The sequence below is a fragment of the Delftia sp. DLF01 genome (genome assembly GCF_014852125.1).
In the GTDB taxonomy this organism is placed as follows: Bacteria; Pseudomonadota; Gammaproteobacteria; order Burkholderiales; family Burkholderiaceae_C; genus Comamonas; species Comamonas acidovorans.
Genome location: NZ_JACVAZ010000002.1, coordinates 110,597 through 225,939 on the forward strand (window position 1 = coordinate 110,597; position 115,343 = coordinate 225,939).

Genomic DNA, 115,343 nt, shown 5'->3' on the forward strand with positions numbered 1-115,343 from the left:
GTGCTGTGCATGCACAGCAGCTGGGAATGGGTGCGCGAAACCATGCAGACCCTGCAGCAGGCCGACAGCGCCGACCGGCAGATCGGCCTGTTCATCTTCGACCGGCGTGGACGGCTCATCCACGCGCCGGGCGACAGCCTGGAGCCGCTGCTGGCCCTGGACCAGCGCCTGCCGGTGGCCCATACCGTGTCTGCCGATACGGCCGATGCCACGCTGCAGCCCGTACAGGTGGCGCGCTGGCAGGACAGCCCGCAGAGCTTTCTGACGGCCACCGTGCCGCTGCAGGCCCACAACCGGGCAACCGCCATGGGCTGGCACATCGTGGCCCGCCAGCCGCATGACAGCGCCTACGCGCCCGCGCGCCAGGCCATGCACCAGGTGCTGGCCGGCGGCCTGGCGGCCGCGCAGGTGGCCGCCGTCATCGCCTGGCTGGTGGCGCGCAGGCTGAGCCAGGATCTCAAGCGCCTGGCCCGTGCCGCCAATGGCATCGACGGCAGCGGTGCGGCCTCCGACATCCCGCAGCTGCACAGCAGCCGCGAAGTGCACCGCCTTTCGCAGGCGCTGCGCGGCAGCATTGCCCAGTTGCGCTCGGCCAACGAGGCCATGGAGCGCCAGGTGCGCGAGCGCACGCTGCAGCTGCAGCAGGCCAATGCCGAACTGGAGCACCAGGCGCGCAGCGATCCGCTCACGGGCCTGCTCAACCGCCGGGGCTTCGACTTCCAGCTGGACTTCGCCATGGCGCTGGCGCGCCGCAGCGGCCGCCCCTTGAGCGTGCTCGTCATCGACGTGGACCACTTCAAGCGCATCAACGACCAGCACGGCCACGACATGGGCGACGCCGTGCTGCGCACCCTGGCGCGCGCCTTCCGCATGCGGCTGCGCGAGTCCGACGTACTGGCCCGCATGGGCGGCGAAGAGTTCCTGGCACTGCTGCCCGACACCACGGCCGATGCCGCCGTGGCCATTGCAGAGCAACTGCGCGAACTGCTGGCGGCCACGCCCATGGCGCATGGCGAGCCCGTCACCGCCAGCGTGGGCGTGGCCACGCTGCGCAGCGTCACGGACACGGCCGCGGCCATGCTGCGCCGTGGCGATGAGGCGCTGTACGAAGCCAAGGGCGCGGGCCGCAACAACGTGCAGCTGCAGCGCTGAGGCGGCCCCGCGCCGCTTTTCCCGCCCTCGATTTCCTGACTGCCGCAAAACACCCGTGCGGCAAAAAACACCACACTAATACTCAAATTGAGCATATTATTCTCAGCCATCACCAGCCCTTTCCACAGTCCCGGACGGCCACCATGCAGCTCAAATCCGTGCAGTACGACAAGCCCCATTTCTCCCACGCCGGCCAGTGCGGCATCGGCGAGGCCTGGGCCCGCATTCCTCCCGAACTTGACCGCGCCCAGCGCCTTCGGACCGCCGAGCGCATACGCGCCCTGCTGCACGAACGCGATGCCGTGCTCGTGGCCCATTACTACGTGGACGGCGAACTGCAGGACCTGGCGCGCGAGACCGGCGGCTGCGTGGGCGATTCGCTGGAGATGGCACGCTTCGGCGCCCAGCACCAGGCCAGCACCCTGGTCGTGGCCGGCGTGCGCTTCATGGGAGAGACCGCCAAGATCCTCAGCCCGGAAAAGCGGGTGCTCATGCCCGACGACGACGCCAGCTGCTCGCTGGACCTTGGCTGCCCGGCCGACGAGTTCAGCGCCTTTTGCGACGCCCACCCGGACCGCACGGTCGTGGTCTACGCCAACACCAGCGCGGCGGTGAAGGCGCGCGCCGACTGGGTGGTCACCTCGTCGGTAGGACAGGACATCGTGGCCCACCTGCACGCCTGCGGCGAGAAAATCCTCTGGGCTCCCGACCGCCACCTGGGCGCCCACATCCAGCGCCAGACCGGCGCCGACATGCTGCTGTGGCATGGCTCCTGCCTGGTCCATGACGAGTTCAAGGCCGACGAACTGGCCGCCATGGCGCTGGAGCATCCGCAGGCCGCCATCCTCGTGCACCCCGAGTCGCCGGCCGCCGTGGCCGCCCAGGCCGATGTGGTGGGCTCCACCACCCAGCTCATCAACGCGGCAGGCCGGCTGCCCACCGACACCTTCATCGTCGCCACTGACCAGGGCATCCTGCACGACATGCGCATGCGCTACCCGGGCAAGACCTTCCTGCCGGCGCCCACGGCCGGCCAGGGCGCCACCTGCAAGAGCTGCGCCATGTGCCCCTGGATGGCGATGAACAGCCTGCAGGGCGTGGAGCTGGCGCTGGAGCAAGGCCTGTGCGCCATCGAGGTGGATCCCGCCATCGCCCAGGCCGCGCGCCGGCCCATCGAACGCATGCTGGCTTTCGCGGCCGGCCACCGCCAGCCCGTGCGCGCCAGCGGAGACCTCGCGCGCGATGCAGCGCTTTTCCAGCATTTCGGTCCCGCCTGAGGACAGCGCCATGACACAGCCTTGCACAGACGTACTCATCATCGGCGCCGGCCTGGCCGGCATGGCCGCCGCCCTGTCGCTGCCGCCGCATCTGCGCGTGGCCCTGCTCAGCAAGGGCGCGGCCGAGGAATGCGCCAGCGCCTGGGCCCAGGGCGGCATTGCCGCCGTGCTGGATGCACAGGACAGCATCGACGAACACCTGGCAGACACCCTGGTCGCGGGCGCAGGCCAGTGCGATGCACAGGCCGTACGCGCCATCCTCGAGCAGGCGCCTGCCGCCATCGATTGGCTGGTGGCCCACGGCGTGCCTTTCACGCGCGACGACAGCGGTGGCCTGCACCTCACGCGCGAGGGCGGCCACGGCCGCCGCCGCATCGTGCATGCCGCCGACTGCACCGGACAGGCCGTGCACGCCGCCCTGCTGCGCGCCTGCCGGGAGCGCGCGAACATCGATTTGCATGAGCACACCAGCGCGCTGGACCTGCTGACCGAAGGACAGCCTGCGCACTGCACAGGCGCGCTGGTGCGCCTGCCCGATGGCCGCCAGCAGCGCTGGCATGCCGCGCATACCGTGCTGGCCACGGGCGGGCTGGGGCAGGTCTATCCCGCCACCACCAACCCGTCCACCGCCACGGGCGACGGCGTGGCCATGGCCTGGCGCGCGGGCTGCCGCGTGGGCGACCTGGAGTTCATGCAGTTCCATCCCACGGCCCTGCAGGTGGGCGGCCGTGCGGCCGGCCTGGTCTCGGAGGCATTGCGCGGAGAAGGCGCCCTGCTGCGCCTGCCGGACGGCACGCGCTTCATGCCTGCCCATGACGAGCGGGCCGAACTGGCGCCGCGCGACATTGTGGCCCGGGCCATCCGGCACGAGATGGACCGCCATGGCCTGGCCTTCGTGCACCTGGACATCACCCACCGGCCACGTGCCTGGCTGCAGTCGCATTTCCCGGGCGTGATGGCCCTGTGCGCCAGCCATGGCATCGACATTGCCACGCAGCCGATTCCCGTCGCCCCCTGCGCCCACTACGCCTGCGGCGGCGTGCTGGCCGATATCGACGGGCGCACGGATGTCGATGGCCTGCGCGCCATTGGCGAGGTGGCGCGCACCGGCCTGCACGGCGCCAACCGGCTGGCCAGCAATTCGCTGCTCGAATGCGTGGTGATGGGGCGCGCGGCCGCCCAGGCCATCGCGCAGCAGCCGGCTGCCGCCCCTGCGCCGGCCCGGCCGACCGAAACCCTGCAGGCCGGCGCACAGGAGCAGGACACGGCAGCCATCGCGCAGGAGTTGCGCCAGCTCATGCAGGACTGCGTGGGCATACAGCGCAGCGACCAGGGCCTGGCGCAGGCCGTGCAGCGCATTGCGGCATGGCGTGAAAGGCTGGCACCTGCCGCAGGCCATGCGCTGCGCAATCAGCTCGATGTCTGCTGGCTCATGGCCACGGCTGCCGCTGCGCGGCGCGAGAGCTGCGGTGCGCATTCGCGCATCGACGCCGCCCTGGCGCTGGTGGAATGAAAAATGGCCCCCACGCTCCCCTTGCTGCGCAAGGTCCGCTGCCCCCCGAGGGGGCTGCTTTTCATCTTGGGGCGGCCCGGCGATGAAAAATGGCCCCCACGCTCCCCCTGCTGCGCAAGGTCCGCTGCCCCCCGAGGGGGCTGCTTTTCATCTTGGGGCGGCCCGGCGATGAAAAATGGCCCCCACGCTACCCTTGCTGCGCAAGGTCCGCTGCCCCCCCAGGGGGCTGCTTTTCATCTTGGGGCGGCCCGGCGATGAAAAAGGCCCGCAGCTTTCGCTGCGGGCCTTGTCTGCCGGGCCAAAGCCGTCAGGCCTTGGGAAGTGTCACGCCCACCTGGCCCTGGTACTTGCCGCCACGGTCGCGGTAGCTGACCTCGCAGACATCGTCGGGATCGCTCTCGAAGAACAGCACCTGGGCGCAGCCCTCGCCGGCGTAGATGCGGGCGGGCAGCGGCGTGGTGTTGGAGAACTCCAGCGTCACATAGCCTTCCCATTCAGGCTCGAAGGGGGTGACGTTGACGATGATGCCGCAGCGCGCGTAGGTGCTCTTGCCCAGGCAGATGGTCAGCACGTTGCGCGGGATGCGGAAGTACTCGACCGTGCGCGCCAGCGCGAAGCTGTTGGGCGGGATGATGCAGCTGTCGCCCTCGAAATCGACGAAGCTTTTCTCATCGAAGTTCTTGGGGTCCACCACGGTGCTGTGGATGTTGGTGAACACCTTGAATTCGGGTGCGCAGCGGATGTCGTAGCCATAGCTGCTGGTGCCGTAGCTGATGATCTTGCGGCCATCGACGTTGCGAACCTGGGCCGGCTCGAAAGGCTCGATCATGCCGTGATCCTCGGCCATGCGACGGATCCACTTGTCGCTCTTGATGCTCATGGCAATTCCTCGTTCCCTAGCTGCACTTGTCAGGCGCCAGCACCCGGCCGGGCACTGGCGCAAAGGCGCTATTTTGCTTGAGAAACGACGGTGCGCTCGATCAGGCGGTCATCGCCCAGGATGATCATGGCGAACAGCAGCTCGTCCAGACTCTCGGCCTGGCGGGTCTTGCGCTCGAGCAGCGGCGTGCAGGCCGGGTTGATGACCACGAAGTCGGCCTCGCAGCCCGGCTGCAGGTTGCCCACCTGCCCCGCCAGGCCCAGGGCGCGCGCCGCGCCCGCCGTGTGCTGCCACCACAGGTTGCCGGGCGACAGGCTCAGGCCCTGCTTGGTCTGGCCCTCGCGGCCCGCCACGTAGGCGGCCTGCATGGTGCGGAAGGGGCTGAAGCTCATGCCGCCGCCCACGTCGCTGGCCAGGCCGTAGAGGAACTGCGCGGCATCGGCCCGCGCAAAGTCGAAGAAGCCGCTGCCCAGGAACAGGTTGCTGGTGGGGCTGACGGCCGCAGCGGTGCTGCGTTCACGCATCAGGGCGCGGTCTTCGTCGTCCAGGTGAATGCAGTGCGCGTAGACGGCGCGCTCGCGCATCAGGCCGAAGTCGTCGTAGACCGACAGATAGCTGCGCGCCTTCGGAAAGAGCTCGGCCACCCAGCGCACTTCGTCCAGGTTCTCGGCCACGTGCGACTGGATCCAGACATCGGCGTAGCGTGCGGCCAGCTCGCCCGCGCCGCGCAGCTGCTCGTGCGTGCTGGTGGGCGCAAAGCGCGGCGTTATCGCGTAGCCCAGGCGGTCCACGCCATGCCAGCGCTGGATCAGGTTTTCGGTGTCGATCAGGCTTTGCTCGGTCTGGTCGCGCACGCCGTCGGGGCTGTGGCGGTCCTGCAGGACCTTGCCCGTGATCATGCGCATGCCGCGCGCCTGTGACGCGCCCATGAGCGCATCGACCGAACCCGGGTGCGAGGTGGCAAAGGCCAGCGCCGTCGTCACGCCGTTGCGCTGCAGCTCATCCAGGAAGAACTCGGCCACGCTGTCGGCATGGGCGCGTTCGCAAAAGGCCGACTCGTGCGGAAAGGTGTATTTCTCCAGCCAGGGCAGCAGGCCGGCGGCGGGCGCGCCGATCACATCGGTCTGCGGATAGTGGATGTGCAGGTCGATGAAGCCTGGCGCCAGGATGCGGCCCGGCAGATGGGTGACTTCGGCGCCCGGCTGTCCGGTGAACTGCGCCTGCAGCGCCTGCCAGCTGCCGGCGGCGACGACGCGCTGCTGCCCCCTGTCATCCGGGGCGACGGCCAGCAGGCCGTCTTCGTCGTAGAGCGCCTGGCCATCGTCGGCAAAACGCAGCAATGAGGAACGGTAGATTTGCATGCCGCCAAGCTTAGCGGGCGGACAGGCAGATGCCATATCCGCAGCGCTATAGGCGCCATCGGCAGGCGCCATCCTAGGGTTTACGCCAGGACCGTGCGCCCCGCAGGCCGCATCACTTGGGCAGGGTGGCCTGCACGCCTTCCACCAGCCAGTTCATCTGCAGGATCTGCGCATCGTCCAGCTGCTTGCCGGCTGGAATGCGCACCTGGCCCTGGTTGTCGCGCACCGGCTGGTCGCCGGCCTTGAAGGGCTGCAGGCGGCCCTGGGCCATGTCCTTTTGGCGCTGCAGCACTTCCTCGCGCACGGCGGGCGGCAGCTTGGGGCCGAAGCCTTCCACGCGGATCATGCCCTCCCGCACGCCGCCCCAGGTGTCCTGGCTCTTCCAGCTGCCGTCCAGCACCGCTTTGGCGCGCGCCGTGTAGTAGTCGCCCCACTGGTGGGTGACGGCCAGCAACTGGGCGTCGGGCCCGTCCTTGCGCATGTCGGAGTGGTAGGCAATCGCCATGCGGCCGCGCTCCTGGGCGGCCTGCATTACGGCGGTGGATGCGACCTGGAAGGACACCACGTCCACGCCGCCGTTGAACAGCGCCATGGCCGCATCGCGCTCGCGCGGCGGGTCGAACCAGGTATCCAGCCAGACCACCTTGACCGTGGCCTTGGGATTGACCGAACGCATGCCCAGCGTGAAGGCGTTGATGCCCTGCAGCACCTCGGGAATCGGAAAGCCGACCACGAAGCCGGCCACGCCCGTCTTGCTGGCACGGCCTGCGGCAATGCCCGACAGATAGCGGCCCTCGTAGTAGCGCGCATTCGAGGTGGCCACGTTGTCGGCGCGCTTGAAGCCCGTGACCGACTCGAACTTCACCTGCGGGAAGTCGCGCGCCACGCGCATCACGGACTCGGTGTAGCCGAAGCTGGTGGTGAAGATCAGCTGGTTGCCCGAGGCGGCCAGGTCGCGCAGCACGCGCTCGGCGTCGGGGCCCTCGGGCACGCTGTCCACCGCACGCGTCTGCACGCGCGGGCCCAGCGCCGCCTGCAATGCGCGCCGGCCCTCGTCGTGCTGGCGCGTCCAGCCGGCGTCGAGCACGGGCGTCAGATAGACGAAGGCGGCCTTGAGGGGCGCGGAACCTGCGGGGGATGAAGGGGCGGGATGGCCTTGGGACAAGGCCGTGGATACAAGACTTGCGGCCGCGACTGCGGCTGCGAGGTTTTTGTACATGGTGTTCCTCTACATGGCCCGGAAATGAAAACGCACCTGCCGTGGGCAGCGGCCGGTGCGGGGCGCGATTATAGGCAGCGGCCCTGAGGGCTGCCTGGGCCTGCGCTTATGGCCTCCATAAGGGACGGCAGATACCGTCCACTAAGATCGTCGGCAAATTCCAACCCCAAGCAACCACCAAGGAGTACAGGACCATGCCGATGTTCGTCGATACCTCGCCCCCGGGGCAGTGCCTTTTTTGCCGCCTCGTGGCGGGCGAGATCCCGTCCGCCAAGGTGTTCGAGGACGAGCAGACCATCGCCTTCATGGACATCGGCCAGGTCAATCCCGGCCATGTGCTGGTGGCCAGCAAGCGCCATGCCGTGACCCTGCTGGACCTCACGCCCGACGAGGCCGGCGCCGTGATGCGCACGGCCCAGCGCGTGGCGCGGGCCGTGCAGGCGGCGTTCGACCCCGAAGGCATCAGCCTGTTCCAGGCCAACGGCGCGGCGGGCGGGCAGACCGTCTTCCACTTCCACCTGCATGTGCTGCCGCGCCACGAGGGCGACGGCGTGGGCCTGGGCTGGCCGCGCAAGGAGCCCGGCATGCAGGCGCTGCAGGACTATGCCGAGCGCCTCAGGCAGGCGCTGGCCTGAACGGACTCAGGCCAGGGCGGCGTATCGGGCGAACACGGCCTCCAGCTGGCGCATCCAGTGGGCGCGCTGCTGGGGTGTGACGAAGCTGGCGTCAAAACTGTTGACCGCCAGCTGCCAGGCCTGCTGCGAGTTCATGCCGGTGGCGGCGAACAGCTGCAGGTAGTTCTCGTTCACATAGCCGCCGAAGTACGCCGGATCATCGGAATTGACCGTGACCTTGAGCCCTGCCTCCAAGAGCTGGGGCAGGTTGTGCTGGGCCAGGTCGGACACCACGCACAGCTTGAGGTTGGACAGCGGGCACACGGTCAGCGGCACGCCGTCGCGGACCAGGCGCTGCATCAGGGCCTCGTCGCGCGCGGCCTGCACGCCGTGGTCTATGCGCTCGGAATGCAGCACGTCCAGCGCGCCCCAGATATAGGCGGGAGGTCCCTCCTCGCCCGCATGCGCGACCAGGTGCAGGCCCAGCTCGCGGCAGCGCGCGAACACGCGGGCGAACTTCTCGGGCGAGTTGCCGACCTCGCTGCTGTCCAGCCCTACGCCGATGAAGCGGTCGCGCAGCGGCAGCGCGGCCTCCAGCGTGGCGAAGGCGTCCTCTTCGCTGAGGTGGCGCAGAAAGCTCAGGATCAGCGCCGACGAGATGCCCTGGTCTATCTCCGCATCGCGGCAGGCGCGGTACAGGCCGTTGATCACGGTCTCCATGCCCACGCCACGCTGGGTGTGGGTCTGGGGGTCGAAGAAGATCTCGGCATGGACCACGTTGTCCTGCGCGGCGCGCGTCAGGTAGGCGCGGCCCATGTCGTAGAAATCCTGCTCGTACAGCAGCACGCTGGCACCGGCGTAGTAGATGTCCAGAAAGCTCTGCAGATCGGTGAAGGCATAGGCGCGGCGCAGGTCTTCCACGCTGGCATAGGGCAGCTTCACGCCGTTGCGCTGGGCCAGCGCGAAGATCAGTTCGGGCTCCAGCGAGCCTTCGATGTGCATGTGCAGCTCGGCCTTGGGCATGGCCTTGAGCAATTGGGGCAGATGCGCGGCATCCACGGCGGGTACGGTGTGCATCAGCAGACTCCAAAGGTGATGCCGCTGGCCCGGAGGTAGCGGCGGTAGGCGGACGACATGCGGTCGGCCGCAGAGTGCATTTCGGCGCGCGGGTCCAGCGGCAGGCACTTGGGCTGCTGCGACTCCAACACGGGCTGGTCCTGGCAGAAGATGGTGTGCTGGAATTCCTGCAGCTGTGCGTCGGGCGAATCGAAGTCTGCCACGGCAAGGCGGAACCAGACGCGGCTGGTCTCGGGCGTGACGGGGCAGATGAACAGGGCGATGGACTCGCGCCAGCCGGCCCGGGTGGTGCCGGACTCGGGCAGCTTGGTCAGCACGGCGGCATAGGGCGCCGTGACTTCGTAGGTGTATTCGACTTCGGCCGCGCTGGTGGAGTGCAGGTTGGACTGCGGCTGCACGGCCTTGCAGCCCGTAGCCAGCACGCCCGTGGCCGTGGTCTCCACGGCATAGGCTTCGATGGCCGTGGCATCGCGGCTGCCCAGCCAGCCTTCGTGGACAAAGCCGAAGTGCGACATGTCCAGGAAGTTCTCGATGATGCGCGGCGCGCTGGCGGCCACGTCATAGGGGCCGCAGTTGAGCTTGCGCAGGTGCGCGTCCGCCTCGGCTTCAAAGGCTGGAAGTGCCGCCAGGGCCGGAGCAGCCGAGAGCTCCTCGCCCTTGGCCAGCCGCACCCAGACCAGGCCGTAGGCTTCCTGTGCCTCGAAGGCCTTCACGCATTGCGAGGGCGGGGGCGTGAAGCTGGGCAGGGCCGGCACCTTGACGCACTGGCCGCTGTCGGCGAACTGCCAGCCGTGGTAGGGGCATTCAAGGTGGCCGTTTTCGACACGGCCCATGGACAGGCGTGCGCCACGGTGCGGGCAGCGGTCCACGAAGACGCGGACCAGGCCTTGCGGATCGCGCCACAGCACCAGGGGCTGGTCCAGCAGTTGCACGCCCAGCGGCGCATCGACAACTTCGTGGGCCTGGGCCACGGGATGCCAGAGGGAGTTTTCGATCATGGGGGGAATCTCTTGCTGTCTGTCTGTGCCGCGGCGGCGGGCAGGCCGCGGCTGGGAGCGAGCATAAACCCACTCGATGCGCAGCACAGGTACAGCACCTGTGCGGCGCATGAACGCCAAGGCCGCCCGAAGGCGGCCCTGGCGGCAGCAGGCAACCCGGCCTGCGCCGGGTGGCCTGGCGTCTGTCTTACTTGCTGTCCTGGCCCGGCACCTTGCCTTCCACGCCCTTGACGTAGAAGTTGATGCCCGTGAGGAACTTGTCCTCGGCCACGGCGTCGGCGGCCAGCAGTTCCTTGCCGTCCTGGCCTGCGATCGGGCCCTTCCAGATGTGGAAGGTGCCGTCCTTCAGGCCCTTCTTGACCTCTTCGATCTTCGCCTTGGCTTCAGCGGGCACGTCATCGGCCAGCGAGACGATGTCGATCGCGCCTTCCTTCACGCCCCACCAGGTCTGCTGGCTGCTCCACTTGCCGTCCAGCATCTCGCGCACGGTCTTGGTGTAGTAGGGCGTCCAGTTGATGATGGCCGAGCCCAGGTGGGCCTTGGGGCCGTAGGCCGTCATGTCGGAGTCCCAGCCGAAGGCGCGCTTGCCCTTTTCCTCGGCCGTCTTGAGCACGGCGGCGGAGTCGGTGTTCTGGAACAGGATGTCGGCGCCGCCGTTGATCAGCGAAGTCGCAGCCTCGGTTTCCTTCGGGGGTGCGAACCACTCGTTGACCCAGACCACCTTGGTCTTGATCTTGGGGTTCATGGACTGCGCGCCCAGCGTGAAGCTGTTGATGTTGCGCAGCACTTCGGGAATCGGCACGGAGCCGACTACGCCCAGCACATTGGACTTGGTCATGGAGCCCGCGATGATGCCGGCCAGGTAGGCGCCTTCGTAGGTGCGGCTGTCGTAGGTGCTGACGTTGGCGGCGGTCTTGTAGCCGGTGGCGTGCTCGAACTTCACATCGGGGAAGTCGGGAGCGATCTTCTGGATGGGCTCCATGTAGCCGAAGGTGGTGCCGAAGACCAGCTTGTTGCCGTTGGCGGCCATGTCGCGCAGCACGCGCTCGGCGTCGGCGCCCTCGGGCACGCTCTCCACATAGGAGGTCTTGATCTTGTCGCCGAATTCCTTCTCCAGCGCCAGGCGGCCCTGGTCGTGGGCAAAGGTGTAGCCGCCGTCACCGACGGGGCCCACGTAGGCGAAGGCGATCTTCAAAGGCTCGGTTGCAGCGGCAGCAGGGGCCTCGGCAACGGGAGCGGGCGCAGGCGCGGCCTCCTCCTTCTTGCCACAGCCGGCCAGCGCGGCGGCGGCCACGGCCGACAGCGCTGCCACCTTGATCAGGGAGCGTTTGTGAAGATCAGTCATCGAAGTTTCCTCAAGTGGTCCTGCGGCAGGCAGGAAGAAGGCGGTGTCCGCAGGGGCGCAGACCCGCCGCGATGGGTCCCGAGAATAAAGCAAGAATGGCGCCAGCCGGCTGCGCCAGAGCCACCAGGCATGCGGGAAAACCACATTTTGGGGGCTTTGCACAATCGTGGTGCATAGGGCGGACCCGTCTGGCGGATCGCGGCAGAAAAAAAGGCCCCGAAGGGCCCTTGGTGCATGGACTGCCGCCGGATCACTTGGCGCCCGGCACCTTGCCTTCGACGCCGTTGACGAAGAAGTTGATGCTGGTCATGAAGCCCAGATCGCCGACCTGGCCTGCCGTCAGCACTTCCTTGCCGGTGTTGTCCTTGATGGGGCCGGTCCAGACGGCGAAGCTGCCGTCCTTCAAGCCGTCGCGTGCCTTGGCGACCTTGTCCTTGATGTCCTGGGGCACGTCGTCGGCGATCTTCACGAGGTCGATGGCGCCTTCCTTCACGCCCCACCAGAACGAGCCGCCCTGCCACTTGCCGTCCAGCGTGTCCTGGGTGACCTTGCTGTAGTAGGGCGTCCAGTCGATCACGGCCGAGCCCAGGTGGGCCTTGGGCGCGAAGGCGCTCATGTCGCCGTCCTTGCCGAAGGCGCGCGCACCGCGTTCCTCGGCCGTCTTGAGCACGGCCGGGGAGTTGGTGTTCTGGTAGAGCACGTCCACGCCGCCGTTGATCAGCGAGGTGGCGGCCTCGGACTCCTTGGGCGGGGCGAACCATTCGTTCACCCAGACCACCTTGGCCTTGATCGAGGGATCGACGCTTTGCGCGCCCAGCACGAAGCTGTTGATGTTGCGCACCACTTCAGGAATCGGCACCGAGGCCACGACGCCGATGGTCTTGGTCTTGGTCATGCCACCGGCCACGATGCCGGCCAGGTAGGCGCCCTCGAAGGTCTTGGTGTCGTAGGTGGCCACGTTGTCGGCGTTCTTGTAGCCGGTGGCGTGCTCGAACTTCACGTCCTTGAGGTCGGCCGCGACCTTCTGCACGAACTCCTGGTAGCCGAAGCTGGTCGCGAAGATCAGCTTGTTGCCCTGGCCGGCCATGTCGCGCATCACGCGCTCGGCATCGGCGCTCTCGGGCACGCTTTCGACGAAGGAGGTTTCCACCTTGTCGCCGAACTTCTCCTGGATGGCCTTGCGGCCCAGCTCGTGCTGGAAGGTCCAGCCGCCATCGCCGATGGGGCTGACGTACATGAAGCCGATCTTGAGCTTCTCGGCCGGCGCCTGGGCGGCAGGCGCGGCAGCGGGAGCAGGCGCTGCGGCCTCTTCCTTCTTGCCGCAGGCGGTCAGGGCCGCCACCGAGATGGCCGACAGGCCGATCATCTTCACAAGCGTGCTTTTCAGGCCAGGTTTCAGGGTGCGTTCGCGCAAAGCGGGCATGCGTTTGTCCTTTTGTGGTTCTGGAGGGAGAGAGAAAAAATGAAAGCGTCAGGAGCCCGGATAGAAGGGCTTGCCCAGCGAGGCCGGCATGTTGGCACGGATCCAGGCCGGATTGCGCGAGATCAGCACCAGCACGACGATGGTCGCCAGGTAGGGCAGCATGGACAGCAGCTGGCTGGCCACCTGCACGCCCGTGGCCTGCAGGTGGAACTGCAGCATGGTCACGCCGCCAAACAGGTAGGCGCCCAGCAGCACGCGCGCAGGGCGCCAGGTGGCAAAGGTGGTCAGCGCCAGCGCGATCCAGCCCCGGCCCGACACCATGCCCTCCACCCACAGCGGCGTGTAGACGGTGGAGATGTAGGCGCCGGCCAGCCCGCACATGGCGCCGCCGAACACCACGGCCGCCAGGCGGATGCGGCGCACCGGGTAGCCCAGCGCATGGGCCGACTGGGGCGACTCACCCACGGCGCGCAGCACCAGGCCGGCCCGCGTGCGGTAGAGGAACCAGACCAGGGCCGCCGCAATGACTACGGCCCCATAGACCAGCGGGTGCAGGCGGAACAGCGCCGTGCCCACCACGGGCAGGTCGGACAGCCAGGGCACGGCGAACTTGGGCAGCTCGGGCAGGCGCGCCTGCACATAGCCCAGGCCCAGGAAGGCCGAGAAGCCCGTGCCGAACAGCGACAGGGCCAGCCCCGTCGCGTACTGGTTGGTGTTCAGCCAGATCACCAGCACGCCGAAGATGGCGGCCAGCAGCGCGCCCGCACCCATGCCGGCCAGAAAGCCCACGGTGGTGCTGCCCGTGTGGACCACGGCGGCAAAGCCCGCAATGGCGGCGCACAGCATCATCCCCTCGGCACCCAGGTTGACGATGCCGGCCTTTTCATTGATCAGCAGGCCCAGCGCGGCCAGCGCCAGCACGGTGCCGGCGCTGAGCGTGGAGCCCAGCAGCAGTGCATAGGATTCCATCAGCGGGCCTCCTTGACGGCAGGCGCCGTTGCGGGCGGGACCACGGGCGTGCGGGACACCCAGCGCACGCGGTAGGCCACCAGCGTGTCGCAGGCCAGCAGCGTGAACAGCAGCAGGCCCTGGAACACGCCGGTCAGCGCCTTGGGCAGGCCCAGGCGCGACTGGGCGAGTTCGCCCCCGATATAGAACATGCTCATGAGAATCGCGGAAAAGATCATGCCCACGGGATGCAGGCGGCCGACGAAGGCCACGATGATGGCGGCGAAGCCGTAGCCGGCCGGGACATAGGGCGTGAGCTGGCCCAGCGGGCCGGCCACCTCCAGCGCACCGGCCAGGCCGGCGGCGGCGCCCGAGATCAGCAGCGCCGTCCACAGCGCGCGGCGCGAGGAAAAGCCCGCGTAGCGCGCAGCGGCCGGGGCCAGGCCACCGACCTGCAGCGCAAAGCCGGCACGGGTGCGGAACAGGAAGACCCACAGCATGGCCGCCGCAGCCAGCGCCAGCAGCAGCCCGATGTTGGTGCGCATGCCCTGCATGAGCTTGGGGATCTGCGTGACGCGCTCGAAGGTCTTGGTCTGCGGGAAGTTGTAGCCCATGGGGTCCTTCCACGGCCCGTAGACCAGAAAGCCCAGCACCAGGGTGGCCACGTAGACCAGCATCAGGCTGACCAGGATTTCATTGGCGTTGAAGCGGTCGCGCAGCAGGGCCACGATGCCGGCCCAGACCATGCCGCCCAGCATGCCGGCCACCAGGATGGCGGGCACGATCCACGGCCCCGTGGTCTTGTCCGCCAGCAGCGCCACGCCGCCTGCGGCCACGGCGCCGATCACGAACTGGCCTTCGGCACCGATGTTCCAGACATTGGAGCGAAAGCACACGGCCAGCCCCAGCGCGATCAGCAGCAGCGGCGTGGCCTTGACGGCCAGCTCGCCCAGCGCATAGGTGGACTTGACGGGGTCCCAGAAGAAGGCCTGCAGGCCTCGCACCGGGTCCTTGCCCAGCATCACGAACAGGCACACACCGATCAGCACGGTGATGGCCAGCGCCAGCACGGGCGAACCGTAGGTCCACAGCTTCGAGGCCTGGGGGCGTTGCTCAAGCTTGAACATGGGCGCCTCCCCTGGCGGCATTCTGGGCGGCGTTCGGGGCGGCAGCACCGTCCCACAGGCCGCTCATCCACTCGCCGATCTGCTGCACGGTGGCATCGGCCCGCGCCACCGAGGGCGACAGCCGGCCCTTGGCCACCACATGCAGGCGGTCACATATTTCAAACAATTCGTCCAACTCCTCGCTGAGCACGAGCACGGCGCAGCCTTCGTCACGCAATTGCAGGATGGCGCCGCGGATCTGCGCGGCCGCCCCCACGTCCACCCCCCAGGTAGGCTGGGAGATGATGAGCAGCTTGGGCCTGGCATCGATCTCGCGGCCCACGATGAATTTCTGCAGGTTGCCGCCCGACAGCGACTGCGCCGCCGCGTTGGGGCCACCGGCCTTGACGTTGAAGCGCGCGATGATGGCGCGCGCCTGCTCCTGCAACTGGCCCATGCGGATCCAGCCGCCCGCGCCCAGCGCGGTCTTGCGCGTCAGCAGCAGGTTGTGCGCCAGGCCCATGCTGGGCACGGCGCCACGGCCAAGACGCTCCTCCGGCACGAAGTGCAGGCCCAGCGCACGGCGCCGGCCGGGGCCCAGGCGCCCCGCCTCCCGGCCGGCAATCTGCACCATCTCGGGCGCTGCGCGCGTGTCCTCGCCGGACAGGGCGTACAGCAATTCCTTCTGGCCATTGCCCGAGACACCGGCGATGCCCACGACTTCGCCCGCGCGCACATCGAGCTGGATGCCATGCAGGTCCACGCCGAAGGGCTCCGAGCGCGGCAGCGCCAGGCCCTGCACGCGCAGCACGCTGGCGCCGACCTGGGATTCGCGGTGCGTGAGCTCGGGCGGCTCCGAGCCGATCATCAGCCGCGACAGCGAGGCATTGCTCTCCACGGCCGGGTTGCACACGCCCGTCACCTGCCCGCCGCGCAGCACGGTACAGGCCGTGCACAGCGAACGGATCTCGTGCAGCTTGTGGCTGATGTAGAGGATGGAGCAGCCCTCGGACGCCAGGCGGCGCAGCACGACGAAGAGCTTCTCCACCGCCTGCGGCGTGAGCACCGAGGTGGGCTCGTCAAGAATGAGCACGCGCGGGTGCGTGAGCAGGGCGCGGATGATTTCCACGCGCTGCATCTCGCCCACGCTCAGCGTGTGCACGGGGCGGTGGGGATCGACCTCCAGCCCGTAGTCATGCGCCGTGGACTCGATGCGCTTCACCACCTCGGCCAGCGGCAGGCTCTTGTCCAGGCCCAGCCAGACGTTCTCGGCCACGGACAGCGTGTCGAACAGGCTGAAATGCTGGAACACCATGGCGATGCCCAGCTGGCGCGCCTCCTGCGGATTGCGGATGTGGACCGGCTTGCCATCGACCTCGATGCGGCCTTCGTCGGGCTTGACGGCGCCGTAGATGATCTTCATCAGCGTGGACTTGCCGGCACCGTTCTCACCCAGGATGGCATGCACTTCGCCGGCGCCCACGGTCAGCGAAATACCGTTGTTGGCCACCACCGCCGGATAGCGCTTGGTGATGCCTGTCAGCTGCAGCCGGGGCGGTGCGGCGGCTGGCAGGGGGACTGTATCGGGGGGATTCATGGCTGGGATTGTCTTTCAATTTCTGCAACAAACTGGAACACAAGTCCTTGAAACCGCCTCGGCGGCCCTCATATCGACCACCACTTTGTTCACCAAAAAGGCGGTTCCTGCCGCCATCGCCTAGCGGGCACGGGACATCAGGGCCACATGCCGCACGGCGTCGCGCAGCCAGCGCGTGGAGGCGCCCATGTGCGTGCGGGCGTGCCACAGCTGGTAGTACACCAGCGGCGCAAACTCCACCGGGCAGGGCAGGATCACCAGGGGCAGGCGCTGGCTGAAGCGCTCGCAGAACAGCCGCCCCGTGGTCAGCACCAGCAAGCTGGTGGCCACGATGTCGGGGATCAGGCTGAAATGCGCGCAGCGCGCCGCCACCTGGCGCTGCAGGCCCATGCGGGACAGCTGGTCGTCGATCACGCCGCGCGCGCCCGGGTAGGTGGGCGTGGGCGCGATGTGCTCGGCCTCCAGCCACTGGGCCACGTCCCAGCCTCGGCGCACGGCCGGGTGCTGGGGGCTGACCAGGCAGACCACCTCGTCCTCGAACAGGCTGGCCATGTGCAGGCCCTGCGGCGGCTCGGGCCAGTTGCCGATCACCACGTCCACATCGCCCTGGGCCAGCTGCACCTCGTAGTGCGCGTCGCCGTTGAGGGCCAGGATGTCCACGGGGCAGCCGGGCGCCTCGGTCTTGAGATGGGCCACCAGGCGCGGCAGGAACAGCGGGTCCAGGTAGTCGCTGGCGGCGATGCGGAAGGTGCGCGTGGAGGTGCGAGGATCGAAATGCCGTGCATCGCTGAACAGGCCCTCGGCCGCGCGCAGGATGTCGGCGGCCGGCTGCACCATGCGCAGCCCGGCCTCGGTGGGCTGCATGTGCGCGCCCGAGCGCACCAGCAGCGAATCGCCGGCCAGGTCGCGCAGGCGCTTGAGCGCGGCGGACACCGCCGGCTGGTGCATGCCCAGGCGCAATGCGGCACGCGAGACGCTGCGCTCGGTCAGCACCGTGTGCAGCACCCGTATCAGGTGCAGATCAATCTTGTCGAACAGGGCCTGGTCGCGCATGTAGCGAAGCAATCAGCGAAAAAAAGAGCGGTCGCGCCGGGGACGCGCCGCAGGTCATGGGGAGCCCGCAGCGTAACCCAGCCATGACCCCCGCCAGCTAGATACAAGCACCAAGAATGCCCTGGGCAGGGGCGGTTAAACACTTGTGCACGCAGCACATGCAATATGCGAGCCAGTCGCCGGCAAACCATTGTCCAAACCTATACAGACTTGCAGACTGTTAGCGTGATTCAATGAAATCGCTTCAAAAGGAAGTGGATTGCAGGAGACAAGACGATGAAACAGCCAACCCCTTTTTCGGGCATGGTGGCCGCAGCCACGCTCGCCAGTGTGCTGACCGCCTGCGGCGGCAGCGGTGACTCAGGCCTGGGTGTCATCGAGATACGCAGCCTGTCCAACCGGGCCGACATGATCAGCGACGGCAATGCCTATATTGAAATTGTGCTGCCCAAGGGCAGCCCGCCCGGTGCACTGAAGGTGGCGCTCAATGGCACGGATGTCACCGCCCGGTTCGCCCTGCGCGCCAATGGCCGGATTCTGGGCCGGGTCGAGGGATTGAAGGTGGGCGCCAACACCCTCACCGCCACGGCGGCCGGCAGCGCGAGGGCACGGCTGGACATCACCAACCATGGCCGGGGCGATCCCATCTTCGCCGGGCCGCAGACCGCGCCGTGGATCTGCGCCACGCGCAATGGCGCGCAAGCCACCGTTTCCGTGCCCGGCACGGCACTGTCGGCGACCGTGACCACGCGCGTCAGCGGTCTCGATACCGATCCGGTGGATGTCCAGTGCAATACCAGGACCCAGTACACCTACTACTACATGCCCAAGGCCAGGCAAGGCAGCGCCTGCACGATGGGTCCGGCAGGCGCCACGCCCTGCCATGTGGCCTACGACCCATCGCAGCGCCCGGCCGACAGCGAGATCGCCGACTTCACCAACGACCGCGGAGATACGGTCAAGCACCTGCTGCGCATGGAAACTGGCGTCATGGGCCGCGGCACCTTCCAGATCCTGGCCTACCATGACCCCGCGCAGGCCTGGACTCCCTGGGAGCCGCAAAAGGGATGGAACGGCAAGGTGCTGTGGCGATTCGGCGCAGCCGCTTCCGGCAATCGCTTCCAGGAGCCGGCGGTCAACCTCCTCGACCAGTTCAGCGGCAGCCTGCCGTTCGACCCCAACGCGCTCGCGGCAGGCCACATGGTCGTGAAAGCCATGCTGACCAACCACCTGCACAACAACAACGAGTTGCTGGCCGCCGAGAACATGATGCGCATCAAGGAGCATCTGATCGAGAACTACGGCGAAGTGCGCTACACCATGGGCGACGGCGACTCGGGTGGCTCCATGATGCAGACAGTGATCGCCTCCGCCATGCCGGGTCTGCTGCAGGGCATACAGACGGGGCTGAGCTATCCCGATGCGGTGTCCACCTGGATGGAAACACGCGACTGCGGCCTGCTGTCCAGCTACTACAGGACGGCCGCAGGACAGGCACTGAGCGACACCGCGAAGGCCGCCATCAATGGCCATCCGGCCAGCTACTGCGACAAATGGGTAGGGAGCTTCATCGCCCCCCAGAACCCCCGGCTGCCCGACAACTGCGGCGTGGGCTTTCCCGCCTCCATCGTCTACGACCCGCGCACACGCGGCCAGGGCGTGCGCTGCTCGATCCACGACATGCTGGTCCCAGTGTTCGGGACGTTCAAGGACACCGACGGCCACACCAAGCCGCAGCTGCCGTATGACAACACGGGCCTGCAGTACGGACTCAAGGCACTGCAGTCGGGCGCCATCGACGCGGAGGCTTTCGTGCAGCTCAACGAAGGCATCGGCAGCTACACCAACGACATGGACTGGACCGGAGGCACTGCGTCCCGGCCGGCAGCCCGCGAGCGGGCCGTGGCCAGCCTGCTGCCCAGGCTCTACAGCAGTGGCCTCACCAGCAACGGCAGGAACCTGTCCCAGGTGGCCATCATTGACTTGCGGCCCGAGGGCGGCAGCGACATCCACATGACCTGGCGCAGCCTGCAGCAACGCGCAAGGCTGGATGCCGCCAACGGCCACCATGACAACCATGTGATCCGCGCCAGCAAGGGCATGGTCCCGCTGCTGATCGCTCCGGCCATGCGACGCGAGGCCTTTGTCATGATGGACCGCTGGCTGACCGCCGTGGAGCGCGACACCACCGGCGCTGCGCTGGCACAGAAAGTGGTGCGCAACAGGCCTTCGGATGTCAGGGATGGATGCATCGCCGCAACGGGAGCCGTCCCTTCGGATCTGGACAAAGTCCTGGCCCTGGACGACCCAGCCTGTCCCCTCAAGCCGACCCTGTCGCCACGCCAGGTGGCCGGAGGTCCGCTCGCGGAGGACATCTACCAGTGCCAGCTCAAGCCCCTTTCGTTCACCAGCCCGGAGTACGCCGGCATCACCTTCAGCCCGGCCCAGCAAACGCGCCTTGCCGCAGTGTTTGCGGCGGGAGTGTGCGACTGGAGCCAGGCCGGAACGGGCCAGAGCCGGGAGGCGGCCTTCCTGACCGATTTCAGTGCCGGTCCGGCGGGCACCAAGGCCGGGCCTGCTCCGGTCTCGCGCAACGATTGAGTTGCGCCTTGCGCGAAGTCCCGCAGGCGTCCAGGGGCCGGTGATCAGGGTTTGCAGCGTGCCAATTCATGCAATGAAGCAGCAGACTTTCATTGAAGATTTGCATCAAGCACCATGCAGCCGCCCACGATCAACGCCGTCCTCAAGTCCGCGCCCTTTGCGCCCCACCTGAGCAGGGCCCACCTGCTCAGGTTGCGGCAGGAGGTGCTGTTGCGGCACATCCCGGCCGGCACCCCGCTTTGCCACAAGACGCACCGGGCCGGCCACTGGGCCGGCGTCGTCCAGGGAGCGGTCAAGATCCATGCGCTGTCGCCTACCGGGCGCAGCACCACGCTGGCCACCTTTACCCCGGGTTGCTGGTTCGGCGAGGGCACACTGCTCAAGCACGAATGCTGGCCGTTCGACGCGACGGCGATCGAGGATACGCTGGTGGCACTGATGCCGGCCAGCACCTTTCACTGGCTGCTGGAGCGCAGCCTCGGCTTCAACCGCTTCCTGCTGGACCAGCTCAATGCGCGCCTGGGCCAGTTCATCGGCCGCTGCGAGCATGCGCGGCTGCACCATTCCAGCCGCCATGTGGCGCACTGCATCTCGGAGCTGACCGATTCGAGGCTGTATCCGGACACCGGCAACCGGCACCTGGGCATGTCGCAGGAGGAGTTGGCCAGCCTGGCCGGCGTGTCGCGCCAGATCGTCAATCGCACCCTGGGGGAGCTGGAGGACATCGGAGCGGTCCGCGTCTCCTATGGCGCATTGACACTGATCGATCCCGAGGGACTGCGGCGCTTCAGCGAATCCTTCGAGTGAGGCACGGCCGCGGCGCTCAGGCGGCCTCCAGCACCTCGACGCGGTTGCGGCCCTTGCGCTTGGCCGCATAGCAGGCCATGTCGGCCGAGCGCAGCGCGCTGCTGACCGTGTGCTGGCGGGCATCGAGCACCACCATGCCGACGCTGACACCCATCAGGTAGCGCTGCCCCTCATGGGCGCCCTCCCAGTCCTGCACGGCCATGCACAGGCTTTGCGCCAGCAGCATGCCCTGCTCCGCCGAGGTGCCCGCCAGCAGCACGGCGAATTCATCACCGCCCAGGCGCGCCACCCAGCCCAGCGGCCGGACCACGCTGTCGATCAGCCGGGCCATGTGGCACAGCACCTCGTCGCCCGCCGCATGGCCGCCCTGCTGGTTGACGTGGGCGAAGTGGTCCAGGTCCAGGAACAGGATCACGCCATGCTGCTGCAGGCCGACGGTCTCCTCCACCGCCTCTTCCTCCGCCTCTTGCGCCTCCTCCACCGTGGCGACGGAGGTGTTGTCGCTGTGCTGCAGGGCGGATTCACCCTGCTGCAGCGCCTCGGCCGGCAGGCGCTGGGCGGCACTGCATTCCTGCAGCCACTCATGCAGGCGCATGGCAAAGGCCTCGCGGTTGGGCAGCAGGGTCAGCGGATCGTGCATGGCCTTCCAGCCCGGCTGCTCGCGCACCAGTCGCTGCATGGTCACGTCCTCGACCACCCAGACCAGGGTGGGGTCTGCCGGCACCACGGCGCGCGGCTCCAGGCCGCGCTGCAGGCGCTGCAGGCTCTGGCCGTGCAGGCGCACCCAGATGGGGCGGCCGTCCTTGCGGACAAAGCACTGCTCGCTGTCGAACTGGCCGTACATGTCCAGGCCCTTGCGCACGCGCTCCAGCAATTGGATGTGCGCCGCGTCGGAGGCGCACAGCTGGCGTATCGCCTGCCCCTGCAGCTCGCGCGGCGGGTAGCCGAGCATGCGCGCGGCCTGCAGGCCCACCAGCTCCAGATGCGCCGACCGCGTGACCACCAGGCCCACGGGCGCGTAGTCCATCAGCGTCTGCAGTTGCAGTTGCAGCCGGCCGACCTCGTGCGCCTGCTCCTGCCCCATCTGCCCCAGGCGATGCAGGGCCTGCCACAGCGTGGAGGCTTCGCCCCAGGCATGGGTCCAGGGCATGCGCCAGCCGCCTTCCTCGGCATGGCCCGGCTCGGGTTCGGGCGCAGGATCGGGCTCCTCGGCCATGAGCCTTCCCTGGCTCGCCAGCCATTGGCGTGCAGTGCGGTGCAGGGCCGCCATGGGCTCGGTGACCAGGATCAGCAGCAGGACCAGCAGGCCAGCGACACCGGCCACGGCGGCCAGCAGCCACCACAGCACGCGCGGCGCCAGGCTGGGTGCGATGGCTTCCTCGGGGGTGATCCTGACCACCAGCCACTGCGGCAGCGGCATGCCTGCCGTCGTCACCAGGTAGCCCGCGCGCCGCTGGGTGTCGGGGCCCACCTGCACTGCGCCGGCCGCGGGGTCCTGCAGCCAGTCCGCGCCCAGGCCGGGCTCGGCCTCGGCGCGTGCCGACCAGCGCGAGGGGTCGGAATGGGCCAGGATCTGCCCGTCGCGCTGCATGACCAGCAGGCGCCCGCCGGAGCGCGAAGGATCGATGCTGGGCGGCAGCAGGGCCTGGGCGGACATGCGCACGCCGGCCGACAGCACGCCGCTGACCGTGCCGTTGCCGGTGCGCAGCGGCACGGCGTACAGCAACTCCATCATTCCGGGATCAGCCCCCTTGCGCACCATGGTGGAGACCACGGGCCGGCCATCGGCGAGACTGCGCCGCATCACGTCGCGCACGCCTTCGTCCAGATCGACCAGGGGCTCGGAACGGCCGCCGCGCAGGCTGAGCTGCAACTGGCCACGCGCGTCGGCCAGTTGCAGGGTGTCGAACAGCCGCACGGATGCGTCTCCGCGCAGCATCTCGCCCATCAGCCGGCTCGGGTCGCTGCCCTGGTCGGCAATGCCCTGGGCCAGCACCCACAGCAGGCGCTGCTGCTGCTCCAGCCGCGCGGCCAGCATGCGCGCCACGGTATCGACCTCGTCGGCCTGCCGGGCCATGGCGCGCTCCAGCGTCTGCTGGCGCATGTTGTGCGAGACCCACCAGGCACTGCCAAGGCCCGCCAGCAGCACGGCCGCAGCGGCCAGCGCCAGCACCGTGCAGCGCATGGCGCCCCAGCCTGTGGCCGCGCGCGGCCGCGAGGGTGAATCCGGCAGCTGCGGAGCATCCTGGGATGCCAGCAGTGCCTGGAAAAAGGGAGATCGGCGGGCGTCCAGTGACATGACGCCATCAATATATGCAGGCCCGAAAGCCGTCCCACTGGGTGGAACCCGCGAACCAGTGGATACCCCGCCCCGCAAGGCCCGGCGCTTGCAGGCCGGCACCCGTCAGCGGCGTGGGAATCAGCCTACTGCAAGCACTTCGAGGGCCGCCGGCTTGGGCAGATCGATGACATTGCCCCGGCCCGCGATGAGCCCGTGCTCACGCAACTGGCGCAGCACGCGCGAGAAGGTCTCGGGCGCAATGCCGAGCTGGGCGGCGATCAGCCGCTTGCGCAAGTGCAGCGTCACGCGCAGGCCACCAGCCTCGTGCGGCATGGCATGGCGCAGCAGCCACTGGGCGCAGCGCGCCTCGGCGTCCTTGGACAGGCGGCTCACCGCCAGCTCGGTCTGCGCGCAGTAGGCCTGGGCCATGTCCTGCAGCAGTTGCTGGGCGGGCGACGGCAGCTGCGAGACGGCCTTCAGGAAGTCGGTCTGGGGAAGTTGCTGCACGCGGACATCGCTGTCGGCCAGCATGTCCAGGCTGCTGCCGCGCCGCTGCAGCACAAAGGCCGCATCCAGCCAGGCAGGCCCCTCCACGACACCGAGCTGGTGGCGCATCTGCCCACCCTGGCCTATGCCCAGGAGCACGCGACCGCGCTCCAGATACATCACCGTATCCGGCGACTGCCGACGCAGCCTGAGCCAGGTACCCGCGGCCAACACCTGGGCGGAACCCGGCGCGAAGGCGAAAGCTTGCAAGGAAGACAGGGCGAACATGCATGCAACTTTGCCGGCTTTGCTCCCGCCGCGTTTTGAGCCATGTCAATCCGCCGCCAGCACACCGGTCCGCAGGCGGCATACTTGTCACAAGAATGTCACCAGTGAAACGTAATGTATCCAACTGAAAAGTTGAGCCCATGATCGATCCCCAGATGCTCGCCAGCCTGCCCGCTGCCGCGGCCGTGCTCTCCGCCGCCGTGCGGTCCGGCGCAGGCCCCGTGGCGCAGCTCATGCGCGCGGGCGGCCTGTACTGCGTCTTCCAGCCGCTGGCCGATCTGCGCAGCGCCAGCATCTATGCGCATGAGGCGCTGATCCGCGGCCCCCATGGAACGCCGCTGCACACGCCCGATGCCCTGCTCAAGGGCGCAGCGGCCGAGGGCATTCTTCGGGAATTCGAGCTGCTGGCGGTCTGCGTGGCGCTGCAGGACTGGGGCCGGCAGAGTGCGCCGGGCCGGCTGTTCGTCAACCTCAGCGCCCAGGCGCTGGTGCAGGCCGTGGGGGTCTGCGGCCCCGGCATGGTCGGGGACACGGTGCGCAGCTTCGGCGTGCAGGCCCGCTCCCTGGTGGTGGAGATCACCGAACACGACCATGTGACCGACATGCCCGCCGTCTGCGCCGCCGTGAAGGCCGTGCATGCCACGGGCGCGCGCCTGGCGCTGGATGACTTTGGCGACGGCCGCTCCAGCCTGCGCCTGTGGTCCGAGGCCAAGCCCGACTTCGTCAAGATCGACAAGTACTTCATCCACCAGATCGAGCAGCGCCCGGCCACGCTGCAGCTGCTGCAGGCCATCAAGGGCATTGCCGAGGTCTTCGGCACCACGCTGATCGCCGAAGGCATAGAGACCGAGGACGAGCTGCGCACCCTGCGCGACCTGGGCATTCCGTATGGCCAGGGCTGGCTGCTGGGCCGCCCTGCAGAAACCGCCCAGCCCCAGATCAGCACGCAGGCGCGCAGCGTGGCGCAGGACCCGCGCGTGGCCGTGCTGCCCCACCAGGGACACAGCGCACGCCCGGGGGTGCTGCGCAATCTGATGGTGATGCAGGCGCCCTGCGTGGTGCCCACGGCCAGCAACGACGAGGTGGCCGAGCTGTTCCAGGCCGGCCAGCAGCTGCATGCCATTGCCGTCGTGGAGGCCGGCCGGCCGCTGGCGCTCATCAACCGCCAGCAGTTCATGAACCACTACGCCACGCTGTACTTCCGCGAAGTGCACGGGCGCAAGCCCTGCCTGGCCTTTGCCAACGTGCAGCCGCGCATCGTGGAGCTCGATTGCGATGTGGACCAGCTCGTGGGCATCCTGACCTCGCAGGACCAGCGCTACCTGAGCGACGGCTTCATCGTCACCGACAACGGCCGCTATGTGGGCCTGGGCACGGGCGAGCAGCTGGTGCGCCGCGTGACCGAGGCCCGCATCGAGGCCGCGCGCCATGCCAACCCGCTGACCTTCCTGCCCGGCAACATCCCCATCAGCCTGCACATGCGGCGACTGCTGGACAGCGGCGCCGGCTTCGTGGCCTGCTACGCCGACCTCAACCACTTCAAGCCCTTCAACGACCACTACGGCTACTGGCACGGCGACCAGATGATCCGCCTGGTGGCGCGGCTGGCCGTGGCGCACTGCGATGCGCGGCGCGACTTCGTGGGCCATGTGGGCGGGGACGACTTCATGCTGCTGCTGCAAAGCGAGGACTGGCAGCGGCGCTGCGAAGGCATTGTGGGCGCCTTCGCCAGCGAGGCGCGCCAGCTGTTCGACGACCAGGCGCGCGAGGCCGGAGGCATCTGGGCCGAGGACCGCCACGGCATCCGGCGATTCTTTGCCTGCACCACGCTGTCCATCGGCGTGGTGCGCGTCGCGCCGGGCAGCGTGCTGGCACCCGAGGACATCGCCAACCTCGCGGCCCTGGCCAAGCAGCAGGCCAAGGCGCAAAGCCTGCCGGGCCGCGGCGCCATCGCGCTGCACACGCCGCGCGATGAAGCGCGGCGCCCGGCCCTGCACGGCACCGCAGCAGCCTGGCCGGCCTGAAACAGAAAGCCCGCAGGCTCTTGCGAGGCTGCGGGTTGGTGGCTGGCCGCCGAACGCTGACAGCAAACGCCGACAGCGTCTGGGCGCGGCCCAGCGATCAGTTCACCGATGCACCAGACTCGTACCAGCGCTTGACCATGCTGCGCTCGTCATCGTTCAGGGCACCCGGATTGCCAAAGGGCATCTTGCGCAGTTGCACCACCTGCTGGTAGATCTGCTGGGCGTGGGCCTTGACCTGCTCGGGCGAGTCCAGGCGCACATTCTTTTGCTGCAGGGCGGCACCGTGGCAGACCACGCAATGCTGCTGGAAGAAGGGCGCCATCTGGGCGTAGCCCACGGCGCCGTCGGCGGCGGGAGCAGCGGCCGCAACGGGTGCAGCAGCTTCGGCACCGGGCGCCGCCGTCGCAGCGGGCTCGGCACCAGCAGGCGCCTGCACGGCGGCGGGAGCCGCTGCAGGGGCTGCGGCAGGCGCAGACACAGGGGCGGCGGCAGGCGCAGACACAGGGGCGGCGGCAGGCGCCGGTGCAGGCTTGAGCCAGACGGCCGTGCCGATCAGCACCAGCACGCCCACCAAGGCGTAGGGCCAGGGATGGGCATTGCGGCCCAGCTTGAAGCCGTGGCGCATCACGAAGAACTGGCGGATGGCAGCGCCCGCGAACATCATCAGGATCAGCACCAGCCAGTTCAGCTCATGGCTGTACAGCCAGCCGTAGTGGTTGGACAGCATGGCGAACAGCACCGGCAGCGTGAAGTACGTGTTGTGCACGCTGCGCTGCTTGCCGCGCTTGCCGTGGATGGGGTCCACGGGCTGGCCTTCCTTAAGGGCCTTCACCACCGTGCGCTGGCCGGGGATGATCCAGAAGAACACGTTGGCGCTCATCGAGGTCGCCAGCATGGCGCCCATCAGCAGGAAGGCGGCCTGGCCCGGGAAGATGTGGCAGGCCAGGAAGGCCGCAATGCACACCAGCACCAGCACCATGGCGCCCACCGTGGCGTCGCCGTTCTTCTTCTGGCCGAAGACGCGGCAGATGCCGTCGTACAGCAGCCAGAACACGACCAGGAAGGCCAGGGCCGAGGCAATGGCCGCAGCCGAGCCCATGGCGTTGGGATCGGCCGGATTGACGAGGTAGATCTTGGCGTTCCACAGATACGACACCGTCAGCAGCGCAAAGCCGCTGAGCCAGGTGGTGTAGCTTTCCCAGTAGAACCAGTGCAGATGGTCCGGCAGCTTGGGCGGGGAGACATTGAACTTGACGGGGTGGTAGAACCCACCGCCGTGCACGGCCCAGAGTTCGCCGCTGACGCCCTGCTTCTTGAGGTCGTCATCGACAGGCGGCGTCAGGCTGCTGTCGAGGAAGACGAAATAGAAGGAGGAACCGACCCAGGCGATGGCCGTAATGACGTGGAGCCACCGCAACAGCAGGTTGGCCCAGTCGAGAATGTAGCTTTCCATAGCTCTCAACCTTGGCAGCGTGGGGGCCGCCGGTGTTCAACCTGCTCACCACTGCGGGCGCTCTGAGCAGAAGAAAAAGGCCGCGCACCCGGTAGATATACCGCCGGTGCACCGCTGCGACCATTTCGTAGACACAAAGTGTATGCAATTTTTCGACAGCCAGCCGGCTTGCGCGATATCAATTCACTAGAGATTTCCCTGATTCTGCGCGGGCGCGGCGCTGCGCCGCTGCAGCAGCTGCGCCGCCACGGCCACCGCGATCACTTCAGGCTCCTTGCCCTTGATGCCGGGCACGCCGATGGGGCAGGTCACATGGTCCAGCTCCGCATCGCTGAAGCCGCGCTCGCGCAGCCTGCGCCGGAAGGTGGCCCATTTGGTGGCGCTGCCGATCAGGCCCACATAGGGCAGGTCGCCGTGCTGGCGCTGGCGGCTCAGGCATTGGGCGACCACCTCCAGGTCCTCGGCATGGCTGAAGCTCATGATCAGCACCTGGGAGCCGGTGGGCAGATCGGCCACGGCGGACTGCACGGGATCGGAGTATTCACACTGCACGAGCTCGTGCTCCTCCTCGGGGAAGACCGAATCGCGGCTGTCCACCCACATCACGCGGTAGGGAAGATTGCACAGCAGGCGCACCAGCGCATGGCCGACGTGGCCTGCGCCGAACAGGGCCACGCAGTCGCGCGGCGGCTGCAGCCGCTCGCGCAGCATGTCCATGCGGCCCTGGGGCACCAGCACGAACCTCAGCATCACCACGCCGCCGCAGCACTGGCCCAGGCTGGGGCCCAGCGGATAGCGGTGCTGGTGCTCGGCGAGGGCGGGACCGGCCTGCCCAGGCTGTCCGGGCAATCCGGCCTGAAGCGCCGCGTCGCGCAGCAGGCTGCGCGCGCGGTCGATGGCGTCGAACTCCAGGTGCCCGCCGCCAATGGTGCCGGCCACGCGGTCGGCAAACACGGCCATCCAGGCGCCGCGCTCGCGCGGCACCGAGCCGCGCGACTCCATCACCTCGACCCAGCACAGCGGCCCCTGCGCAAGGCCCTGCTCGACTTTCTTGAACGTGTCACTCCACATGGGCGCACCTGACAGCCCGTCGTGGCGCCTGCGGGCTTCGTTGGAATTTGTTGCGGGATTTTCCGCTGCGGCACTTGAGTTTTGCGCTCCGACTGCCGGTGCCGCAGCGTTTCAGGATACGCTCGCAATCATGCCCGATTCCCCCGATTCCTCTCAGCACAGTTCCGTGCAAAAGCCACGTTCCGGCCGTCCCTGGCTGTGGGCGGGACTGATGGCCGCCATTGCCTCCCTGGTCACGGCCTGCAAGTCGCCACCCGGCCCCGGCCCGCGCCCCGACGAAGCCACCTCCAGCGCACAGCTGCAGTACCGCAAGGTGGCGGCCAACCATCTTTATGCCCGCAATGCCGAGCGCATCTACAAGGGCCAGTTGCCGCCCATGCTCTACGCGATCGGCGTGCTGCAGGTGCAGATCGACCGCAACGGCCAGGTCCAGCGCCTGCACTGGATGCGCGCGCCCAGCCATGCCCCCGAAGTGGTGAGCGAGATCGAGCGCCTGGTGCGCGCCGCCGCGCCCTTCCCCGCCCCGGCCGGCGCCGCCCGCATCACCTATACCGATACCTGGCTCTGGGACAAGTCCGGCCGCTTCCAGCTCGACACGCTGACCGAAGGCCAGCTCTGAGCCTCAGGCCGCCAAAGGCTGGCTCAGGCAGGTTCATGCCGGTTCAGGCAGATTCACGCGGCTGGCCGTCGGCAAAGCTCCTGGCGCTTCTGAGCAGGCAGGTCACGGCATAGAGCACCAGGTCATCCGGGGCGTCGTCGTTCACGCGGTCGATGACCTCGATGGCATAGCCCAGGTCCTGCGACATCTGCGGCAGCACGCCTGCCGCGCGGTCGCCGGCCTGCAGGCTGGCCACCGCCTGGTCAGCGCTGGCGTGGTAGCCGCGCAGCAAATCACGCGCGGCACACACCATGGCCGAGTCGGCGCGCTCTGCATGCAGCTCCAGCACGCCCAGGGCCGCGCCCATGTGGCACAGCGCATCGACCGCCAGCACCTCCTGGTGCTGTGGTGAGTATCTTCGGTGGCTGCGGCCCGATGGGTTGACTGTCTTCATGGCTCCCCTTGCGCGGGACCGTGCTGGTCCCGAAGCAACAATACCTTTCAGGTCCCTTGCAGTCAATACCTTTCCGGTCCATGATTGCCGGCGATGAAACAGACCGATCCTCAGTACAAGCTGCGCCTGCCGCAGGAACTCAAGGACCTCGTCGAGGAGGCAGCCAAGCGCACCGGCCGTTCCATGAACGCCGAAGTCGTGGCCCGGCTGCAGACCACGTTCGAGGCCCCTCTGCTCGGCCGCCTGTCGGCCGCGACGGACCCTGCGCTGGAATGCGAGGAGCCCGTGAGCATCTACGACATCAAGATGAGCGCCGAAGCCGTGGAGCGCATCGAAAAGCGCCTCGAACGCATAGAGCAGGCCGTGCTCCCGCCCGCTGCGCCGGGCAGCGCCAATGAAGACGGCGCCGCTGGCGCCGACTGAGACGACCGCACAAAGAAAAACCGGCCCGCAGGCCGGTTTCGTTCAAAGGCCCCTCAGGGCCTGGATCACTCGACCACCTTGGTGATCTTCGAGCCCTGCAGCGACACACCGGCTTCCAGGCCCGCATTGGTCAGCACATAGCTGGTCACGGGGCCCTGGGCGGTCGTGGTGTCCACGCTGCCATTGGCGCCCACCTTGCCTGCGGCCACTGTGGCATCGGCGCCCACGGACCAGCCCTCGCTGGCCAGGAACTTGTCGAGCGCTTCCTGGGTGTTGAACACATAGATCACAGCCTTGGACTGGCCACCGGCCTGCCAGCCCACCGAGGCGCCGGTCGTGCTGTAGTAGCCCTTGTTCTGGCCACCGACGCGCAGCACGCCGCGGCCATGCTCGACACCGATGACGAAGCTGCCGCCGATCACCGAGGGGAAGATCAGCACGCCCTTGGAGCGGGCCACCATTTCCTTGGAGCCTGGCGCCGTCTGGTACAGCCGCTCCAGCGCGGCGTTGGCTCGCGCATTGACGGTGGTGGCATCAGCGCGCGGCGCGGACTGGGTTTCCGGCTTGGTGGTGGTGCAGCCGACCATGGCAATGCTGCCGGCCGCCAGTGCAGTGGCCATCACGACGGTACGCAAAGAAAACTGACGCATGGGAAAACCTGCCTTTCTTGATTGGACGTTTTGGGGAGACCCCATCGGTTCATTGGATTGATCACCTTGCCTCCCGGTCCCGGGCACCCCTTCCAGTGCTCGCAAACCGTTTCCGAGACAGGCTGGGGATGATGCTAGGCGGCTTTGCGGTACTTGTGATGAGACATGTCACAAGTTGCGCCATAGGACTACAGGCCCGCAGGAAATGTCTGAAAATCCCGTGCCGGGCCGCCACAGCCGACACCGAAAGCGCGCTGATGCCAGAATGCACCCACAGCAACACCCGGCCCACCGGGCCTATCCACACCGAGGGAGTTCATGAAGTTCTGGAGCCACTTTCACCATCCCCAGGCAGCCATGGTGCTGCTGCGCGTCACGCTCGCGGTCCTGTTGCTTTTTCACGGCTGGGCCAAGCTGCGCTACGGCATAGGCAGCATCGAGCGCATGGTGGAGTCCACGGGCGCACCGGGCTGGCTGGCCTATGCGGTCTATCTGGGTGAGGTGGTGGCGCCGCTGCTGCTGCTGGTCGGCCTGTGGGTGGTGCCTGCGGCGCTGGTGATTGCGATCAACATGGTCGTGGCCTTTGCGCTGGTGCACACGGGCCAGGTGATGCAGCTGCACAGCTCGGGAGGCTGGGCGCTGGAGCTGCAGGCCTTCTTCTTCATCACGGCCCTGGTCGTGGCCATGGGGCATTCCAAGGGCAAGTAGCCTGCACGCTTGCTGGAGCCCCAAAAGCAACGGCCCGCAATGCGGGCCGTTCGTCGTTTCAGGTTTCACTCCAGGCCATCCCCCGACAGCCTGCCTGCAGCAGGGCTCAGGAGCCCCGGTACGTGGAATAGCTCCAGGGGCTGACCAGCAGGGGCACGTGGTAGTGCTGGTCGGCATGGGCCACGCCGAAGTCCAGGCTCACCTTGTTGAGGAAGTTGGGCTCGGGCAGTTGCACGCCACGGGCCTTGAAGTAGGCCGCCACGTCGAAGGTCAGGCGGTAGGTGCCGGTCCTGAGGCTGTTGTTGTCGAACAGCGGCGCATCGGTGCGGCCGTCGTGGTTGAGCACCAGGCTCTTGATCAGCGTGGCCTGGTCGCCATCGGTGGAATACAGCGCGACAGCCATGCCGGCTGCGGGGCAGCCGTTCATGGTGTCGAGGACGTGGGTGCTCAGGCCCATGGAAATCTCCTGTGCGGCGGGAGCTGGCCCGCCCGGTTGTCATTGGTTGGTCAATGCACGGAGCGCGGCGCGCGACAGCACTCGCGGCCCTGCCCTGCATTCGCAAAGTGTATACAGTTTTTGTACGCCCTTGAAGGGCGTTGCACGGCCAACGCCTAGGCAGATACCCGCACTTTGGGCGCCCGGGCCGGCGCGCGGGAAGGCTGCCGACGCCATGCTTCTACACTGTGGTCCGCCGCCGTCCTGGCCGCAGGACCCTCCGGCCGGCGCACACAGGGCGGCACAGGACGCGCGCTCTTTTTCCACTGTTCCACTGTTTCATCTGCCAAGGAGATACCGATGCAACTTCGCTCCCCCTTGCTTGCAACCAGCCTGGCGCTGGCCATTGCCAGCCTGGCCGCCTGCAGCAGCACGCAGCCGCCCGCGGCTTCGGCGGCGCCAACACCCGTGGCCGCAGCGCCTGCCCCGGCAGCGGCGCCCATCACGCAGAGCAACGCGGCCCAGGCCGCCAGCGCCGCCTATGACTTCGACATGGATGTGTTCCATCCCGTCGTGGGCAGGAGCGGCATGGTGGCCAGCGAGCAGGAGCTGGCCTCGCGCATCGGCCTGCAGATCCTGAAGTCCGGCGGCAATGCGGTGGACGCCGCCGTGGCCATGGGCTTTGCGCTGGCCGTGGCCCTGCCCAACGCAGGCAACATCGGCGGCGGCGGCTTCATGGTGGTGCATGACGCCAAGAGCGGCAAGAACATTGCGCTGGACTTCCGCGAGGTCGCGCCCTCCAAGGCCACGCGCGACATGTACGTGGGTGCGGATGGCAAGGTCATCGACGGCAAATCGCTCTACACCCACTACGCCGTGGGCGTGCCCGGCACCGTGGCCGGCATGGAGCATGCGCTGAAGAAATGGGGATCGCTGCCTTTGTCCACGGTGATTGCGCCGGCCGCAAAGCTAGCCGACAAGGGCTTTACGGTCAGCGAGACCCTGGCCAAGATCCTGGAACAGGAAAAGAAGAACATGGGCCAGTGGCCCGCCACCCAGGCCATCTTCTGGCGCAACGGCGAGCCCCTCAAGCGCGGCGACCGCCTGGTGCAAAAGGACCTGGCGCAGTCGCTGCGCCTGATCGGCCAGCAGGGCTCCAAGGTGTTCTACGAAGGCTCCATCGCCCGCAAGATCGCGGCCGAGATGGCGCCGCATGCAGGCGCCCTCTCGCTGCAGGACCTCAAGAGCTACAAGGTCGCCGAGCGCGAGCCTCTGCGCGGCACCTACCGCGGCTACGAGATCGTGACCATGCCGCCTCCGTCCTCCGGCGGCGCCCACCTGATCCAGATCCTCAACATGATGGAACGCTGGCCCATGAACCAGTGGGGCGTCAACAGCGCGCAGAGCATCCACTACATGGCGGAAAGCATGAAGCTGGCCTATGCCGACCGTGCCGAATACCTGGGTGATCCCGACTTCGTGACCGTGCCGCTCAAGGGCCTGACCTCCAAGCGCTATGCCGAGGCACTGGCCGCCGGCATCGACCCCTACCAGGCGCGCGCCGGCAAGGACATCCGGCCCGGCAAGCCCCAGCCCTACGAGAGCGACCAGACCACGCACTACTCGGTGGTGGACAAGGCGGGCAACGCCGTGGCCGTGACCTATACGCTGAACACCAACTTCGGCAGCGGCATCGTGGCCAAGGGCACGGGCATCCTGCTCAACAACGAGATGGACGATTTCTCGGCCAAGCCCGGCGTGGCCAACGCGTATGGACTGGTCGGCGGCGATGCCAATGCGGTGGCCGCAGGCAAGCGCCCGCTGTCGTCGATGACGCCGACCATGGTGCTCAAGGGCGGCAAGCCCGTTCTGGTCACCGGCAGCCCCGGCGGCGCACGCATCATCACCACCGTGCTGCAGACCGTGGTCAACACCATCGACTTCGGCATGAACCCGGCCGAGGCCGCCGCCACGCCGCGCTTTCACCACCAGTGGACGCCCGATGAGCTGCGCGTGGAAAAGGGCATCAGCCCCGACACCGTGGCCCTGCTCAAGTCGCGCGGCCACAACGTTGCCGTGAAGGCGTCGATGGGACGCACGCAGACCATCGAGCTGCGCGACGGCATGCTCTACGGCGCCTCCGACCCGCGCAACCCCGACGGGCAGACACTGGGATATTGAAGCAAGAAAAAGCCGCGCCCGTTGCCGAGCGCGGCTTTTCACAACAGGGCGGCGCAAGGCCGCCCTCCCACCAATCGCGTTGTCAGTTGCGCGGCATCAGGCCGGGACCTTCTGGCCGACCTCGAAGTTGGCCTGGATCTCCAGCGCACGCACCATGCCCGAGTGATCCCAGTTCGCGCCGCCGTGGGCCACGCAGCTGTTGAACAGCTCCTGGGCCTGGGCGGTGTTGGGCAGGGACACACCGAGCTGGCGCGCGCTGCTCAGGGCCAGGTTCAGGTCCTTCTGGTGCAGCGAGATGCGGAAGCCCGGATCGAACGTGCGCTTGATCATGCGCTCGGCATGCACTTCCAGGATCTTGGACGAGGCAAAGCCGCCCAGCAGCGCCTCGCGCACGCGGGCCGGGTCGGCACCGGCGCGCGATGCGAACAGCAGGGCCTCTGCCACCGCCTCGATGTTCAGCGCCACGATGATCTGGTTGGCTACCTTGGCGGTCTGGCCGTCGCCATTGCCGCCCACCAGGGTGATGTTCTTGCCCATGCGCTCGAACAGCGGCTTGACGCGCGCGAACACGTCCTCCGGGCCGCCGACCATGATCGACAGCGTTGCGTTCTTGGCGCCCACCTCGCCGCCGGAGACCGGCGCATCCAGGTACTGGGCGCCGATGGCCTCGATGCGGCGAGCGAAGTCCTTGGTGGCCACGGGCGAGATGGAGCTCATGTCCACCACCACCTTGCCGCTGCTGCCCTTGAGGCCGGCGGCCACCCCGTCCTCGCCGAACAGCACCTTCTCGACATCGGGCGTGTCGGGCAGCATCAGGAAGATGATGTCGGCCCGCTCGGCCACGCCGCGCGCGGTGGTGCACTGGGTGGCGCTGCTTTCGGCGATCTGCGCGGGGATCTTGCCCAGGGTGTTCACGAACAGCTGGTGGCCTGCCGTCAGAAGGTGGCCCGCCATGGGCGCGCCCATGATGCCCAGGCCCACGAAACCAAGCTTGAGAGAGGATGCATTCATGCTGTGTATTCCTTGTCGTTTTTGAAAAGCTGAAAAAACTTTGGCGGCGCTCAGGCGGCGACTGCCGCGCGCACGCTGGTTTGGGCGTCCAGCCAGCCCAGGCCAGATTCGGTATCGCGCGCGGGCTTGTACTCGCAGCCCACCCAGCCCTGGTAGCCGATGCGGTCCAGGTGCGCGAACAGGAAGGGGTAGTTGATCTCGCCCGTGCCCGGCTCGTTGCGGCCCGGGTTGTCGGCCAGCTGCACGTGGCCGATGCGCGCCAGGTGCTTTTGCAGCGTGGCCGCCAGTTCGCCCTCGGTGCGCTGCGCGTGGTAGATGTCGTACTGCACGAAGGCGTTGGGCGCGCCCACCTCGTCGAGGATGGACAGGGCCTCGTCCGTGCGGTTCAGGTAGAAGCCGGGAATGTCGAAGGGGTTGATGGGCTCGATCAGCAGGCGCAGATTGGCCGCGCTCAGCGCCGATGCGGCAAAGCGCAGGTTGTCCACGAAGGTGCGGCGCAGCAGCGCGGCATCGGCACCGGCAGGCGCCTTGCCGGCCAGGCAGTTGAGCTGGGGCACGCCCAGCGCATGGCCATAGGTCACGGCCTTGGCCACGCCGGCGCGGAACTCGTCCACGCGGTCGGGGTGGCAGGCAATGCCGCGCTCGCCCGCATCCCAGTCGCCGGCCGGCAGGTTGTGCAGCACGATCTGCAGGCCGTGGGCGTCCACGCGCTCCTTGATCTCTTCGACCGTATGGGCGTAGGGAAACAGGAATTCCACGGCCTCGAAGCCGGCGCGCGCCGCGCGCTCGAAGCGGTCGAGGAAGGGCACCTCGGTGAACAGCATGCTGAGGTTGGCAGCAAAACGGGGCATGTCAGAAGTCTCCGGTTGTCGTTTGGTGGGTTGGGAGCGGCAGGGCACGCAAGGCGCCCCGCCGGTAAAAATGCCCAAGGGGCAATGGAAATCGGAACCCCCGAGTGCCTGCACCGCCCGCAATGCAGGCATTGGCGCAGCGCCAGCCAGGGATGCCAGGCAAGGGCCGCCCCGCAGCGATGGCATCGTCCCCCTCCGAAGAGAGGGGGAAGCGGCGCGGCCGCCCAGGGGGTGCCTTGCTTCAATCCAGCAGGGCCAGGGCGCTGGGCACGTCGGCAGGCGCTGCGGCCAGGTCCTCGAACTCGATCACGTTGTCGATCTCGGCGCCCATGGAGATGTTGGTCACGCGCTCCAGGATGACCTCGACGACGACCGGCGTGCGGTGCTCTGCCATCCAGGCCTCGGCCTGTTGCATGGCGGGCGCGAAGTCCTCGGGACGGTGTACCCGGATCGCCTTGCAGCCCAGGCCCTCGACCACCTTGACGTGGTCCACGCCATAGCCCTTGGACTCTTCCTTGTCGTCGACATTGATGTTGTCGAAGGCCAGTTGCACGCAGTAGTCGATGGAGAAGGCGCGCTGCGCCTGGCGGATCAGGCCCAGGTAGCTGTTGTTGACCAGCACATGGATGTAGGGCAGCTTGAACTGCGCGCCCACGGCCAGCTCCTCGATCATGAACTGGAAGTCATAGTCGCCCGACAGCGCCACGATCTTGCGGGCCGGGTCGGCCACGCGCACGCCCAGGGCGGCCGGAACGGTCCAGCCCAGCGGGCCGGCCTGGCCGCAGTTGATCCAGTTGCGAGGCTTGTAGACATGCAGGAACTGCGCGCCGGCAATCTGCGACAGGCCGATGGTGGAGACGTAGCAGGTGTCCTTGTCCAGGCTGCGGTTCATGCACTGGTAGACGCGCTGCGGCTTCATGGGCACGTTGTCGAAATTGGTCTTGCGCAGGTACTCCACATTGTTCTTGCGGGCCTGGCATTCGGCCACCCAGCCGCTGCGGTCCTTCAGTCGGCCGGCCGCCTTCCACTCGCGCGCCACCTCGACGAAGAGCTTGAGCGCAGCGCCCGCATCCGAGACGATGCCGTAGTCGGGCGCGAACACGCGGCCGATCTGCGTGGGCTCGATGTCCACGTGCACGAACTTGCGGCCCTTGGTGTAGACCTCGACCGAGCCCGTGTGGCGGTTGGCCCAGCGGTTGCCGATGCCCAGCACGAAGTCCGAAGCCAGCATGGTGGCATTGCCGTAGCGGTGGCTGGTCTGCAGGCCGCACATGCCGGCCATCAGGCGGTGGTCGTCAGGGATGGTGCCCCAGCCCATCAGGGTGGGAATCACGGGCACGTCCAGCAGCTCGGCAAACTCCACCAGCAGCTCGGACGCATCGGCATTGATCACGCCGCCGCCCGAGACCAGCAGCGGACGCTCGGACTCGTTGAGCATGGCGATGGCCTTTTCCACCTGCTTGCGCGTGGCAGCCGGCTTGTAGACAGGCAGGGGCTCGTAGGTGTCGATGTCGAACTCGATCTCGGCCAGCTGCACGTCGATGGGCAGGTCGATTAGCACGGGGCCGGGGCGGCCCGAGCGCATCAGGTGGAAGGCCTGCTGGAAGGCGCGCGGCACCTGGGCCGGCTCCAGCACCGTGGTGGCCCACTTGGTCACGGTCTTGGCGATGGAGGCAATGTCCACGGCCTGGAAATCTTCCTTGTGCAGACGCGAGCGCGGCGCCTGGCCCGTGATGCAGAGAATCGGAATCGAATCCGCGCTGGCCGAGTACAGGCCCGTGATCATGTCCGTGCCGGCCGGGCCGCTGGTGCCGATGCACACGCCGATGTTGCCGGCCACGGCGCGGGTGTAGCCCTCGGCCATGTGGCTTGCGCCTTCGACGTGGCGCGCCAGGATGTGGCCGATGCCGCCATGGTCCTTGAGCGCTGCGTACAGCGGGTTGATGGCGGCACCGGGAACGCCGAATGCGACGGTCACGCCTTCTTTTTCCAGCACGCGGACTGCGGCTTCGATTGCTTTCATTTTTGCCATGGGAGGTCTCCTTCAAATTGGAGTCAACTCTAGGCAGACAGGCCGATTGGCGGAACGCCTGCGCAGACCATAAAATTTATTCCGCACAGGAATAACTACCAATGAAAAAGGAGACAGCGCCATGGACAGACTCGATGCCATGCACATGTTCGTGCGCGTGGTGGAGACCAGCAGCTTCACCAAGGTCGCGCACGAATTCGCCACCACCCAGCCCACGGTCACCAAGCAGATCGCAGCCATGGAAGCGCGCCTGAAGGTGCGCCTGCTCAACCGCAACACGCGCGGCGTGAGCCTGACCGAAGCGGGCGCGCTGTACTACGAGAAATGCAAGGCCATCGTCAACGACGTGGCCGAGGCCGACAAGGTGGTCCAGGTGCGCCAGACCCAGGTGCAGGGCCAGCTGCGCATTGGCAGCTCGGTGGCCTTTGGCAGGCGCGTGCTGATACCGCTGGCGCTGGAATTCATGGCGCACAACCCCCAGGTGCAGGTCGACCTGAGCTTCGAGGACCGCTACACCGACCTGGTGGCCAACGGCATCGACGTGGCCCTGCGCCTGGGCAAGCTGGCCGACTCCAGCCTGGGCGCACGCACGCTGGGCGTGAACCCCTGGGTGCTGGTGGCCTCGCCCACCTACCTGCGCAAGCGCGGCACGCCGCGCCGCCCCTCCGACCTCAAGGAACATGCCACGCTGATCTACAGCAGCGTGCAGGGCAACGACATCTGGCGCCTGCGCAACGCCAGCGGAGAGCCGGTCTCGGTGGCAGTCACGGGCCGGCTGCGCTCCAACAACCTCTCGGCCCTGCTGGCGGCCTCACGCTCGCACATGGGCATCGCCGCCCTGCCCCGCTACGTGGCCCACGATTCCCTGGAAGCCGGCCGCGTGGTCGAAGTCCTCAAGACCTGCCGCCTGCCCGAGCAGGAAATCCACGCCGTCTACCCCTCGCCGCGCCTGGTGCCGCAGAAGGTGCAGTCCTTCATCGCCTTCCTGCAGGGGCGGTTCGATGCCGAGTGGTGGGAGACGCTGCCGCGCGGGGCGTGAGCGCCTGAAACAAGTGGCCGGGCGCACGCCCCGGCCTCGAAAAACAACCACCCGGCAGGAGCAAAAACCTAGAGAACCAGAATCGCCCGGAAGTCATTGACATTGGTATGCGTAGGCCCGGTCACCACCAGATCCCCCAACGCATCAAAGAACCCATACGCATCATTGCGATCCAGATACTCGGCAATCCGCATGCCCTGGTCCTGTGCCCGCGCCAACGTATCCGGTGACACGCGCGCTCCCGCGTTGTCCTCTACGCCATCGATGCCATCGGTATCGGCCGCCAGCGCCCAGACCTTGTCCTGCCCCTGCAGGGCCTGGGCCAGGCCCATGCAGAACTCGCCCGCGCGCCCGCCGCGTCCCTTGGGCGTGCCGGCCGGGCGCTGCCGGATCGTGACCGTGGTCTCGCCGCCGGACAGGATCACGCAGGGCTTTGCAAACGGCTGGCCGTGGCGGGCCACGGCGCGCGCCAGGGCGGCGTGGACCTTGGCGACTTCGCGCGATTCGCCCTCGATCTCGTCGGACAGCACGTGGGTGCGCAGGCCTGCGGCCTCGGCCACGCGTGCGGCCGCCTCCAGCGAGTGCTGGGGCGTGGCGATCATGTGGACCTCGTGGCCCGCAAAGCGCGCGTCGCCGGGCTTGGGGGTTTCCAGCTCGCCCGCCTCCAGCGCGCGGCGCACGGATTCGGGCACGTCGATGCGGTAGCGCGCGAGGATGGCCAGCGCGTCGGCGCAGCTGCTGGCATCGGGCACGGTGGGGCCGCTGGCGATGATGGAGGGATCGTCGCCCGGCACATCGCTGATGGTCAGCGTGACCACGCGCGCGGGTGCGCAGGCCGCGCCCAGGCGCCCGCCCTTGATGCGCGACAGGTGCTTGCGCACGCAGTTCATCTCGCCGATGGCGGCACCGCTTTCCAGCAGGGCGCGGTTGATGCGCTGCTTTTCCTCCAGGTCGATGCCTTCGGCCGGCAGGGTCAGCAGGGCCGAGCCGCCGCCCGAGATCAGGCACAGCACGAGGTCGTCCTCGGTCAGCCCTTCGGTCAGCGCGAGGATGCGTTCGGCGGCGGCCAGGCCTGCCGCATCGGGCACGGGGTGGGCGGCCTCGACCACCTCGATGCGCTGCGCCAGTCCTTCGGGGCGCGGCGGGATGTGGTGGTAGCGCGTGACCACGAGGCCGGACAGCGGCGCGTCCGCCGGCCACAGCGCCTCCAGCGCCTGGGCCATGGAGCCGCCGGCCTTGCCCGCGCCCAGCACCAGGGTGCGGCCCTTGGGAGGCTTTGGCAGGCGTTGGGCCATGCTGTACAGGGGCTGCGCATCCTTGACCGCAGCGCGGTAGAGGTCGAGCAGAAAGGCTTGGGGATCGGTGAGGTGCAGGTCCGTGGTGCTGGTCATGGTGTGTTGTCTCCGCCGGGCATTATGGAATTTCCTGCACCGGCGGTGGCATGCGGTCAAGTCACAACTGATTCGCCCGGCCTCGTTCCTCGTGCCAACTCAACTCAATCCAGGGCCACCTTGGCATCCTTGACCAGCCTGGCGAAGCGGTCGGTGTCGTCGCGGATCTGGCGCGCCATCTGCTCGGGCGATCCGCCGATGGGCTCGGCGCCTATCTCTTCCATCTTCCTGCGGAACTGCGGCGACTCGATGATGCGGTTCATGTCCGCGCCCAGCCGCGCCAGTACCTCGCGGGGCGTGGCGGCCGGTGCCAGCACGCCGAACCAGGTGCCCATGTCGAAGCCCTTGAGCCCTGCCTCGTCCAGCGTGGGCACATCGGGCAGGGCCACCGAGCGCCGGGCCGTGGTCACGGCCAGCGCGCGCAGCTTGCCGGCCTTGATGTGGGGCAGCACGGGCGTGACGGTATCGAAGGACATGGCGATCTGCCCGCCCAGCAGGTCCGTGGTCAGCGGCCCGCTGCCCTTGTAGGGCACGTGCAGCAGCTCCACGCCGCCCATGGACTCGAACTGCGCGCCGATCAGGTGCTGGCCCGTGCCCGCGCCATTGGAGCCATAGGCCAGCTTGCCGGGCTGGGCGCGGGCCTGGGCCAGCAGCTCCTGCACGGTTTTGGCGGGCACCTGCGGATTGACCACCAGCACATTGGGGACCACGGCCACCACGGTGATGGGCGCCAGGTCCTTCTGGAAGTCATAGCCCAGCCTGCGGTAGACGCTGGTGGCAATGGTGTGGTGCACGGCGCCCATGAGCAGGGTGTAGCCGTCAGGTTTCGCCTTGGCCACATGGTCGGCGCCCAGGGTGGCGCCCGCGCCGGGGCGGTTTTCCACGACCACGGGCTGGCCCAGACTTTTGGACAGCTCCTGGCCCAGCGCACGTGCCAGCACATCGGTGGTACCGCCTGCGGGAAACGGCACGATGAGGTTGACGGGGCGCGATGGCCAGGCCTGGGCCCAGGCCGAAGACATGGCGGCTGGAATGGTGGCGGCGGCCAGCGCGCACGCGGCGGCAACCCTGGTGATGCGGTTCATGGCTTGTCTCCTGTCTGTTCTTTTGTGGGTTATCGGACCATGCAGCGCGCGCTCAGGCAGGCACGGGCACGGCCTGGGCCTCGGCGGTCTGCGCGCGCAGCCGTGCGCAGACCGCGTCGGTGACCTGCCTCGTGGTGGCCTTGCCGCCCAGGTCGCGCGTGTGCAGCGCGGCATCGGCCGTCACCTGCTCCACGGCCTGCATCAGCCGCTGCGCGGCGCGGTGCTCGCCCAGGTGCTCCAGCAGCATCACGCAGCTCCAGAAGGTTCCCACGGGATTGGCCAGGCCCTGGCCCATGATGTCGAAGGCCGATCCGTGGATGGGCTCGAACATGCTGGGATAGCGGCGCTCCGGGTCGATGTTGCCCGTGGGCGCAATGCCCAGGCTGCCGGCCAGCGCGGCCGCCAGGTCGCTGAGGATGTCGGCATGCAGGTTGGTGGCGACCAGGGTGTCCAGCGAGGCGGGGCGGTTGACCATGCGCGCCGTGGCCGCGTCCACCAGCTCCTTGTCCCAGCGCACGTCGGGGAACTCGGCGGCCACCTGCACCGCGATCTCGTCCCACATCACCATGGCATGGCGCTGGGCGTTGGACTTGGTGATCACCGTCAGCAGCTTGCGCGGCCGCGACTGCGCCAGGCGGAAGGCAAAGCGCATGATGCGCTCCACGCCCGCACGGGTCATCATGCTTACGTCGGTGGCCACCTCGATGGGATGGCCCTGGTGGGCGCGGCCGCCCACGCCCGCGTATTCGCCTTCGGAGTTCTCGCGCACGATGACCCAGTCCAGATCCTCGCGCGCGCAGCGCTTGAGCGGCGCATCGATGCCGGGCAGGATGCGCGTGGGCCGCACATTGGCGTACTGATCGAACCCCTGGCAGATCTTCAGGCGCAGGCCCCACAGCGTGACATGGTCGGGAATGTGCGGGTCGCCGGCCGAGCCGAACAGGATGGCGTCCTGGCCGCGCAGCGCGTCCAGCCCGTCGGCCGGCATCATCTCGCCGTGCGCGCGGTACCAGTCGCCGCCCCAGCCGAAACTGGTGAAGGCAAAGCCCAGGCCGGGCTGGGTTTCGGCCAGCGCCTGCAGCACCTCCTGCCCTGCGGGCACCACTTCCTTGCCGATGCCATCGCCGGGAATGCAGGCGATGCGGTATGTCTTTGTCATGAGGGCTCCTTGGATTGCGGTGGATGAAGCGCCATGCGGATCCATGGCCTTGTCCGTGAATCTATCGATGGAACAACGCCGCGCGCGCCTCTAGAGTGATGGCATCGTTCACTTTGATTCAACAATGAGCACACCCGTCTCAGCGCCATCGGAGATGGCCTTCTTCTGCCTGCTGGCCCGCAGCGCCAGCCTGTCGGCCACGGCCCGCGAGCTGGGCATCACCACGCCGGCGGCCAGCAAGCGCCTGTCCCAGATGGAGGCGCGGCTGGGCGTGCAGTTGGTCAGCCGCACGACGCGGCGCCTGGGCCTGACCGATGAGGGCCAGACCTACCTGGCCCATGCGCGGCGCATCCTGGACGACATTGCCGCCATGGATCAGGCCGTGGCCGGCATGCCCGGGCAGCCGCAGGGCCTGCTGCGCATCAATGCCACGCTGGGATTCGGGCGCAGCCATATCGCGCCGCTGATCGCCAGCTTCGTGCGCAGGCACCCGCAGATCCAGGTGCAGCTGCAGCTGTCGGCCTCGCCGCCGCCGTTGGTGGATGACAGCTTCGACCTGTGCATACGCTTTGGCGAACCGCCGGACGCGCGCGTCATCGCGCGGCGCCTGGCGCCCAACCGGCGGCTGCTGTGCGCGTCTGCCGCCTACCTGGCACGGCGCGGCACGCCGGCCACCCCGCGCGAGCTGATGCAGCACGACTGCATCGACATCCGTCAGGGCGACGACACCCACGGCGTCTGGCGCTTCACCCACAACGGCCCCGGCCGCAAGACCGAGGCCATCCGCCTGCGCGACAGCCTGAGCACCAACGATGGCGAGATCGCCGTGGGCTGGGCCCTGGCCGGCCTGGGCATCGTCATGCGCGCCGAATGGGATGTCGCCCGCTACCTGCGCAGTGGCCGCCTGGTACAGGTGCTGGCCGACCATGCCACGGCGCCGGCCGACATCCATGTGGTCTATCCGCAGCGGCATGCGGCAACCCAGCGCGTGCAGCGCTTTGTCGAGCACCTGGCACGGCACTTCGATACGGCCGCGCCCGGTTTCTGAAAAGGCATGCCGTATGCGGGGAAACGCCAATAAGCAGTAGACAGAAACTGTATACAACTCTTGTGACCAGCCGCTATGATGGCTGAATGGAGACTTCCACCACCAGTTTCATTGTCGAGAGCCTGACCCGGGCCATCGTCGAACACCGTCTTCTGCCCGGCACCAAGCTGGCCGAGCAGAAATTGGCAGACCATTTCGGCGTCTCGCGCACCCTGGTGCGCCAGGCGCTGTTCCAGCTGTCGCAAAACCGCCTGATCCGGCTTGAACCCGCGCGCGGTGCCTTCGTGGCCACGCCCTCGGTGGACGAGGCGCGCCAGGTCTTCGCCGTGCGCCGCATGCTCGAAGCCGAGATGGTGCGCGCCTTCATCGCCCAGAGCACGCCGGCCAAGATCCGCGCGCTGCGGCAGCACGTGGCGGCCGAGAAAAAGGCCATGGACGGCAACGACGTCGGCCAGCGTACCGAGCTGCTGGGCGACTTCCACGTGCGCATGGCCGAGCTCATGGGCAACGAGGTGCTGGCCCAGCTGCTGGGCGAGCTGATCTCGCGCTGCGCGCTGATCACGCTGATGTACCAGTCCAGCACGGCCGCCGAGCATTCCCATGACGAGCATGCCGAAATCGTCACTGCCTTGGCCGGCGGCGACGCCGACCACGCCGTGCAGCTCATGCAGCAGCACCTGGACCACGTGGAAGCCGGCCTGACCTTCGACCGCGACATGCCGACCAGCGATCTTTCGATGGCCCTTTCCTCCGTATCCGCATGACCTACGACGCCACTGCCCCCTATCCCCGCGACCTGATCGGCTACGGTCGCACGCCCCCCCACGCCCGCTGGCCAGGCCAGGCCCGCGTGGCCGTGCAGTTCGTCCTCAACTATGAAGAGGGCGGAGAGAACTGCGTGCTGCACGGCGACGCCGCCAGCGAGCAGTTCCTGTCCGAAATGTTCAACCCGGCCGCCTACCCCGAGCGCCACATGAGCATGGAAGGCATCTATGAATACGGCTCGCGCGCAGGCGTCTGGCGCATCCTGCGCGAGTTCGAGAAGCGCGGCCTGCCGCTGACCGTGTTCGGCGTGGCCACGGCCCTGCAAAAGCACCGCGAGCTGGCCCAGGCCTTCGACGAGCTGGGCCATGAAGTGGCCTGCCACGGCCTCAAGTGGATCCACTACCAGGGCGTGCCCGCCGATGTGGAGCGCGCCCACATGCAGCAGTGCATGGAGATCTTCGGCGAGCTGTACGGCCACGATGGCGACCACGGCCTGGGCTGGTACACGGGCCGCGACAGCCCCAACACCCACCGCCTGGTGGCCGACGACGGCCGCTTCGCCTACGACAGCGACTACTACGGCGACGACCTGCCCTTCTGGATGAAGGTCGGTAAGAGCGACGGCAGCACCCGCAGCCAGCTCATCGTGCCCTACACGCTGGACTGCAACGACATGCGCTTCGCCCTGCCCCAGGGCTACTCGCACGCCGACCCGTTCTTCCAATACCTGAAGGACACGTTCGACGCCCTCTACGCCGAGGGCGATCCGGCCGGCGATGACTCCCCCAAGATGATGAGCATTGGCATGCACTGCCGCCTGCTGGGCCGCCCCGGCCGCATCACGGCACTGCAGCGCTTTCTGGACCACATTCAGCGGCACGACAAGGTCTGGGTCTGCCGCCGCATCGACCTCGCGCGCCACTGGGCGCACCACCATCCCGACAAGGAATAACGCAGCATGGCTCTGACGCTGGAACAACTCAATGCCGCCGACCTGGCCACCGCCGCCAGTCTGCTGGACGGCCTCTACGAACACTCGCCCTGGATTGCCGAGGCCGCGCTGGCCCAGCGCCCCTTCCGCTCGCTGGCACAGATCAAGTACGCCATGGCCCAGGTGCTGGACAAGGCGCCGGTGCAGGCCAAGCTCGACCTGATCCGCGCCCACCCGGAGCTGGCCGGCAAGGCCATGGAGACCAACACGCTCACGGCCGAATCCACCAACGAGCAGAACAAGGCCGGCCTGACCCGCTGCACGCCCGAGGAGCTGGAGCACATCCGCAAGCTCAACGCCGAGTACGGCAAGCGCTTCGGCTTTCCCTTCATCCTGGCCGTGCGCGGTCCGCGCGGCGCGGGCCTGGCCAAGGCCGAGATCATCGAGACCTTCGAGCGCCGCCTGCACAACCACCCCGACTTCGAGCTGGGCGAGGCGCTGCGCAACATCCACCGCATTGCCGAGATCCGCCTGAACGACAAGTTCGGCTATACGCCCGAGCTGGGCAACGATGTCTGGGACTGGCAGGAAAAGCTGGCCCAGCACAGCGACCCGGGATATGCCGAAAAGGGCCAGCTCACCGTCACCTACCTGACCGATGCCCACCGCGCCTGCGCCCAGCGCATCAGCCACTGGATGCGCGACTGCGGCTTCGACGAGGTCGAGATCGACGCCGTGGGCAACGTCGTGGGCCGCTACAAGGCGGCCACCGAGGACGCCAAGACCCTGCTGACCGGCAGCCACTACGACACCGTGCGCAACGGCGGCAAGTACGACGGCCGCCTGGGCATCTTCGTGCCCATGGCCTGCGTGCGCGAGCTGCACCGCCAGGGCAAGCGCCTGCCGTTCCACATCGAGGTCGTGGGCTTTTCCGAAGAGGAAGGCCAGCGCTACAAGGCCACCTTCCTGGGCTCGGGCGCACTGATCGGCGACTTCAAGCAGGAATGGCTGGAGCAAAAGGACGCCGATGGCATCACCCTGCGCGAGGCCATGCAGCACGCCGGCCTGTGCATTGACGACATTCCGAAGCTGCAGCGCGATCCGGCCCGCTACCTGGGCTTCATCGAAGTGCACATCGAACAGGGCCCGGTGCTCAACGAGCTGGACATCCCGCTGGGCATCGTCACCTCCATCAACGGCAGCGCGCGCTACATCTGCGAGATGATCGGCATGGCCAGCCACGCCGGCACCACGCCCATGGACCGCCGCCGCGATGCCGCCTGCGGCGTGGCCGAGCTGGCGCTGTACATCGAAAAGCGCGCCGCGCGCGACGGCACCTCGGTGGCCACCATGGGCCAGCTCAATGTGCCCAGCGGCTCGGTAAACGTGGTTCCCGGCCGCTGCCAGTTCAGCCTGGACCTGCGCGCGCCCACCAACGAGCAGCGCGACGCCATGGTGGCCGACATCCTGGCCGAGATCGAGGCCATCGCCCAGCGCCGTGGCCTGCGCTACAGCACCGAGCTGGCCATGAAGGCCGCCGCCGCTCCCAGCGCCCCCGAATGGCAGCAGCGCTGGGAAGCCGCCGTGGACGCCCTGGGCGTGCCCCTGTACCGCATGCCCAGCGGCGCCGGCCACGACGCCATGAAGCTGCACGAAATCATGCCCCAGGCCATGCTGTTCGTGCGCGGCCTGAACGCCGGCATCAGCCACAACCCGCTGGAAAGCTCCACCGCCGACGACATGCAACTGTCCGTCGATGCCTTCTCCCACGTACTGAACCAGCTGGCCCAAGAGCAGCAATGACCGACATGAACCAAGACAAGCAAGCCACCTACGCCGCCCTGGACGCCTGGATCGACCAGCATTTCGATGAAGAGGTGCAATTCCTGCAGGCCCTGGTCCAGGTTCCGACCGACACCCCGCCCGGCAACAACGCACCCCACGCCGAGCGCACGGCCGAGCTGCTCAAGACCCTGGGCTACGAGGCCGAGAAGCACACCGTGCCCGAGGCCGACGTCAAGGCCTACGGCATGGAGTCCATCACCAACCTGATCGTGCGCCGCCCCTACGGCAGCGCAGGTGACGCCGGCGGCGGCCTGACCATCGCGCTGAACGCCCACGGCGACGTGGTGCCGCCCGGTGAGGGCTGGACCCAGGACCCGTATGGCGCCGCCATCGAGGACGGCAAGCTCTACGGCCGCGCCGCCGCCGTGAGCAAGAGCGACTTCGCCACCTTCACCTACGCCGTGCGTGCGCTCGAAGCCGTGGCCCGGCCCTCCAAGGGCGCGGTGGAACTGCACTTCACCTATGACGAGGAGTTCGGCGGCATCCTGGGCCCCGGCTGGCTGCTGGCCAACAACCTCACCAAGCCCGACCTCATGGTCGCGGCCGGCTTCAGCTACGAAGTCGTCACCGCCCACAACGGCTGCCTGCAGATGGAAGTGACCGTGCAGGGCAAGATGGCCCACGCCGCCGTGCCCCACACGGGCGTGGACGCGCTGCAGGCCGCCGTGGTGCTGATGAACGCGCTGTACGCCGAGAACACCAAGTACCAGCAGGTGACCTCCAAGGTGCCGGGCATCAAGCACCCCTACCTGAACATCGGCCGCATCGAAGGCGGCACCAACACCAACGTGGTGCCCGGCAAGGTCGTGCTCAAGATCGACCGCCGCATGATCCCCGAGGAGAACCCGGCCGAGGTCGAGGCCAGCATCCGCGCCGTCATCGCCCAGGCCATTGCCGACTTCAACGCCAAGGGCGGCTACACGGGCGAGGATGCCGTGCGCGTGGACATCAAGCGCCTGCTGCTGGCCAATGCCATGACGCCGCTGGCGGGCAACAAGCCCCTGGTGGACGCCATCCAGGCCCATGGCGAAGCCGTGTTCGGCGAAAAGCCCCCGGCCGTGGGCACGCCGCTGTACACCGACGTGCGCCTGTACGTGGAGCGCGGCATTCCCGGCGTGATCTACGGCGCCGGCCCGCGCACCGTGCTGGAATCCCACGCCAAGCGCGCCGACGAGCGCCTGGTGCTGGAGGACCTGCGCCGCGCCACCAAGGTCATTGCGCGCATGCTGTGCGACCTCACGGCCTGACCGCCTGACGGCCCGCATCAAGGCCTGACACCCAAGCCCGGCGCCGCCGGGCTTTTTTGCGCCCGGGCACCGCATCGGGGCGCATGCACTGCCGCAGCCCATGCCGTGCGCCAGAGCCGCGCGGTAGCGGCCGCCAGGCACCAGCACGGTGCCTGGTGCTTGCCAGGCGGCTGGCATCCATCTTGCAATGCACCATGGCACTCCCGCCCTGGCAGGCGATGCGCACCAAAACGGGTTGGCGCGACTGCCGCAACAGGGTTTACCGGGAGCAGAAATTTCCCATGATCTGTATACACTTTTTGTATGGATGTTGGCGCCGAACCCTGCCACGCCGGCGTCCGTTCCCATAAATCCCGAGGAGACAAATCCCCATGCAATCTTCCGTTCATCCCGTCGATGAGATGCTGCCCGCAGGCAAGCTCACGGCGCTGGGCCTGCAGCACGTTCTCGTGATGTATGCGGGCGCCGTGGCCGTGCCCCTGATCGTCGGCCGCGCACTCAACCTGCCGCCCGAGCAGGTGGCCCACCTGATCTCGGCCGACCTGTTTTGCTGCGGCCTGATCACGCTGATCCAGGCCATGGGCGCCACCCAGTGGTTCGGCATCAAGCTGCCCGTGATGATGGGCGTGACCTTCGCCAGCGTGGCGCCCATGGTGTCCATGGCGCAAAGCACGGGCGGCTCGGCGGGGGCGGGGCTGATCTTCGGCTCGGTGATCGGGGCGGGGATCGTGTCCATCCTCATCGCCCCGCTGATCAGCCGCATGCTGCGCTTTTTCCCGCCCGTGGTGACCGGCACCATCATTGCCGTCATCGGCATCAGCCTGATGCGCGTGGGCGTGAACTGGATCTTCGGCAACCCCGTCGGCCCCACCGCGCCCAGCGTACCCAACCCCGAGCACCTGAAATGGCTGGCCGACGCCCAGGCCACGGCCGGCGCACCGGGCTCCTCGCTGCCGCCCGTGCCCAAGGGCTTCGCGGTCGTGCCCACCATTCCCAACCCCAAGTACGGCGACCTGACCGGCGTGGGCATCTCGGCCATCGTGCTGCTGTCCATCCTGCTGATCGCGCGCTTTGCCAAGGGCTTCCTGGCCAACGTCTCGGTGCTCATGGGCATCCTGATCGGCGGCGTGCTGTCCGTGGCCATGGGCCTGATGGACTTCAGCAAGGTCGCCAAGGCCGAATGGTTCACGATGGTGCTGCCCTTCGAGATCGCCACGCCGGTGTTCGACCCCATCCTCATCCTCACCATGAGCCTGGTGATGGTGGTGGTGATGATCGAGTCCACCGGCATGTTCCTGGCCCTGGGCGACATGACCGATCGCAAGATCAGCCAGGACGAGCTGACGCGCGGCCTGCGCACCGACGGCCTGGGCACGCTGATCGGCGGCATCTTCAACACCTTCCCCTACACCAGCTTCTCGCAGAACGTGGGCCTGGTCGCCGTCACCGGCGTCAAGAGCCGCTGGGTCTGCGTGGCCGGCGGCGTGATCCTGATCGTGCTGGGCGTGCTGCCCAAGATGGGTGCCCTGGTCGAGTCCCTGCCCACCGTGGTGCTGGGCGGCGCGGGCCTGGTGATGTTCGGCATGGTGGCCTCCACCGGCATCCGCATCCTGAGCAATGTGGATTTCCAGACCAACCGCAACAACGCCATGATCGTCGCCGTGTCCATCGGCGTGGGCATGATTCCGCTGGTGGCGCCGAATTTCCGCCAATGGATGCCCCACGGCATTCATCCATTGATCGAATCCGGTATCCTGCTGGCCTCGATTACCGCGGTGGCATTGAACATTTTCTTCAACGGAGCCAGCAGCGATACCTCTGCTGCCGTCCGGGCCGCACGCCAGGCAGACGCCCACTGATGAAACAGTGCCCGCCCTGGCGGGCACGCCCAACAATCGCCCGGCCTACCCGCCGGGCTGTGCGCCCCCTGCCGTCCATAGGCGCCAGGGGGCTTGTTGTCGAAATCCCTGAGGCAAAACTGTCCTGACCCTCATAGGCTGTAGCTATCCGGTAAGCTCCGAGAGCATTTGCAGAGAATTCCTGTATGACCCAAAACCTGTCCAACGCCGAACAAGCCCTGCGCGACGCAGCCCGCGAATACCATCGCAGCCCCAACAAGGGCAAGATCTCCGTCACGCCCACCAAGCCCTTGTCCAACCAGCGCGACCTGTCGCTGGCCTATTCGCCCGGCGTGGCCTACCCCTGCCTGGACATCCAGGCCGACCCCTCGCTGGCCGCCGAATACACGGCGCGCGGCAACCTGGTCGGCGTCATCACCAACGGCACGGCCGTGCTGGGCCTGGGTGACATCGGCCCGCTGGCCGGCAAGCCGGTGATGGAGGGCAAGGGCTGCCTGTTCAAGAAGTTCGCCGGCGTCGACGTGTTCGACATCGAACTGGCCGAGCGCGATCCGGACAAGCTGATCGACATCATCGCCTCGCTCGAGCCCACGCTGGGCGGCATCAACCTTGAGGACATCAAGGCGCCCGAGTGCTTCTACATCGAGCAGGAGCTGTCCAAGCGCATGAACATCCCCGTGTTCCATGACGACCAGCACGGCACGGCCATCATCTCCAGCGCCGCCCTGCTCAACGGGCTGGAGCTGGTGGACAAGCAGATCGGCAACGTCAAGATCGCCGTCTCCGGCGCCGGCGCCGCTGCCATCGCCTGCGTGAACGTGATGGTGGGCCTGGGCGTCAAGCGCGAAAACGTCTTCATGTGCGACTCCAAGGGCGTGATCTACGAAGGCCGCCCCGGTGGCCTGGACGCCTCCAAGGCCCAGTACGCGCAAAAGACGGACGCCCGCACCCTGGCTGATGCCGTCAAGGATGCCGACGTCTTCCTGGGCTGCTCGGCTCCCGGCGTGCTCACTGCCGACATGGTCAAGACCATGGCCGACAAGCCCATCATCCTGGCCCTGGCCAACCCCGAACCCGAGATCCGCCCCGAGCTGGCCAAGGCCGTACGCCCGGACTGCATCATGGCCACGGGCCGCTCGGACTACCCCAACCAGGTCAACAACGTCCTGTGCTTCCCCTACATCTTCCGTGGCGCGCTGGACTGCGGCGCCACCAAGATCACCGAAGCCATGAAGCTGGCCTGCGTGCGCGAAATCGCCGCACTGGCCAAGCAGGACGTCAGCGATGAGGTCGCCGCCGCCTACCAGGGCAAGGAGCTGAAGTTCGGCCCCGACTACCTGATCCCCACGCCCTTCGACACCCGCCTGATCCTGCGCATCGCGCCGGCCGTGGCCAAGGCTGCCGAAGAGTCCGGCGTCGCCACCCGCCCCATCGCCGACTACGACGCCTACCGCGAGAGCCTGACCCGCTTCGTCTACCAGACCAGCATGTTCATGCGTCCGGTGTTCGCCGCTGCCAAGGCCAACCAGCAGCGCGTGGCCTATGCCGAAGGCGAAGACGAGCGCGTGCTGCGCGCCGCCCAGGTCGCCGTCGATGACGGCCTGGCCAAGCCCATCCTGATCGGCCGCCCCGCCGTGATCGAGGCCCGCATCGCCAAGGCCGGCCTGCGCCTGGTGCTGGGCAAGGACGTGGAGATCTGCAACCCCGAGGACGATCCGCGCTTCCGCCAGTACTGGGAAACCTACCACCGCCTGATGGGCCGCAACGGCGTCACGCCCGAGACCGCCAAGGCCGCCGTGCGCCGCTCCAACACGCTGATCGCCGCGCTCATGGTCCACCTGGGCGATGCCGACGCCATGCTCTGCGGCCTGGTCGGCAAGTTCGACAGCCACCTGGCCCATGTGCGCGACGTGCTCGGCCTCAAGCAAGGCGCTGGCGAGTTCGCCACCGTCAACGCCGTGATGCTGGACAGCGGCACGCTGTTCATCGCCGACACCTACATCAACGAGGCGCCCAACGCCACCGAGCTGGCCGACATCGCCCGCCTGGCGGCCGAGGAAGTGGCCCGCTTCGGCCTGCCGCCCAAGGTGGCCTTCCTGTCGCACAGCAACTACGGCTCGTCCAGCCGCCCCTCGGCGCTGAAGATGCGCGCCGCGCGCGACCTGTTCGCCGCCGCCAACCCCGACGTGGAATGCGATGGCGAAATGCACGGCGACTCCGCCCTGTCCGAAGCCATCCGCGACCGCGCCCTGCTCGAGTCCTCGCTGCACGGCGAGGCCAACGTGCTGATCTGCCCCAACCTCGACGCCGCGAACATCCTGTTCAACGTGCTCAAGACCACGGGCGGCCACGGCACGACCATCGGCCCCATCCTGCTGGGCGGCGCTGCCGCAGCCCATGTGCTGACCCCCTCCGCCACCGTGCGCCGCGTGGTCAACATGACGGCCCTGGCCGCAGCCCAGGCCATCGCTGCCCGCGGCTGATCCGCGCCGCACCCAAAAAAGGCGCCCCTTCACAGGGGCGTTTTTTTACGCCCCCTGCCCCGGCAGGAGCGGCATAAGCCCGGCTAGAATACGCAGCTTCGGAGACTTGGGTGAGCGGTTTAAACCAGCAGTCTTGAAAACTGCCGACGGGCAACCGTCCGTGAGTTCGAATCTCACAGTCTCCGCCAGATTCAGATGATCAGAAACAAAGCGCCTGCCCAGGCGCTTTTTTCTTGTCCATCGCGCACCAGGCAGGTTCAACCAGCGCCCTGCCCCCGGCTGCAGCCACGCAGCCCGCCGTGAGCCCGCAGTCAACGGTCTCCACACATTCTTCACACAGTCTTTACATTGGATTAACCAAGCAGACATAAGCTGCCGAGCTTCTAGCGCTCGCGTAAGCCAAGAGTCCGTAGCCAACGCTGAAGCTCCCGTTCGACCGCCTTCCTGGGAATTTCCCCTGTGCCAGCGCACTTGTCATCGCCGCTGGCATTTCCTATGACCCATCCCGTCCCCTCACAAGCAGCGAGCGCGATCTCGCGAAGCGCTCCGCTGGCCATGCCCGCACCGTCGCTTTCCCTGGACATCAAGGTCCTCATCGGCCTCTTTCTCTTTTCGGTGGTCTGGCTGCTGCAGATCGACAGCTCCAGCCTCACGGCACCCAAGGACAACCTCGAACAGCTGACCTGGGTGCACAGCCTGGAATGGGGCTACTACAAGCACCCGCCCCTGCCGACCTGGCTGCTTTCGGTGCCGGTCCATCTGTTCGGCCTGTCTGCGCGCACCAGCTACGCCGCCGGCGCGCTTTTCACGCTGGCGGGCCTGTTCCTTTTCTGGAAGCTGCTGAATGACTTGCGCGGCAGCCGCTACGCCACGCTGGCCCTGTTGGCGGCCATGTGCATCACCTACTACAACGAGCGGATGCACTTCTTCAACCATGAAGTCGTGCTGATGCCCTTCTTCGTGGCCAGCGCCCTGCTGGTGTGGCGTGCGGTGGGCAGCAGGCAGCTGCGCTGGTGGGCCGCCCTGGGCTGCTGCCTGGGGCTGGGCGCACTGGCCAAGTACCAGATGATCCTGGCCGCCGTGGCGGTATTCCTGTTCTGGCTGGCGTCAGGCGCCTGGCGCGAGCGGGTCCACATGATCGGCCTGGTGCTGGCGGCAGCCATCTCGCTGGCCATCATCTCGCCGCACCTGTACTGGCTTTTCCTGAACGACTTCGGCCCCATCCGCTATGCCACCGAATCCTCGCTGGGCGCCAGCCTGGGCGGCGGCGCCAGGCTGCTCAATACGCTGCACTGGCTGGCCGACCAGCTGCTCAACCGTGCATTGCTCGCCTGGGTGCTGCTGGGGCTGGTGATGGCACTGCAGCGCCGCAGCCGCCTTGTGCCGCAGGACACACCGCAGCGTCCCGGGACAGCCGATGCATCGCGCGCGCTGATCCTGTGCTTTGGCCTCACGCCCATCGTGCTGACCTGTGCCATCGGCATCTTTGCGGGCTCGTCGCTGCAGCTGCACTGGGGCACGCCCTTTCTGCTGCTGGCCGTTCCCGTCGCCATGGAGCTGGCCGGTGCCAGGCTGCACCCGTCGCGCATATCGATCACCACCGCCATCAAGTGCTTCGTGGCGCTTCAACTGGCCTTGCTGCTCGTGGCCCAGATGACCTCGGCGCGCAGTGAACTGCGGCTTAACAGCCGGCACTGGAGAAACTTCGATTCAAAGGCCTTGAGCCAGGCGCTTGCCGAACCCGCGCGCGAAGCGCTGGGCGGCGATATCCGCGTGATCGCAGGCCCCACGGCCGAGGCCAAGGCCCTGGCCCTGAAGCTGCGCGAAAAGCCCCTGGTGCTGATCGATGGGCGCATGGACATCAGCCCCTGGATTTCCCAGCACATGGTGGATGCCTGCGGGGTGCTGCATCTGCAACTGGCGGCATCGCAGCCGCCCGGCCACCAGCCGGTGGGCGAAGGCTTTCCCTCCCTCTTCTGGCGTGTCAGCCCGCCGGAAGAAGATGCGGGCAGCTGCGTCGAAAGCTGAACGAATAAGGTCCTTGCGGGCCGCGCCTGTCGGCATTGCGTGATTGCACCCATTGTTGAGAACCACCGCCGTGCCCATGAAATCCCCCTGCGAAGAACTCATCGACATGCTGGGCCAGCCTTATGACGCCGGCAAATTGGCCCAACTGCTTGGCTCACTGGGTGTCAAGCGAATGCCCAGGCCGTCGAGCCATTTTGATGACGACATCATCTGGTCCGCCAAGTCCTCGCTGCGCATCGATGTCTATCGTCCCCGGGCACTTTCCAGGCTGACGGGGAGAGACTGGGAGGATGGCGATGTCTGGCTCATTGGCTCCGTGCATTTTCTTGCGCCGGGGGCAGACAGCAGAATCCGGGCCGTATTTGCGGGCAGCCTGCCTTCGGGGCTGAGCATGCGATCCCCACCTGAAGCGCTGGTGGCGGTTTTTGGGCCGCCGCAAATGGATGATGGGATCGAGCGACCGGGACATGGCGGACGTCTGCTGGCCTGGCGCAAGCCGCAGGTCAACATCGTGGCCGAGTATGAGGACGCGGGCGAAGCTGGCTCCATCACCAGCTTTGTGGTGTGCCTCATCGGCTGCATAGGCGCATGGCGCCACGACGATCCGGAGGTCTTCGCGCCCTGAGGACCTGGCGGCCAAATCGCGCTTTGCATCCTCAACCCAGGGCAGGCGCTCGCAGATACCCCATCAGCACCTGCACGATGCCATCCTCCAGGGCCTGGGGGGTGAACATGGCCGGCGGATCGATGACGGCGGCATGCACCAGGGACTCCATGGTCTGCAGCAGCATCCAGGTGGCCAGGTCCAGATCGCGGTGGGCGAGCTGACTGCGGTGCAGCTCCAGGAGCTGGCGCACCTGGCGGAAGATGCCGCCGTCGGCCGCGCTTTGCTCGCGCGGCGCGTCGAAGAAGGGGAACTCCTTTTCCAGCACCCGGTGCAGATCGGGCTCGACCCGATGCGCCGCCAGCAGCGCGCGGACCATGGCCTGCACATGGCCTTGCAGGCCCTGCGGCCGCTCTGCCGCAAGCACGGCGGCAATGGCCGCGTACATCTGCGCCGCGTGGCGCTCGTGCAAGGCCGTGATCAGCGAGTCCTTGTTGGGAAAGTACTGGTAGAGCGAACCCACGCTCACGCCTGCGCGCTCGGCCACCAGATTGGTGTTGGTGGCGGCGTAGCCGCGTTCTGCAAGAACGCGAGCCGCGGCCTCCAGAATGGCCTCGACCGTGGCAAGGGAACGCGCCTGCCGTGGCTGCTTGCGGGGCTGGGGCGGCTGCCGCTGCGCCGCCAGCGAATGCGAGTTTTCAATGCGAGCCATGGCTCATATTCTCCTGGACATGTGATCTGAGTTTTTACTCGTATTTGAGAGGGAATGCACATGTCTTCCGGAATTTCGCCATCCGCGGCCGCGTCGCCGCCGGTGAACGCATTCGCGCGGCTGCTGCCGCTGACGCTGGCGGTCTTCGTCAGCTTTCTCTGCCTGGGCATGCCCATGCCCGTGCTGCCCCTGCACCTGAGCCAGACCCTGGGACTGGGCACGCTGGGGGTGGGCACGGTGATGGGCTGCCAGTTCGCGGCGGCCCTGCTGTCGCGGGCCTGGGCCGGCTCTCTGGCCGACACGCGCGGCGCCAGGCGTGCCGTGGTGCTGGGTATGTTGCTGGCCGCCGCTTCGGGCGTGGCCTACCTGATGTCCCGCGCCTTCGAGGGCGGACAGGCCGCAGTCTGGGTGCTGGCCGCCGGCCGCGTGATGCTGGGCTGCGCCGAGAGCCTGATCATCACCGGCGCCCTGAGCTGGGGGATGGGAATGATCGGCCCGCAACATGCCGGCAAGGTGATGGCCTGGGTGGGCATTGCCATGTACGGCGCCTATGCGGCGGGCGCGCCGGCCGGCGTGGCAGTGCAGGCTGCCTGGGGCTTCTCGGGCATTGCCGTGGCCACCATCGTGCTGCCGCTGGCCGCCCTGGTCATGGTCTGGGGCCTGCGCGCCACGCCGGCTGCGGCCCAGCGCCGCACACCGTTCTACAAGGTGCTGGGCACGGTGTGGCTGCCCGGCCTGGGGCTGGCCCTGTCCAGCGCGGGCTTTGGCGTGATCACCACTTTTGCGGCGCTGCTGTTCGCGTCGCGCGGGTGGGGCGCGGCCTCGCTGGCCTTCACGGCCTTCGGCCTGGCCTTCATCGGGGCGCGTTTGTTCTTCGGCCATCTGCCTGACAGGCTGGGCGGCGTGCGGGTGGCGCTGGCCAGCATTCCGCTGGAGGCGGCGGGCCTGCTGCTGATCTGGGGCGGCGGCGATGCGGCCTGGGCCTATGCGGGAGCCGCACTCACCGGCTTCGGCTATTCGCTGGCCTTCCCGGCCTTCGGCGTGGAAGCCGTCCGCCGTGCGCCACCCCAGGCGCGCGGTGCGGCCATGGGCGCCTATGTGGCCTTCTTCGACCTGTCCATGGGACTGACGGCTCCCGCCGCCGGGCTGCTGGCCAGTGTCACGGGCGTCGGAGACGTGTATTTCGCCGCCGCCGTGAGCGTGGCGCTGTCCATTGCCGTGGCCCTGCTGCTGCGCGTGAACGCAGCCCGGGGAGCCTCCCATGGCTGAGCCGCTTCACACCCCCGCCGGCACGCAGCGCGCCCTGGGCACCGTGGTGAACGTGCAGTCCATCACCCCGCGCATGCGCCGCATCACGCTGGGCGGCGAGCAGATTGCCGCCTTCTCGCGAGCGCCCGCAGCGGATGCGCCCGCTGCCTGGGTCAAGCTGTTCCTGCCGTCCGGCGAAGGCCGGGCCTATACGCTGCGCAGCGTGGACCGCCAGGCCGGCACGCTGGACATTGACCTGGTGCTGCATGGCGATGCGTTCAATGCCAACCATCAGAACAACACCTCCGCTGGCGGCGACGGCCCCGCCTCCCGCTGGGCCGCCCAGGCCCGCGTGGGCGAGCAGGTGGCCATTGCCGGCCCACGCAGTGGCGGCTTCGCTCCACCAGCCGACACCGATTGGATGATGCTGGCAGGCGATGCCTCGGCCTTGCCGGCCATGCAGTCCATCGCCGCGAGTCTGCCGGCCTCCGCCCGGGTCAAGGCCTATGTGGAAATCGTCGACGACGGCGAATGCCAACCCATGGACAGCACCGCCAACTGGCGCACCGAGTGGATCACCGCTGCGCCAGGCCAGCCCGGACAGAGGCTGTGCCAGCGGCTCATGTACCGGCCGCTGCCGCTGGGCACCGGCTATCTGTGGATGGCTGGCGAGTCCGGCGCCATGCGCACGTTGAAGATGCATTTCCTGGACCGTGGCATCGCCCGCACGCAGCTGAGCACCAAGGGCTACTGGAAATCCGGCGAGGCGGACCACAAGGATCGCCAGGATCGCTAGGGCCGCGCACGCAGCTGTCTCCACCCATCAACAGCGCCACATCCCCCGGGTAACCACCCGGACGCGGGATGCAGGCGCTCACTAGAATCAAAAAATGAACTTTGACATCAACATTCAAATTCAATGAAAACCAATGGCTGCCAGACGGCGCCTCCCTCGGCCTCCGAACTGCATGCGGCCTATGCAGCCGGCACGCTGACGCCCATGCAAGCCACGGAGCACTGCCTGCGCGTTGCCTGCGCAAGCCAGTCCGTGTTCACGCGCATCACGGCGGACCGCGCGCTCGAAGAGGCCCGGCAGTCCACCGAGCGCTGGCGCACGGGCCGGCCGCTGGGGCCGCTGGACGGCATCCCCATCAGCTGGAAGGACTTGTTCGACGTGCGCGGCACGCCGACCACGGCGGCCTCGGCCCTGCTGCAGTCGGCCGCGCCAGCCCGGGCCGACGCCGCCGTGGTGGCGCGTGCCGCAGCGGCCGGCATGGTCTGCCTGGGCAAGACCAATCTCAGTGAGTTCGCCTACTCGGGCCTGGGGCTCAATCCCTGCTTCGGCACGCCGGTGTTTGCACATGAGGGAGGCCACGACCGGGCGCCCGGGGGCTCGTCCAGCGGCGCTGCGCTGGCCGTGGCCCTGGGGTGCGGGCCGCTGGCCATGGGCACGGACACGGCGGGGTCCGTGCGCATTCCCGCCGCCTTCAACGGGCTGGTGGGCTATCGCGCCAGCAGGGGGCGCTATTGCCTGCAGGGCGTGTTTGCGCTGGCGCCGTCCCTGGACACCCTGGGGCCGCTGGCCCTGAGCGTGGCCGACTGCATGGCGCTGGACCGCGTGCTGCGCGGGCTGACCGACGACGGCCATGCGAACGCATTCCCCGCCGCAGACCTGCGCAATCAGGTGTTCTGCACGGACCTCAGCCTGCTGGATGACGACCGCGTGCAAGCTCCCGTGCGCAACAACCTCCTGTCCTCCCTGGCCTTGCTGGAGACCCGGGGTGCCCGCGTGGAGCGCCGCACGCTGCGCAGCCTGCGCGCCGTACGGACGCTGACCCGGCGCCATGGCTGGCTGGGCGCCCATGAAGCCTTTGCCACCCACCGCGCACGCCTGGACGATGCCGATCAGGCCGCACGCATGGACCCGCGCGTGCGCCAGCGCCTGGAGGCGGCCAGGCATCTGAGTCCCGACAGCTACCGGACATTGATCGCCCAGCGCGCACCACTGATGGCCTTGTTCGCGCAGGAGCTGGGCGATGCCACCCTGGTGCTGCCCACCACGGGCCACACCCCACCCCTGCTGCTGCCGCTGCTGGACGACGACAGGCTGTTTGCCGAAACCAACCTCGCCACGCTGCGGCTGACCATGCCCGGCAGCTACCTGGACACGCCGGCCGTGGCCCTGCCCAGCGGCGTGCAGCGCATTCCCGGCCTGGACGGCAGGCCTGCGTTTCTGCCCACGGGCCTGCAGCTCATGCGCCCCCGGGGCGATGACGACCGGCTGCTGCGCATTGCGCTGAGCGTCGAACAGGTTCTTTCCCCCTCCACCGTTCCCATTGATAGGAGTGCATGACATGAGCAAGGAAATCCAGATCACGTTTGGCGTGGACGTCGATGCCGTCGGCGGCTGGCTCGGTTCGTATGGCGGGGAGGACTCGCCAGACGACATCTCGCGCGGCATGTTCGCGGGCGAGGTCGGCTCGCTGCGGCTGCTCAAGCTGTTCCACAAATACGGCCTGAAGACCACCTGGTTCATTCCGGGCCACTCCGCCGAGACCTTTCCCGAGCAGATGAAGGCCGTGGTGGACGCGGGCCACGAAATCGGCATCCACGGCTACAGCCATGAGAACCCGATTGCAATGACGCCCGAGCAGGAAGAGGCCGTGCTGGACCGCAGCATCGAAGTCATCACGCGGCTGGCCGGCCGCGCGCCCACGGGCTACGTCGCTCCGTGGTGGGAATTCAGCCCGGTCACCAACGAGCTGCTGCTCAAGAAAGGCATCAAGTACGACCACAGCCTGATGCACAACGACTTCCACCCGTACTACGTGCGCGTGGGCGACCAGTGGACCCGCATCGACTACAGCAAGCATCCGGACACCTGGATGAAACCCCTTGTGCGCGGCAAGGAGACACGGCTGGTCGAGATCCCCGCCAACTGGTATCTGGACGACCTGCCGCCCATGATGTTCATCAAGAAGTCGCCCAACAGCCACGGCTTCGTCAACCCGCGTGACATAGAGCAGATGTGGCGCGACCAGTTCGACTGGGTCTACCGCGAGCACGACTACGCGGTCTTCCCCATCACCATCCACCCCGATGTCTCCGGCCGCCCCCAGGTGCTGCTGATGCTGGAGCGCCTGATCGAGCATTTCCAGTCGCATGAGGGCGTGCGCTTCATGACGTGCGACCAGATCGCCGACGACTTCCTGCGCCGCCAGCCGCGTTGATGCCGCATCCCACCTCAGCGAGGACACCATGAATACCTCCGCCATTGCCTCCGACGCCCAAGGCGCCGGCCATCCGGCCCCGGCCGGCATCGATGCCCCCTGGACCGCGCCCACCGTGACGCGCAGGCAGGTCAGCTACGCCACCTGGGTCTGCTTTTTCGCCTGGGTCTTTGCCGTCTACGACTTCATCCTCTTCGGCACCCTGCTGCCGCAACTGGGCGAGCACTTCCAGTGGAGCGCCGAGCAGCAGGCGCGGCTGAACACCTGGGTGACGCTGGGCACGGTGATCGTGGCCTTCGGCATCGGCCCCATCGCCGACCGGCTGGGGCGGCGCAAGGGCATCATCATCGCCGTGGCGGGCGCCGCGCTGTGCTCGGGCCTGACGGCGCTGGCCGGCTGGGTGATCGGCCTGTCGGCGGGCCTGGGCTTCGTGCTGCTGATCGTGGTGCGCTCGCTGGCGGGCCTGGGCTACGCCGAGCAAAGCATCAACGCCACCTACCTGAGCGAGCTGTTCTCCCTGGTCTATACCGACCCGGCCTCGCTGCGGCGGCGTGGCTTCATCTACTCGCTGGTGCAGGGCGGCTGGCCCGTGGGCGCCGTGCTCACGGCCGTGCTGGTGGCCCTGCTGTATCCGCTGGGCGAGCGCTGGTTCGGCCAGGGCGGCGGCTGGGCGCTGTCCTTCGTGTTCGCCATGTTCCCGGCCCTGGTGATCGCCGTGCTGGGCCGACGGCTGGTGGAAACACCCCAGTTCCTGACCGCGCGGCGCGTGGCCGATCTGCGCCGCGCCGGGCGCGAGGCAGAGGCCATGCGCCTGGCGCAGGAGCATGGCGCCAGCCCACAGCAGGAGCAGCACACCGGCCTGTCGGCCATGTTCCGCGGTGCCTCGCTGCGGCCCACGCTGTCGCTGGCCCTGGGCTTTTTCCTGAACTGGTTCGCCATCGTGATCTTCGCGGTGCTGGGCACCTCGGTGCTGGGCGGCGCGGGCGGCACGCCGGGCAAGGGCGTGGATTTCTCCAGCGCGCTGCAGGTGCTCATCATCTCCAATCTCGCGGGCTTTCTGGGCTATGTCTTCCACGGCTGGCTCGGTGACCGCATAGGCCGGCGCAACGCCGTGGCCATCGGCTGGATGCTGGGTGGCCTGGCCTTCGCGCTCATGCTGAACGCGCCCTCGGGCGACTTCTGGCGCATCGTGCCGCTGTACTCGCTGGGGCTGTTCTTCCTGATCGGCCCCTATGCCGCCGCCCTGTTCCTGATCGGCGAGAGCTTTCCCAGCCACATCCGTGCCACGGCCAGCTCCTTCGTCAACGCCATGGGCCAGGTGGGCGCCATCGCGGCAGGCTTTGGCGTGACCTGGACGCTGTCGCAAGGCTCGGACTGGGTGCAGGCGGCGCTGTACTGGGGCGCCATTCCCTGCGCGGCCTCGGGCCTGCTGATGTTTCTGGCGCCCCATGTCGATCCCGAGACCGTGAAGTGAGGCCGACATGAACCCGGACACCCCCAGCAACAAGGTGGCCCTCGTCACGGGCGCCGCCAGCGGCATCGGCCAGGCGCTGGCCGTGGCCTATGCGCAGGCAGGCATTGCCGTGGCCGGCAGCTACTACCCCCGGGATCAGCACGATCCCGGCCAGACCCTGGAACTCGTCGAACGCGCAGGCGGGCGGTGCGTGATGGAGGCGGTCGATGTGGGCGATGCCGAACAGGTCGAGCACCTGGCCCGGGTCGCCGTGGGCCGCTTCGGCCGGCTGGACTTCGCCGTCGCCAATGCGGGTTTGCTGCGCCAGGCGGCCCTGGTCGAGATGAGCGATGCGCAGTGGCTGGAGGTCATCAACATCGATCTGGGCGGCGTGATGCGCACCTTCCGGGCCAGTGCGCGCCACATGGCTGCAGGCGGGGCCATGGTGGCCGTCTCCTCCATTGCAGGCGGCGTCTACGGCTGGGAGCAGCATGCCCACTATGCGGCCGCCAAGGCAGGCGTGCCCGGGCTGTGCCGCGCCGTGGCCATGGAGCTGGCACCGCGCGGCATACGCTGCAATGCCGTGATTCCGGGCCTGATCGAGACGCCGCAATCGCTGGATCCGGTCAACTCGCTGGGGCCGGAGGGCCTGGCGCTGGCGGCCAGGGGCATCCCGCTGGGACGCGTGGGGCAGGCCCGCGAAATCGCCGCCCTGATCCGCTTCCTGACCAGCGACGAGGCCTCCTACATCACCGGCCAATCCATCATTGCCGACGGCGGCCTGACCGTGCGCTGGCCCAGTTGAGGACATCCGACATGAACACCTCCAAGCCCCTGGACGGCCGCCGCGCCGTCGTGACAGGCGCCGGCAGCGGCATCGGCGAGGCCATCGCCCTGGCCTATGCGCAGGCCGGCGCGCAGCTGTTGCTGGCCGACATCGATGCCGCCCGCGCCGACAGCGTGGCCCGGCGCTGCCGCGCGCTGGGCGCGCAGGTCGAAACCGTCATCGGCGACGTGGGCGACGAGTCCACGGCCCACCGCATCGTCGACCGCTGCGTGCAGGCCTTCGGCGGCATCGACATCCTGGTGAACAACGCCGGCATGCTCACCCAGTCGCGCTGCGCCGAGATGTCCACCACGATGTGGGACGAGATGCTGCGCGTGGACCTGCGCAGCGTCTTCCTGTGCGCGCGGCGCGCGGTGCCGCACATGCAGGCGCAGCGCTGGGGCCGCATCATCAACATCGCCTCGCAACTGGGCATCAAGGGTGGCGTGGAGCTGAGCCACTATGCGGCGGCCAAGGCCGGCGTGATCGGCTTCACCAAGTCGCTGGCGCTGGAAGTGGCACCCGACAACGTCCTGGTCAACGCCATTGCCCCCGGCCCCATCGCCACGCCGCTGGTCGATGGCATCAGCGCGGACTGGAAGCGCGCCAAGGAGGCCAGCCTGCCGCTGGGCCGCTTCGGCCGCGCCGACGAGGTGGCGCCCACGGCGGTGCTGCTGGCCTCCGATCCCGGTGGCAATCTGTATGTGGGGCAGACGCTGGGGCCCAACTCCGGCGATGTCATGCCGTGAAAAGAAGCACCCCCTGAGTCGCTTCGCGCCTTCCCCCTCTCTTCGGAGGGGGGCGTACGGGCAGCCGGCGACACCCTCGGTGCGGGGCGGCGCGGCCGGCATAGGCCCTTCCTCGGTGTCTCTGCTCTTTGGCTGCGCCAGTTTCGCAGGCGGCTCCATTCGCAACCGAAAGGGTTTCTGTCATGTGTGGAATGTGCGGTTTGCTGCAGGCCTCCGGCCACTGGAGCCAGGCGCCGGCCGGATCGGCCGGGCGACGCCAGCGGCTGATTCAGATTGCGCGCGCCAACCGGCTGCTGGCGCTGTGGCGGCTGCGGCTCAGCGACTTCCATGGCCAGTCCTATGTGCTGGCCGGCCCCACGGGGGCCAGCGTGCTGATTGCCGATTTCGGTGCGCTGTGGCCCGCCGCCGAGCAGATGCTGGGCCGAGCCCTGGATCCGCTGGCCATGCCGTGGCAGCCGGCGCAGGCACAAGGGCAGGCACAAGGGCAGGCACAAGTGCGGTCACAAGGGCGTGCACCAGCACAGGAACACAGGGAGCAGGCGCCATGAACGGCCTGACGGACCACCACAGCGAGCGGCTGCTCGTAGGCGTGCTCACGGGCTTTCTGGGCAGCGGCAAGACCACGCTGCTCAGGCAGTGGCTGCAGGACTCGCCCGCGGGCGAGACTGCGGTGCTCATCAACGAATTCGGGGCCGTGGGGCTGGACCATCTGCTGGTGGGCCGCATAGACGCCGACACGGTGCTGCTGGACAACGGCTGCGTCTGCTGCGCCATACGCGGCGAACTCAAGGACGCTTTGTGGCGCCTGCACCAGCGCCGCCTGCGCGGCGAGCTGCCGCCTTTTCAAAGGGTGCTGGTGGAGACCACGGGGCTGGCCGCGCCCGGCCCTGTGATCGCCACCTTGATCGGCGATGCGCAGCTGCGCCAGATCTTCAGGCCGGCCTTCATCTCCACCGTGGTCGATGCGCTGCATGCCCCGTGGCAACAGTCCCGGCGCCCCGAATGGCTGGCCCAGGTCGCGGCGGCCGACCGGCTGTACCTGAGCAAGACCGACCTGGCCACGCCACAGCAGGCCGAGGCACAGCGTGCGCAACTGGCGCAGATCAATCCCCTGGCCAGCGTCGTCACCTGCGGCCCTGGCGCAGCGGTACCGCCTGCCTGGCAGATGCAGGAATCCCATGCTCTGCAAACCGATTGGCTGGCACGCGCCATTGCCGGCACGCCGCGCGGCCGCGCGGGCCAAGGCCAGGGCCAGGGCCAGGGTCTGCATGCAGGCGCCCAGGCGTTCTGCCTGGAACTTGACAGCCCGGTGGACTGGTGCGTGCTCACCCTGTGGCTGACCATGCTGCTGCACCGCCATGGCGACCGGCTGCTGCGCCTGAAGGGACTGGTGGCCGTGGCCGCGGATGGCTGGCCGCAGGGGCAGCCCACGGCGCTGCACGGCATGGGCCATCTCATGCACGCCCCCGAGCATTTGCCCGAGTGGCCGGGCAAGGACAGGCGCTCCCGCCTGGTCTTCATCACGGCCGGGCTCGATGAGCAGCAGGTCAGGGCCTCCTGGCAATCGTTCCAATCGTTCTACCGCCTCCACTCGCAGGACAATGGCAGCCAGACCCCGGCAAGCCCCTCACCCCACACTGCGTGAACCTCCACGGCAAGGACCGCAACATGCGCAAGAACGATCCCGAACTGCGTGTCCTCGGCACCTCGGTGACGCTGACCGAAGCCCTGCGCCAGCGTGCGCAGCAGGACCTGGGCATACGCATCCATTTCGAGGTGCTGGACGGCTTCGACGCCCAGCGCCAGGCCGTGATGCGCCAGGACAGCTTCGACCTGTACGACCAGTGGTTCCACAGCGTGGATTTCCTGTGGCCCACCGGCACCCTGCAGCCCATCGACACGGCGCGCCTGACCTGTTGGGACGAGGTCAACGCCCTGCCCCGCACCGGCCGCATCACGCCGCAGGCGGCCTTTGGCGCGGGCTGCAATCCTGTCACGCGCCTGTATGTGCAGGCCGATGGCAGCGTCAGCGATGTGCCCAGTGCGCATATCTCCATGCTGCCGCTCACGCACAACGTCGACAGCTTTGTCTACCTGCCCGCCGCCCTGCCCGCGCTGTTCGACCAGGCCGAGGAAAGCTGGTCCTGGCTGGTCTCCCCCGCCTGCCGAGGGCGTGCTGCGCTGCAGGCCGATGCCGCCATCGGCGCGCTGGACGCGGCCCTTGCCCTGCAGGCCAACGGCGACATGCGTTTCGGCGACATCAGCAACCTGGGGCTGGAGGAGATCGACCGGATGATGGCCGTGCTGCTGCAGCGGCAGGAGTCCGAGCAGTTCAGGGGCTTCTGGGGCAACTACGCCGATGCGGCACGGCTGATGATCGATGCCGGCGTTGCCATCCAGAGCCACTGGTCGCCGGCCATGGGCCACTACCGCGCGGCGGGGCTGGACTACCGCCTGGCCTGTCCGCGCGAAGGCTACCGCGCCTGGTACGGCGGTCTGGGCATCTCCAGCCAGGCCAGGGGCGACACGCTGGATGCCGCCTACCGCTACCTGAACTGGTGGCAATCCGGCTGGCCCGGTGCCGCGATGGCGCGGCAGGGCTACTACATCTCCAACCCGCTGCGCACGCGCGAGCACCTGAGCGCCAGCGAATGGGACTACTGGTACGCCGGCCTGCCCGCCGCCGAAGACCTGCAGGGCACCGACGGCCAGCTCGTGATCCCGCGCGGCAGCGTGCGCGACGGCGGCTCCTACGAGCAGCGCCTGGGCCGCATCGCCGTCTGGAACACCGTCATGGACGAGCACAACTACCTGGTGCGCCAGTGGGCCACGCTGCTGCGCCGTGCGCGCGCCGTATAGTCCTGCCCGATGACGGCCCCGCCGGCGGCGGCACACGCACACGCACACGCAGATGAAGCAGGAATGAGAAGAGCCATACAAGCATCCACGCAGACCGCGCGGGACGAAGAGACCGGCGAGAGCGGCGAATCTGGCGATTCAGAGCGCCGGCTGCGCTATGAACTGATACGCCAGCGCCTGCGCCAGGCCATCGTCGAGCAGCGGGTGGCGCCCGGCCTGGTGCTGCTGGAGGGGCCGGTTGCCAAGGTCTTCGGCACCAGCCGCATTCCCGTGCGCAAGGCCTTCGAGCTGCTGCATGCCGAAGGGCTGCTGAGCACCTTCGACGGACGCGGCTACCTGGTCGCCCGGCCCGGGCAGGCCGTGCAGCCCCAGCGCCTGACGCTGGACGCGCAGGCCCTGGGCCTGGAGGCGGGCCAGGCCACGATCCACATTCCATCGGAAAGCGAGCGCATCCACGACGAGCTGGAGCAGTCCATCTCCATCGCCATGATCTTCGGGCGCTTTCAGATCGATGAGAGCGCCGCCATGGACCACTTCAACGTCAACCGCGTGGCCCTGCGCGAGGTGCTGAGCCGGCTGGTAGATAGAGGGCTGGTGGAGAAAAGCACCTACGCCGCCTGGCGTGTGGCCGCGCTGACGGCACGCGCGGTGAACCAGGACTTCGAGCTGCTCGCCTTGCTGGCGCCCGCAGCGCTGCGCGAAAGCGGGCCGCGCCTGGACAGGGACATGCTCGCCAGCCTGCGCCACGGCCTGCAAGGCGCGACGGCGCCGGGTGTTGCGGACACGCAGGAACCATTGCGCCTGGAACAGCGCCTGGAACAACGAGTCGAGCAGCACCTGCATGGCGACTTCCTGGCCCGGCACCCCAACGACAAGCTGGTGGGCATGCTGCAGCAGTGCCAGATGCCCTGGCTGATCCACAGCACCTTCTGCCGCATGTTTCCGCAATCGCCCAACCCGCCGCTGACGGAGAACTGCCGGCAGATCGTCGATGCCTTGTGGGAGGGGGAGTATGAGCGGGCCGCACAGGCGCTGCAGGACTATCTGGCCCAGGCGCGCAAGCGCGCCCAGCTGCAGCTCAAGGTGCTGGCCGTGCTGCCTGAGACGCAGCTGCCCGCCTACCTGGTGCGGCAGACCTGATCTTGTGATTCCTGCAGTCGGCTGCCGCTGCCCGGCGCGGCTGGTTGCATGTGGAACCGCTGGTTTGCCTGCCGTTCACCGGGCGTTTACGCAAGCACGGCATATTGGTCGCCCAAAGGACCGCACCGATGAACGCCTTGCGCATCAGCACCACCGTCTTCACCGAAGCCAGATTCTGGAGCCTGGTGGTTTTCTCGGTCGTTCTTCCCTGCGCCATCTACGCGGCCCTGCTGGCCAAGCGCAGCATCTCGCGCACCACGGTGCTGCTGTTCGGGCTGGCCCTGGTGGCCATGGCGGGGGTGGATGTCTACCTGCTGCAGAGCCTGGCATCGGCGGCCCGGCAGACGCCGTCGCTGTCGGACAACGCCATCTTCGTCTCGGAGCTGTCCACGGCGCTGTACCTGCTGCCGGCCATGATTGGCGGGATCGGCGTGAACATGACCTCGCATGTGCTGATACAGCATCTGTTCGATGCGGAGCGGCGGTTCGACAGCAACCGCAAGAACGAGACCACCTGAGCCGGCCGGGCCCCGCCTGGCGCTATCGGGCGCTATCGGGAGCAACCGGGCTCGGCCCGGTTCAGCCCATCACGTCTTCGGAAAAGAGCTGCCAGCGCCCGCCCGTCTTGCGCCAGTACTGGCGCAGCGGCAGGCCTTCGGCGAAGGCCTTGCTGCTGGCGCGCAGGTTGACCACGCGGATCTCCCCCTTGGCATCTTTCCAGGAATAGATGGACAGGTCCTGCAGCGTCACGCCGGGGCGGTTCAGGTAGGCAGCCAGCCGTTCCTGCGATGCGCGCGAGGCGGGCGACTGCAGCAGGTCCGGCGCGTAGAGCGCGGCCAGCTTGCGCGGGTCGGCCCCGTCCCAGGCGCTCTTCCATTCCTCGACGACACGCACAAAGGCATCTGCCGCCTTCTGCTGGGCCTGGGCCTTGGGGGGCACCCACTGCAGCTTTTCGCGGATCAGCACCGGCGTCTGCCGGTCCACGGTCTGCATGAGCAAGGTGAGGTCGGGGTTGGCCAGCACCAGGCAGCCATCGCTGGCCTCGGGCGCGCGCGAGAACTGGTCGGGCGGCGAGCCATGCAGCCAGATGCCGCTGCCCGATCGGCCCACGGCCTTGTCCCAGTCGTTGGGGAAGTTGACCGTGAGCGCACCCTTGCCATAGAACTCCGGCAGCCGGGGTCCGGGGATGTGGCGGCCCACGAAGTAGATGCCCAGCGGCGTGCGCTGGTCGCCTTCCTGCCATTTGTCCGTGCCCAGCTTGCCCACGGAGACATAGAAATCCCCCACCAGCCGCAGCCCGCCCGCCTCATGGGCGAACAGGTACAGCCGTGACTTGCTGGCGTCGATGGCAATCGCATGCCGCACCGACGCGCCCAGCATCAGGAACTCGCCGGGAACGGAGCCCGCGGGCGGCGCGCCGCTGTCGGCCTGCAGGCGGCGCTTGAGTTCGTTTTGCAGATCCTGCAGCTGGGCCTGCGTGGGACTGGCCGGGCCTTCCAGCCGCGCGACACTGCCCACGGACAGGTTGTGCCGCACCAGCACACCCTGGCCCGGATGGCCGGGAGCGGAGGAGGCGGCGACGGGCGTGCCCGCCAGCACCTCGCCGGCACGGCCGGTCTTGAAGCGCAGCAGGTCGGCATACACCAGCTGGGCTGCGCGGAAATTGGGAACCTCGGCGGTGAGATCACCGGCGGCCTTCAGCGCGCCGTCCAGATCCCGCTGCTCCACCTGGCGGATGATGGCCAGCAGGCGGGCCTCCGCCTGGCTTTGCTGTGCGGGGGCGGCGGCCTTGGCATGGGTCGCTGCTGCGGCAGCGGCGCCGCCCGCCGTGGCCACCGCAGCGGCGGCCAGGGCGGGCTTGCCCGATGCCGCGCGCAGCCTGGCTGCGCCCGCCTTGCCGGAGGCAGGCTTGGAGGAGACAGGCTTGGCAGCTGCCGTTTTGGAGGCCTTGGCCTTGGCCTGCCTGGCATGGGCTGCCGGGCTGAAGGACACCGCGGACAGCGCGACCAGCAGCACGGCCACCCCGGCGGCCCGCGCATGCAGGCGCAGCAGGCCGGTGGGTGGCAGTGCCAGGGGACGCGCTTTTTCAGGCATCAGGAGCCGGTTCCTTCATGGGTGATGCGCCATTGTCCCTTTTCGCGCTGCATGCGCAGGGTCTTGCGGGTAGTGGTCTTGAGCGCGCCCGATGCGTAGTACTGGCGGAACTGGGCCGTGGCCTTGTCGCCATCCACGGTCACCTTCAGGTCGCGCACATTGACGACGATGGCGGTGCGGCCAACGATGCGCTGGCGGCGCTGTTCCTTCCACTTGGCCAGGCTGCTGCCATCGGCCGGGGAGAAGTGGTCGCTGTAGGCGTCCAGGTAGCGGTCCATGTCCTGGCCGGCCCATGCGGTGGACCAGGCCTTGACGGCGGCTTCCACTTCCTGCGCGGCAGCCGATTGTGCGGCCTTCTTCTCATCGACGGCAGGCGCTGCCTTGGCAGGCTCGGCGGCGGCCACGGCGGTGGCGGCTGCTGCGGTAGCCGGAGCGGCGGCCTTGGCCGCTGCCTGCCTGGCTTCCTCGGCCGCGCGGGCCTTGTCCTGTGCTGCCTGAGCTGTCTTTTCCTGGGCCAGCTTGGCCTCTGCCGCCTTGGCTTCCGCCGCCTTGGCCTGGGCCAGCTTGGCTTCTGCAGCCTTGGCCTCGGCAGCCTTGGCTTCTGCAGCCTTCGCTTCCGCCGCCTTGGCCTGGGCGGCCTTGGCATCGGCGGCCTTCACTTCAGCGGCCTTGAATTCGGCAGCCTTGGCCTCTGCGGCCTTGGCTTCGGCGGCGCGGGTCTCGGCCAGCTTGGCGTCGGCTTCGCGGGCCTGGGCTGCCTTGGCATCGGCCACCTTGGTCGAAGCGGCCGTTGCCGTGGCCTGGGCCGTCTTGACCTGGGCGCCGCCCTGCTTGGGGAAGATCTGCGTGATCAGGGCCAGCTTGGGCTGGATGGCCTGGCGCGACCCGTCCAGCTGCAAGGCCTTGGCATAGGCATCGCTGGCCATGCGCGCATACAGGTCGCCCAGGTTCTCATGCGCCGTGGCGTAGCTGGGGTTGGTGCGAATGGCCTGCTCCAGCACTTCCGAGGCCTTGCGCTCCTGGCCCTCGGCGGCGTACAGCACGGCCAGGTTGTTGTAGGGCTCGGGCAGGCTGGGGTAATCACGGGTCAGCGCCGTGAAGATCTTGATGGCCTGGGCGTTCTGGCGCTGCTCCGCCGCGATCACGCCCTGCAGAAAGCGCATCTGCACATCGGCCGGGTTCTGCTTGAGGTAGGCCTCGGCCTGCTTGGCGGCCTGGGGCGCCTTGCCCTGCTCCAGCAGCCGGGAGACCTCGTCCACCGCCTCCTGCGACGCATGGGCAAACGCCCCGCACAAAGCGGCCCCCAGGCTGAAGGCGGCAATGGCCACAGGTCGGGCTATCCGCAAATAGGTACGACCCGGCACTCGCGACGGAACTCTGGACGAAATCAGCATATGGGCGCTCTCTACGCAATGAAAGTTGGAAGACGGGCCTGTTCGCTTTTGGGCTTCTTGCACACGCCGATATGCGCCTGCAGCCAAAAGCCAGCGATTTTATAGGCGAAAGCCACCTTGCCCCGCTGCATGGGCCCTTGAGACAAGGGCCATGAAACACGGCGCAAAGCCTGCTCCGAGGTAACGGAGCGGACCGGGCGGCGTTACGTAACGTGTGCCGTAACAGACCGTTGCTGAGACATTGTGATCAATAACAAAAACCATACAAATCAATATCTTAGGAAGATTCCTAGGCCATCCAGACCTGCCACCGGCACATGGCATGCATGTTGCACAAAAGGGCTCGACAGATTTCACGGCTTCCAAGCCACCGTCTGACCTTGTCGTTTCAACCCTTGTCTGGAGAGAGCAAATGACCGCCCAATCGATGCAGCCCACTGGCAACACCACCGTCAGCCCCGTGCAGTTTGCTGACCAGCAGCCCTCCACCGTTGTGCTTGCACAGCTGGGCACATCGAACACGCAGCCCGGCGCGGCTGCGGTGCTCATGCCCCGGGGCGCCGGTCCCGCCACGATGTCCCAGGTCAGCCCGGGCGTGCAGATCGTGCGCAACGGAGAAACCCTGATGGCCCAGCCCGGCAGCGCGCTGCAGGTGGGCGACAAGATCATCGTGCCCGCCGACGGCAGCGCCAAGGCGCTGTTCCAGGGCAAGGACGGCCAGACCCTGGTCGGCACCTTCGAGGGCGGCACGCAGGCCACGCTGACCCAGCGCGACGGCGACGGCGCAGGGGCCATGGTGCTGGACCTGGCCTCTGGCAACGTCCAGGTGGCACCCGCCAATGACGGCGACGCCCTGGGCCTGATCGTCACCAAGGAAAGCGCCGCAGCCGCAGCCGGTGGCTCCGTGCTCAGCGACTTCCTGCTGGCCGGCCTGATCGGCGCGGGCGGCGTGGGCCTGATCGCAGCAGCCAACAGCAGCGACGACGATCCGGCGCCCCCGCTCCCGACCGACCCCACCAACCCGACGAATCCGACGGATCCGACAAACCCCACGAACCCGACAAACCCCACCAATCCGACCAATCCGACGGACCCCACGAATCCGACCAATCCCACGAACCCGACAAATCCGACCAATCCTACGAATCCGACCAATCCCACGGATCCTACGAACCCGACCAACCCCACCAACCCCACCAACCCCACCAACCCCACCAACCCCACCAATCCAACAAACCCAACGAACCCGACCAATCCGACCAACCCCACGGATCCCACAAATCCGACCAACCCCACGAACCCGACAAACCCCACCAATCCGACCAATCCCACGGAGCCCACCAACCCGACGAACCCGACCAACCCCACGGATCCCACGAACCCAACCAACCCTACGAACCCGACCAATCCGACCAACCCCACGGATCCCACGAACCCGACCAATCCCACGAACCCCACCAATCCGACCAACCCCACGGATCCCACGAACCCGACCAATCCTACGAACCCCACCAATCCGACCAACCCCACGGATCCCACGAATCCGACCAATCCCACGAACCCCACCAATCCGACCAACCCCACGGATCCTACGAACCCGACCAACCCCACCAATCCCACGGATCCGACGAACCCGACCAACCCGACCAATCCCACGGACCCCACCAATCCGACGGATCCCACGGACGGCCACGGCCTGATCACCTCCGTGCAGGACGTGGTGGGTGCGCTGTCCGGTGGCACGGTCGCCGGCCCGGTGGGCAACCTGATCGATACGCTGGTCAATCCCGGCAGCGGCACGCTGTCCGGGGTGACAGGCCTGCTGGAGAGCCTGACCAGCACCAATGGCGGGCCGCTGGGCGTGCTGACCGAGCTGGTGGACGGCCTGGTCAATATCCAGAATCAGGGCCTGGAGCCCCTGATCAGCACGCTCAATGAGCTGCTCAAGGGCCTGGACGAAGCGGGTTCCGGCGGCTCCATCGGTACGGTAGTGGACAACGTGCTCGGCGGTCTGCTCGACGAAGACGGTGCGCTGGGCGGCCTCCTGGCCGGCGTGGGCGGACTGCTGGGCGGCCTGGTGGGCGGCGGAACGGGCAATCCTCCCGGCACGCCTGACAGCGGCGTGGTCACCTCCGTGCAGGACGTCGTGGACGGCCTGCTGGGCGGCACCGTGGCGGCCCCCGTGGGCCAGTTGCTCGATGCGCTGGCCAACCCCACGGACGGACTGCTGTCCACCGTGACCGGCGCGCTGGAGAACCTGACCAATGTGGAAGGCGGCCCGCTGGGCGTGCTGACCGAGCTGGTCAATGGCCTCACCCAGGTGGACGGCGAAGGCCTGGCCCCCGTGATCGGCACCCTCAACGAGCTGATTGCCGGTCTGGGCAACGGCCTGGGCGAAGATGGGCTGGGCGGACTGGTCGGCAGCCTGCTGGGCGGCCTGGTGCCCGGTGGCGGCACGGGTGGCGGCACGGGTGAAGGCCTGGTCACCACGGTGCAGGATGTGGTGGACGGCCTGCTTGGCGGCACCGTCGCAGCCCCTGTGGGCCAACTGCTGGACGCGCTGACCAATCCCACCGATGGCACGGCCTCGGTCGTGACCGGCCTGCTGGAAGGCCTGACCAGCGTGGACGGCGGCCCCCTGGGCGTGCTGACCGAACTGGTCAATGGCCTGACCCAGGTAGACGGCCAGGCACTGCAGCCGGTGATCGGCACCCTCAACGGCCTGATTGCCGGCCTGGGCAACGGCCTGGGCGAGGGCGGCATCGGCGAGCTGGTGGACGGCCTGCTGGGCGGCCTGATCCCCGGCGGCACGGGCGGCGGCAGCGGCGACGGCCTGGTCACCACGGTCCAGGACGTGGTGGACGGCCTGCTCGGCGGCACCGTCGCAGCCCCTGTGGGCCAGCTGCTGGACGCGCTGGCCAATCCCACCGATGGCACGGCCTCGGTCGTCACCGGCCTGCTGGAAGGCCTGACCAGCGTGGACGGCGGCCCCCTGGGCGTGCTGACCGAACTGGTCAACGGTCTGACCCAGGTGGACGGCCAGGCCCTGCAGCCGGTGATCGGCACCCTCAACGGCCTGATTGCCGGCCTGGGCAGCGGCCTGGGTGAAGGCGGCATTGGCGAGCTGGTCAGCGGTCTGCTGGGTGGCGATGGCGGCCTGCTGGGCGGCGTGATCGGCGGCGACGGTGGCTTGCTGGGCGGCGTGCTTGGCGATGACGGCCTGGTCGGCGGTCTGCTGGGTGGCGACGGTGGCCTGCTGGGCGGTGTCCTTGGCGGTGACGGCGGCCTGCTGGGTGGTGTGCTTGGCGATGACGGCTTGGTTGGCGGTCTGCTGGGCGGCGATGGTGGCCTGCTGGGCGGCGTGCTTGGCGACGACGGCCTGGTCGGCGGCCTGCTGGGCGGCCTGGTTCCGGGCGGCGGCACAGGCAGCGGCGACGGCCTTGTCACCACGGTGCAAAACACCGTTGGCGACCTGCTCGGCGGCACGGCCGGAGCGCCTGTGGGCCAGGTGCTGGATGCGCTGATCGACCCCGGCACCGGCGCACTGTCCGTGGTCACGGGTCTGGTGGAAGGCGTGACCCAGGTCAACGGCGGTCCGCTGGGTGTGGTGACGGACCTGGCCAACGGTCTGACGCAGGTCCCGGGCCAGGCACTGCAGCCGGTGATCGGCACCGTCAACGGCGTGCTGGCCGGCCTGACCGGCGGCGATGGCCTGCTGGGTGGCGTGGTCGGCGGCGACGGCGGCTTGCTGGGTGGCGTGCTCAGCGATGACGGCCTGGTCGGCGGTCTGCTGGGTGGCGACGGCGGCCTGCTGGGTGGCGTGCTCGGCGACAACGGCCTCGTCGGCGGTCTGCTGGGCGGTGACGGCGGTCTGCTGGGCGGCGTGGTCGGCGGCGACGGCGGCTTGCTGGGTGGCGTGCTCGGCGAAGACGGCCTGGTCGGCGGTCTGCTGGGCGGCGACGGTGGCCTGCTGGGCGGCGTGGTCGGCGGCGATGGCGGCCTGCTGGGTGGCGTGCTTGGCGATGATGGCCTGGTCGGCGGTCTGCTGGGCGGCGACGGTGGCCTGCTGGGTGGCGTGCTTGGCGAAGACGGCCTGGTCGGCGGCCTGCTGGGCGGCCTGGTTCCGGGCGGCGGCACAGGCAGCGGCGACGGCCTTGTCACCACGGTGCAGGACACCGTTGGCGACCTGCTCGGCGGCACGGCCGGCGCCCCTGTGGGCCAGGTACTGGATGCGCTGATCGACCCCGGCACCGGCGCCCTGTCCGTGGTCACGGGCCTGGTGGAAGGCGTGACCCAGGTCAACGGTGGTCCGCTGGGTGTGGTGACGGACCTGGCCAACGGTCTGACGCAGGTCCCGGGCCAGGCACTGCAGCCGGTGATCGGCACCGTCAACGGCGTGCTGGCCGGCCTGACCGGCGGCGATGGCCTGCTGGGTGGTGTGGTCGGCGGCGACGGCGGCTTGCTGGGTGGCGTGCTCGGCGATGACGGCCTGGTCGGCGGTCTGCTGGGTGGCGATGGCGGCCTGCTGGGTGGCCTCACGGGCGGACTGACGGGCGGCTCCGGCCTGGTCGGCGGCCTGCTCGATACGGTAGTGGGCGACAACGGCATCGTTGGCGGACTGCTGGGCGGCGACGGCGGCCTGCTGGGCGGCCTCACTGGCGGTCTGACGGGCGGCTCCGGCCTGGTCGGCGGGCTGCTCGACACGGTGGTGGGCGACAACGGCATCGTTGGCGGACTGCTGGGCGGTGACGGCGGCCTGCTGGGTGGCCTCACGGGTGGCCTCACTGGCGGATCGGGCCTGGTCGGTGGCCTGCTGAACACCGTGACGGGCGACAACGGCGTCGTCAGCGGCGTGCTGGACACGGTGGCAGGCAACAACGGCATCGTCAGCGGCGTGCTCGACACCGTGGCCGGTGGCAGCGGCATCGTCAGCGGCGTGGTCAATACCGTGGCGGGCGACAACGGTGTCGTCAGCGGGCTGGTCAACACGGTGGCGGGTGACAACGGTGTCGTCAGCGGGCTGGTCAACACGGTGGCTGGTGACCACGGCATCGTCAGCGGCGTGGTCAACACCGTGGCCGGCGACAACGGTGTCGTCAGCGGGCTGGTGAACACCGTGGCTGGCGACAACGGAATCGTCAGCGGCGTGGTCAACACCGTGGCCGGCAACAACGGAATCGTCAGCGGCGTGGTCAACACGGTGGCCGGCAACAACGGCATCGTCAGCGGCCTGCTGGGTGGCGGCAGCAGCGGCGGCGGCCTGCTGGGCGGGCTGCTGGGGGGATCGTCCGGCGGCGGGCTGCTCGGTGGCCTGCTGGGTGGCACATCGCACGCGGCAGCGGCCTCGGTCGCCGAGCTGGATCCGATTGCCACCTCCATCAGCAGCCATGCCAGCAGCACGGCCGATGCAGCAGCCAGCGTGCTGACGCAGCAACTGCACCACAACACCCTGCTCTGAGCGGCCGCGGCGCCTGCGGGCGCCGCATCCATCCCCTGCGCCGCCGCCCCACGGTGGCGGCGCACGTCCCAGGAGATCCTCCATGTCACACACTTTCAGGCTGTGCACCATCGTGCTGCTGGCCGCAGGGCTGGCCGCCTGCGGATCCACCGCCACCACCAGCACGCAGCGTTCCGAGCACCACTACGCCTTCGGCAAGGCCCCGGCCCCGGCGCCGGCAAGCTCCGGCGTCGCGCCCGTGGTGGCCACCACGCAGGCCGACCAGCGCGGGCCCGCCAACGTCGCCCACATCGTCTACTTCGACTTCGACGCCTACACCATCCGCAACAGCGACCGGGCCATCGTGGAAAGCCATGCGCAGTGGCTGCGCAGCAATCCCGGGCGCTCGGTGATGCTGCGCGGCCATACGGACAGGCGCGGCGGCATCGAATACAACCTGGCGCTCGGCCAAAAGCGTGCCGACGCGGTGCGCAACAGCCTGCAGCTGCTGGGCGTGAACCCGGCCCGCGTGGAGTCCGTCAGCTACGGCAAGGAGCGGCTGGCCGACGAAGGCACGAGCGAAGAAGCCCACCAGCGCAACCGGCGCGTGGAATTCGACTACCGCTGAGCCGCCGCGCTCCGCATCCGCCTGCCGCCGGGCCGCCATGAAGGAACAGATCCGCACGCGGTCGGTGCACCGCAGCCCGGCGTCCCGTCCCCACGGGAAGAGCAGCCTCCCAATGACCCTGACCGAGGCCGAGAGCATGTTGTCGCAGCAATTGGCAAATGGCCTGGAGTACCTGGCACGGCACATGGTGCTGCTGCCCGAACCCTACCCCGGCTGCATTCTTTTCTTCACGGTGTCGGCCGAGAACAAGGTTGCCTCCGTCTTCCACGTGCGCGCCACCACGCTGGAGGCTGCCTGGCGCGAGGGTGCGACACGCGTGCGCCAATGGGCCTGGGCCCGCAAGCGTGACGAGGTCGATCTGCGCATCGACTGGGCGCAGGACATCACGCCCCTGAAGGCGGACAGTCCGCTGCCGGACTGCAGCGCCTGGACCCAGGCGCCCATGCGCTCCCTGGCCCTGGCTGATGCCAGCCTGGAGCGTGCGCAGCTGCTGCAGCCCCTGCTGCCAGATCCGCCCCCGCTGGGCAGTGAAACAGGCAGCGCCCAACGGCCCCTGCACCCGCCCTGCCTGCTGCTGCACCTGCGCGGCATCTATATCAGCGGGGAGCAGCCCGCCCTGGCCGTGCCCCGCACCGATCCGCCCGAGCAGCGCCTTTGGCCCCACCTCGTGCCCGTGCACGCTGCGCTGCAGCAACTGCTGGCGCAGCAGGGCAAGGACGGAAGCTGGCCCGGTTGCGGGGATGTCTGCGACCACCTGGGCGTGACCTACGCCCTGCTGCAGGCCCAGCGCCATGCGGGCAGCGCCGCGCTGGCGCAGGCCATTGCGCTGGCCGTGGACCATGTGGAGCAACGGCTGCAGCCACTGCCCGGCGACTGCCTGCCCAGCGCGCTGGCCATGCTGGTGCTGGCCCGCCACCTGCGCAACAGCTTTGTCCTGGGGCCGGGAGCCGACAGCCAGGCCCGCGCCCGCATTCCGGCGCTGATGGACCCGCTGGCGGAAAGTCTGCTGTCCATGGCTGCCGCTTCGGCCAGCACCACCAAGGCTGCCGCCGCTGCCGCCAATGCCGCTGAAGCCGGCACACCCCGCTCCGGCCAGCCCATGCTGACCTGGGCCGAGCTGGCCATGCATGTCTATGCAAGCTCGCGCCCCCCCACCAGCGACAGCCCCACGCTGCGCGCGGCGCGCAGCGCCCTGCCCGACACGGCGGCCCTGCCTGCCGCCTTCCTGCAGGCCGCGCTGCCGCAGCTGCTGGGCATGGAGGGCGGCAATGACGACGATGGCGGCAATGACGACGATGGCGGCAATGACGACGATGGCGGCAATGGCGACGATGGCGAAAGTGTCGAGAAGGCAGGCGCCCTTTGTGCACGCTGGATAGGCATTGCCCTGGTCGAGAGCCTGCAGCTCGACGCAGGCCTGGAGCCGCAGCCCACCGACCTGCTGCGCCAATGGCAGATCAGCCTGCAGCGCCATCTGCAAGGCATGGCCCAGCGCGCCATTTGGCCTGAGCAGGCGCTGTACCTGCCGCCCGCCCGGCGCCGCCATGCAGCCTTTGCCGATGGCAGCCTGCGCCAGGTGCTGCAGTCCCCGCGCGAAATCGCCTGGCTGCTGGCATCCAGCCTGGCAGGCCTGGAACTGCTGGACGCCCTGACCCAGGCACTGCGCGCGGCCACCAGCCATGCCGCGGCCGAATCCGGGGAAGACGCGCTGCCCGCGCAGGCAGGCCATGCCCTGAGCGCGGGCGACAGCCCCGCCAAAGCTTCCCCGCCCTGGCCATCACTCTCCCTCACGTCGCGGGCCGATGAGACTGCGGGCCAGCCGGCTTTTCCGCCCACAGCGGGCTCCATGTACCCGTCCATGTCCTGGGACAGAGCTTCCCTGGCCGAACTGATGAGCGGGCGCTGGCTGGATGCAACGACAGAGCCCGGCACAGATCCCAGTACCGATAGCCGCACAGATAGCGGCACCGGCTGCGCGGGATTGGATGCCAGCCGCCTGCACCACCAGCCCGGCGCCGCCGTGCTGGTGCGGCGTGCAGGCATGGCCCTGGGCGTGCAGGCTGCGGCCCTGCCCACGCTGCGCGCCTCGGCGCTGATCAGCAGCAGCCCGCAGGGGCTGCTGGACCATGGCGTGCCGGTGCTGCATGTGCCTGATATGGAAGAGGGCCTGCGCAATCTGGCGCAGGCGGCCCGCCGCCGCATCCAGTCGCCCGTGGTCGCCGTCAGCGGCTGCGTGGGCAAGACCTCCACCCTGGGCATGATGCGCCAGTGCCTGCAGGACGGGGGAGACGCGCGTGGCGATGCCCTGCTGTCCCAGGGCACGGCGCTGCAGATGATCAATTGGAGCGAGGCCTCGCCCTGCGCCCTGCTGGAGCTGCCATTGCAGGCACTGCGTGGCGACCTGCCGCTGATTGACCCAGATATTCTGGTTATTACTAATCTTTCAATAAATAACACCCCCCATTCAGGGGAGTCCGAGCCCTCCGGACAGGCCGGTCTGTCCGGTGAAAGAAAATACGAAGCATTGCAGGAAGTGCTTGAGGCCATGCAGCTCATGCACAAAGGCAGTGCGCTGGTCACCGATCAGGACATAGGTGAAAACCCCAGTGTTATTGAGCATGCCAAACGCATGGGACTGCGCCTGATCACGTTTGGCCCCCATTGCAATGCACAGGTCCGTGAAATGGGGTTTCACAATGGAAATCTGCAAATAGGCATGGGCAGCCTGCGCCTGGGCATTTCCCTGCAATCCGACGGCCACCACATGGCACTCAATGCGCAGGCGGCCCTGGCGGCCCTGCATGCATTGGGCTATGCGCCCGCACAGGTGCAGGCCTCCCTGGCCCATTGGCAGCCCATGATCGGAGCCGGGCAGCCGCAGCTCCTGCCCAGTGGAATCTGCCTGCTGGACCACAGCCTGAGCAACCACTTACTGTCCATGACGGCTGCATTTTCCCAGCTGCAATCGGTCGCTCCCCATGTGAGCAGAAGGCTGATCGTGCTGGCGGGCATACAGCCCGGCCAGGCCAGCATCGACGCAGCGCAGCTGGCCCTGGAGCCGCTGGTGCGGGATGCCCAGGCCCGGCGCGTGCTGCTGTATGGGGAGCCGCTCAGGCCGCTGGCGGCAGCCTTGGGCGATCTTTTGCACGTCAATTGGTATGACGATCTGAATCAGCTGATTTGCTCGCTGCTGAGAACTACCCATAAAGGCGATACGGTTTTGTTGGCCGGTCGCGCCACGACCAATCTTGCCCTGGCGGCCGATGCCATACGGGATAGTTTCAGTGGGCACGGGGGCCATTTAATAGCGTCTATTCAGGCTCCCTGCTTTGATCCACATCAAAAACAAATGAACATGCATTCTTGATTGAATAAAACTTATAGAGGGCTGTATATAACTCGCTACAGTGTTTGTGAAACGAGTACCTTTACATTTTGTAAAGATGCTTACTAAGCCCATCAGAACATGATCCGATACCTTCTTCCCCGTCAGTTGGCCAAGGCCACGGCGATGCCGTCGGGAACGGAGACGGTGGGGGCTTTTGCATCTGCCATCGCCGAGTCCTTCGACCGGGCTGCGCACCAGCTGCGCCGGGCTGGCTGGCTGTCGCTGCCCATCAGTCTGCTGGGCCTGCTGCCGTCCATCTTCCTGCTGCAGGTCTACAACCGCGTCATTGCGCGTGGCGGCACCGCCACCCTCACGGCCATGGTGGCGGGCGTGCTGTTCTTCCTGGGCGTGGAATGGTGGCTGCGGCGCAGGCGCGCCCGCGCCCTGCGCGAAGCCGGCGCCATGATCGACCGCGACGTGTCCCAGGCACTGATGCACTCCATGCTGCGCCACCCGCTGGCCGCGCTGGAGCAGCGCTCCTCCAGCCAGTGGCTGCAGCTGTTCCGCGACGTGAGCGCCATGCGCTCGGGCATGTCCGGGGGCCTGGCGACCTCGCTGCTGGACCTGCCCATGGCCCTGCTGGCCCTGGTGGTCATCGGCATCATTGCCTGGCCCGTGCTGCCGGTGATTCTGGTGGCAATGCTCATCATGGGCGTGCTGGCCTGGTGGTGGGCCGACGAGGTGCGCAGCGGCCGCGTGGAGGAAATCGCCCAGGCCCGCATGCTGGACCGGGGCACGGCCGAGATCTGCAATGCCCGCGCCACGCTCAAGGTGCTGGGCTACGACGCCGCCGCACGCCAGAACTGGCAAAGCGGCTATGACCGCTGGCTGGCCGAGAGCTTTGGCAAGAACGGCGAGATGGAAAACGCACGCGAGGCCAGCACCGTGCTGCTGACGCTGTTCTCCATTGCCGTGATCACCGTGGGCGCCATTGCCATCAATGCGCAGTGGATGAGCATCGGCAGCCTGATGGCCGTGAACCTGCTGTCGGGCAAGGCGCTGGGCCCCATCTCGCAGCTGGCCAGCAACTGGCGCTCGCTGGCCCATGCCAACGAGGCCGCACGCCGCCTGCAGGCCGTGCTGGAGGAACCCGTCGAGCCCATGACCGACACCGTGGACCTGCCCCGGCCCCAGGGCCGGCTGCGCCTGGACCAGGCAAGCTTCCACTACCCGGGCGGCCATGTGGCGCTGGAGCAGGCATCGCTGGAGATCGGACCCGGCGGGCTGCACGCCATCGTGGGGCGCAACGGCGCCGGCAAGTCCACCCTGGCCAAGCTGCTGGCCGGCCTCTACCAGCCCACGCAGGGGCGCATCTTCATCGATGAATACGACATGGCCCAGTTCCCGCGCGCCGAGCTGGGCCGCTGGATAGGCTGCCTGGCCCAGCAGGTGTACTGGTTCAGCGGCCCCATCGTGGACGGGCTGCGCATGGTCAACCCCGATGCCGACGACCACAAGATCGTCACCGCCTGCCAGATCTCGGGCGCGCACGGCTTCATCAGCCGCCTGCCCCAGGGCTACCAGACCGTGCTGGGCGAAGGCGGCGCGGGCCTGTCGGCCGGCGAGCTGCGCAAGCTGGCCCTGGCCCAGCTGTTCCTGCGCAACCCCTCGGTGCTGATCCTGGACGAGCCCAGCAACGACCTGGACTTCGAGAGCGAAACCGCGCTGCTGCAGACGCTGCGGCAGATTGCGCTCAAGCACACGGTCATCGTCGTCACGCACTCGCTGCGCGTGGCCTCCATGGCCCAGCATCTCTACCATGTGCGCGGCGACGGCGGCATCGAGCATGGCTCGCCCCAGCTGCTGCTGCCCCAACTGTTCGGCACGGCGCGCGAGCCTGCGGCTCCCGCTGCACCCGCAGCACCCGCAGCGTCCGCAGCCCCCGCAACGCCGGCCGACCCGGCCCCGCATGCCGATCACCCCGCCGTGGCACAGGAGCTTGCCTCATGAGGGCCGGGCGCTACGACGACCTCCCCCTGGTGCTGCGCCAGTCGAGCGAAGCGCAGGCAGCCGTGCACGGCCAGCCGCCTGCGGACGCGTCCGGCGCAACGCCCCCTACCCCTGGCCGAGCCGCCCTGGCGCGGGGCAAGTGGCTGCTCGTCATTCCCGTCGCCGCCCTGGTGGTCACCGGCCTGTTCTATCCGGTGGAGAACGTGGTGGTCGCCAGCGGCCAGGTCATCCCTTCCGACCGCGTGCAGACCGTGCAGCATCTGGAAGGCGGCATCGTCACCGCCGTCCATGTGCGCGAAGGCCAGGCCGTGACCCAGGGCCAGCCGCTGCTGGAAATCGACCTGGGCAGCAACAGCCTCAACCTCGAACAGCTCACCGCCCGCATGGCCACGGCCCAGGCCGTCAAGGCGCGTCTGGGCGCGGAAAGCCAGGGCCGGCCGCTGCAGCGCACCGCCTTCCCCGCCGACCTGGACGCCCAGGTGGTCCAGGCCGAACTGGGCGCCTTCTCGGCGCGCGCGCTGGAGCACCAGGGCAGCCTTGCCGCAGCCCAGGCCCAGCTGCAGCAGGCGCGCGGCGACGTGGCCCAGGTGCAGGCGCGCATCGAGGGGCTGGAGACCAATCTGCGCCTGCACCAGCAGGAAGCCTCCATTGCCGGCCAGCTTGCCTCCGAGCAGCTGATAGGCCAGCTGGAAGTGCTGGACAAGCAGCGGGCGCTGGAGCAGGTGCGGGCCGAGCTGGCCGCCTCGCGCCAGACGCTTTTCAGCAACCGCGCCAAGATCGAGCAGGCCCAGGCCAAGCTGCAGGAGACCCAGGGCGCCTTCCGCCGCCGCGCCTCCGACGAACTGGCCCAGACCGAACGCGAGCTGGCCAGCCTCAACGAAGACCTGGTCCGCGCCCGCACCCAGCGCACGCGCACGGCCGTGCTGGCGCCCACCAGCGGCTTCGTCAAGGGCCTGCGCAGCTCGGGCGCCGGTTGGGTGGTCAAGCCCGGCGAGCCCATCCTAGAAATCGTTCCGGACAAGGACGAAGTCATCGTCGAGGCGCGCCTGAGCCCCGCCGACCGTGGCTATGTGCGCCCCGGCCAGGCCACCCGGGTGAAGATCTCGGCCTACGACTTCCTGCGCTACGGCTCGGTGCCCGGCCAGGTCACCCTGGTGGCGGCCGATGCCGACCGCGATCCCAACCTGGCCGACTCGCCCTCGTACTTCCGCATCCAGGCCAGCCTGGAGCAGCCCTGGGTGGGCCGCACCGACAACCGCATCACCACCGGCATGCAGGCCGAACTCGACCTGCTGCTGGGCCACGAACCCTTTATCTGGTATTTGCTGCGGCCCGTGCTGCGCATCCAGAGCGAAGCCTTCCGGGAGCCCTGATGCCAGGCCGCCCGACCCCCCCTTCCATGGGCTGGCACGCCCGCTGCCACACCCGGCTGCGCCAGCTGCTGGCCGCTGCCTGCTGCCTGTCCGCACTGCAGGCGCTGCAGGCCGCTGCCGCGCCCGTGGCTGCGGCGGACAGGGACCTTGATACGGACATCGGCATGGTTGCCGCAGCCGCACCCGCACCCGCATCCACATCCGCAAACACGGCCGCAGCCGCACCGGACCCCGTGGTCCTGCGCCTGGCCCAGCACCTCACGCCCGGCACCCTGGCCAGCGACGGCGGGCAGCGCCGCCTGCTCGATGCCCTCTACGCCCTGATCGACGAATACCCCGACGTGCGCAAGGCGCGCGCCGCGCTGGAATCGGCCGGGCATGACGTGAACACCGCGCGCGGCGCGCGCTGGCCCACCTTCAAGGTGGGCACCAACACGGGCGATGCCAAGCTGCGCCGGGGCCGCGAGTCGTACACCGCCGTCAACGCCGAAGTGCGCATGGCCCTGCTGGACGGCGGCGCCATCGGCGCGGGCATACGCTCGGCCGAATCGCAGGAGGCGGCCCAGGGCAGCGTGCTCTACGGCACGCGCCAGAACGTGCTGCTGGAGGCGCTGACCGCCCTGCTGGAGCTGCACCGCTTCGAGGACAAGGCGCGCGTGGCGGCCGAGTCGGCGCGCATCATCGGCCAGCTCGCGCGCATCGAGGAGCGCCGCGCCGAACTGGGAGCCGTGGGCCGCAACGACCTGCGCCAGGCCGCCTCGCGCCAGGCAGGCGCCCTGGCCCAGCAGCACGCGCTGGAGTCGCAGCGCATGGATGCGCAGGCCCGCTTCACGCGCTACTTCGGCTTCACGCCCCAGCCCGGCTGGCTGCCCCAGCTCAACGTGCCCGTGCAATGGATGCCGGCCAACGAGGACTCGGCCCTGCAGGCCTCCGAAACCGTCAGCCCCGAGCTGCAGGAGATGGAGCAGCAGATCGAGAAGGCCCGCGCCGAAGTGGACCGCAGCAAGTCCCAGCGCTTTCCCACGCTGGCCGCCGTGGTGGCCCACACGCGCGACCCCAGCGGCGTGCTCTATGCCGAGGGCACGCGCTACGGCGTGGAGCTGAGCTGGAACTTCGGCAACGGCTTCGAGCTGCGCGACCGCATCCTCAAGGCCATCAACGAACTGCAGGCCCAGGAAGCGCAGCAGGAAACCGTGCGCCGCCAGGTGCGCGAAACCGCCTCCGCCGCCTGGGGACGCACCCAGTCCGGCCGCCAGCGCGAAAGCCAGCTGGCCGACGCCGTGCGTGAGGCGCGCGCCGCCTTCGAAGGGCGCCGCCGCCTGCTCGAAGTCGGGCGCGGCAGCCTGGCCCAGGTGCTGGACGCCCAGCTGGACATGCAGCGCCTGCTGCTGGACGAGGCCGACGCCATCTACGACCAGCGCATCAACGAACTGCGGCTGGCACGCACCACCGGCCGCCTCCTGCCCCAGGACCCGCCCGATCAATGGCTGAACGCGCTGTTCACCCCGCAAAAACCGATTCCGGCAGGTGGTGGTGCGCCAGGCACTGCCCCCATGGACGAGCCCGGGAACGCACCCGATATCAAACCCGGCCCTGCGCCCTCGCGCATCCGCCCCGAACCCCAGGACGCTGCCGTGGCCACCCTGTCCGCCAGCGCCATGCCCCAACGAATACAGCTGCGCCTTGAGCAGCAGTTGCGCCCCGTTTCAGACGCTTTTCCAACCACCGCCTCGCGACAGCAGTGGTGAAGTGAGAAGCGGCAGGTGAGGTTTCCCGTGCAGCGGCCGGCTTCTGCCCATCGCCAGCCGCCGCCATCGACAACGATGGGCTTTTGCAACCGAAAGGACGATGCCATGACCGACATCATCAAGAACTTCTGGAAAGACGAAGAAGGCGCCACCGCCATCGAGTACGGCTTGATCGCCGGCCTCATCGCCGTGGGGATCGTGGTGGGCGCCACCGCGCTCGGCACCAACCTGAATGGGCTGTTCACCCGGATCGCCGCCAAGCTCACCGGCTTCACGCCCTGAGCGCCGGCTCCGCCGCGATCTGGCCGGGCTCGGGCGGTGCTTGCCTCCGCCCCCGGCGCCAAGGCACTTTGCAAACCGAAAGGACCATGCCATGACCGAAACGATCAAGAACTTCTGGAAAGACGAGGAAGGCGCCACCGCCATCGAGTACGGACTGATTGCCGGGCTGATTGCCGTGGGGATCGTCGTGGGCGCCACCGCACTGGGCACCGATCTGAACGGACTGTTCAACCGGCTTGCCGCCAAGCTCACAAATCTTGCGCCCTGAAGATGGAGTGGACCTCGCTATGGCTGTGCGTCTGCATCACATGGCTCGCAACGATTGCGGTCATGGATCTGCGCATCCGGCGCGTGCGCAACTGGATGGTGCTGCTCGGCCTGGCCACAGGCGCGGCGGCGCTGGCCAGTGGGGCGCAGCCGTTCCAGGTCTCGGCCTGGAACGCGCTGGCCGGACTGCTGGCGGGGTTTGTCGTGCTGCTTCCTTTCTATGCACTGCGCTGGATGGGAGCGGGCGACGTCAAGTTCGGCGCGGTCGCAGGGCTGTGGTTCGGGCTGAGCTTCGACCTGCTGCTGATCTGGACTGGCGGCAGCCTGCTGGCCGGCCTGCACGGCCTGCTGGTGCTGTCATTGCGCCACCTGAGCCACAGCCCCACCGGCCTGTGGCTGCAGGCCCGGCTGCCCCTGGCCTGGGCGGCCCGCCTGGCACCGCTGGGCGCTGCGTCTCAGCCCGCAGGCACCACCAATGGACCGCGCCAGCCCCAGCGCTCCATTCCCTATGCCGGCTACATGGCCATTGCGGCCATCGCCCTGGCCTGGCGCCACAGCCAGCCGCTTGCCTGAACGGGAGATGCCCATGCCGATCGCTTTCCCCTCGCCACGCACCACACGGCCCGGCCCCGCCGCAAGCCGCCGCCGTGTGCTATCCGGACGCTTTCCTGCCCTGGCGGACCCTCTGCGCCATGGCAGGAAAGCGCCAGGGCAGCCCCCATGCCTGAACACCGTCGCCACCCACTTGCACCAGGAGCCCCAGCCATGAACCTCACCAAGATTCTTGCCGGACTGCTGGTTGGGCTGGCCCTCGTGCTCGCAGGCCTTGCCTGGCTGCTGGGCAGCCAGCCCGCACGCCCCGTGGCCCAGCCCTCGCCGGCCGCCTCGGCGCAGCCGGCCCCCGAGCCCGTGCCGCAGCATGCCGTCGTGGTCGTGGCCCAGGCCATTGCCGCAGGCCAGCGCATCGGCAGCGAGGATGTGAAGCTGGCCCAGTTGCCCGCCCCCGTACCCGGCAGCTTTGCCGCGACCGACGACGTGCTGGGCCGCACCACGCTGATGGCGCTCACCCCGGGCACCCCGCTGTTCGAGCAGCAACTGCTCAGCGGCCTGGCCCTGCAGCTGGAGCCGGGACAGCGCGCCCTGGCGATCGCCATCCGGGAACAGATGGCCGCGGGCCACCATGTGCGCCCCGGCGACTTCGTGGATGTCTACTTCACGCTGGACGGCAAGTCCGACCAGGCACCCGTGGACGCGCAGACCCGGCTGCTGCTGGCGCGCAGCCGCGTGCTGGCCTACGGCTCCGGCAGCGTGGAACGCCCACCCGTCTCGGCCGTCCAGCGCCAGGCGCAGCAGGACAAGGAATCGGCAGGCTCGTCGCTGCGCCGCGCCAGCGCTGCGGATCAGACCGGGCAGCGCCCTGAGAACGTGCAATCGGCCGTGCTGGCCGTGCCGCTGGACGATGTGGAGCGCCTCACCCTGGCCGAGAAATTCGGCCAGCTCACCCTGGCGCTGCGCAACCCGGACGACCTGTCCGTGCCCGATCCCAAGCTCTTCGCCGCCCTGCCCGGCGCACTGCAGCCGGTGGCGGGCCGCCTCCGGAAAGACCAGGCATTGGAGGGTGCAGACCGCGCCTTCGCCGGCCTGCGCATGCAGGACCTGGCCACCGGCGCCGACGCCAAAAACATCCGCAAGCCTGCCGCCCAGCCCATGACGGCCTTCGCACCCGCCGTGCGGCCGCCGCCGCAGCGGGCCCCGCGCGAACGCACCGTGGAGCTGCACAACGGAGCCGCGGTGCAGATGGTGAACTACTGAAAACACACAACAAGAGGGAGATGCCATGAAGTGCAAGAACATCTCGACGGCCGGAGCAACCCCGCTGCAGCGCGCGGTCTGGACGCTGTGCGGCAGCATGGCCTTGCTGGCATTGCCGCCAGCGGTGTCGGCGCCTGCGGACACCGCTGCCGTCCAGGGCATGCACGCCCCCGGCGCCGGGGACATGCCCTCTGGCGATTCCCTGCAGCTGGTGGCCGGACGCCAGCACCTGATGCCGCTGGCCAGTATTCCGGGCCGCATCGCCGTGGGCGACCCCAATGTGCTGGACGTGAAACTGCTGCGCGCCACGCCAGGCTCCGGCGCCAGTGCCGGCTCCGGCTCCGGCGGCACCGAGCTGCTGCTCACGCCCAAGGCCCAGGGCAGCACCACGTTGGTGGTGTGGCCCCAGAAAGGTGGCGCGCCCCAGCGCTGGGAGGTCCAGGTCCGCGGCCAGCACCTGCTGCTGGAAAAGCGCCTGACCTCGGTTCCAGAACATGCCCAGGCCGTGGCCGAACTGCGCCAGTACGCGCCCGCCCAGACGCTGCTGGTGGACAACTCGCAGATCGACGTCAAGAGCAACACCGTCCAGGTGGACGTGCAGGTGGTGGAGTTCAAGAAATCCGCGATGAAGCGCATCGGCGTCAACATCTACAGCGGCGGGCGCAACAACCAGGGCTTCAGCTTCGGCAGCTTCAGCCCCGGCGTGGTGGGCAGCATCAGCACCAATACCAACGGCACGGGGACAGGGACGGGAACGGGCAATACCGGCTCGGGCGGCACGGGAGGCACGGGCTCGGGCGGCGTGTCCAACAACACCTCGTCGGCCATTGCCAGCGCCATGAGCCTGGTGATGACCTTCGGCAAGGCCTTCAGCGGCGCCGGCATCGTCACGCAGCTGAGCATCCTCGAAGGCAATGGCATGGCGCGCGTGCTGGCCCGGCCCACCCTGCTGGCCCAGACCGGCCAGAACGCCAGCTTCCTGGCCGGCGGCGAGCTGCCGATCCCGGTGCCCGCGCGCGACGGCAACATCGCCATCCAGTACAAGGAATTCGGCATCAAGCTGCAGCTGACGCCCACCATCCTGTCGGACGATCGCATCGCCCTGAAGGTCTCGCCCGAGGCCAGCGACCTGGACTTCAACAGCGGCGTGACCATCAGCGGCGTCACCGTGCCCGCCATCCGCACGCGCCGCGCCGACACCTCGGTGGAGCTGGCCGATGGCGAGAGCTTCGTCATCGGCGGGCTGGTCAGCCGTGCCACCACCTCCAACGTCAGCAAGGTGCCGGTGCTGGGCGATCTGCCCATCCTGGGCACCTTCTTCAAGAACCTCAACTACACGCAGGAAGAGTCCGAGCTGGTGATCATCGTCACCCCGCGCCTGGTCCACCCGCTTCCCGCCAGCACCAATCTCGAAGCCCTGCTGCCCGGTGCGCAATCCGAGCAGCGCAACGCCGGCAAGGTCTGGCTGCCCTACCTCGCCGGCGGAATGAGCACCCAGACCGCCGTACCCGGCTTCTCGTACTGACGACATGACAAGCAAGCCCACCGCAACCGATTCGCCTGTGGACGCCACAGGCTCGCCGGCCATCGGCTCACCCACCTCGCTGGAGACCCTGCTGGGGCTGCGTTCCTCGGCCTCGCTGGCCGGCAAGCCGCAGCCCGGCACCGATGCGCTCGCGCAGGACAAGTCACCGCTGGACAGGATGCCCGCGCCCGCCGCGCCCCGCCCGACGCCGCAGCCGCTCGACAACGACCTGCAGGTGGAGCTGCTCTTCATCCACGCAGGCACCCCCGAAAGCTCGCTGGCCCAGGCCTGGCTGCAGCACATGCTGGACGGCGCACGGCTGCATGTGGCGCGGTTCCAGGACAACGTCACCGAGCAGGTGCAGCGCTACATGCCGCATGCCGTGCTCGTGCATTTCGACCCGCTGTCCACCGACGAGGCGGCCCACCTTGCCTCCCAGCTGCACATCTCCCACCCCCACCTGCCCTGCCTGGCCGTGGGCCGCACCAAGTACCCGCAGTGCATGCTGGCCGCGCTGCGCGCCGGGGTGCAGGACTTCCTCGACGTGGACGGCCCCGTGCAGGCCGCGCACCAGACGGTGATCGATCTGATCAAGCGCGTGCCCCCGTCGGCCTCGGGCATGCCCAACGCGCCGCTGACCGCCATCATGTCGGCCCGCGCCGGCCTGGGCAGCAGCCTCATGGCATCGCACTTGGCCTGGTACCTGCAAAAGCGCCTGCATGGCACGACGGCCGTGCCGGGCAAGGACGCCACGCCCCGCGAGATCAGCAACGAGACGCTGGACGGCCTGCTCATCGACCTGGGCTTTCCCAGCGGCGACTGCGGGCTGTACCTGGGCACGCTGGGCGACTTCGACTTCATCGAGGCCGTCAACAACCTGCGCCGCTTCGACCGGCGCCTGGCATCGACGGGACTGGCCCGCCATGAAAGCGGCCTGCGCCTGCTCACGCTGCCGCGCCAGCCCGCCCGACTGCGTGACGTCTCCTATGCCGATGCCGACGCGCTGCTGCTGCGCCTGCGCCAGTACTTCCGCCACATCGTGGCCGACCTGGGGGCCGTCGTGCCCACGCAGCTGGCCATGCGCGTGGCGCTGCGCGCCAGCCAGATCTGGGTGGTCTGCGACCAGAGCGTGGCCAGCGTGGTCTCCACCACCGAGCTGCTGCGCCAGCTCGACGAGCAAAAGGTCGATCGCGAGCGCGTGCAGCTCATCGTCAGCCGGCACGACAGCCAGCTGGAGCTGGAGGCCCCGCAGATCGCCCGGCAACTGCAGCTGCCGCTGCTGGCCACCATTCCCGAGCGCCGGCGCGAACTGGTCCAGGCCGTCAACCAGGGCCAGCTGCTGCCCAGCCGGCTGCAGCGCGAGCCCTATGTGCAGGCCGTGGACAAGCTCGCCACCTTGCTGATCACCACCCACCACCAGGCCCATGCGGGCGAACAGGCCGCGCCCGCCCGGGGCCTGAACCGTTTCTTCCACCGAACAAGAAGCTGAACGCACCATGACGACCACGGCTTATTCCCATCTGGCCGACGCCCAGGCCAGCGAGTTCGAGCGAAGCGCGCTGTTCCTCGACCTGAAGAACCGCACGCACGAGCACCTGCTCAGCCGCATCGAGGAGCTGGGTGCCGAGTTCGGCCGTTGGTCGCAGGCCGCCATCGCGCAGTTCGTGCTGATGGAGTTGGACAGCTTCATCCGCCTGCACTCCGTGCCCGTCAACGAGCAGGAGGCGCTGCAGGTGGCGCGCGCCCTCACGCGCGAGCTCACGGGACTGGGGCCGCTGCAGCCGCTGCTGGAAGACCCGCTGGTCGAGGACATCCTCATCAACGGCCACGGCAACATCTACGTCTCGCGCGGCGGCGTGCTGCAGCGCGAGACGCTGCACTTCAAGGACGACGAGCATGTGCTGCGCATCGTGCGCCGCATCCTGGCGCCGCTGGGTCGGCGCCTGGACGAGTCCAGCCCCATGGTCGATGCCCGCCTGCCCGATGGCGGGCGCATCAACGTCATCATCGAGCCGCTGTCCATCGACGGCCCCTCGGTCTCCATCCGCAAGTTCCGCAAGGACCCGCTGACACCGCCCGAACTGGTACAGCTGGGCACCTTCAACCAGGACATCTGCCGCATCCTGGAGATGGCCGTGCAGGCGCGCTGCAACATCCTGGTCAGCGGCGGCACCAGCTCGGGCAAGACATCCCTGCTCAATGCGCTGGCCAGCTTCATCCCGGGCAGCGAGCGCATCGTCTCCATCGAGGACACGGCCGAGCTGGCCCTCAACCACAACCACGTGGTGCGGCTGGAAAGCCGCCCCGGCGGCTTTGACGGCTCGGGCCACGTCAGCATCCGCGACCTGCTGCGCAACAGCCTGCGCATGCGGCCCGACCGCATCATCGTCGGCGAAGTGCGCGGCGGCGAGGTGCTGGAGCTGCTGCAGGCCATGAACACCGGCCACGACGGCTCCATGGGCACCATCCACGCCAGCTCGCCGCGCGAATGCCTGTACCGCGCCGAAATGCTGGCCGGCTTCGCGGGCTTTCAGGGCAGCGAGGTCAGCCTGCGCCGCCAGATCGCCAATGCCGTGGACTTCATCGTGCAGATCGGCCGCCTGTCCAACGGCCGCCGCCGCCTGCTGTCGCTGACCGAGGTCACGGGCATGACGGACAACATGATCTCCATGCAGGAGCTGTACCGCTACGAGCCCCAGGTGGGCCCTGACGGGCAGGAGATTGACCAGTGGGTGTCGCTGGGCATCTCGCCGCACTCGCCCAAGCTGCTGAGCTGGTGGCGCATGCAGCAGCAGACCGGCCACGGAGGCGTGCGATGACAGGCCTGGCCCCCGCCGTCCTCATCCTCGGCGCGCTGGCCTGCCTGCTGCTGGCACTGGCGCTGTGGGTGATCATGCGCGGGCGCCGCAAGGAGCATGAGCAGTCGATCAACCTGCACATGAAGCGCAGCGTGGACGGCCACCGGGAGGTGATCTCGCCCTCCCCGCCCATGGCCGAGCCCGCGTTCCGCGCCCCCGCGGCGCAGTCCGCGCCCTCACCCGCTGCCGTGCAGTGGCTGGCCCAGCGGCTGGGCGTCCAGTCCTGGGGAATCTCGTCCAACACCCTGGCCCTGTTCGCCATCACCGGCCTGGTGCTGGCCTTGCTGGCGACCAGCCAGGCAGGTGCTGCCGCGGGGCTGGTGGTGGCCGTGTTGTATGCCGTGGTGCTGGCCTTCGGCATCTGGCGGCGGCAGGCCAAGCGCCGCGAAAGACTGCTGCAGCAACTGCCCGGCTTCCTGGACAACATGGTCCGCCTGATCTCCATCGGCAACTCGCCCCATGCGGCCTTCCAGATGGCGCTGAACAACGTCCCCGATCCGCTGGGCGACGCGCTGCAGCAGGCGGCGGCCATGCTCAGCGCATCGCCCGACCTGGGGCAGGCCATGGGCCAGCTGGAGCGCAACTGGCGCCTGCCCGAATTCGGCCTGCTGGCCGCCGTGTTCCGCATGAGCGTGCGCTATGGCGGGCGCGCCGACCTGGTGCTGGAGCGTGTCTCGGCCTACATCCGCGACCGCCAGTCCGCCGAGCGCGAGCTGCATGCGCTGTCCTCCGAGATCCGCATGTCGGCCTGGGTGCTGGCCCTGCTGCCCCTGGTGGTGGGGACGCTGATCATGGTGATCAACCGCGGCTACTTCATGCGCATGTGGAACGACGACAGCGGCCAGACCATGGTCCTGGTCGCCGCCGCTCTGGAGGCCCTGGGCGCCTTTCTTCTCTACCGGCTGGCCAAGCTGAGGTGAACCCATGACAGCACAGGCACAGGTACAGGCCCACCCATCCGTCTGCGCAAGGAGCCACGCATGACCCCGCAGCAACTGTGGATCGCCAGCATCAGCCTGGGCGCGCTGGGACTGGTGCTGTGGGCCTGCGCCCTGGTGTGGAAGCTGTGGCGCTCGGCCCGCGCCTCCAGCCAGGTCGCCAGGATATTGCAGGCGCGCGATACCGCATCGACCCCGAAGGCCGCCACGAAGAGTGCCATGCAGGCCAACGACGCGCAGCTGCTCAACCCGCTGTCCATCAACGTGCGCTCCTCCGATTCGCCACAGGCGGTGGCCGCCAACCTCCCGCCCCCGGCCTGGCTGCAATGGGGCGTGGCCAAGGCCTTGCTGGCCGATGAGGACCGCAAGCTGCTGGACCAGGCCGGCGTGGGCACGCGCAACGGCAGCATGGCCTATGTGGCCAGCCGCATGGTGCTGTGCGTGGTCCTGCCCCTGCTGGCGCTGGGTGTGCTGCGCCCCGGCGAGAACGCGGCGCTGATCTACGGCTTTCTCGGGGTGAGCCTGGGGCTCATGCTTCCCAAATGGTTTCTGCGCTCGCGGGCCAAGGGCCGGCGCGAGCAGGTGGTCGAGGAACTGCCGCTGTTCGTGGACCTGCTGCGGCTGCTGCAGGGCGTGGGCCTGAGCGTGGACCAGAGCCTGCAGATCCTGGCCTCGGAATTCAAGAGCGTGCTGCGCGTCATCAGCGGAGAACTGGCCCTGGCCAACCAGCTCTACAACACCGGGCGCACGCGCGAGCAATCCTTCCAGCGCATGGTCAACATGAGCGCCGACGACGATATGAGCGCCATCGTCAACCTGCTGGTGCAGGTGGACAAGCATGGCGGCGCCGTGCAGGAGCCGCTGCGGGAATTCAGCATCCGGCTGCGCGAAAAGCGCCAGGCCAGCTTCAAGGAAAAGATAGGTTCCATCACCGTCAAGATGACGGGCGTCATGGTCCTCACGCTGCTGCCCGCCCTGCTCGTCATCACGGCGGGCCCCGGCTTCCTGGCCGTGATCAGGGCATTGACCACCATGGGAGGACGCTAGGCATGCGACACCAGGAAAACACCCGCGCAGGGCGGACGCCAGCGCCGGCACCCCTTGCAACCCTGGCAGCCATGGCGACCCTGGCCTTTGCCCTGGCCGGCTGCGCCAGCAAGGGACCGCAGGGCTACGGCGCCCCTTCCGCGCAGCAGGAAACCGCCGCCCAGGCCCAGCAGCAATTGCAGAACGCCCAGCAGGCCACCCAGGTGGACAACGCCCAGACCTATCTGGACCTGATCACGCAGATGCAGCAGGCGGGCCAGTGGTATGCCTCGCTGGCGCACACCGAAGCCTTCGAGCAGCAGTACGGCGTGAACCCGGAGTCGCGCCTGATGCGGGCCGACGCGCTGCGCAACACCGGCCAGGTCGAGCAGGCCCGGCAGGCCTACCTGGCGCTGCTGCAGGGCGCCACCACGGCGCGGGCGCGGCGCGGCCTGGGCCTGCTGTACGCAAGCCAGGGCCAGTATGGCCAGGCCGTGGAGCAGCTGGACAAGGCGCGCCAGCTCAACCCCATCGACGCCAACGTGCTCAGTGACCTGGCCTACGCCCACATGCTCGACGGCCGGCTGGCCGCCGCGCAGATGCCCATCATGCAGGCCTCGCAACTCGCCCCGGCCAACGCGCGGGTGCAGCTGAACATGGCGCTGTTCTGGCTGGCCAGCGGCAACCAGGCCCAGGCGTCGCAGCTGCTGCGCCAGCTGGCCCAGCCCCAGGCCAAGGGCGCCCTGCCCATGATCGACCAGACCTCGCTGCAGACCCTGCAGGCACAGCTGGCCAGCGTGCGCGATGCCGTGCGCCTGCGCGGCGACAGCCTGCCCGCAGAGGCCAGTGCCGGTGCCGCTGTGTCCAGCGCCCCTGTGCTGCCTTCTGTGCTGCCCCCTGCACTACCCCCTGTGCCGACCCTGGGCACCCGCCCCGAAGCACGCGCCACCGAGGCCCTGCCCGAGACCCTGCCGGCCGGCATCACTCGGCGCATTCTTCTTTCCGAGCCGCCCGGCGCCGCAGGCGCAGCACCGGCCTCGCCACTTTGAGGAGCACGACATGCCAGACACATACCGCATGGACCCGCCGCGCCGCACTGCAGTCGCCAACGCTCTGGCCCCCTGGCTGCTGGCCGCCGGCCTGGCCCTGCTTCCCACGGCCTCGCTGCATGCCCAGGCCTTCGGCGAAGTGCAGAGCCCGCCCGAGCAGGTGGATGCACGGCCCCATGTGTTCGCCGAGCCCTCCACCGACTCCATCCTGGTCGGCTACACGCTCTATACCAACCCCGATGGAACCGTGATGTACCTGCCTCGGCGCGAGATCGACATCGGCGGGGGCACCCTGCGGCTGCTGGAGATGCAGCACAGCCAGCCGGGCCAGCGTGCGCGCCCCATCGCGGGCGAGCAGGCGCGGCGCAGCTATGCGCGCTACCTCAAGAGCTTCGAGACGGAAATCCCCGCCCTGTACAAGACCGGCGTCGAAGCCGGCGGCAAGAACTGAGGCCGGCCCCGGCCACGGCTTGCAGGAACGACCATGACCCGGCGCCAACCCCGCGCTCACCGCTCCCACCGATCTGCCAGCCTGCGGCAGCGGGGGGTGTATGCGCTGGAGTGGGCCATCATCTTCCCGGTGTTCTTTGCCCTGCTGTATGCCTGCATCAGCTACGGGCTGGCGTTCCTGGTGCGCGAATCCATGCAGGCCGCCGCCGAAGACGCCGCGCGGGCCACGCTGCGCTACCAGACCAGCCGCAGCGCCCGCCTGGACGCGGCCCGCAGCCTGGTGCAGCAGCGGCTCGACTGGCTGCCCGCCGACCTCCGGCCCACGGCAGGCAGCATCGACGTGCGCATCTGCAGGCTGCAGAACAGCGAACTGTGCTCGGCCACGCTGACCTGCGGCGTGCTGGTTGCCGAACGCTGCATGGTGCGCGTGGGCTTCACCATCCCTTATGGAACCAGCCCGATAGCGCCCGCCCTGCCGGGCTTCGGCCTGGTCATGCCCACCACGTTGACGGCCAGCGCCAACATCATGGTGGACAGGGGGGGGCTATGAAGCTCCCCCTGAGTCGCTTCGCGCCTTCCCCCTCTCTCGCTTCGCGGGAGGGGGGCATACGGGCCACCGGCGACACCCTCGGGGCGGGGCGGCCCTTCCTCGGTGTCCCTGAGTTGGGGCATGCCGTGCGTGGGGCACGCCCTGCTGCATCGGCCGAGTTCATGCAGGACACCGGTGATACCTTCGCGGCAGGGCTGCGCAGGCGGCAGCGTGGCGTGGCGGCGGTGGAGTTCGCGTTGATCGCCGGGGTGATGGTGATGCTGCTGATGGGCATGTTCGTGTACTGGCGCGTGCTGCAGGCCCAGCAGTCGCTGGCGCGTGCCACGGGCGATGGTGCGCGCATGGTCCAGCATCTGGCGTTTGGCGGGATGGCGGGCTACAACCCGGCCAAGCCGGCCGAACGCGCCAACATCCTGCAGGCCACCAGCGATGTGGTGAACCAGAGCCTGGCGGCCAGCGGCATTCCGGCGGGCACGGCGCCCACCCAGATACAGATCAACTGGGGCACTTCCCAGGCCACGCTGAGCGTGGTGTACATGCTTCCCCCCGTGCTGGGCCAGGGCCTGCAGGTGGGCAGCCAGACCTTGGGCGAACCCACGCGCCTGGAGTCCCGCAGCCTGATCAGGCTTGCGCCCGGCAGCTAGACAGGAGGACCAGAGCATGCTCACCCACCTCCCCGCATCCGTACACCGCCCCCGCACGCGCGGGCAAGGGCGCCGGCAAGGCGGCAGCCTGCTCGTGCAGTTCGCCCTGCTGGGCTCGGTGCTGTTCCTGTTGCTCGGCGTCGTGGACCTGGGCTACATGTACTACGCCAAGCGTGACCTGCAGCGCATTGCCGATCTGGCGGCCACCCAGGCGGCCCAGGCCATCAATGCCGAGCGCAGCAACCGCGCCGCCTGCGTGACGGCGGGCGAGGACAGCATCACGGCCAACTGGCCGGTTCCACTGACCCGCAACAGCACCCAGACCGTGGTCAGCTGCGGCAACTGGAACCCGGCGGACCCGGCGCGCCAATCGAGCGGCGGCCGCTTCTTCGACGCCAGCTCCGGCCCGCTGAACGCGGCGCGCGTGACGGTGGGCGGCACCTCGCCCACCATCTTCCCAGGTCCCTGGAGCCGTGCCGTGGTGGCCGAGGCCATTGCCATGCGCAACGACTCGGTGGCGTCCTTCCAGGTGGGCTCGCAGCTGCTGCGCTTCAACAAGGACACGCCGCTGGGCGGGCTGCTGGGCCTGGTGGGGCTGGACGTGGGCATGCTGACCCTGCTGGACTCCAAGGGCCTGGCCGATGCCAAGATCAGCCCGGCCGGCCTGCTCAAGGCCCTGGGCGTGAACCTGGGCATAGAGCAGCTGCGCGCGCTGTCGCCCGAGGGCCTGGCCAACATCGCCAGCGTCACCCTGCTGAACGTGATCGACGCCTCCATCAGCGCCATCACCGACAACGCGCTGGCCGTGCAGCTCAATGCGCTCAAGACCCAGATCATCAACGCGGGCCTGAGCACCATCAAGATCCCGCTGGGCAGCCTGGATGACCAGAAGGGCCTGTTCGCCTTCCTGGGCGCCGGCCGCACCGATCCGCTGAACGCGGCCATGGACGTGCAGCTGGGCATTGGCGACCTGTTGAAGACGGCCATTGCCATCGGCGCCAACGGCCACGCGCTGCAGGCCAACCAGCTCGATGTGGCCGGCCTAATCAAGGGCCAGCTGACCATCGTGCAGCCGCCCACCATTGCCGTGGGTCCCGTCGGCACGCAGGGCTACAGCGCGCAGATCCGCCTGAACCTGAACGTGGACACCGACCAGCTGCTGGGCGGCGCACTCAAATGGCTGGTCAAGGACATCCTGGGCACCCAGGTCAAGCTGCCCATTGCCGTGGACATCACCAACGCCACGGGCACGCTGACGGCGCTGCAGTGCAGCGCCAGCCCGCAGACCATGGACCTGTCGGTCAAGTCCTCCATCCTCAACGCCTGTGTGGGCAAGATGGATCCCAACAACAAGCAAAGCTGCGAGAAGGGCCTGCAAAATGAGCAGCTCATCACCCTGCTGCACCTGCCCGTGCTGAACGGCAAGCTCTGGGTGCCGGCGCTGGAGTACACGGACTCCACCACGGGCCTGGGCATGGAGCCGGGCTACGAAGATCCGGCCGACCCCAACTGGTCCAAGACCAACCGCTCCACGCAGGTGAACCAGCTGGCGCTGGGCGACACGGTCAACAACATCGTCACGGGACTGCTCAACCTGCTCAGCGGCCTGCTGCAGCCACCGAACAGCACGCCCACCGACATCACCACGCGCCTGCTGGGCTCCTACCTGGACGCCTCCATGGTGAACGGGCTCTACAACGTGACCAGCCTCACCAACCTGCTGCTCAGCGGGCGCGGCGTGGCCGGCGACAAGGACTACATGCCGCCCCTGCTCACGTCCAACTTCACGTTCAACAACGCCATCGCCAAGTCCTGCCTGCTGGTGGCCTGCCCGTCTTCCACCTGGCCCAGCGGCACGTTCTCGGCAGCCCTCAACTCCTACACCAGCGTGCCCGGCGGCCTGCTGGATGTGCTGGGCATCTCCACCTACGACAACGGCTACCAGAGCTGCGCGGGCCTGCTCAGCTCGCTGCTCAACTGGAATGGCTGCGTCAAGAACAACGTGACCAAGCTGCTGACCTCGCATCCGCAGTACCTGTACACGATCAACCCGAACAGCCCCGAGATCCAGTCCCTGCTCAACCGCGACAACAACCTCACCTGCACCGGCGCCCTGTGCACCCTGCTCAAGCCGTTGGTCACCACCGTGCTCAAGCCCATCCTCAACGGCGTGGGCACGCTGCTGACCAGCGTGCTCAAGGACACGCTGGGGCTGGAGGTGGGCCGCACCGACATCAAGGCCCTGTCCATCGGCTGCGACACGGCGCAACTGGTTTTCTGAACGGCAGGCAAGGCCATCCAATCCATGAATCGACAACGAGGGAATGCAACGTGAATCTGGACGAGCTCGTCATCTATGTCTGGGAAGGCCAGGCCGATATCGCCGAGCGGGTGGAGCGCTGCGTGCTCAACCTGGGCGTGGACGTGGTGCGCGCCGACGGGCTGACCCTGCCCGCCGACACCAGCGAGCTGGGCAATGCGATTGCCGTGGTCAGCGTCTCGGTGCTGGAGGGCGCGCGCTTCACGCGCCAGGGCGTGGAGGGCACTTTCGGCATGCCCGTGCTGTGGGTCAGCGCCAAGCAGCGCGACGCCAACGCCGGCACCTATGCCATGGAGTACTCGCATGTGCTGCCCTTCGACTTCACGGGGGCCGAGCTGCGCGCCATGCTGGTGCGCATCCTGCGGCGCATGCAGAGCAACCAGCGCCAGGTGCAGCGCTCGGAGGACATCATCGCCGTGGCCGACTGCATGCAGCGCCTGCTGCGCGACGTGGACACCTTTGCCGACTGCGAGCACAGCGTGCTCATCATCGGCGAGACCGGCGTGGGCAAGGAACGCATTGCCGAGCGGCTGCACGAGCGCAACAACCGCTACGGCCAGGGCCCCTTCGTGGTGGTCAACTGCGGCGCCATCCCGGACGGGCTGTTCGAGTCCCTGTTCTTCGGCCACGCCAAGGGCTCGTTCACGGGCGCGGTGAATGCCCACAAGGGCTATCTGGAGCAGGCCAACGGCGGCACGCTGTTCCTGGACGAGATCGCGGACCTGCCGCTGTACCAGCAGGTCAAGCTGCTGCGCGTGCTGGAAGAGCGCGCCATCACGCGGCTGGGCTCGGCCGCCGCCGTGCGGCTGGACTTCCGGCTGGTGGCGGCCACCAACAAGCCGCTGCGCGGGCTGGTGCGCGAGGGGCGCTTCCGTGCCGACCTGTTCTTCCGCCTGGCCGTGATCGAGCTGCAGATTCCCAGCCTGGAGGAGCGCGGCGAGGCCGACAAGCTGGCCATCTTCCACGCCATCCTGCGCAAGGTGGTGGGCGAGGCCACGATGAAGGAGCTGGGCGAGGCGCCCTTCTTCATCCTCGACGCCGTGGCCCAGATGTACTTCCCCGGCAATGTGCGCGAGCTGCGCAACCTGGCCGAGCGCATCGGCGTGGCCGCCCGCCAGACGCGCGACTGGAACGCCGACGGCGCCACGCAGCGCATCCTGCAGCACGCCCAGGCCCTGTCGGCCACCACCTTCCCGCCGGACGCCAGCGCCGCCGAGCCCCTGCTGGCCGACCGCAGCAACTGGGACATGGACGAGCGCAACCGCATCATCGCGGCGCTCAACACCAACGACTGGAAGCGCCAGAACACGGCCCAGCACCTGGGCATCAGCCGCAAGGTGCTCTGGGAAAAGATGCGCAAGTACCAGATCAGCGACGGCGAGCCCGAAGTGCCCGTGCCGGGCTGAGCACGCCCTCCGACACATCCCCTTCCCCCCACGCCATGGAGACTTCCACGAACATGCAGGACAAGCCGGTCATCATCTTCGTCAGCGCCGTCTACCCCAGCCAGTACAGCCTGCTGTGCAGCCACCTTCGCGCCAGCGGCGCGGCCGACAGCTGGTTCATGACCATGCCCGGCCATGCCGAGAACTACGCCAGCCAGTGCGACCACCTGCTGTCGTTCCGGCCCGATGGCGACATCGTCGGCCCGCAAAGCTACTACTACTCCAGCAAGGTGGAGCGCTCGGCACGCATAGGCCGCGGCCTGCTGCAGGGCCTGCAGGCCTTCGAGAAGGAAAAGGGCAAGCGCATCGACGTGGTGGTCGCCCACTCGCTGTGGGCCGCGCCCAACCTGCTGTACGGCGAGATCGATGCCGCCATCGTCAGCTACATCGAGTTCCCCAGCTACCGCGTGCACGGCAACGAGCCCGACTACCCGCCCGACCTGTCCCAGCGCCTGGCCGACCGCAACATGGAAATGCTGCACTACCACCAGGTGCTGTGCAGCGACCTGACCATCACGCCCAGCGCCCATGCGCGCTCGCTGTTCCCGCCGCTGCTGCAGGAGCGCGTGGCCGTGCAGTTCGAGGGCTTCGACATCCAGGCGCCCGACGAGCAGGCCGAGCCGCCGCCGCGCCAGGACACGCGCTTCACCGTGGCCTTCTCATCGCGCGACCTGTCCAGCTCCAAGGGCTTCGAGACCTTCATGCGCCTGGTCGATCGACTGGTGCGCGAGGGCGATGGCCAGCAGATGCGCTTCATCGCCCTGGGCGACCCCACGGCCGTGACCTACGGTTACGAACAGCAATGGGTGGAGCGCCGCTACCAGGGCAAGGTGGCCAGTTTCCGCGACCATCTTCTGCAGATCCACCCGGCCGCCCAGGTGGTGGAGTTCCCGGGCAAGCTGCCGTATGACGAGTTCGCGCGCACGCTGGCCTCGGTGGACCTGTTCCTCTACCCGCTGCGCTACGGCGTGGCCAACTGGGGATTGATGGAGATCCTGGCGCGCGGCGGCTGCGTGATCGGATCGAACTGGGGCTTTGTGCCGGAGCTGGTGCAAAACGATGTCAACGGCCTGCTGCTGCCCGACAGCGACGACGCCTGGATAGGCGCCATCCGCCAGCTGCGCGACGACCCGGCCCGGCGCCAGCGCTACGGCCGGGCCGCGCGCGAGACGGGCAAGCGCTTTCACATCTCCAACGTGGCTCCGCGCTTCATGGACCTGTTCCGCCTGGCCATGGCGCGGCGCAAGGCCGCCCCGCTGATGCTGGAGTGAGGTGCCGCACCGGCCCGGGCCAGGCCCGGGATCGGTCCAGGCCTCAGGCCCGCGCCTGCAGGAAAAATCCCGTGCCCATGCCGGCCTCGGCGGCCGACACCTCGGCTCCACCAGACACGGTGGAGGCCGCCACAAGAGCAGACATGCGCTCCATGCCGCTCCAGCTCAGGGCCATGTCCAGCTCGTCGCCGTCCTGCACCTCGGTCGCCTCCAGCACCTCCAGCACGTCTTCCACGCGCACCACCTGGTCCAGCAGGCCATGCAGCGAGGGCCGGGCGATGAAGAAGCCCTGCGCGCCATGGGCCCCCGCCAGCGCCACGGCCTCCAGGCCCTGGGCGGACTCGATGCCTTCCACGATCACGCAGGCGCCCCGGTCGGCGCACAGGCTGACCAGGCCCTGCATCATCCGGGCCGAAGGCCGGGCCTGCAGGCTCTGGTCCAGCACGGACTTGTCGATCTTGACGATGTTGGCGCGCAGCTTGCCCAGAATGTCCAGGCCGCCGCGCCGGGGCACGATGTCGTCCAGAGCCACGCGCACGCCCAGGATCTGCAGGTGCCGCACAAGGCCCAGCGCGGCCTTCTCGCAGGGGAAGGCGCCGGTCTCGGTGATCTCCAGCACCAGGCGCTGGGCGATCTCGGGCCGGTCCTCCAGGTAGTCGAACACGCCATCCCACCAGGCGTCGTCGCAGAACGAGGCGGCCGACAGATTGCAGCCCAGGCTGTGGCCGGTCTTCATCTCCAGCGCGCCTATCACCGACCACAGCACGCTGCGGTCCAGCCGCGCGGCCAGGCCCAGGCGCTCCAGCGCCTCGATGGCATGGGGCACGGCGTAGTTGTCGTAGGCAGAGAACACGCTGCGGCGCAGCAGGCATTCGTGGTAGAGCGTGCGGCCCGCGCCGGCCCCACTGCCCCCGCCTGCCATGCCTGCGGGCTCCAGCAGCGTCACGGGCTGGAATGCCAGCGCCAGGTGGCCCAGCCGCAGATCGTCCAGCAGGCGGCCCGCCAACTGCATGTCGGCCTGGTAGGCCTTGATCAGCCTGGGGTGCATCCTGCGCACCGCCATGTCCTGGACGCCCGCCGTGGCGTGGCCCTTGCCGCGTATCTCATGCAGGCCCGTCAGGGAGACGCAGCCCAGCGCCTGCACCTCGGCGCGCAGATAGGCCTGGCGCGCGCCGTCCACCACCGGGTCGCGCACCAGGGCGGACTCCAGCGCATGCATCCAGCCATGCCGGGCCTGATTGCCGGGCAGCACCGTGTCAGCCATCGTGCGGGGATCGAACCCCCGAACCAGCACCGTGTCGCCCGCACGCTCCAACGATTCGGCATCGATGCCCAGGCCCGTGAGCCGCTCCACGCAGGCCCGCATGGCCTCGTCGCAGAAGCCGTTGCCGTAGACGCTGCGCCAGGTCTGCAGGGGCGACAGCCAGATGGCCAGGTCCACGGGGGTGTCGCCGGGCGGAGCTTCGATGATGTCGTCGTGCATGGTGTGCTCCTTCATTCAACGGCCTGCAATGGGTTGTGAATAGCAGTGAAATCCGATCGCCCTGCGCCCCCGGCCGGACGGCCCGCCGCCGAGCACGCCGGCATCCACGGCCGACAGCGCCAGGTCCACATGGCCGGCCACCAGGTCAAAGACCACCGAGCAGGCATCCGCCTTGCGGCTGAAATACGCCAGCGTGGCGTCCGTGCCACCTGCGAAGCTGCCCAGCAGCGCCTGCCCGTCCTGCTCCTGGAACACGGCCTGCGCGCCGCCCTGCTGGGGCACGATGACGCGGTCGCCCTGCTGCAGCACGGCGCCGGCCTGGGCCGCGATCACATCGTTGCGCCGCACGATGCGCACGCCCTCGCTCACGCGCGTGAGCATTGCCACCGGTGCCATCTGTGCATGCGTGCCTCCATCACCGGCCTCGCGCGCAGAGGCAAAGCCAGAAGCGCGCGGCACTGCCGCAGACGCAAACGAGGCGGGCACGTTCAACGGCTTGCTGCGCGCCCTGTCCGGGTGGGCGCGCAGTCGCGGCAGGGGCACGCCTGCAAACGACAACGAGACAGCGGCCATGGTTTCTCCTCCGAAAGACTGCGATCGATGGGGCGGGTGGCGCAGCGCCCGGTTTTCCAGACACTGCGACAAGCTTTTTGCATCCTGTTGCAACAAGCGTGCCATGGGCCTGGACGTCTTCATCCAACGCAAATCCATCTGTAACCTATTGATTTATTTGGACACCCACGCACAGCCGCCGCCATGTCACCCCGCAGCGTTACGGGCGATGTCACGTAACGCCGGCGCGCCACGGCGTTACTTTCACAGCGGCCGCGCAGGGCGGCGCGGCCCTGGCTGCCAGGCGCGGACCCCCTTTCGGTGTATGTTCCAGCGCATCACTTCAGGAGCCGGCCCTGTCCCCGCAAAAGTCCATCCAACGGGATCTGGTGATCCTCTGGCTCACCATCTCGGCCGTCGCCCTGGTGCTGGCGTGGCTGCTGCTGCTGCTGAGCCGGCAGGGCACCGACCAGCAGGTTTCCCGCGCCCGCGACGCCGCAGGCGTCAGCTGCAGCGCACTGCAGGCCGGGGCCGCGCGCATGGGGCTGGCGGGGCTGATGGCGGACACGCCCAGCGCACAGGCCCGGTCCGCCGCGCAGGCCGTGCTGGACCTGGCGCTGCGCGAGCGCCCCGGCATGGAAGGCGGCTTCTGGCGCGAGGGCCCCGGCGTGGTGGCCTATGCCTTTCCCACCTACGACGGCTCGGGCATCAAGCGCGATGCGCCCAGTGCGGAGATGGAGCGCATCACTTCCACCGCCCAGCGCGCGCGGGACAGCGCAGGCCTGGTGACCGACCTGCGCCCCGGCCTGCGCGAGGCGGTGGTCTTTGCGGCCTGCCCGGCCCAGGCGGACGCACCCGGGCTGGTGGCCTGGACACTGATGCGCGTTCCCCTGATCAGCGCCGACGTGGTCAACCCCCTCATCCTTGCCGTCAGCCTGCTGCTGGGCATGGTCCTGGTCTCGGGCCTGTGGCTGGGCAGAATGCTACGGCGCTGGCAGCGGCAGTCGGCACAGATGGAGCAGAAACTGCTCAGTGCCGAACGGCTGGCCACCCTGGGCCGGCTGTCCGCAGGCCTGGCGCACGAGATCCGCAACCCGCTGGGCACCATGCGCATGAAGGCCGAGACCGCGCTGGCAGCGCCCGCGCCACTGCGCGAAGCGCGCAGCCAGGGCGCCCTGGAGGCCGTGCTGGCCCAGACCGCGCGCCTGGAAGACCTGGTATCGAGCCTGCTGGCCTTGACCCAGCCCTTCCGGGTGCAATCGGAGCCCGTGGACCTGCAGCAGTTGCTGGACGAAAGGCTGCAGGCACATGCCGAGCTGGCCCAGGCCAGGGGCGTGCAACTGGCAACGGCAGTGTCCGCCGGCCTTGCCCGGGACCTGCAGGATGGGCGCCGCCCGCTGCTGGACCCCGTGCAGATGGCCAGGGCGCTGGACAATCTGCTGCTCAACGCACTGGCGCACACGGCGGCCGGCGGCCGGGTGGAACTGGGCGCAGACCGCAGCGGCACCACCGTTTCCCACCGCAACAGCCCGCTGCAACTGTGGGTGGCAGATGACGGCACGGGCATTGCGCCCGAGCTGCGCGACACGCTGTTCGAGCCCTTCACCACCGCGCGCCCCGGCGGCACCGGGCTGGGTTTGGCGCTGGTGCGCGAAATCGTGCTGGCCCATGGCGGCCGCATCGCGCTGGGCAAGACAACACAAGGCACACGCATAGAAATGGAATTTCCATGGCCCGCATCCTGATCGTTGACGATGACACGGCCTTCCGCGAAAGCCTGGCCGAGATGCTGGGCGACCTGGGCCACGCGGTCAGCGCGGCGCCCACGGTGGCGACGGGACTGCAGGTGCTTCAGGCCGGTTCGGTGGATGTGGCCATCGTCGATCTGCGCATGCCCGGCGAGGACGGGCTGGCCTTCCTGCGCAAGGCCCGCGGCCTCTCGCGGGCGCCCTGCATCATGCTCACGGCCTATGCCAGCGGCAGCAACACCATCGAGGCCATGCGCCTGGGCGCCTTCGACCACCTGACCAAGCCCATTGCCAGAACCTCGCTGGTCGAGGTGCTGGAGCGCGCCTTGCTCAGTGCCGGCCAGGCCGGCAGCCCCGAGAACGTGGCACAGAATCCGGCGCAGAACCCGGAGCCGGAAGGCGATGAAGCCGAACTGGTCAGCGGCAGCGAGGCCATGCGGCAGGTCTTCAAGCGCATCGGCCTGGCGGCGGACAGCGACGCCACCGTGCTGGTGCTGGGGGAGACCGGCACGGGCAAGGAACTGGTGGCGCGGGCGCTGCACCGCAACAGCGCCCGGGCGGAGCGCCCCTTCGTGGCCGTCAACTGCGCGGCCATTCCGGCTGACCTGATGGAAAGCGAACTCTTCGGCCATGTGAAGGGCGCCTTCACGGGCGCCGTCAGCGACCGCGCCGGGCGCTTTCGCGAGGCGCAGGGCGGCACGCTGTTCCTCGATGAAGTGGGCGACATGCCGCTGCCCACGCAAGCCAAGATCCTCAGGGCGCTGCAGGAGCGCGAGATCACGCCCGTGGGCGCCAGCCGGGCGCTGCCCGTGAACGTGCGCATCATCGCCGCCACGCACCGCGACCTGCCCGCCGCCGTCAAGGACGGTCGCTTTCGCGAGGATCTCTGGTACCGGCTCCAGGTCGTGCCCGTGCACCTGCCGCCGCTGCGCGAGCGCCTGGGCGACGTGCTGCTGCTGGCCGAGCATTTCCTGCGCCAAGGCGGCGGCGCCTCGCCCAAGCGCCTGGGTGCCGACGCCGCGCGCCTGCTGCTGGCGCACGACTGGCCCGGCAACGTGCGCGAGCTGCGCAACGCCATGGAGCGCGCGGCCCTGCTGTGCCCCGGGCCGGTCATCGGGGCCGAGCACATCGGCCTGCAGCCTGCAGCGGCGCACGGGCCCGCCATCGACTGGAACGGCCCGCTGGCCGCCGCCGTCGCCCAGCTGGAGCGCGAAATGGTCACGCGTGCCCTGGCCGCCGCCACGGGCAACCGTGCCGAGGCCGCGCGCCGCCTGGGCCTGTCGCGCCAGCAGCTGTACCGCAAGCTGGCGGAGTTCGGGCTGGGCTGAGGCCGCAATGGGCGCACGGACGCACGGACGGCACCGCATGTGTCCGATACGGTGACACCGGCTGTCTCCACATCGGACACCGGGCCCACAGCATCCGCTGCAAGCCCTTGATTTCATGAGAATTCCTGATGGCATGGCACTTGCATTGACGGATGCGTGTCCATCGCCAACCAAGGAGCCCTCATGTCCCGATTTGTTCTTTCCTCCGCCGTTCTGTGGCTGGGTTCCAGCGCATTGAATGCGCATGCCGTGCCGCCCGGCGCCTTCGCCCCTTCAGGCCCTGCAGCCCCTGCAGGGCCTGGCGCGCCGCACGCACAGGCCGTGCTCGAAAGCGCCGTCGCCCGGCTGCTGACCAATCCGTATGGAGAGGTGGACGGCCTGCGCCTAACCGACGGCACGGTGGTCCGGTTCCCGCCGCATATGTCCGACGCGCTCACGGCAGCCGTGAAGGTGGGCGACACGGTGCGCATCATCGGCCGCAGCGAAGCCGGTGGTGCGGTCAAGGCGGATGCCATCGTGAACTCGGCCAGCGGCCAGACCGTGTACGACCAGCCGCCCGCCCGCGACGGCGCGCGCCCCATGCCGCCGCACCTGCGCATGGCCGGCCTGCAGACGCAGCAGGCCCAGGGCCGCATTGACGTGGTCCTCACCGGCCCGCGCGGTGATGCCAACGGCGTCATCCTGTCCGACGGCGCCATCGTGCGCTTTGCCCCCCATGCGCTGCAGCAGCCGCTGCAGCCGGGGCAGCTGTTTGCCGCCTCGGGCCTGGGCACGCGCAACGCGCACGGCACCTCGCTGGAGGCCACCAGCATGGGTGCCAGCCTGTCGGACCTGCAGCCGCTGTACGACCGCGCGCGCTGACACCACCGCCCGGTCCCCGGGGCCGGGCGGGCTCCTGCCCCTTCCTGCTGTTCTGCTTTCCTGCTTTCCTGCTTTCCCGCTTTCCCGCCTTCACCGAACCCCGCCATGTCCCCCAAGATCGCCCCCGTCCTGCTGCTGCTGATCTCCAACGTCTTCATGACCTTCGCCTGGTACGGGCACCTGAAGTTCGAGAACCGGCCGCTGTACCTCGTCATCCTGGTGAGCTGGCTGATCGCGCTGGCCGAGTACTGCTTTGCCGTGCCCGCCAACCGGCTCGGCCATGAGGTCTACAGCGCGGCCGAGCTCAAGACCATCCAGGAGGTGATCACGCTGGTGGTGTTCGCCGTCTTCTCCGTGCTCTACCTGGGCGAGAAGCTCACTCTCAACCACCTGGTGGGCTTCGGCTTCATCTGCCTGGGCGCCTTCTTCGTGTTCAAGGGCCCCCTGCGCTGAAGGAAGCCGCCATGCACCGCACACACCACCATGCGCGGCGCTGGCTGCCCGGACTCAATTTCTTCCTGGCCGATGTGCGCGACGGCCTGGGCCCCTTCCTGGGCGTGTTCCTGCTCGCCCAGGGCTGGCGGCTGGACGACATCGGCTACGTCATGGCCCTGGGCGGCATCGCGGGCATGCTGGCCACCACGCCGCTGGGCGCGCTGGTCGATGCCTCGCGCCGCAAGCGCAGGCTGCTGGCCGCGGCCATCGCCCTGCTGCTGGCGGGCAACCTGGCCATCTGGATCGCACCGTCGCTGGCCGTGACGGCGGCATCGCAGGTCATCACCGGCGTGGTCGCGGCCCTGATCGCCCCCTGCCTGCTGGGCATCACGCTGCAGATCACCGGCCACGCGGACCTGCCCCGGCAGCTGGGCATCAACGAAGCCTGGAACCACGCCGGCAACGTGGCCACGGCCGCACTGGCGGGGGCCATGGGCCTGCGCTGGGGACTGCCTTCCGTCTTCGTGCTCATGGCCCTGATGGGCTGCGCCTCGCTGGCCTGCCTGGCGCTGATGCGGCTGGATGAAACTCCGCAAGGCACGCCGCCCCAAGAGCAGGCCGGGCCTTGCGCACCCGGCCTGCTGCACGTGCTCACGGGCACGCCGGCGCTGCGGGTGCTGGCCGTGGCCATGCTGCTGTTTCACCTGGGCAATGCCGCCATGCTGCCGCTGCTGGGCCAGGCTGCCGTGGCGCGCGGCCATGCCAATCCCAGCGGCTTCACGGCGCTGACCATCATCGTGGCGCAACTGGTCATGATCCCCATGGCCCTGCTCGCCGGGCGCCACGCCCAGCGCAGCGGCTACTGGCTGCTGGTCAAGGCGGCGTTGCTGTCGCTGCCGCTGCGCGGCCTGGTTGCCGCCACCTGGGATTCGGACTGGGCGCTGATTCCCGTGCAGGTGCTCGACGGCGTGGGCGCGGGGCTGCTGGGCGTTGCCCTGCCAGGCCTGGTCGCGCAGACGCTGCGCGGCACCGGCCACGTCAACGCGGGCCTGGGCGCCGTGATGACGCTGCAGGGCCTGGGCGCGGCCGCCAGCCCGGCACTGGCGGGCTGGATTGCGCAGCGCTTCGGCTTTGATGCGGCCTTTCTTTCGCTGGGCGGCATCGCGGTGCTGGCCCTGGCGCTGTGCTGGTTCGGCGCGCCTGCCGAACCAAGGGCTGCCCACCTCCAGCCCAAGACCTGACATCGGGCCATGCGCGGCCCGCTTTCAGGGCATCTGGAAACATTTGGGGGCCTGGAAACATAGGAGAATTCCTAGGACCCGAATCAGAACCCGCGCCATCGCGGACTTGCCTCCCAGCGGCCAGCGCCTGCCGCCCCCGAATGACTGTCAAGAACAAGAAGCCTTCCGCGCGCAAGCGCAGTTCCTCCCCCGCCTCCAAGAAGAAAGCCTCCGGCCGCAGCGGCCGCAGCGGACTGTGGCGCTCCATGCTCGCCGCCCTTGTGGCGGCAGCGGGCACCTTCCAGATCGCCAGTTGCAGCCTGGACCCGAACTGGCACCCCAAGCTTCCCGAGCCGCCTTTCCTGTCCACCCTGCCCATCCCGGGGCTGGAGCACCTGCGCAAGCAGCCGGAGACAGGTTCGGGCACGGCCTCCGGTGGCGGCAGCCCGCCAGCCGGCAGCATGGCCACGGGCTTTTCGCACTGCCGCGACTTCTTCCCCGGTGGCGAGCCCCCGGCCCTGCAGATCCAGCCCCAGCAGCGCGAGCTGTGCTTCAGCGCCTTTGCCGTGCTGCACAGCGGCCAGACCAAGACGCCCGTCTTCGTGGTGGAGCGCCTGAACCGCAAACTGCTGGACCAGGGCCAGGGCCTCAAGCGCAGCGACAAGTTCTATGCCGATGCCCGCCTGCCCCGCGCCGAGCGCGCCGAACTGGACGACTACCGCCGCTCCGGCTACTCGCGCGGACACATGGCGCCGGCCGGCGACATGTACTCGCCCGAGGCCATGGCCCAGAGCTTCAGCCTGGCCAACATGGTTCCGCAGGACCAGACCCACAACGGCGGCGTCTGGAGCAAGGTCGAGCAGGACACGCGCCGCTACGCCCAGCGCGCCCAGGGCGATGTCTATGTGTTCACCGGGCCGGTGTTCGACGGCCAGCCGCTCACCATCGGGCCGGGCAAGGTCCATGTGCCCAGCCACATTTTCAAGCTGGTCTACGACGCGAGCACGGGGCGTGCCTGGGCGCACTGGCAGGCCAACAGTCCGGATACGCGGATGAGTGCGCCGATCAGTTATGAGGAGTTCACTCGGAGGACGGGGATGCCGTTGTTGGCTGGGGTGATGAGGGGGCGGGGTTAGCCTTCTGGCGTGGGCCAGGGGGCTGTTTCTTGCCCCTGCCGGGGGGTTGTTTTTCGAGGCCGGGTCTCGGCCCGGCGGCCGACCTACCTTTCTTTGATTCGTCAAAGAAACGTAGGCCAAAGAAAGACGACCCGAATGTCCGCGACCCCTTCGCTTCGCTACGGGGCAACCTGCGTCGTGGCGGTTGCGGGGTTCGCCGTGAAACTCACTTCGCGCTGCGCGCTACGTTCAGACATCACGGCGAGTCAGATCACAAAGCAAGCCTGTCCTTCGGCAGGCTTGCAACCCCGCAACCGCCACGCCGCAGGCGCGGACATACGGGAGTGGGGAGAAAGGCAGCCGCTCGCTGGCGCTGTGGCTCAGGGGGTTACTGTGCGCCGGTCCAGAACCTTGTCTATCAGGCCCCATTCGCGGGCCTCTTCTGCGGTCATGAAGCGGTCGCGGTCCAGGTCGCGTTCCACCTCTTCGTAGCTGCGGCCGCAGTGCTGGGCGTACAGACGTGTCACGCGGTCCTTGGTGCGCAGCATTTCCTCGGCATGGATGCGGATGTCGGAGGCCTGGCCCTGCACGCCGCCCAGCGGCTGGTGCACGTGCAGGCTGGCGTTGGGCAGGGCCATGCGGTGTCCGGGCTCGCCGGCCATGAGCAGGAAGGAGCCCATGGACCGCGCCGTGCCCATGCACAGCGTGTGCACGGGTGACTTGATGAACTGCATGGTGTCGTACATGGCCAGGCCGCTGGTGATCACCCCGCCCGGCGAGTTGATGTAGAGGTGAATGGGCTTGTCCGGGTTCTCCGCCTCCAGGAACAGCAGTTGCGCGCAGACCAGGGCAGAGACCGCATCGTTGACCTCGCCGTTGAGAAAGATCACGCGGTCGCGCAGCAGGCGCGAGTAGATGTCGAAGGACCGCTCTCCGCGCGCCGACTGTTCGACAACCATGGGGACGAGCATCATCGATTCGCGCATGGGCGAACTCCTGTGTGTGGTGGTGAAAAAGAAAGGGCTGCGGCCCTGCGCCGCATGCCCCGTTGCCGGGCCCTCAGGTCGCGTACATCAGGAAGCCGCCGTCGTTGGCCGCTTCCCTGGCGGGCTGCACCCGCGCATCGGTCAGCACATGGACGATGCGCAGCAGCGTGCCGCCATCGGCGCCGGGGCTGATCTGCAGGTCCACCGTGCTTTCAAGAAAGGGCGGATCCGCCTCGCGCAGCCGCAGGCGCAGTTCCTGCTGCGGCACCTGCCGCAAAGGCTCGGCATGCTCGGTGCCCGGCAGCCACTGCGCGCGCAGCTCGGGAATGCTCAGCGCGCGCCAGACCTTCTCGGGCGGGGCGTCCAGCGCGTACTCCTGCACCAGCTCGCGGGCCGCATCGTCGGTGTCCATATTGCTCATCTTGTTCATTGGTCCATGTCCTTGAGCAGGCCCTTGAGGGCATCCACGCATTGCGGCCAGTAGGCGCGGTACTTCGCCAGCCAGCCCGCAATCAGCGCCAGCCCTTCGGGATCGACCTCGTAATGCATGAAGCGCCCCTGCCGCTGCTCGCTCACCAGCCCCGCGTTGCGCAGCACCGCCAGATGCTGGGACATGGCCGACTGGCTGATCCCCATCCCCTCGCGCAGCGCGCTGGCATGCATGCTGCCAGCGGCCAGCTTCTCGAAGATGGAGCGGCGCGTAGGGTCGGCCAGGGCCTTGAAGATGTCGTTCTCGGGCATGGCGACACTTTAGCAACCACTTATTTCAAACGCAAGCCCCGCACGCCAATCCCGCCGCCACGCCCTCATCCGCAAACCGCTTGGCCGCCTTGAGCAGATAGCTCACGGCATAGAGGATGGGGTCGTCGGCCTCATCCCCATTCAGATGGTCCACCACCTCGATGGCATAGCCCAGATTCACCGCCGTGTCGTGCAGCAGGCCCAGCAATTCCTTGTCCTGCGGCTCCAGCGACTGCGCCTGATCGGCCTTCACGTAGTAGATGCGCAGCAGGTCCCGGCAGACGCAATTGATGGCAGTGATGTTGTGGCGAGCGTGCAGGTCCAGCACATCCAGCGCGGCGCCCATGTGCAGGACGGCGTCGATGGCGAGGTCGTCGAGCCGAGGCTTGGCAGAAGCAGCCGATGAAGGATCGGGATGATGAGGCATCCTGCGATGCTCGTTGAATCGGAGAAGAGCGTCTCTACGGAATTCGTAGAACGGAAGGCAAGCTGGGATGTGGCCGAGCGGCAGGGGTGAATGTTCCGTCAAGACCAAGTATTGGGCAAATGGTTGGGCAGCGCGGAGGCTGTCAGGCCCACTTAGACGGATGAGTACATTGCCTTTAGTGCGATGAGAATGGCGGCCGATGAGTCGACGCTCGGCCACTGATGGCCAGAAGCGATAATCGGTGACCGTGACACGTTACAGCGACTCCAGTTCGCAACCAACTTCCCCGCACAACTAGCGGCACCTTTGTTATGCACTTCAGCTTTCGTCTTGTCTTCATTGCAGTTCTAGGGGTTGGCCTTGTCGGTTGTGCAACTTCACCACCTGAGATGGAAGGACTTGCGCAGGCCGATGGAAGCAAGTCGTTCGTCATATCTCAACGTCATCTTTTCAAGACAGGCACATCTGGTATGCCAGGATTTCTGCGCGGCTCCGAAGAGATTGCGCTCCTGCCTGGTCGATACATCGCCAAGCATCAGAACGGACTTGGCACCTACTATCTCGGCCCGAATCCAGCACTCGTAGAGCGCGTCAATAGCTGGGTATGGAAGGAGCCCAACTTCCTGCTCCAGCACGCAGGCGGGATTTGGATACCCGCAACCGGTCAGACCAAGCCAAAGCTATGGTTCTATCCCGGATCGTTCTCGCCCGTCGAAGGTGGATCCCGCCAAGCGAACGGAAACATTGCTGGAGATATCGCCACGAGGAATGTCGCTCAGGGCACAGTGCCAGCCATGAGTCCAGCACAGGCTGGCATAGGGGCTGGAGTTGCGGCTGGGTTGATCGGGGCCATTATCGAATCAAGCGAGAAATCGCCAGTGCTGACGAATAACGAGCTCGTAGACGTTGAACTCTTGAAGAGCATCGACAACCAAGTTTCTTTGAGTAAACAGTAAACGTTAGTCAAGCAAGTCACGCCCGGAAAAACACGCTGCTTGCAATGGCAGCGTTGTTCATTCAATGTTCTGTGCTGGCCAGGAAGGGAGGGAATCTCGAAGCCCTAGCACTACATCGACCTCGCGCAAGCAGCCCGAACACGGTGACCGGTCCCCGAGCAAATTGAACGACTGCTTCGGACCAGCGCCGATGCCTGGTACGGGTGCACAGCAAGCGTTGACCAAGGCTCTGCAGATGGCTGCTGCGGGTCGCCAGCCGACTGGCCAGCAGTTCCAGGCTGGTTGCGATCTGTTAGCGATGCGCAACGAGCGACAGCCACCGAGCCTGAACCTGCCATAGCCTGCAAGCGCTATTCCTGCAGTAACAGCAACTGGCTACGGAGCAAGTTGCATCGAGAAATCCGAAAGCTGAATTGACATGTGCCCTCAGGAATTCATTGGGCCACCACATCCATGCACTCGATCGAGCAGTACATGGCCTTGCAAGCCAAGCACGACCAAGCGGACCGTGCCATCCGCAACAAGGCATTCGAAGCCGAATATGGCGAGTGGATCGCGGCTCAGAACGCTCGCGTTGAAGTCCAGGGCTTCCCCGGTGCCGACCTGCGTCCGTGGTGAGTCTGGGTGGCGCAGTACATCGCATCGGCCGCACAGGCCACGCCGGTCATAAAGGCTTGGCTCTGAGTCTTGCGACGACGGACGACACGGGCTCGGTCGGGAACATCGAACAGATGCGGAGCCCCCGAACATCCTGTCCAGCGGCTACAAGCGGAGCATCGACTTTGTCTGCACGGCATTGACGGAAATGCCTCACTGCCACAGGATTTTTGCCACAGCATCGTTGGACCTTCCGCAACCTACCCGAGAGGTACCCCATGGCTGAACAAGCGACCCAGGACAAGCAACCTCAACCTGATCCAGCCGAGTTCAATGCGTTCTTTCCATCCCGCTACTCGCTCAGTCAGTTCACGTCGCCCAAGTCCGACCTGCGGGATGCCGATTACGCGACAACCTATCAAGGAAGCAAGAAGATCCTGATGATCGGCGCGGACGAGCGCTACCTGCTGACCGACAACGGCAGCTTCTTTTCCACCGGCAACCATCCGGTCGAAACCTTGCTTCCCATGTACCACCTCGACAAGGCAGGCTTCGCCTTCGACGTGGCAACGGTTTCGGGAAACCCCGTCAAGTTCGAGTTCTGGGCCATGCCCTCCGAAGACGAGACGGTCAAGGGCTTCTTCGACAAATACCACCCGCAGTTCAAGCAGCCGTTGCGCCTGTCATCTGTGCTTGCGCAGGGCCTGGAGCAATATGCAGCCATCTTCGTGCCTGGCGGGCATGGCGCACTGATCGGCCTGCCCGACAGCCGTGACGTGGGTGCGGTGCTGGAATGGGCGGCGGCCCACAACCGGTTCGTCATCTC

At 68.2% G+C, this 115,343-nt stretch carries 97 protein-coding genes and 1 tRNA gene (2 of these 98 running past the window's edge); 65 read left to right on the forward strand and 33 right to left on the reverse strand.

Translation table 11 applies throughout. From position 1 onward, the window contains the following. The 3 genes from IB269_RS08915 to nadB form a co-directional block, all read left to right on the forward strand. Nucleotides 1–1,152, forward strand: the 3' portion of a protein-coding gene (locus IB269_RS08915; protein ID WP_192366973.1) for a sensor domain-containing diguanylate cyclase. Its footprint begins 600 nt before the window's first position; only the last 1,152 of its 1,752 coding nucleotides appear in the window; the start codon falls outside the window, past its left edge; its stop codon occupies nt 1,150–1,152. A gap of 143 nt (nt 1,153–1,295) precedes the next feature. Beyond that, nucleotides 1,296–2,429 carry a quinolinate synthase NadA gene (gene nadA / locus IB269_RS08920; RefSeq protein WP_192366974.1) on the forward strand — a complete coding sequence of 378 codons (1,134 nt, stop codon included), beginning with the start codon at nt 1,296–1,298 and terminating at the stop codon, nt 2,427–2,429. A 10-nt stretch (nt 2,430–2,439) separates the two neighbouring features. Beyond that, a complete protein-coding gene (gene nadB, locus IB269_RS08925; RefSeq protein ID WP_192366975.1) occupies nt 2,440–3,942 on the forward strand; it encodes an L-aspartate oxidase in 1,503 nt (500 codons plus the stop codon). A 307-nt stretch (nt 3,943–4,249) separates the two neighbouring features. On the opposite strand, the gene dcd is transcribed toward nadB, so the two are convergent. From dcd to IB269_RS08940, 3 genes are all read right to left on the reverse strand, one after another. Continuing rightward, the gene (gene dcd, locus IB269_RS08930) at nt 4,250–4,822 is read right to left on the reverse strand and encodes a dCTP deaminase (protein ID WP_013803686.1); all 573 of its coding nucleotides are present in this window, start codon (nt 4,820–4,822) and stop codon (nt 4,250–4,252) included. 68 nt (nt 4,823–4,890) lie between these two features. Continuing rightward, nucleotides 4,891–6,183, reverse strand: coding sequence for a guanine deaminase (guaD, locus tag IB269_RS08935; protein ID WP_046986663.1), 1,293 nt, complete (start codon nt 6,181–6,183; stop codon nt 4,891–4,893). A gap of 112 nt (nt 6,184–6,295) precedes the next feature. Further along, nucleotides 6,296–7,402 (reverse strand): BMP family ABC transporter substrate-binding protein, encoded by a 1,107-nt coding sequence (locus tag IB269_RS08940; protein WP_096915557.1) that lies wholly within the window; start codon nt 7,400–7,402, stop codon nt 6,296–6,298. A 194-nt stretch (nt 7,403–7,596) separates the two neighbouring features. Between IB269_RS08940 and IB269_RS08945 the strand changes: the two genes are divergently transcribed. Then, nucleotides 7,597–8,037 (forward strand): HIT family protein, encoded by a 441-nt coding sequence (locus IB269_RS08945; RefSeq protein WP_192366976.1) that lies wholly within the window; start codon nt 7,597–7,599, stop codon nt 8,035–8,037. 6 nt (nt 8,038–8,043) lie between these two features. On the opposite strand, the gene IB269_RS08950 is transcribed toward IB269_RS08945, so the two are convergent. From IB269_RS08950 to IB269_RS08985, 8 genes are all read right to left on the reverse strand, one after another. Next, nucleotides 8,044–9,093 carry an adenosine deaminase gene (locus IB269_RS08950; RefSeq protein ID WP_192366977.1) on the reverse strand — a complete coding sequence of 350 codons (1,050 nt, stop codon included), beginning with the start codon at nt 9,091–9,093 and terminating at the stop codon, nt 8,044–8,046. Beyond that, nucleotides 9,093–10,091 carry an aromatic ring-hydroxylating oxygenase subunit alpha gene (locus IB269_RS08955; protein ID WP_192366978.1) on the reverse strand — a complete coding sequence of 333 codons (999 nt, stop codon included), beginning with the start codon at nt 10,089–10,091 and terminating at the stop codon, nt 9,093–9,095. Before IB269_RS08955 ends, IB269_RS08950 begins: the two co-directional genes overlap by 1 nt. A 187-nt stretch (nt 10,092–10,278) precedes the next feature. Then, complete coding sequence (locus IB269_RS08960; protein WP_012204065.1) at nt 10,279–11,436, reverse strand: BMP family ABC transporter substrate-binding protein; 1,158 nt, start codon at nt 11,434–11,436, stop codon at nt 10,279–10,281. A gap of 250 nt (nt 11,437–11,686) precedes the next feature. Further along, nucleotides 11,687–12,859, reverse strand: a complete 1,173-nt coding sequence (locus IB269_RS08965; protein ID WP_052155404.1) for a BMP family ABC transporter substrate-binding protein — start codon at nt 12,857–12,859, stop codon at nt 11,687–11,689. Nucleotides 12,860–12,907: 48 nt separating this feature from the next. After that, nucleotides 12,908–13,828 (reverse strand): ABC transporter permease, encoded by a 921-nt coding sequence (locus tag IB269_RS08970; protein WP_013803692.1) that lies wholly within the window; start codon nt 13,826–13,828, stop codon nt 12,908–12,910. Next, a complete protein-coding gene (locus IB269_RS08975) occupies nt 13,828–14,934 on the reverse strand; it encodes an ABC transporter permease (protein WP_192366979.1) in 1,107 nt (368 codons plus the stop codon). Before IB269_RS08975 ends, IB269_RS08970 begins: the two co-directional genes overlap by 1 nt. After that, on the reverse strand, nt 14,921–16,510 hold the full coding sequence (locus IB269_RS08980; protein ID WP_063326924.1) for an ABC transporter ATP-binding protein: 1,590 nt from the start codon (nt 16,508–16,510) through the stop codon (nt 14,921–14,923). Before IB269_RS08980 ends, IB269_RS08975 begins: the two co-directional genes overlap by 14 nt. Before the next feature lie 120 nt (nt 16,511–16,630). Continuing rightward, on the reverse strand, nt 16,631–17,563 hold the full coding sequence (locus IB269_RS08985) for a LysR family transcriptional regulator (protein ID WP_012204057.1): 933 nt from the start codon (nt 17,561–17,563) through the stop codon (nt 16,631–16,633). A gap of 276 nt (nt 17,564–17,839) precedes the next feature. Between IB269_RS08985 and IB269_RS08990 the strand changes: the two genes are divergently transcribed. Both IB269_RS08990 and IB269_RS08995 read left to right on the forward strand, forming a co-directional pair. Beyond that, complete coding sequence (locus tag IB269_RS08990) at nt 17,840–20,164, forward strand: DUF6351 family protein (protein WP_192366980.1); 2,325 nt, start codon at nt 17,840–17,842, stop codon at nt 20,162–20,164. Between the two features lie 114 nt (nt 20,165–20,278). Further along, complete coding sequence (locus IB269_RS08995; protein ID WP_192366981.1) at nt 20,279–20,971, forward strand: Crp/Fnr family transcriptional regulator; 693 nt, start codon at nt 20,279–20,281, stop codon at nt 20,969–20,971. Between the two features lie 16 nt (nt 20,972–20,987). Here IB269_RS08995 and IB269_RS09000 read toward each other — a convergent pair whose 3' ends face one another. Beyond that, nucleotides 20,988–23,270, reverse strand: coding sequence for a diguanylate cyclase domain-containing protein (locus IB269_RS09000; RefSeq protein WP_192366982.1), 2,283 nt, complete (start codon nt 23,268–23,270; stop codon nt 20,988–20,990). Between the two features lie 120 nt (nt 23,271–23,390). After that, nucleotides 23,391–24,026 carry a Crp/Fnr family transcriptional regulator gene (locus IB269_RS09005; protein WP_088166726.1) on the reverse strand — a complete coding sequence of 212 codons (636 nt, stop codon included), beginning with the start codon at nt 24,024–24,026 and terminating at the stop codon, nt 23,391–23,393. Nucleotides 24,027–24,166: 140 nt separating this feature from the next. Here IB269_RS09005 and IB269_RS09010 point away from each other — a divergent pair, with 140 nt between their 5' ends. Then, nucleotides 24,167–26,050 (forward strand): EAL domain-containing protein, encoded by a 1,884-nt coding sequence (locus tag IB269_RS09010; protein ID WP_192366983.1) that lies wholly within the window; start codon nt 24,167–24,169, stop codon nt 26,048–26,050. 97 nt (nt 26,051–26,147) lie between these two features. Here the strand turns inward: IB269_RS09010 and IB269_RS09015 are convergent, their stop codons facing one another. Continuing rightward, nucleotides 26,148–27,503, reverse strand: a complete 1,356-nt coding sequence (locus IB269_RS09015) for a urate hydroxylase PuuD (protein ID WP_192366984.1) — start codon at nt 27,501–27,503, stop codon at nt 26,148–26,150. A 186-nt stretch (nt 27,504–27,689) separates the two neighbouring features. Beyond that, nucleotides 27,690–28,574: a xanthine dehydrogenase accessory protein XdhC gene (gene xdhC / locus IB269_RS09020; protein ID WP_034391120.1), complete on the reverse strand. Its 885-nt coding sequence runs from the start codon at nt 28,572–28,574 to the stop codon at nt 27,690–27,692. A 130-nt stretch (nt 28,575–28,704) separates the two neighbouring features. Between xdhC and IB269_RS09025 the strand changes: the two genes are divergently transcribed. Then, nucleotides 28,705–29,193: a hypothetical protein gene (locus IB269_RS09025; protein WP_065346741.1), complete on the forward strand. Its 489-nt coding sequence runs from the start codon at nt 28,705–28,707 to the stop codon at nt 29,191–29,193. Between the two features lie 43 nt (nt 29,194–29,236). Here the strand turns inward: IB269_RS09025 and IB269_RS09030 are convergent, their stop codons facing one another. Further along, nucleotides 29,237–29,626, reverse strand: coding sequence for a hypothetical protein (locus tag IB269_RS09030; RefSeq protein ID WP_192366985.1), 390 nt, complete (start codon nt 29,624–29,626; stop codon nt 29,237–29,239). A 93-nt stretch (nt 29,627–29,719) separates the two neighbouring features. Here IB269_RS09030 and IB269_RS09035 point away from each other — a divergent pair, with 93 nt between their 5' ends. After that, nucleotides 29,720–30,049, forward strand: coding sequence for an Arc family DNA-binding protein (locus IB269_RS09035; RefSeq protein WP_012204047.1), 330 nt, complete (start codon nt 29,720–29,722; stop codon nt 30,047–30,049). Nucleotides 30,050–30,114: 65 nt separating this feature from the next. Here the strand turns inward: IB269_RS09035 and IB269_RS09040 are convergent, their stop codons facing one another. Next, complete coding sequence (locus IB269_RS09040) at nt 30,115–30,699, reverse strand: YSC84-related protein (RefSeq protein WP_013803704.1); 585 nt, start codon at nt 30,697–30,699, stop codon at nt 30,115–30,117. A gap of 318 nt (nt 30,700–31,017) precedes the next feature. Here IB269_RS09040 and IB269_RS09045 point away from each other — a divergent pair, with 318 nt between their 5' ends. After that, nucleotides 31,018–31,407, forward strand: a complete 390-nt coding sequence (locus tag IB269_RS09045) for a DoxX family protein (RefSeq protein WP_013803705.1) — start codon at nt 31,018–31,020, stop codon at nt 31,405–31,407. Between the two features lie 106 nt (nt 31,408–31,513). Here IB269_RS09045 and uraH read toward each other — a convergent pair whose 3' ends face one another. Beyond that, entirely contained in the window at nt 31,514–31,864 is a 351-nt protein-coding gene (gene uraH, locus IB269_RS09050; RefSeq protein WP_012204044.1) for a hydroxyisourate hydrolase, read from the reverse strand. A gap of 339 nt (nt 31,865–32,203) precedes the next feature. On the opposite strand from uraH, the gene ggt reads away from it, so the two are divergent. Next, nucleotides 32,204–34,024, forward strand: a complete 1,821-nt coding sequence (ggt, locus tag IB269_RS09055) for a gamma-glutamyltransferase (protein WP_192366986.1) — start codon at nt 32,204–32,206, stop codon at nt 34,022–34,024. Nucleotides 34,025–34,120: 96 nt separating this feature from the next. On the opposite strand, the gene glxR is transcribed toward ggt, so the two are convergent. The 3 genes from glxR to gcl form a co-directional block, all read right to left on the reverse strand. Then, on the reverse strand, nt 34,121–35,035 hold the full coding sequence (glxR, locus tag IB269_RS09060; RefSeq protein ID WP_013803708.1) for a 2-hydroxy-3-oxopropionate reductase: 915 nt from the start codon (nt 35,033–35,035) through the stop codon (nt 34,121–34,123). Between the two features lie 50 nt (nt 35,036–35,085). Beyond that, nucleotides 35,086–35,886, reverse strand: a complete 801-nt coding sequence (hyi, locus tag IB269_RS09065) for a hydroxypyruvate isomerase (RefSeq protein WP_192366987.1) — start codon at nt 35,884–35,886, stop codon at nt 35,086–35,088. 241 nt (nt 35,887–36,127) lie between these two features. Next, a complete protein-coding gene (gcl, locus tag IB269_RS09070) occupies nt 36,128–37,918 on the reverse strand; it encodes a glyoxylate carboligase (RefSeq protein ID WP_012204040.1) in 1,791 nt (596 codons plus the stop codon). Nucleotides 37,919–38,039: 121 nt separating this feature from the next. On the opposite strand from gcl, the gene IB269_RS09075 reads away from it, so the two are divergent. After that, nucleotides 38,040–38,957, forward strand: a complete 918-nt coding sequence (locus IB269_RS09075) for a LysR family transcriptional regulator (RefSeq protein WP_013803709.1) — start codon at nt 38,040–38,042, stop codon at nt 38,955–38,957. Between the two features lie 68 nt (nt 38,958–39,025). Here IB269_RS09075 and IB269_RS09080 read toward each other — a convergent pair whose 3' ends face one another. The 3 genes from IB269_RS09080 to IB269_RS09090 form a co-directional block, all read right to left on the reverse strand. Continuing rightward, nucleotides 39,026–40,348, reverse strand: a complete 1,323-nt coding sequence (locus IB269_RS09080; protein ID WP_192366988.1) for a glycerate kinase — start codon at nt 40,346–40,348, stop codon at nt 39,026–39,028. 104 nt (nt 40,349–40,452) lie between these two features. Further along, nucleotides 40,453–41,433, reverse strand: coding sequence for a tripartite tricarboxylate transporter substrate binding protein (locus IB269_RS09085; RefSeq protein ID WP_192366989.1), 981 nt, complete (start codon nt 41,431–41,433; stop codon nt 40,453–40,455). Between the two features lie 52 nt (nt 41,434–41,485). Then, nucleotides 41,486–42,592: a tartrate dehydrogenase gene (locus tag IB269_RS09090; protein WP_192366990.1), complete on the reverse strand. Its 1,107-nt coding sequence runs from the start codon at nt 42,590–42,592 to the stop codon at nt 41,486–41,488. A gap of 124 nt (nt 42,593–42,716) precedes the next feature. Between IB269_RS09090 and IB269_RS09095 the strand changes: the two genes are divergently transcribed. The 10 genes from IB269_RS09095 (at nt 42,717) to IB269_RS09140 (ending at nt 55,423) form a co-directional block, all read left to right on the forward strand. Beyond that, nucleotides 42,717–43,640 carry a LysR family transcriptional regulator gene (locus IB269_RS09095; RefSeq protein ID WP_192366991.1) on the forward strand — a complete coding sequence of 308 codons (924 nt, stop codon included), beginning with the start codon at nt 42,717–42,719 and terminating at the stop codon, nt 43,638–43,640. An 86-nt stretch (nt 43,641–43,726) separates the two neighbouring features. Continuing rightward, a complete protein-coding gene (locus IB269_RS09100) occupies nt 43,727–44,404 on the forward strand; it encodes a GntR family transcriptional regulator (RefSeq protein WP_012204034.1) in 678 nt (225 codons plus the stop codon). Further along, nucleotides 44,401–45,357 (forward strand): allantoinase PuuE, encoded by a 957-nt coding sequence (puuE, locus tag IB269_RS09105; RefSeq protein ID WP_141829561.1) that lies wholly within the window; start codon nt 44,401–44,403, stop codon nt 45,355–45,357. Before IB269_RS09100 ends, puuE begins: the two co-directional genes overlap by 4 nt. A gap of 6 nt (nt 45,358–45,363) precedes the next feature. Beyond that, complete coding sequence (gene uraD, locus IB269_RS09110; RefSeq protein WP_013803715.1) at nt 45,364–47,139, forward strand: 2-oxo-4-hydroxy-4-carboxy-5-ureidoimidazoline decarboxylase; 1,776 nt, start codon at nt 45,364–45,366, stop codon at nt 47,137–47,139. Then, on the forward strand, nt 47,136–48,428 hold the full coding sequence (locus IB269_RS09115; protein WP_063326941.1) for a M20 family metallopeptidase: 1,293 nt from the start codon (nt 47,136–47,138) through the stop codon (nt 48,426–48,428). The genes uraD and IB269_RS09115 overlap by 4 nt, the downstream gene beginning before the upstream one ends. A gap of 371 nt (nt 48,429–48,799) precedes the next feature. Beyond that, complete coding sequence (locus IB269_RS09120; protein WP_013803717.1) at nt 48,800–50,287, forward strand: nucleobase:cation symporter-2 family protein; 1,488 nt, start codon at nt 48,800–48,802, stop codon at nt 50,285–50,287. Between the two features lie 185 nt (nt 50,288–50,472). Beyond that, nucleotides 50,473–52,770: an NADP-dependent malic enzyme gene (locus IB269_RS09125; protein WP_071954638.1), complete on the forward strand. Its 2,298-nt coding sequence runs from the start codon at nt 50,473–50,475 to the stop codon at nt 52,768–52,770. Nucleotides 52,771–52,870: 100 nt separating this feature from the next. Beyond that, a tRNA-Ser gene (locus IB269_RS09130) sits at nt 52,871–52,958 on the forward strand. A gap of 367 nt (nt 52,959–53,325) precedes the next feature. Continuing rightward, on the forward strand, nt 53,326–54,798 hold the full coding sequence (locus IB269_RS09135; RefSeq protein ID WP_192366992.1) for a glycosyltransferase family 39 protein: 1,473 nt from the start codon (nt 53,326–53,328) through the stop codon (nt 54,796–54,798). Between the two features lie 76 nt (nt 54,799–54,874). Then, entirely contained in the window at nt 54,875–55,423 is a 549-nt protein-coding gene (locus tag IB269_RS09140) for a hypothetical protein (RefSeq protein WP_192366993.1), read from the forward strand. Nucleotides 55,424–55,454: 31 nt separating this feature from the next. On the opposite strand, the gene IB269_RS09145 is transcribed toward IB269_RS09140, so the two are convergent. Then, nucleotides 55,455–56,114, reverse strand: coding sequence for a TetR/AcrR family transcriptional regulator (locus IB269_RS09145; protein WP_192366994.1), 660 nt, complete (start codon nt 56,112–56,114; stop codon nt 55,455–55,457). 60 nt (nt 56,115–56,174) lie between these two features. Here IB269_RS09145 and IB269_RS09150 point away from each other — a divergent pair, with 60 nt between their 5' ends. From IB269_RS09150 to IB269_RS09205, 12 genes are all read left to right on the forward strand, one after another. Beyond that, nucleotides 56,175–57,383 (forward strand): arabinose transporter, encoded by a 1,209-nt coding sequence (locus tag IB269_RS09150; protein ID WP_192366995.1) that lies wholly within the window; start codon nt 56,175–56,177, stop codon nt 57,381–57,383. Then, on the forward strand, nt 57,376–58,158 hold the full coding sequence (locus tag IB269_RS09155) for a siderophore-interacting protein (RefSeq protein ID WP_043823936.1): 783 nt from the start codon (nt 57,376–57,378) through the stop codon (nt 58,156–58,158). Before IB269_RS09150 ends, IB269_RS09155 begins: the two co-directional genes overlap by 8 nt. 123 nt (nt 58,159–58,281) lie before the next feature. Next, on the forward strand, nt 58,282–59,715 hold the full coding sequence (locus IB269_RS09160; RefSeq protein ID WP_192366996.1) for an amidase: 1,434 nt from the start codon (nt 58,282–58,284) through the stop codon (nt 59,713–59,715). Between the two features lies 1 nt (nt 59,716). Continuing rightward, complete coding sequence (locus IB269_RS09165) at nt 59,717–60,592, forward strand: polysaccharide deacetylase family protein (protein ID WP_013803733.1); 876 nt, start codon at nt 59,717–59,719, stop codon at nt 60,590–60,592. 28 nt (nt 60,593–60,620) lie between these two features. After that, complete coding sequence (locus tag IB269_RS09170; RefSeq protein ID WP_192366997.1) at nt 60,621–62,066, forward strand: MFS transporter; 1,446 nt, start codon at nt 60,621–60,623, stop codon at nt 62,064–62,066. A gap of 7 nt (nt 62,067–62,073) precedes the next feature. Then, on the forward strand, nt 62,074–62,850 hold the full coding sequence (locus IB269_RS09175) for an SDR family NAD(P)-dependent oxidoreductase (protein ID WP_192366998.1): 777 nt from the start codon (nt 62,074–62,076) through the stop codon (nt 62,848–62,850). Between the two features lie 11 nt (nt 62,851–62,861). Beyond that, nucleotides 62,862–63,620 (forward strand): SDR family NAD(P)-dependent oxidoreductase, encoded by a 759-nt coding sequence (locus IB269_RS09180; RefSeq protein ID WP_192366999.1) that lies wholly within the window; start codon nt 62,862–62,864, stop codon nt 63,618–63,620. A 191-nt stretch (nt 63,621–63,811) separates the two neighbouring features. Further along, nucleotides 63,812–64,168 carry a hypothetical protein gene (locus tag IB269_RS09185; protein ID WP_225614067.1) on the forward strand — a complete coding sequence of 119 codons (357 nt, stop codon included), beginning with the start codon at nt 63,812–63,814 and terminating at the stop codon, nt 64,166–64,168. Beyond that, a complete protein-coding gene (locus IB269_RS09190; RefSeq protein WP_192367000.1) occupies nt 64,165–65,265 on the forward strand; it encodes a CobW family GTP-binding protein in 1,101 nt (366 codons plus the stop codon). The genes IB269_RS09185 and IB269_RS09190 overlap by 4 nt, the downstream gene beginning before the upstream one ends. 23 nt (nt 65,266–65,288) lie before the next feature. After that, a complete protein-coding gene (locus IB269_RS09195) occupies nt 65,289–66,479 on the forward strand; it encodes an ABC transporter substrate-binding protein (protein ID WP_192367001.1) in 1,191 nt (396 codons plus the stop codon). A 63-nt stretch (nt 66,480–66,542) separates the two neighbouring features. Next, entirely contained in the window at nt 66,543–67,619 is a 1,077-nt protein-coding gene (locus tag IB269_RS09200) for a GntR family transcriptional regulator (protein WP_192367002.1), read from the forward strand. A 128-nt stretch (nt 67,620–67,747) separates the two neighbouring features. Further along, on the forward strand, nt 67,748–68,137 hold the full coding sequence (locus tag IB269_RS09205; RefSeq protein WP_013803741.1) for a hypothetical protein: 390 nt from the start codon (nt 67,748–67,750) through the stop codon (nt 68,135–68,137). Nucleotides 68,138–68,198: 61 nt separating this feature from the next. Here IB269_RS09205 and IB269_RS09210 read toward each other — a convergent pair whose 3' ends face one another. Both IB269_RS09210 and IB269_RS09215 read right to left on the reverse strand, forming a co-directional pair. Further along, nucleotides 68,199–69,713, reverse strand: a complete 1,515-nt coding sequence (locus IB269_RS09210) for a L,D-transpeptidase family protein (protein WP_192367003.1) — start codon at nt 69,711–69,713, stop codon at nt 68,199–68,201. Further along, entirely contained in the window at nt 69,713–71,041 is a 1,329-nt protein-coding gene (locus IB269_RS09215) for a tetratricopeptide repeat protein (protein WP_318652148.1), read from the reverse strand. The genes IB269_RS09210 and IB269_RS09215 overlap by 1 nt, the downstream gene beginning before the upstream one ends. 478 nt (nt 71,042–71,519) lie before the next feature. On the opposite strand from IB269_RS09215, the gene IB269_RS09220 reads away from it, so the two are divergent. The 22 genes from IB269_RS09220 (at nt 71,520) to IB269_RS09325 (ending at nt 102,068) form a co-directional block, all read left to right on the forward strand. Next, on the forward strand, nt 71,520–76,565 hold the full coding sequence (locus tag IB269_RS09220; protein WP_192367005.1) for a hypothetical protein: 5,046 nt from the start codon (nt 71,520–71,522) through the stop codon (nt 76,563–76,565). Between the two features lie 82 nt (nt 76,566–76,647). Then, complete coding sequence (locus tag IB269_RS09225; protein WP_012204004.1) at nt 76,648–77,172, forward strand: OmpA family protein; 525 nt, start codon at nt 76,648–76,650, stop codon at nt 77,170–77,172. A 112-nt stretch (nt 77,173–77,284) separates the two neighbouring features. After that, entirely contained in the window at nt 77,285–80,539 is a 3,255-nt protein-coding gene (locus tag IB269_RS09230) for a Mur ligase (RefSeq protein WP_225614068.1), read from the forward strand. A 99-nt stretch (nt 80,540–80,638) separates the two neighbouring features. Then, on the forward strand, nt 80,639–82,510 hold the full coding sequence (locus IB269_RS09235) for a peptidase domain-containing ABC transporter (protein WP_192367006.1): 1,872 nt from the start codon (nt 80,639–80,641) through the stop codon (nt 82,508–82,510). Further along, nucleotides 82,507–83,883 carry an HlyD family type I secretion periplasmic adaptor subunit gene (locus IB269_RS09240; protein WP_141829722.1) on the forward strand — a complete coding sequence of 459 codons (1,377 nt, stop codon included), beginning with the start codon at nt 82,507–82,509 and terminating at the stop codon, nt 83,881–83,883. Before IB269_RS09235 ends, IB269_RS09240 begins: the two co-directional genes overlap by 4 nt. 26 nt (nt 83,884–83,909) lie before the next feature. After that, entirely contained in the window at nt 83,910–85,631 is a 1,722-nt protein-coding gene (locus IB269_RS09245) for a TolC family protein (RefSeq protein ID WP_225614069.1), read from the forward strand. 105 nt (nt 85,632–85,736) lie between these two features. Next, nucleotides 85,737–85,913: a Flp family type IVb pilin gene (locus IB269_RS09250; RefSeq protein ID WP_099752202.1), complete on the forward strand. Its 177-nt coding sequence runs from the start codon at nt 85,737–85,739 to the stop codon at nt 85,911–85,913. A gap of 91 nt (nt 85,914–86,004) precedes the next feature. Beyond that, a complete protein-coding gene (locus tag IB269_RS09255) occupies nt 86,005–86,181 on the forward strand; it encodes a Flp family type IVb pilin (protein ID WP_099752195.1) in 177 nt (58 codons plus the stop codon). A 2-nt stretch (nt 86,182–86,183) separates the two neighbouring features. Then, entirely contained in the window at nt 86,184–86,753 is a 570-nt protein-coding gene (locus IB269_RS09260; RefSeq protein ID WP_192367008.1) for a prepilin peptidase, read from the forward strand. A 192-nt stretch (nt 86,754–86,945) separates the two neighbouring features. Then, the gene (gene cpaB / locus IB269_RS09265; RefSeq protein ID WP_192367009.1) at nt 86,946–87,992 is read left to right on the forward strand and encodes a Flp pilus assembly protein CpaB; all 1,047 of its coding nucleotides are present in this window, start codon (nt 86,946–86,948) and stop codon (nt 87,990–87,992) included. Between the two features lie 25 nt (nt 87,993–88,017). Next, nucleotides 88,018–89,517, forward strand: coding sequence for a type II and III secretion system protein family protein (locus IB269_RS09270; RefSeq protein WP_063326959.1), 1,500 nt, complete (start codon nt 88,018–88,020; stop codon nt 89,515–89,517). A gap of 4 nt (nt 89,518–89,521) precedes the next feature. Further along, on the forward strand, nt 89,522–91,006 hold the full coding sequence (locus IB269_RS09275) for an AAA family ATPase (protein ID WP_192367010.1): 1,485 nt from the start codon (nt 89,522–89,524) through the stop codon (nt 91,004–91,006). Between the two features lie 7 nt (nt 91,007–91,013). Beyond that, nucleotides 91,014–92,336 (forward strand): CpaF family protein, encoded by a 1,323-nt coding sequence (locus IB269_RS09280; protein ID WP_012203993.1) that lies wholly within the window; start codon nt 91,014–91,016, stop codon nt 92,334–92,336. After that, nucleotides 92,333–93,295 (forward strand): type II secretion system F family protein, encoded by a 963-nt coding sequence (locus IB269_RS09285; protein WP_141829733.1) that lies wholly within the window; start codon nt 92,333–92,335, stop codon nt 93,293–93,295. Before IB269_RS09280 ends, IB269_RS09285 begins: the two co-directional genes overlap by 4 nt. A 60-nt stretch (nt 93,296–93,355) precedes the next feature. Next, the gene (locus IB269_RS09290; RefSeq protein ID WP_065347611.1) at nt 93,356–94,360 is read left to right on the forward strand and encodes a type II secretion system F family protein; all 1,005 of its coding nucleotides are present in this window, start codon (nt 93,356–93,358) and stop codon (nt 94,358–94,360) included. A gap of 2 nt (nt 94,361–94,362) precedes the next feature. Continuing rightward, nucleotides 94,363–95,388, forward strand: a complete 1,026-nt coding sequence (locus IB269_RS09295; RefSeq protein ID WP_192367011.1) for a tetratricopeptide repeat protein — start codon at nt 94,363–94,365, stop codon at nt 95,386–95,388. 10 nt (nt 95,389–95,398) lie between these two features. Further along, on the forward strand, nt 95,399–95,839 hold the full coding sequence (locus IB269_RS09300) for a DUF3613 domain-containing protein (protein WP_192367012.1): 441 nt from the start codon (nt 95,399–95,401) through the stop codon (nt 95,837–95,839). A 33-nt stretch (nt 95,840–95,872) separates the two neighbouring features. After that, entirely contained in the window at nt 95,873–96,388 is a 516-nt protein-coding gene (locus IB269_RS09305) for a TadE/TadG family type IV pilus assembly protein (protein ID WP_047325934.1), read from the forward strand. A gap of 125 nt (nt 96,389–96,513) precedes the next feature. After that, on the forward strand, nt 96,514–97,032 hold the full coding sequence (locus tag IB269_RS09310) for a TadE/TadG family type IV pilus assembly protein (RefSeq protein ID WP_224986531.1): 519 nt from the start codon (nt 96,514–96,516) through the stop codon (nt 97,030–97,032). Between the two features lie 16 nt (nt 97,033–97,048). Beyond that, nucleotides 97,049–99,313, forward strand: coding sequence for a TadG family pilus assembly protein (locus IB269_RS09315; protein WP_192367013.1), 2,265 nt, complete (start codon nt 97,049–97,051; stop codon nt 99,311–99,313). 50 nt (nt 99,314–99,363) lie between these two features. Next, nucleotides 99,364–100,758 (forward strand): sigma 54-interacting transcriptional regulator, encoded by a 1,395-nt coding sequence (locus tag IB269_RS09320; RefSeq protein WP_097203222.1) that lies wholly within the window; start codon nt 99,364–99,366, stop codon nt 100,756–100,758. A 53-nt stretch (nt 100,759–100,811) separates the two neighbouring features. Next, nucleotides 100,812–102,068 carry a glycosyltransferase gene (locus IB269_RS09325; RefSeq protein WP_034391032.1) on the forward strand — a complete coding sequence of 419 codons (1,257 nt, stop codon included), beginning with the start codon at nt 100,812–100,814 and terminating at the stop codon, nt 102,066–102,068. A gap of 43 nt (nt 102,069–102,111) precedes the next feature. Here IB269_RS09325 and IB269_RS09330 read toward each other — a convergent pair whose 3' ends face one another. Both IB269_RS09330 and IB269_RS09335 read right to left on the reverse strand, forming a co-directional pair. After that, nucleotides 102,112–103,551, reverse strand: coding sequence for an EAL domain-containing protein (locus IB269_RS09330; RefSeq protein ID WP_192367014.1), 1,440 nt, complete (start codon nt 103,549–103,551; stop codon nt 102,112–102,114). Between the two features lie 15 nt (nt 103,552–103,566). Continuing rightward, nucleotides 103,567–104,124 carry a hypothetical protein gene (locus IB269_RS09335; RefSeq protein ID WP_192367015.1) on the reverse strand — a complete coding sequence of 186 codons (558 nt, stop codon included), beginning with the start codon at nt 104,122–104,124 and terminating at the stop codon, nt 103,567–103,569. A gap of 368 nt (nt 104,125–104,492) precedes the next feature. Between IB269_RS09335 and IB269_RS09340 the strand changes: the two genes are divergently transcribed. From IB269_RS09340 to IB269_RS09365, 6 genes are all read left to right on the forward strand, one after another. Further along, on the forward strand, nt 104,493–105,848 hold the full coding sequence (locus tag IB269_RS09340) for a HAMP domain-containing sensor histidine kinase (RefSeq protein ID WP_318652149.1): 1,356 nt from the start codon (nt 104,493–104,495) through the stop codon (nt 105,846–105,848). Beyond that, complete coding sequence (locus IB269_RS09345) at nt 105,833–107,179, forward strand: sigma-54-dependent transcriptional regulator (protein WP_192367016.1); 1,347 nt, start codon at nt 105,833–105,835, stop codon at nt 107,177–107,179. The genes IB269_RS09340 and IB269_RS09345 overlap by 16 nt, the downstream gene beginning before the upstream one ends. A gap of 183 nt (nt 107,180–107,362) precedes the next feature. After that, nucleotides 107,363–108,040, forward strand: a complete 678-nt coding sequence (locus IB269_RS09350) for a hypothetical protein (RefSeq protein WP_192367017.1) — start codon at nt 107,363–107,365, stop codon at nt 108,038–108,040. 105 nt (nt 108,041–108,145) lie between these two features. Further along, nucleotides 108,146–108,493 (forward strand): DMT family protein, encoded by a 348-nt coding sequence (locus tag IB269_RS09355; protein ID WP_012203978.1) that lies wholly within the window; start codon nt 108,146–108,148, stop codon nt 108,491–108,493. Between the two features lie 11 nt (nt 108,494–108,504). Further along, nucleotides 108,505–109,716, forward strand: coding sequence for an MFS transporter (locus IB269_RS09360; protein ID WP_192367018.1), 1,212 nt, complete (start codon nt 108,505–108,507; stop codon nt 109,714–109,716). Between the two features lie 140 nt (nt 109,717–109,856). Further along, entirely contained in the window at nt 109,857–110,831 is a 975-nt protein-coding gene (locus IB269_RS09365) for a DNA/RNA non-specific endonuclease (protein ID WP_192367019.1), read from the forward strand. 359 nt (nt 110,832–111,190) lie between these two features. Here IB269_RS09365 and IB269_RS09370 read toward each other — a convergent pair whose 3' ends face one another. The 4 genes from IB269_RS09370 to IB269_RS09385 all read right to left on the reverse strand — a co-directional run bounded on the left by IB269_RS09370 (nt 111,191) and on the right by IB269_RS09385 (nt 112,964). Continuing rightward, nucleotides 111,191–111,796, reverse strand: coding sequence for an ATP-dependent Clp protease proteolytic subunit (locus IB269_RS09370; protein ID WP_013803771.1), 606 nt, complete (start codon nt 111,794–111,796; stop codon nt 111,191–111,193). 73 nt (nt 111,797–111,869) lie between these two features. Then, a complete protein-coding gene (locus IB269_RS09375) occupies nt 111,870–112,226 on the reverse strand; it encodes an SRPBCC family protein (RefSeq protein ID WP_192367020.1) in 357 nt (118 codons plus the stop codon). Beyond that, nucleotides 112,223–112,537 (reverse strand): ArsR/SmtB family transcription factor, encoded by a 315-nt coding sequence (locus tag IB269_RS09380; RefSeq protein ID WP_192367021.1) that lies wholly within the window; start codon nt 112,535–112,537, stop codon nt 112,223–112,225. Before IB269_RS09380 ends, IB269_RS09375 begins: the two co-directional genes overlap by 4 nt. Before the next feature lie 25 nt (nt 112,538–112,562). Further along, nucleotides 112,563–112,964 (reverse strand): hypothetical protein, encoded by a 402-nt coding sequence (locus IB269_RS09385; protein ID WP_192367022.1) that lies wholly within the window; start codon nt 112,962–112,964, stop codon nt 112,563–112,565. Nucleotides 112,965–113,275: 311 nt separating this feature from the next. Between IB269_RS09385 and IB269_RS09390 the strand changes: the two genes are divergently transcribed. The 3 genes from IB269_RS09390 to hchA form a co-directional block, all read left to right on the forward strand. Next, a complete protein-coding gene (locus tag IB269_RS09390; RefSeq protein ID WP_225614070.1) occupies nt 113,276–113,920 on the forward strand; it encodes a hypothetical protein in 645 nt (214 codons plus the stop codon). A 453-nt stretch (nt 113,921–114,373) separates the two neighbouring features. Further along, nucleotides 114,374–114,538, forward strand: a complete 165-nt coding sequence (locus tag IB269_RS09395) for a hypothetical protein (RefSeq protein ID WP_192367024.1) — start codon at nt 114,374–114,376, stop codon at nt 114,536–114,538. Nucleotides 114,539–114,795: 257 nt separating this feature from the next. Then, nucleotides 114,796–115,343 carry the 5' portion of a glyoxalase III HchA gene (hchA, locus tag IB269_RS09400; protein WP_192367025.1) on the forward strand. It continues 301 nt past the right edge of the window, so only the first 548 of its 849 coding nucleotides appear in the window; it begins with the start codon at nt 114,796–114,798; its stop codon lies off the right edge, out of view.

Coding starts and splice junctions, on each gene's coding strand:
- IB269_RS09210 (WP_192367003.1), bottom strand. CDS start 69,713: ATGCCTGAAAAAGCGCGTCCCCTGGCACTGCCACCCACCGGCCTGCTG.
- IB269_RS09390 (WP_225614070.1), top strand. CDS start 113,276: ATGCACTTCAGCTTTCGTCTTGTCTTCATTGCAGTTCTAGGGGTTGGC.
- IB269_RS09350 (WP_192367017.1), top strand. CDS start 107,363: ATGTCCCGATTTGTTCTTTCCTCCGCCGTTCTGTGGCTGGGTTCCAGC.
- IB269_RS09015 (WP_192366984.1), bottom strand. CDS start 27,503: ATGGAAAGCTACATTCTCGACTGGGCCAACCTGCTGTTGCGGTGGCTC.
- IB269_RS09225 (WP_012204004.1), top strand. CDS start 76,648: ATGTCACACACTTTCAGGCTGTGCACCATCGTGCTGCTGGCCGCAGGG.
- IB269_RS08970 (WP_013803692.1), bottom strand. CDS start 13,828: ATGGAATCCTATGCACTGCTGCTGGGCTCCACGCTCAGCGCCGGCACC.
- dcd (WP_013803686.1), bottom strand. CDS start 4,822: ATGAGCATCAAGAGCGACAAGTGGATCCGTCGCATGGCCGAGGATCAC.
- IB269_RS09080 (WP_192366988.1), bottom strand. CDS start 40,348: ATGACCAGCACCACGGACCTGCACCTCACCGATCCCCAAGCCTTTCTG.
- IB269_RS09260 (WP_192367008.1), top strand. CDS start 86,184: ATGGAGTGGACCTCGCTATGGCTGTGCGTCTGCATCACATGGCTCGCA.
- IB269_RS09205 (WP_013803741.1), top strand. CDS start 67,748: ATGAACGCCTTGCGCATCAGCACCACCGTCTTCACCGAAGCCAGATTC.
- IB269_RS09325 (WP_034391032.1), top strand. CDS start 100,812: ATGCAGGACAAGCCGGTCATCATCTTCGTCAGCGCCGTCTACCCCAGC.
- IB269_RS09220 (WP_192367005.1), top strand. CDS start 71,520: ATGACCGCCCAATCGATGCAGCCCACTGGCAACACCACCGTCAGCCCC.
- IB269_RS08990 (WP_192366980.1), top strand. CDS start 17,840: ATGAAACAGCCAACCCCTTTTTCGGGCATGGTGGCCGCAGCCACGCTC.
- IB269_RS09295 (WP_192367011.1), top strand. CDS start 94,363: ATGCGACACCAGGAAAACACCCGCGCAGGGCGGACGCCAGCGCCGGCA.
- IB269_RS09365 (WP_192367019.1), top strand. CDS start 109,857: ATGACTGTCAAGAACAAGAAGCCTTCCGCGCGCAAGCGCAGTTCCTCC.
- IB269_RS09305 (WP_047325934.1), top strand. CDS start 95,873: ATGACCCGGCGCCAACCCCGCGCTCACCGCTCCCACCGATCTGCCAGC.
- IB269_RS08940 (WP_096915557.1), bottom strand. CDS start 7,402: ATGTACAAAAACCTCGCAGCCGCAGTCGCGGCCGCAAGTCTTGTATCC.
- IB269_RS09115 (WP_063326941.1), top strand. CDS start 47,136: ATGACCGACATGAACCAAGACAAGCAAGCCACCTACGCCGCCCTGGAC.
- IB269_RS09200 (WP_192367002.1), top strand. CDS start 66,543: ATGAGAAGAGCCATACAAGCATCCACGCAGACCGCGCGGGACGAAGAG.
- IB269_RS09180 (WP_192366999.1), top strand. CDS start 62,862: ATGAACACCTCCAAGCCCCTGGACGGCCGCCGCGCCGTCGTGACAGGC.
- IB269_RS09370 (WP_013803771.1), bottom strand. CDS start 111,796: ATGCGCGAATCGATGATGCTCGTCCCCATGGTTGTCGAACAGTCGGCG.
- IB269_RS09395 (WP_192367024.1), top strand. CDS start 114,374: ATGCACTCGATCGAGCAGTACATGGCCTTGCAAGCCAAGCACGACCAA.
- IB269_RS08955 (WP_192366978.1), bottom strand. CDS start 10,091: ATGATCGAAAACTCCCTCTGGCATCCCGTGGCCCAGGCCCACGAAGTT.
- IB269_RS09100 (WP_012204034.1), top strand. CDS start 43,727: ATGGAGACTTCCACCACCAGTTTCATTGTCGAGAGCCTGACCCGGGCC.
- uraH (WP_012204044.1), bottom strand. CDS start 31,864: ATGGGCCTGAGCACCCACGTCCTCGACACCATGAACGGCTGCCCCGCA.
- IB269_RS08985 (WP_012204057.1), bottom strand. CDS start 17,563: ATGCGCGACCAGGCCCTGTTCGACAAGATTGATCTGCACCTGATACGG.
- nadA (WP_192366974.1), top strand. CDS start 1,296: ATGCAGCTCAAATCCGTGCAGTACGACAAGCCCCATTTCTCCCACGCC.
- IB269_RS09235 (WP_192367006.1), top strand. CDS start 80,639: ATGATCCGATACCTTCTTCCCCGTCAGTTGGCCAAGGCCACGGCGATG.
- ggt (WP_192366986.1), top strand. CDS start 32,204: ATGCAACTTCGCTCCCCCTTGCTTGCAACCAGCCTGGCGCTGGCCATT.
- IB269_RS09125 (WP_071954638.1), top strand. CDS start 50,473: ATGACCCAAAACCTGTCCAACGCCGAACAAGCCCTGCGCGACGCAGCC.
- hyi (WP_192366987.1), bottom strand. CDS start 35,886: ATGCCCCGTTTTGCTGCCAACCTCAGCATGCTGTTCACCGAGGTGCCC.
- IB269_RS09290 (WP_065347611.1), top strand. CDS start 93,356: ATGACCCCGCAGCAACTGTGGATCGCCAGCATCAGCCTGGGCGCGCTG.
- IB269_RS09355 (WP_012203978.1), top strand. CDS start 108,146: ATGTCCCCCAAGATCGCCCCCGTCCTGCTGCTGCTGATCTCCAACGTC.
- IB269_RS08980 (WP_063326924.1), bottom strand. CDS start 16,510: ATGAATCCCCCCGATACAGTCCCCCTGCCAGCCGCCGCACCGCCCCGG.
- IB269_RS09155 (WP_043823936.1), top strand. CDS start 57,376: ATGGCTGAGCCGCTTCACACCCCCGCCGGCACGCAGCGCGCCCTGGGC.
- IB269_RS09255 (WP_099752195.1), top strand. CDS start 86,005: ATGACCGAAACGATCAAGAACTTCTGGAAAGACGAGGAAGGCGCCACC.
- nadB (WP_192366975.1), top strand. CDS start 2,440: ATGACACAGCCTTGCACAGACGTACTCATCATCGGCGCCGGCCTGGCC.
- IB269_RS08965 (WP_052155404.1), bottom strand. CDS start 12,859: ATGCCCGCTTTGCGCGAACGCACCCTGAAACCTGGCCTGAAAAGCACG.
- IB269_RS09030 (WP_192366985.1), bottom strand. CDS start 29,626: ATGAAGACAGTCAACCCATCGGGCCGCAGCCACCGAAGATACTCACCA.
- IB269_RS09380 (WP_192367021.1), bottom strand. CDS start 112,537: ATGCCCGAGAACGACATCTTCAAGGCCCTGGCCGACCCTACGCGCCGC.
- IB269_RS09120 (WP_013803717.1), top strand. CDS start 48,800: ATGCAATCTTCCGTTCATCCCGTCGATGAGATGCTGCCCGCAGGCAAG.
- IB269_RS09140 (WP_192366993.1), top strand. CDS start 54,875: ATGAAATCCCCCTGCGAAGAACTCATCGACATGCTGGGCCAGCCTTAT.
- IB269_RS08995 (WP_192366981.1), top strand. CDS start 20,279: ATGCAGCCGCCCACGATCAACGCCGTCCTCAAGTCCGCGCCCTTTGCG.
- xdhC (WP_034391120.1), bottom strand. CDS start 28,574: ATGTGGAGTGACACGTTCAAGAAAGTCGAGCAGGGCCTTGCGCAGGGG.
- IB269_RS09185 (WP_225614067.1), top strand. CDS start 63,812: ATGTGCGGTTTGCTGCAGGCCTCCGGCCACTGGAGCCAGGCGCCGGCC.
- IB269_RS09160 (WP_192366996.1), top strand. CDS start 58,282: ATGAAAACCAATGGCTGCCAGACGGCGCCTCCCTCGGCCTCCGAACTG.
- IB269_RS09045 (WP_013803705.1), top strand. CDS start 31,018: ATGAAGTTCTGGAGCCACTTTCACCATCCCCAGGCAGCCATGGTGCTG.
- IB269_RS09135 (WP_192366992.1), top strand. CDS start 53,326: ATGCCCGCACCGTCGCTTTCCCTGGACATCAAGGTCCTCATCGGCCTC.
- IB269_RS09280 (WP_012203993.1), top strand. CDS start 91,014: ATGACGACCACGGCTTATTCCCATCTGGCCGACGCCCAGGCCAGCGAG.
- IB269_RS09275 (WP_192367010.1), top strand. CDS start 89,522: ATGACAAGCAAGCCCACCGCAACCGATTCGCCTGTGGACGCCACAGGC.
- guaD (WP_046986663.1), bottom strand. CDS start 6,183: ATGCAAATCTACCGTTCCTCATTGCTGCGTTTTGCCGACGATGGCCAG.
- IB269_RS09230 (WP_225614068.1), top strand. CDS start 77,285: ATGACCCTGACCGAGGCCGAGAGCATGTTGTCGCAGCAATTGGCAAAT.
- IB269_RS09075 (WP_013803709.1), top strand. CDS start 38,040: ATGGACAGACTCGATGCCATGCACATGTTCGTGCGCGTGGTGGAGACC.
- IB269_RS09005 (WP_088166726.1), bottom strand. CDS start 24,026: ATGTTCGCCCTGTCTTCCTTGCAAGCTTTCGCCTTCGCGCCGGGTTCC.
- IB269_RS09245 (WP_225614069.1), top strand. CDS start 83,910: ATGGGCTGGCACGCCCGCTGCCACACCCGGCTGCGCCAGCTGCTGGCC.
- IB269_RS09010 (WP_192366983.1), top strand. CDS start 24,167: ATGATCGATCCCCAGATGCTCGCCAGCCTGCCCGCTGCCGCGGCCGTG.
- IB269_RS08960 (WP_012204065.1), bottom strand. CDS start 11,436: ATGACTGATCTTCACAAACGCTCCCTGATCAAGGTGGCAGCGCTGTCG.
- IB269_RS09175 (WP_192366998.1), top strand. CDS start 62,074: ATGAACCCGGACACCCCCAGCAACAAGGTGGCCCTCGTCACGGGCGCC.
- IB269_RS09170 (WP_192366997.1), top strand. CDS start 60,621: ATGAATACCTCCGCCATTGCCTCCGACGCCCAAGGCGCCGGCCATCCG.
- puuE (WP_141829561.1), top strand. CDS start 44,401: ATGACCTACGACGCCACTGCCCCCTATCCCCGCGACCTGATCGGCTAC.
- IB269_RS09385 (WP_192367022.1), bottom strand. CDS start 112,964: ATGCCTCATCATCCCGATCCTTCATCGGCTGCTTCTGCCAAGCCTCGG.
- IB269_RS09360 (WP_192367018.1), top strand. CDS start 108,505: ATGCACCGCACACACCACCATGCGCGGCGCTGGCTGCCCGGACTCAAT.
- IB269_RS08950 (WP_192366977.1), bottom strand. CDS start 9,093: ATGCACACCGTACCCGCCGTGGATGCCGCGCATCTGCCCCAATTGCTC.
- IB269_RS09000 (WP_192366982.1), bottom strand. CDS start 23,270: ATGTCACTGGACGCCCGCCGATCTCCCTTTTTCCAGGCACTGCTGGCA.
- IB269_RS09195 (WP_192367001.1), top strand. CDS start 65,289: ATGCGCAAGAACGATCCCGAACTGCGTGTCCTCGGCACCTCGGTGACG.
- IB269_RS09035 (WP_012204047.1), top strand. CDS start 29,720: ATGAAACAGACCGATCCTCAGTACAAGCTGCGCCTGCCGCAGGAACTC.
- IB269_RS09335 (WP_192367015.1), bottom strand. CDS start 104,124: ATGGCCGCTGTCTCGTTGTCGTTTGCAGGCGTGCCCCTGCCGCGACTG.
- IB269_RS09085 (WP_192366989.1), bottom strand. CDS start 41,433: ATGAACCGCATCACCAGGGTTGCCGCCGCGTGCGCGCTGGCCGCCGCC.
- IB269_RS08945 (WP_192366976.1), top strand. CDS start 7,597: ATGCCGATGTTCGTCGATACCTCGCCCCCGGGGCAGTGCCTTTTTTGC.
- IB269_RS08975 (WP_192366979.1), bottom strand. CDS start 14,934: ATGTTCAAGCTTGAGCAACGCCCCCAGGCCTCGAAGCTGTGGACCTAC.
- IB269_RS09270 (WP_063326959.1), top strand. CDS start 88,018: ATGAAGTGCAAGAACATCTCGACGGCCGGAGCAACCCCGCTGCAGCGC.
- IB269_RS09025 (WP_065346741.1), top strand. CDS start 28,705: ATGCCCGATTCCCCCGATTCCTCTCAGCACAGTTCCGTGCAAAAGCCA.
- IB269_RS09190 (WP_192367000.1), top strand. CDS start 64,165: ATGAACGGCCTGACGGACCACCACAGCGAGCGGCTGCTCGTAGGCGTG.
- IB269_RS09315 (WP_192367013.1), top strand. CDS start 97,049: ATGCTCACCCACCTCCCCGCATCCGTACACCGCCCCCGCACGCGCGGG.
- IB269_RS09145 (WP_192366994.1), bottom strand. CDS start 56,114: ATGGCTCGCATTGAAAACTCGCATTCGCTGGCGGCGCAGCGGCAGCCG.
- IB269_RS09040 (WP_013803704.1), bottom strand. CDS start 30,699: ATGCGTCAGTTTTCTTTGCGTACCGTCGTGATGGCCACTGCACTGGCG.
- IB269_RS09150 (WP_192366995.1), top strand. CDS start 56,175: ATGTCTTCCGGAATTTCGCCATCCGCGGCCGCGTCGCCGCCGGTGAAC.
- IB269_RS09330 (WP_192367014.1), bottom strand. CDS start 103,551: ATGCACGACGACATCATCGAAGCTCCGCCCGGCGACACCCCCGTGGAC.
- IB269_RS09285 (WP_141829733.1), top strand. CDS start 92,333: ATGACAGGCCTGGCCCCCGCCGTCCTCATCCTCGGCGCGCTGGCCTGC.
- gcl (WP_012204040.1), bottom strand. CDS start 37,918: ATGGCAAAAATGAAAGCAATCGAAGCCGCAGTCCGCGTGCTGGAAAAA.
- IB269_RS09300 (WP_192367012.1), top strand. CDS start 95,399: ATGCCAGACACATACCGCATGGACCCGCCGCGCCGCACTGCAGTCGCC.
- IB269_RS09090 (WP_192366990.1), bottom strand. CDS start 42,592: ATGACAAAGACATACCGCATCGCCTGCATTCCCGGCGATGGCATCGGC.
- IB269_RS09345 (WP_192367016.1), top strand. CDS start 105,833: ATGGCCCGCATCCTGATCGTTGACGATGACACGGCCTTCCGCGAAAGC.
- IB269_RS09095 (WP_192366991.1), top strand. CDS start 42,717: ATGAGCACACCCGTCTCAGCGCCATCGGAGATGGCCTTCTTCTGCCTG.
- IB269_RS09165 (WP_013803733.1), top strand. CDS start 59,717: ATGAGCAAGGAAATCCAGATCACGTTTGGCGTGGACGTCGATGCCGTC.
- uraD (WP_013803715.1), top strand. CDS start 45,364: ATGGCTCTGACGCTGGAACAACTCAATGCCGCCGACCTGGCCACCGCC.
- IB269_RS09375 (WP_192367020.1), bottom strand. CDS start 112,226: ATGAACAAGATGAGCAATATGGACACCGACGATGCGGCCCGCGAGCTG.
- cpaB (WP_192367009.1), top strand. CDS start 86,946: ATGAACCTCACCAAGATTCTTGCCGGACTGCTGGTTGGGCTGGCCCTC.
- IB269_RS09240 (WP_141829722.1), top strand. CDS start 82,507: ATGAGGGCCGGGCGCTACGACGACCTCCCCCTGGTGCTGCGCCAGTCG.
- IB269_RS09250 (WP_099752202.1), top strand. CDS start 85,737: ATGACCGACATCATCAAGAACTTCTGGAAAGACGAAGAAGGCGCCACC.
- glxR (WP_013803708.1), bottom strand. CDS start 35,035: ATGAATGCATCCTCTCTCAAGCTTGGTTTCGTGGGCCTGGGCATCATG.